The organism is Streptomyces sp. NPDC055239, from assembly GCF_053606205.1.
In genome coordinates, this window is sequence record NZ_JBSGRD010000005.1 from 1 (window position 1) to 114,469 (window position 114,469).

The 114,469-nt window shown below is 69.3% G+C and carries 104 protein-coding genes and 1 tRNA gene; 43 read left to right on the forward strand and 62 right to left on the reverse strand.

Features of this window, described 5'->3' with window-relative positions; translation table 11 throughout:
* From ACWFRJ_RS18180 to glgB, 3 genes are all read left to right on the forward strand, one after another.
* A partial coding sequence (locus tag ACWFRJ_RS18180; protein ID WP_453532350.1) for an alpha-glucosidase C-terminal domain-containing protein occupies positions 1-135 on the forward strand: 135 nt, incomplete at its 5' end.
* Between the two features lie 118 nt (positions 136-253).
* Positions 254-1,681: a maltokinase N-terminal cap-like domain-containing protein gene (locus ACWFRJ_RS18185; RefSeq protein ID WP_453531218.1), complete on the forward strand. Its 1,428-nt coding sequence runs from the start codon at positions 254-256 to the stop codon at positions 1,679-1,681.
* A gap of 27 nt (positions 1,682-1,708) precedes the next feature.
* On the forward strand, positions 1,709-4,039 hold the full coding sequence (gene glgB / locus ACWFRJ_RS18190; protein ID WP_453531221.1) for a 1,4-alpha-glucan branching enzyme: 2,331 nt from the start codon (positions 1,709-1,711) through the stop codon (positions 4,037-4,039).
* Here the strand turns inward: glgB and ACWFRJ_RS18195 are convergent.
* The 8 genes from ACWFRJ_RS18195 to ACWFRJ_RS18230 form a co-directional block, all read right to left on the reverse strand.
* Positions 3,996-6,263, reverse strand: a complete 2,268-nt coding sequence (locus ACWFRJ_RS18195; RefSeq protein WP_453531224.1) for a HelD family protein — start codon at positions 6,261-6,263, stop codon at positions 3,996-3,998. The genes glgB and ACWFRJ_RS18195 overlap by 44 nt on opposite strands.
* A 162-nt stretch (positions 6,264-6,425) precedes the next feature.
* Positions 6,426-6,764 carry a thioredoxin gene (gene trxA / locus ACWFRJ_RS18200; protein WP_453532353.1) on the reverse strand — a complete coding sequence of 113 codons (339 nt, stop codon included), beginning with the start codon at positions 6,762-6,764 and terminating at the stop codon, positions 6,426-6,428.
* A gap of 8 nt (positions 6,765-6,772) precedes the next feature.
* Positions 6,773-7,189 (reverse strand): MerR family transcriptional regulator, encoded by a 417-nt coding sequence (locus ACWFRJ_RS18205; protein ID WP_453531227.1) that lies wholly within the window; start codon positions 7,187-7,189, stop codon positions 6,773-6,775.
* A 35-nt stretch (positions 7,190-7,224) separates the two neighbouring features.
* Positions 7,225-8,127, reverse strand: a complete 903-nt coding sequence (locus tag ACWFRJ_RS18210; protein WP_453531230.1) for an NAD(P)-dependent oxidoreductase — start codon at positions 8,125-8,127, stop codon at positions 7,225-7,227.
* A 163-nt stretch (positions 8,128-8,290) separates the two neighbouring features.
* Positions 8,291-9,172 carry an SGNH/GDSL hydrolase family protein gene (locus tag ACWFRJ_RS18215; protein WP_453531233.1) on the reverse strand — a complete coding sequence of 294 codons (882 nt, stop codon included), beginning with the start codon at positions 9,170-9,172 and terminating at the stop codon, positions 8,291-8,293.
* A 204-nt stretch (positions 9,173-9,376) separates the two neighbouring features.
* A complete protein-coding gene (locus ACWFRJ_RS18220; protein ID WP_453531236.1) occupies positions 9,377-9,736 on the reverse strand; it encodes a hypothetical protein in 360 nt (119 codons plus the stop codon).
* A 31-nt stretch (positions 9,737-9,767) separates the two neighbouring features.
* Complete coding sequence (locus ACWFRJ_RS18225) at positions 9,768-10,328, reverse strand: DUF1707 SHOCT-like domain-containing protein (RefSeq protein ID WP_453531239.1); 561 nt, start codon at positions 10,326-10,328, stop codon at positions 9,768-9,770.
* Between the two features lie 140 nt (positions 10,329-10,468).
* A complete protein-coding gene (locus ACWFRJ_RS18230; RefSeq protein WP_453531242.1) occupies positions 10,469-11,908 on the reverse strand; it encodes a cation:dicarboxylate symporter family transporter in 1,440 nt (479 codons plus the stop codon).
* 158 nt (positions 11,909-12,066) lie between these two features.
* Between ACWFRJ_RS18230 and ACWFRJ_RS18235 the strand changes: the two genes are divergently transcribed.
* From ACWFRJ_RS18235 to ACWFRJ_RS18255, 5 genes are all read left to right on the forward strand, one after another.
* Positions 12,067-13,899, forward strand: a complete 1,833-nt coding sequence (locus ACWFRJ_RS18235) for an ATP-binding protein (RefSeq protein WP_453531245.1) — start codon at positions 12,067-12,069, stop codon at positions 13,897-13,899.
* The gene (locus tag ACWFRJ_RS18240; RefSeq protein ID WP_453531248.1) at positions 13,896-14,582 is read left to right on the forward strand and encodes a response regulator; all 687 of its coding nucleotides are present in this window, start codon (positions 13,896-13,898) and stop codon (positions 14,580-14,582) included. Before ACWFRJ_RS18235 ends, ACWFRJ_RS18240 begins: the two co-directional genes overlap by 4 nt.
* Before the next feature lie 242 nt (positions 14,583-14,824).
* Positions 14,825-16,186, forward strand: coding sequence for an extracellular solute-binding protein (locus ACWFRJ_RS18245; protein ID WP_453531251.1), 1,362 nt, complete (start codon positions 14,825-14,827; stop codon positions 16,184-16,186).
* Positions 16,187-16,309: 123 nt separating this feature from the next.
* Positions 16,310-17,233 (forward strand): carbohydrate ABC transporter permease, encoded by a 924-nt coding sequence (locus ACWFRJ_RS18250; protein ID WP_453532356.1) that lies wholly within the window; start codon positions 16,310-16,312, stop codon positions 17,231-17,233.
* Positions 17,234-18,115 (forward strand): carbohydrate ABC transporter permease, encoded by an 882-nt coding sequence (locus tag ACWFRJ_RS18255; protein WP_453531254.1) that lies wholly within the window; start codon positions 17,234-17,236, stop codon positions 18,113-18,115.
* A 435-nt stretch (positions 18,116-18,550) separates the two neighbouring features.
* On the opposite strand, the gene ACWFRJ_RS18260 is transcribed toward ACWFRJ_RS18255, so the two are convergent.
* The gene (locus tag ACWFRJ_RS18260) at positions 18,551-19,057 is read right to left on the reverse strand and encodes an HIT family protein (RefSeq protein WP_453531257.1); all 507 of its coding nucleotides are present in this window, start codon (positions 19,055-19,057) and stop codon (positions 18,551-18,553) included.
* A 36-nt stretch (positions 19,058-19,093) separates the two neighbouring features.
* Here ACWFRJ_RS18260 and ACWFRJ_RS18265 point away from each other — a divergent pair, with 36 nt between their 5' ends.
* From ACWFRJ_RS18265 to ACWFRJ_RS18280, 4 genes are all read left to right on the forward strand, one after another.
* Positions 19,094-19,600 carry a hypothetical protein gene (locus tag ACWFRJ_RS18265; RefSeq protein WP_453531260.1) on the forward strand — a complete coding sequence of 169 codons (507 nt, stop codon included), beginning with the start codon at positions 19,094-19,096 and terminating at the stop codon, positions 19,598-19,600.
* Between the two features lie 131 nt (positions 19,601-19,731).
* The gene (locus ACWFRJ_RS18270) at positions 19,732-20,385 is read left to right on the forward strand and encodes a hypothetical protein (RefSeq protein ID WP_453531263.1); all 654 of its coding nucleotides are present in this window, start codon (positions 19,732-19,734) and stop codon (positions 20,383-20,385) included.
* The gene (locus ACWFRJ_RS18275; protein WP_453531265.1) at positions 20,373-21,413 is read left to right on the forward strand and encodes a hypothetical protein; all 1,041 of its coding nucleotides are present in this window, start codon (positions 20,373-20,375) and stop codon (positions 21,411-21,413) included. The genes ACWFRJ_RS18270 and ACWFRJ_RS18275 overlap by 13 nt, the downstream gene beginning before the upstream one ends.
* A 139-nt stretch (positions 21,414-21,552) precedes the next feature.
* Positions 21,553-22,272 carry a helix-turn-helix domain-containing protein gene (locus tag ACWFRJ_RS18280; RefSeq protein ID WP_453531267.1) on the forward strand — a complete coding sequence of 240 codons (720 nt, stop codon included), beginning with the start codon at positions 21,553-21,555 and terminating at the stop codon, positions 22,270-22,272.
* 30 nt (positions 22,273-22,302) lie between these two features.
* Here the strand turns inward: ACWFRJ_RS18280 and ACWFRJ_RS18285 are convergent, their stop codons facing one another.
* A complete protein-coding gene (locus tag ACWFRJ_RS18285) occupies positions 22,303-23,328 on the reverse strand; it encodes a 6-phosphofructokinase (protein WP_453531270.1) in 1,026 nt (341 codons plus the stop codon).
* A gap of 347 nt (positions 23,329-23,675) precedes the next feature.
* On the opposite strand from ACWFRJ_RS18285, the gene pta reads away from it, so the two are divergent.
* From pta to pyk, 3 genes are all read left to right on the forward strand, one after another.
* Positions 23,676-25,778, forward strand: coding sequence for a phosphate acetyltransferase (gene pta / locus ACWFRJ_RS18290; protein WP_453531273.1), 2,103 nt, complete (start codon positions 23,676-23,678; stop codon positions 25,776-25,778).
* A gap of 23 nt (positions 25,779-25,801) precedes the next feature.
* Positions 25,802-27,025 (forward strand): acetate kinase, encoded by a 1,224-nt coding sequence (locus ACWFRJ_RS18295; protein ID WP_453531276.1) that lies wholly within the window; start codon positions 25,802-25,804, stop codon positions 27,023-27,025.
* A 110-nt stretch (positions 27,026-27,135) separates the two neighbouring features.
* Positions 27,136-28,554, forward strand: coding sequence for a pyruvate kinase (gene pyk / locus ACWFRJ_RS18300; protein WP_453531279.1), 1,419 nt, complete (start codon positions 27,136-27,138; stop codon positions 28,552-28,554).
* Positions 28,555-28,648: 94 nt separating this feature from the next.
* On the opposite strand, the gene ACWFRJ_RS18305 is transcribed toward pyk, so the two are convergent.
* The 4 genes from ACWFRJ_RS18305 to ACWFRJ_RS18320 all read right to left on the reverse strand — a co-directional run bounded on the left by ACWFRJ_RS18305 (position 28,649) and on the right by ACWFRJ_RS18320 (position 32,991).
* Positions 28,649-30,025, reverse strand: a complete 1,377-nt coding sequence (locus ACWFRJ_RS18305; RefSeq protein WP_453531282.1) for a hypothetical protein — start codon at positions 30,023-30,025, stop codon at positions 28,649-28,651.
* On the reverse strand, positions 30,015-30,581 hold the full coding sequence (locus ACWFRJ_RS18310; RefSeq protein WP_453531285.1) for a DUF6114 domain-containing protein: 567 nt from the start codon (positions 30,579-30,581) through the stop codon (positions 30,015-30,017). Before ACWFRJ_RS18310 ends, ACWFRJ_RS18305 begins: the two co-directional genes overlap by 11 nt.
* A 142-nt stretch (positions 30,582-30,723) precedes the next feature.
* Complete coding sequence (locus ACWFRJ_RS18315) at positions 30,724-31,341, reverse strand: DUF6230 family protein (protein WP_453531288.1); 618 nt, start codon at positions 31,339-31,341, stop codon at positions 30,724-30,726.
* A gap of 654 nt (positions 31,342-31,995) precedes the next feature.
* The gene (locus tag ACWFRJ_RS18320; protein ID WP_453531291.1) at positions 31,996-32,991 is read right to left on the reverse strand and encodes a tetratricopeptide repeat protein; all 996 of its coding nucleotides are present in this window, start codon (positions 32,989-32,991) and stop codon (positions 31,996-31,998) included.
* A 392-nt stretch (positions 32,992-33,383) separates the two neighbouring features.
* Between ACWFRJ_RS18320 and ACWFRJ_RS18325 the strand changes: the two genes are divergently transcribed.
* Complete coding sequence (locus ACWFRJ_RS18325) at positions 33,384-34,016, forward strand: TetR/AcrR family transcriptional regulator (protein ID WP_453531294.1); 633 nt, start codon at positions 33,384-33,386, stop codon at positions 34,014-34,016.
* 166 nt (positions 34,017-34,182) lie between these two features.
* Here the strand turns inward: ACWFRJ_RS18325 and ACWFRJ_RS18330 are convergent, their stop codons facing one another.
* Both ACWFRJ_RS18330 and murG read right to left on the reverse strand, forming a co-directional pair.
* Positions 34,183-35,190: an SDR family NAD(P)-dependent oxidoreductase gene (locus ACWFRJ_RS18330; RefSeq protein ID WP_453531297.1), complete on the reverse strand. Its 1,008-nt coding sequence runs from the start codon at positions 35,188-35,190 to the stop codon at positions 34,183-34,185.
* Positions 35,187-36,377 carry an undecaprenyldiphospho-muramoylpentapeptide beta-N-acetylglucosaminyltransferase gene (gene murG, locus ACWFRJ_RS18335; protein WP_453531300.1) on the reverse strand — a complete coding sequence of 397 codons (1,191 nt, stop codon included), beginning with the start codon at positions 36,375-36,377 and terminating at the stop codon, positions 35,187-35,189. The genes ACWFRJ_RS18330 and murG overlap by 4 nt, the downstream gene beginning before the upstream one ends.
* A gap of 64 nt (positions 36,378-36,441) precedes the next feature.
* Here murG and ACWFRJ_RS18340 point away from each other — a divergent pair, with 64 nt between their 5' ends.
* Together ACWFRJ_RS18340 and ACWFRJ_RS18345 are read left to right on the forward strand one after the other, a co-directional pair.
* Positions 36,442-37,182, forward strand: a complete 741-nt coding sequence (locus ACWFRJ_RS18340; protein WP_453531303.1) for a response regulator transcription factor — start codon at positions 36,442-36,444, stop codon at positions 37,180-37,182.
* Entirely contained in the window at positions 37,179-38,567 is a 1,389-nt protein-coding gene (locus tag ACWFRJ_RS18345; protein ID WP_453531306.1) for a sensor histidine kinase, read from the forward strand. The genes ACWFRJ_RS18340 and ACWFRJ_RS18345 overlap by 4 nt, the downstream gene beginning before the upstream one ends.
* 32 nt (positions 38,568-38,599) lie before the next feature.
* On the opposite strand, the gene ACWFRJ_RS18350 is transcribed toward ACWFRJ_RS18345, so the two are convergent.
* From ACWFRJ_RS18350 to ACWFRJ_RS18370, 5 genes are all read right to left on the reverse strand, one after another.
* On the reverse strand, positions 38,600-39,697 hold the full coding sequence (locus ACWFRJ_RS18350) for an alpha/beta fold hydrolase (protein WP_453531309.1): 1,098 nt from the start codon (positions 39,695-39,697) through the stop codon (positions 38,600-38,602).
* Between the two features lie 179 nt (positions 39,698-39,876).
* Positions 39,877-41,577, reverse strand: a complete 1,701-nt coding sequence (locus ACWFRJ_RS18355; protein WP_453531312.1) for an acyl-CoA mutase large subunit family protein — start codon at positions 41,575-41,577, stop codon at positions 39,877-39,879.
* 95 nt (positions 41,578-41,672) lie between these two features.
* Positions 41,673-42,005, reverse strand: a complete 333-nt coding sequence (locus ACWFRJ_RS18360) for a DUF3817 domain-containing protein (RefSeq protein ID WP_453531315.1) — start codon at positions 42,003-42,005, stop codon at positions 41,673-41,675.
* Between the two features lie 90 nt (positions 42,006-42,095).
* The gene (locus tag ACWFRJ_RS18365) at positions 42,096-42,605 is read right to left on the reverse strand and encodes a MarR family winged helix-turn-helix transcriptional regulator (protein ID WP_453531318.1); all 510 of its coding nucleotides are present in this window, start codon (positions 42,603-42,605) and stop codon (positions 42,096-42,098) included.
* 10 nt (positions 42,606-42,615) lie between these two features.
* Positions 42,616-43,956, reverse strand: a complete 1,341-nt coding sequence (locus ACWFRJ_RS18370; RefSeq protein ID WP_453531321.1) for an MFS transporter — start codon at positions 43,954-43,956, stop codon at positions 42,616-42,618.
* Positions 43,957-44,050: 94 nt separating this feature from the next.
* On the opposite strand from ACWFRJ_RS18370, the gene ACWFRJ_RS18375 reads away from it, so the two are divergent.
* Entirely contained in the window at positions 44,051-45,085 is a 1,035-nt protein-coding gene (locus ACWFRJ_RS18375) for a DUF5937 family protein (RefSeq protein ID WP_453531324.1), read from the forward strand.
* Positions 45,086-45,167: 82 nt separating this feature from the next.
* Positions 45,168-46,199, forward strand: coding sequence for a glycoside hydrolase family 6 protein (locus tag ACWFRJ_RS18380; protein WP_453531327.1), 1,032 nt, complete (start codon positions 45,168-45,170; stop codon positions 46,197-46,199).
* Between the two features lie 30 nt (positions 46,200-46,229).
* Here ACWFRJ_RS18380 and ACWFRJ_RS18385 read toward each other — a convergent pair whose 3' ends face one another.
* The 4 genes from ACWFRJ_RS18385 to ACWFRJ_RS18400 form a co-directional block, all read right to left on the reverse strand.
* Positions 46,230-48,188, reverse strand: a complete 1,959-nt coding sequence (locus ACWFRJ_RS18385) for a galactose oxidase-like domain-containing protein (protein ID WP_453531330.1) — start codon at positions 48,186-48,188, stop codon at positions 46,230-46,232.
* Between the two features lie 3 nt (positions 48,189-48,191).
* Entirely contained in the window at positions 48,192-50,027 is a 1,836-nt protein-coding gene (locus ACWFRJ_RS18390; protein WP_453531332.1) for a glycosyltransferase family 2 protein, read from the reverse strand.
* A 235-nt stretch (positions 50,028-50,262) separates the two neighbouring features.
* On the reverse strand, positions 50,263-50,556 hold the full coding sequence (locus tag ACWFRJ_RS18395) for an MTH1187 family thiamine-binding protein (protein WP_453531335.1): 294 nt from the start codon (positions 50,554-50,556) through the stop codon (positions 50,263-50,265).
* Positions 50,553-50,897: a DUF3817 domain-containing protein gene (locus ACWFRJ_RS18400; RefSeq protein ID WP_453531338.1), complete on the reverse strand. Its 345-nt coding sequence runs from the start codon at positions 50,895-50,897 to the stop codon at positions 50,553-50,555. The genes ACWFRJ_RS18395 and ACWFRJ_RS18400 overlap by 4 nt, the downstream gene beginning before the upstream one ends.
* 183 nt (positions 50,898-51,080) lie before the next feature.
* Between ACWFRJ_RS18400 and ACWFRJ_RS18405 the strand changes: the two genes are divergently transcribed.
* The 4 genes from ACWFRJ_RS18405 to ACWFRJ_RS18420 all read left to right on the forward strand — a co-directional run bounded on the left by ACWFRJ_RS18405 (position 51,081) and on the right by ACWFRJ_RS18420 (position 53,783).
* Positions 51,081-51,719, forward strand: coding sequence for an AIM24 family protein (locus ACWFRJ_RS18405; RefSeq protein WP_453531341.1), 639 nt, complete (start codon positions 51,081-51,083; stop codon positions 51,717-51,719).
* A 1-nt stretch (position 51,720) separates the two neighbouring features.
* On the forward strand, positions 51,721-52,371 hold the full coding sequence (locus ACWFRJ_RS18410) for an AIM24 family protein (protein ID WP_453531344.1): 651 nt from the start codon (positions 51,721-51,723) through the stop codon (positions 52,369-52,371).
* Between the two features lie 8 nt (positions 52,372-52,379).
* Positions 52,380-53,186 (forward strand): AIM24 family protein, encoded by an 807-nt coding sequence (locus ACWFRJ_RS18415; RefSeq protein WP_453532359.1) that lies wholly within the window; start codon positions 52,380-52,382, stop codon positions 53,184-53,186.
* A 120-nt stretch (positions 53,187-53,306) separates the two neighbouring features.
* Positions 53,307-53,783, forward strand: a complete 477-nt coding sequence (locus ACWFRJ_RS18420) for a MarR family winged helix-turn-helix transcriptional regulator (RefSeq protein ID WP_453531347.1) — start codon at positions 53,307-53,309, stop codon at positions 53,781-53,783.
* A gap of 9 nt (positions 53,784-53,792) precedes the next feature.
* On the opposite strand, the gene ACWFRJ_RS18425 is transcribed toward ACWFRJ_RS18420, so the two are convergent.
* Together ACWFRJ_RS18425 and ACWFRJ_RS18430 are read right to left on the reverse strand one after the other, a co-directional pair.
* Positions 53,793-55,226 (reverse strand): sensor histidine kinase, encoded by a 1,434-nt coding sequence (locus ACWFRJ_RS18425; protein ID WP_453531350.1) that lies wholly within the window; start codon positions 55,224-55,226, stop codon positions 53,793-53,795.
* Entirely contained in the window at positions 55,223-55,909 is a 687-nt protein-coding gene (locus ACWFRJ_RS18430; RefSeq protein WP_453531353.1) for a response regulator transcription factor, read from the reverse strand. The genes ACWFRJ_RS18425 and ACWFRJ_RS18430 overlap by 4 nt, the downstream gene beginning before the upstream one ends.
* 157 nt (positions 55,910-56,066) lie before the next feature.
* On the opposite strand from ACWFRJ_RS18430, the gene ACWFRJ_RS18435 reads away from it, so the two are divergent.
* Entirely contained in the window at positions 56,067-56,744 is a 678-nt protein-coding gene (locus ACWFRJ_RS18435) for a PepSY domain-containing protein (protein WP_453531356.1), read from the forward strand.
* 271 nt (positions 56,745-57,015) lie between these two features.
* On the opposite strand, the gene meaB is transcribed toward ACWFRJ_RS18435, so the two are convergent.
* Positions 57,016-57,972: a methylmalonyl Co-A mutase-associated GTPase MeaB gene (gene meaB / locus ACWFRJ_RS18440; protein WP_453531359.1), complete on the reverse strand. Its 957-nt coding sequence runs from the start codon at positions 57,970-57,972 to the stop codon at positions 57,016-57,018.
* A gap of 83 nt (positions 57,973-58,055) precedes the next feature.
* Positions 58,056-59,258 (reverse strand): acetyl-CoA C-acetyltransferase, encoded by a 1,203-nt coding sequence (locus ACWFRJ_RS18445; RefSeq protein WP_453531362.1) that lies wholly within the window; start codon positions 59,256-59,258, stop codon positions 58,056-58,058.
* 136 nt (positions 59,259-59,394) lie between these two features.
* On the opposite strand from ACWFRJ_RS18445, the gene mce reads away from it, so the two are divergent.
* The 7 genes from mce to ACWFRJ_RS18480 all read left to right on the forward strand — a co-directional run bounded on the left by mce (position 59,395) and on the right by ACWFRJ_RS18480 (position 69,316).
* Complete coding sequence (gene mce / locus ACWFRJ_RS18450; protein WP_453531365.1) at positions 59,395-59,835, forward strand: methylmalonyl-CoA epimerase; 441 nt, start codon at positions 59,395-59,397, stop codon at positions 59,833-59,835.
* Between the two features lie 249 nt (positions 59,836-60,084).
* Positions 60,085-63,969, forward strand: coding sequence for a polarized growth protein Scy (gene scy, locus ACWFRJ_RS18455; RefSeq protein WP_453531368.1), 3,885 nt, complete (start codon positions 60,085-60,087; stop codon positions 63,967-63,969).
* Positions 63,970-64,151: 182 nt separating this feature from the next.
* Positions 64,152-65,087: a coiled-coil domain-containing protein gene (locus tag ACWFRJ_RS18460; RefSeq protein WP_383282699.1), complete on the forward strand. Its 936-nt coding sequence runs from the start codon at positions 64,152-64,154 to the stop codon at positions 65,085-65,087.
* Between the two features lie 123 nt (positions 65,088-65,210).
* Complete coding sequence (locus tag ACWFRJ_RS18465; RefSeq protein WP_453531372.1) at positions 65,211-66,221, forward strand: ATP-binding cassette domain-containing protein; 1,011 nt, start codon at positions 65,211-65,213, stop codon at positions 66,219-66,221.
* A 3-nt stretch (positions 66,222-66,224) separates the two neighbouring features.
* Positions 66,225-66,995 carry an ABC transporter permease subunit gene (locus ACWFRJ_RS18470; RefSeq protein ID WP_453531375.1) on the forward strand — a complete coding sequence of 257 codons (771 nt, stop codon included), beginning with the start codon at positions 66,225-66,227 and terminating at the stop codon, positions 66,993-66,995.
* A 153-nt stretch (positions 66,996-67,148) separates the two neighbouring features.
* Positions 67,149-68,375 carry an ATP-binding cassette domain-containing protein gene (locus ACWFRJ_RS18475; protein ID WP_453531378.1) on the forward strand — a complete coding sequence of 409 codons (1,227 nt, stop codon included), beginning with the start codon at positions 67,149-67,151 and terminating at the stop codon, positions 68,373-68,375.
* A gap of 101 nt (positions 68,376-68,476) precedes the next feature.
* Positions 68,477-69,316 (forward strand): ABC transporter permease, encoded by an 840-nt coding sequence (locus tag ACWFRJ_RS18480; protein ID WP_453532362.1) that lies wholly within the window; start codon positions 68,477-68,479, stop codon positions 69,314-69,316.
* Positions 69,317-69,332: 16 nt separating this feature from the next.
* Here ACWFRJ_RS18480 and ACWFRJ_RS18485 read toward each other — a convergent pair whose 3' ends face one another.
* Entirely contained in the window at positions 69,333-69,665 is a 333-nt protein-coding gene (locus ACWFRJ_RS18485; RefSeq protein ID WP_453531381.1) for an ATP/GTP-binding protein, read from the reverse strand.
* 211 nt (positions 69,666-69,876) lie between these two features.
* Here ACWFRJ_RS18485 and ACWFRJ_RS18490 point away from each other — a divergent pair, with 211 nt between their 5' ends.
* Positions 69,877-70,929, forward strand: a complete 1,053-nt coding sequence (locus ACWFRJ_RS18490; protein WP_453531383.1) for an LLM class flavin-dependent oxidoreductase — start codon at positions 69,877-69,879, stop codon at positions 70,927-70,929.
* A 70-nt stretch (positions 70,930-70,999) separates the two neighbouring features.
* On the opposite strand, the gene ACWFRJ_RS18495 is transcribed toward ACWFRJ_RS18490, so the two are convergent.
* On the reverse strand, positions 71,000-71,392 hold the full coding sequence (locus ACWFRJ_RS18495; protein ID WP_361181384.1) for an SCO5389 family protein: 393 nt from the start codon (positions 71,390-71,392) through the stop codon (positions 71,000-71,002).
* Between the two features lie 212 nt (positions 71,393-71,604).
* On the opposite strand from ACWFRJ_RS18495, the gene nucS reads away from it, so the two are divergent.
* Complete coding sequence (nucS, locus tag ACWFRJ_RS18500) at positions 71,605-72,276, forward strand: endonuclease NucS (protein WP_453531387.1); 672 nt, start codon at positions 71,605-71,607, stop codon at positions 72,274-72,276.
* Positions 72,277-72,370: 94 nt separating this feature from the next.
* Here nucS and ACWFRJ_RS18505 read toward each other — a convergent pair whose 3' ends face one another.
* The 4 genes from ACWFRJ_RS18505 to ACWFRJ_RS18520 all read right to left on the reverse strand — a co-directional run bounded on the left by ACWFRJ_RS18505 (position 72,371) and on the right by ACWFRJ_RS18520 (position 77,274).
* Positions 72,371-74,857: an ATP-binding protein gene (locus tag ACWFRJ_RS18505; RefSeq protein WP_453531390.1), complete on the reverse strand. Its 2,487-nt coding sequence runs from the start codon at positions 74,855-74,857 to the stop codon at positions 72,371-72,373.
* Positions 74,858-75,150: 293 nt separating this feature from the next.
* Complete coding sequence (locus tag ACWFRJ_RS18510; protein WP_160507247.1) at positions 75,151-75,474, reverse strand: STAS domain-containing protein; 324 nt, start codon at positions 75,472-75,474, stop codon at positions 75,151-75,153.
* Positions 75,475-75,636: 162 nt separating this feature from the next.
* Positions 75,637-76,485 carry a 3-hydroxyacyl-CoA dehydrogenase family protein gene (locus ACWFRJ_RS18515; protein ID WP_453531393.1) on the reverse strand — a complete coding sequence of 283 codons (849 nt, stop codon included), beginning with the start codon at positions 76,483-76,485 and terminating at the stop codon, positions 75,637-75,639.
* A gap of 147 nt (positions 76,486-76,632) precedes the next feature.
* On the reverse strand, positions 76,633-77,274 hold the full coding sequence (locus tag ACWFRJ_RS18520; RefSeq protein ID WP_453531396.1) for a TetR/AcrR family transcriptional regulator: 642 nt from the start codon (positions 77,272-77,274) through the stop codon (positions 76,633-76,635).
* A gap of 102 nt (positions 77,275-77,376) precedes the next feature.
* On the opposite strand from ACWFRJ_RS18520, the gene ACWFRJ_RS18525 reads away from it, so the two are divergent.
* From ACWFRJ_RS18525 to ACWFRJ_RS18535, 3 genes are read left to right on the forward strand one after another with little or no spacing between them, the layout of a single operon-like run.
* On the forward strand, positions 77,377-78,159 hold the full coding sequence (locus ACWFRJ_RS18525; protein ID WP_453531399.1) for an ABC transporter ATP-binding protein: 783 nt from the start codon (positions 77,377-77,379) through the stop codon (positions 78,157-78,159).
* Positions 78,160-78,185: 26 nt separating this feature from the next.
* Positions 78,186-78,941, forward strand: coding sequence for an ABC transporter permease (locus tag ACWFRJ_RS18530; RefSeq protein ID WP_453531402.1), 756 nt, complete (start codon positions 78,186-78,188; stop codon positions 78,939-78,941).
* Between the two features lie 13 nt (positions 78,942-78,954).
* On the forward strand, positions 78,955-79,542 hold the full coding sequence (locus tag ACWFRJ_RS18535; RefSeq protein WP_453531405.1) for a cob(I)yrinic acid a,c-diamide adenosyltransferase: 588 nt from the start codon (positions 78,955-78,957) through the stop codon (positions 79,540-79,542).
* Here ACWFRJ_RS18535 and ACWFRJ_RS18540 read toward each other — a convergent pair.
* A complete protein-coding gene (locus ACWFRJ_RS18540) occupies positions 79,539-80,093 on the reverse strand; it encodes a hypothetical protein (RefSeq protein WP_453531408.1) in 555 nt (184 codons plus the stop codon). The genes ACWFRJ_RS18535 and ACWFRJ_RS18540 overlap by 4 nt on opposite strands.
* A 153-nt stretch (positions 80,094-80,246) precedes the next feature.
* On the opposite strand from ACWFRJ_RS18540, the gene ACWFRJ_RS18545 reads away from it, so the two are divergent.
* The 3 genes from ACWFRJ_RS18545 to ACWFRJ_RS18555 all read left to right on the forward strand — a co-directional run bounded on the left by ACWFRJ_RS18545 (position 80,247) and on the right by ACWFRJ_RS18555 (position 84,141).
* Positions 80,247-81,461: a sensor histidine kinase gene (locus ACWFRJ_RS18545; protein WP_453531410.1), complete on the forward strand. Its 1,215-nt coding sequence runs from the start codon at positions 80,247-80,249 to the stop codon at positions 81,459-81,461.
* Entirely contained in the window at positions 81,458-82,114 is a 657-nt protein-coding gene (locus ACWFRJ_RS18550; RefSeq protein WP_453531413.1) for a response regulator, read from the forward strand. Before ACWFRJ_RS18545 ends, ACWFRJ_RS18550 begins: the two co-directional genes overlap by 4 nt.
* A gap of 191 nt (positions 82,115-82,305) precedes the next feature.
* Positions 82,306-84,141, forward strand: a complete 1,836-nt coding sequence (locus tag ACWFRJ_RS18555; protein ID WP_453532365.1) for a glycosyl hydrolase family 18 protein — start codon at positions 82,306-82,308, stop codon at positions 84,139-84,141.
* Between the two features lie 77 nt (positions 84,142-84,218).
* Here the strand turns inward: ACWFRJ_RS18555 and ACWFRJ_RS18560 are convergent, their stop codons facing one another.
* From ACWFRJ_RS18560 to ACWFRJ_RS18680, 25 genes are all read right to left on the reverse strand, one after another.
* On the reverse strand, positions 84,219-84,668 hold the full coding sequence (locus ACWFRJ_RS18560) for a DUF2550 domain-containing protein (RefSeq protein WP_453531416.1): 450 nt from the start codon (positions 84,666-84,668) through the stop codon (positions 84,219-84,221).
* A 129-nt stretch (positions 84,669-84,797) separates the two neighbouring features.
* Complete coding sequence (locus ACWFRJ_RS18565) at positions 84,798-85,172, reverse strand: F0F1 ATP synthase subunit epsilon (protein ID WP_389903119.1); 375 nt, start codon at positions 85,170-85,172, stop codon at positions 84,798-84,800.
* A 109-nt stretch (positions 85,173-85,281) separates the two neighbouring features.
* Positions 85,282-86,724, reverse strand: coding sequence for a F0F1 ATP synthase subunit beta (atpD, locus tag ACWFRJ_RS18570; RefSeq protein ID WP_453531420.1), 1,443 nt, complete (start codon positions 86,722-86,724; stop codon positions 85,282-85,284).
* Positions 86,724-87,641 (reverse strand): F0F1 ATP synthase subunit gamma, encoded by a 918-nt coding sequence (locus ACWFRJ_RS18575; protein WP_453531423.1) that lies wholly within the window; start codon positions 87,639-87,641, stop codon positions 86,724-86,726. Before ACWFRJ_RS18575 ends, atpD begins: the two co-directional genes overlap by 1 nt.
* Positions 87,642-87,661: 20 nt before the next feature.
* Entirely contained in the window at positions 87,662-89,260 is a 1,599-nt protein-coding gene (gene atpA, locus ACWFRJ_RS18580; protein ID WP_453531426.1) for a F0F1 ATP synthase subunit alpha, read from the reverse strand.
* Between the two features lie 126 nt (positions 89,261-89,386).
* A complete protein-coding gene (locus ACWFRJ_RS18585; protein WP_453531428.1) occupies positions 89,387-90,208 on the reverse strand; it encodes a F0F1 ATP synthase subunit delta in 822 nt (273 codons plus the stop codon).
* On the reverse strand, positions 90,205-90,753 hold the full coding sequence (locus tag ACWFRJ_RS18590) for a F0F1 ATP synthase subunit B (RefSeq protein WP_453531431.1): 549 nt from the start codon (positions 90,751-90,753) through the stop codon (positions 90,205-90,207). The genes ACWFRJ_RS18585 and ACWFRJ_RS18590 overlap by 4 nt, the downstream gene beginning before the upstream one ends.
* A 38-nt stretch (positions 90,754-90,791) precedes the next feature.
* Entirely contained in the window at positions 90,792-91,031 is a 240-nt protein-coding gene (gene atpE, locus ACWFRJ_RS18595) for an ATP synthase F0 subunit C (protein WP_055564408.1), read from the reverse strand.
* Between the two features lie 78 nt (positions 91,032-91,109).
* Positions 91,110-91,880 (reverse strand): F0F1 ATP synthase subunit A, encoded by a 771-nt coding sequence (gene atpB, locus ACWFRJ_RS18600; protein ID WP_453532368.1) that lies wholly within the window; start codon positions 91,878-91,880, stop codon positions 91,110-91,112.
* A 276-nt stretch (positions 91,881-92,156) separates the two neighbouring features.
* Positions 92,157-92,594 (reverse strand): hypothetical protein, encoded by a 438-nt coding sequence (locus ACWFRJ_RS18605; RefSeq protein ID WP_453531436.1) that lies wholly within the window; start codon positions 92,592-92,594, stop codon positions 92,157-92,159.
* A 260-nt stretch (positions 92,595-92,854) separates the two neighbouring features.
* Positions 92,855-94,189 carry an MraY family glycosyltransferase gene (locus ACWFRJ_RS18610; RefSeq protein WP_453531438.1) on the reverse strand — a complete coding sequence of 445 codons (1,335 nt, stop codon included), beginning with the start codon at positions 94,187-94,189 and terminating at the stop codon, positions 92,855-92,857.
* A 130-nt stretch (positions 94,190-94,319) separates the two neighbouring features.
* Positions 94,320-95,591, reverse strand: a complete 1,272-nt coding sequence (locus ACWFRJ_RS18615; protein WP_453531440.1) for a serine hydroxymethyltransferase — start codon at positions 95,589-95,591, stop codon at positions 94,320-94,322.
* Positions 95,592-95,739: 148 nt separating this feature from the next.
* The gene (locus ACWFRJ_RS18620) at positions 95,740-96,381 is read right to left on the reverse strand and encodes an arsenate reductase/protein-tyrosine-phosphatase family protein (RefSeq protein WP_453531443.1); all 642 of its coding nucleotides are present in this window, start codon (positions 96,379-96,381) and stop codon (positions 95,740-95,742) included.
* On the reverse strand, positions 96,378-97,025 hold the full coding sequence (locus ACWFRJ_RS18625) for an L-threonylcarbamoyladenylate synthase (RefSeq protein WP_453531446.1): 648 nt from the start codon (positions 97,023-97,025) through the stop codon (positions 96,378-96,380). Before ACWFRJ_RS18625 ends, ACWFRJ_RS18620 begins: the two co-directional genes overlap by 4 nt.
* Positions 97,026-97,072: 47 nt before the next feature.
* Complete coding sequence (gene prmC / locus ACWFRJ_RS18630) at positions 97,073-97,918, reverse strand: peptide chain release factor N(5)-glutamine methyltransferase (RefSeq protein WP_453531449.1); 846 nt, start codon at positions 97,916-97,918, stop codon at positions 97,073-97,075.
* A gap of 48 nt (positions 97,919-97,966) precedes the next feature.
* Positions 97,967-99,043: a peptide chain release factor 1 gene (gene prfA / locus ACWFRJ_RS18635; protein WP_453531452.1), complete on the reverse strand. Its 1,077-nt coding sequence runs from the start codon at positions 99,041-99,043 to the stop codon at positions 97,967-97,969.
* Positions 99,044-99,172: 129 nt separating this feature from the next.
* A complete protein-coding gene (gene rpmE, locus ACWFRJ_RS18640) occupies positions 99,173-99,394 on the reverse strand; it encodes a 50S ribosomal protein L31 (RefSeq protein WP_453531455.1) in 222 nt (73 codons plus the stop codon).
* Between the two features lie 168 nt (positions 99,395-99,562).
* Positions 99,563-100,678 carry an LCP family protein gene (locus ACWFRJ_RS18645; RefSeq protein ID WP_453531458.1) on the reverse strand — a complete coding sequence of 372 codons (1,116 nt, stop codon included), beginning with the start codon at positions 100,676-100,678 and terminating at the stop codon, positions 99,563-99,565.
* Positions 100,679-101,043: 365 nt separating this feature from the next.
* The gene (gene rho / locus ACWFRJ_RS18650; protein ID WP_453531461.1) at positions 101,044-103,146 is read right to left on the reverse strand and encodes a transcription termination factor Rho; all 2,103 of its coding nucleotides are present in this window, start codon (positions 103,144-103,146) and stop codon (positions 101,044-101,046) included.
* A gap of 373 nt (positions 103,147-103,519) precedes the next feature.
* On the reverse strand, positions 103,520-104,437 hold the full coding sequence (gene thrB / locus ACWFRJ_RS18655) for a homoserine kinase (RefSeq protein ID WP_453531464.1): 918 nt from the start codon (positions 104,435-104,437) through the stop codon (positions 103,520-103,522).
* Between the two features lie 259 nt (positions 104,438-104,696).
* The gene (gene thrC, locus ACWFRJ_RS18660) at positions 104,697-105,755 is read right to left on the reverse strand and encodes a threonine synthase (protein WP_383269386.1); all 1,059 of its coding nucleotides are present in this window, start codon (positions 105,753-105,755) and stop codon (positions 104,697-104,699) included.
* Positions 105,756-105,761: 6 nt separating this feature from the next.
* Positions 105,762-107,054 carry a homoserine dehydrogenase gene (locus ACWFRJ_RS18665; protein ID WP_453531468.1) on the reverse strand — a complete coding sequence of 431 codons (1,293 nt, stop codon included), beginning with the start codon at positions 107,052-107,054 and terminating at the stop codon, positions 105,762-105,764.
* 138 nt (positions 107,055-107,192) lie between these two features.
* On the reverse strand, positions 107,193-108,584 hold the full coding sequence (gene lysA, locus ACWFRJ_RS18670) for a diaminopimelate decarboxylase (RefSeq protein ID WP_453531471.1): 1,392 nt from the start codon (positions 108,582-108,584) through the stop codon (positions 107,193-107,195).
* Between the two features lie 44 nt (positions 108,585-108,628).
* Positions 108,629-109,762, reverse strand: a complete 1,134-nt coding sequence (gene nrtL, locus ACWFRJ_RS18675; protein ID WP_453531474.1) for an ArgS-related anticodon-binding protein NrtL — start codon at positions 109,760-109,762, stop codon at positions 108,629-108,631.
* 174 nt (positions 109,763-109,936) lie between these two features.
* Entirely contained in the window at positions 109,937-110,401 is a 465-nt protein-coding gene (locus tag ACWFRJ_RS18680) for a response regulator (RefSeq protein ID WP_453531477.1), read from the reverse strand.
* A 198-nt stretch (positions 110,402-110,599) separates the two neighbouring features.
* Between ACWFRJ_RS18680 and ACWFRJ_RS18685 the strand changes: the two genes are divergently transcribed.
* A tRNA-Arg gene (locus ACWFRJ_RS18685) sits at positions 110,600-110,671 on the forward strand.
* Between the two features lie 118 nt (positions 110,672-110,789).
* Here ACWFRJ_RS18685 and ACWFRJ_RS18690 read toward each other — a convergent pair.
* Entirely contained in the window at positions 110,790-111,368 is a 579-nt protein-coding gene (locus ACWFRJ_RS18690; RefSeq protein ID WP_453531480.1) for a TetR/AcrR family transcriptional regulator, read from the reverse strand.
* Between the two features lie 119 nt (positions 111,369-111,487).
* On the opposite strand from ACWFRJ_RS18690, the gene ACWFRJ_RS18695 reads away from it, so the two are divergent.
* Both ACWFRJ_RS18695 and ACWFRJ_RS18700 read left to right on the forward strand, forming a co-directional pair.
* Positions 111,488-113,116: an FAD-dependent monooxygenase gene (locus tag ACWFRJ_RS18695; protein ID WP_453531483.1), complete on the forward strand. Its 1,629-nt coding sequence runs from the start codon at positions 111,488-111,490 to the stop codon at positions 113,114-113,116.
* A gap of 70 nt (positions 113,117-113,186) precedes the next feature.
* A complete protein-coding gene (locus tag ACWFRJ_RS18700) occupies positions 113,187-114,464 on the forward strand; it encodes an erythromycin esterase family protein (RefSeq protein ID WP_453531486.1) in 1,278 nt (425 codons plus the stop codon).
* Positions 114,465-114,469: the final 5 nt, after the last annotated feature.

Genomic DNA, 114,469 nt, shown 5'->3' on the forward strand with positions numbered 1-114,469 from the left:
CAGACCTTCAACGGCCGCCACCCGGTCGAGCTGATCGGCGGAGTGCGCTTCCCGGCCATCGGCGAACTGCCCTACCTGCTCACCCTGGCCGGACATGGCTTCTACTGGTTCCGGCTGCGCAAGGAACCGGCGTAGGCTCCACCCCTGCTACTCCTGCGCGGGGCGGTTTCCACCGTCCCGCCCTGGGAACTCTCCCGCACGACCGGCACTCCCGCACTCACCCCTGTCCGCACCGCGGAAAGGACGCGACGCCATGTCGGAAGCCGTCACCCGCCCGGGTATCACCGCGGACGCGCTGCTCGCCTCGCTCGATCCGCTGCTGCGCGCGTGGCTGCCACGACAGCGATGGTTCGCGGGCAAAGGCCGCCCCATCAACGACTTCACGCTGATCACAGCGACCGAACTACTGCCGCCCACATCCGAGTTGGGTCTCCTGCACCTGCTCATACAGGTCCGGCAGCCACACGTACCGGGGCAGGTCGGCGGCGCGCCCCCGATGCTCGCCGAGTGCTACCAACTCCTCCTCGGCGTACGGCGCGAACTGCCGCCGCGGCTCGCCCCCGCGCTCATCGGGCATATGACGCAGGGACCGCTCGCCGGGTTCACGGTTTATGAGGCGCTGCACGACGCCCGTATGTCCGGGTTCCTGTTGGAGGCGCTGCGGATGCAGGCGCGCGTCGGCAAGCTGCGCTTCGAGCGCGACCCGCGCAAGAACATAGGCGAGGACCTCGCGCCGCGGGTTCTCGCCACCGAGCAGTCCAACTCCTCGCTCGTGTACGGGGACACGTTCATCCTGAAGCTGTTCCGCCGCATCGTGCCCGGAGTCAATCCGGACCTGGAGCTGCCCCTGATGCTGGCCCGCGAGCGGTGTGCGCAGGTACCGGCTCCCGCCGCCTGGTTCCTGGCCGACGTCGGGGACGAGGTGAACGTACTCGGCGTGCTCCAGCCCTACTTGAAGGGCACGACGGACGGCTGGGAGCTCGCCCTGCGGGAGCTCGCGGCCGACCGGGACTTCAGCGGCGAGGCGAGAGCGCTGGGCCGCGCGACGGCCGAGGTGCATCTGGCCCTCGCCCGCGCGCTGCCCACCGTCACCCTTGGCCGCGCCCAGGTGGAGCTGATCGCCGAGGGCATGGCCGACCGCCTCGGCGCGGCGGCCAAGGCGGTGCCCGCCCTGCAGCCGTACGCCCCCGCCCTGCACACGGCCTTCGAGGCGCTCGCCGACCTGGGGCGCGGAGAGGCCACCTGGACGGCCCAGCGCATCCACGGGGATCTGCACCTGGGCCAGTGCCTGCGCTCGCCCGCAGGGGAGTGGTCGCTCATCGACTTCGAGGGCGAGCCCTCACGTCTGCTGTCCGAGCGCAGGATGCCGCAGCCGCCGGTGCGGGACGTGGCGGGCATGCTCCGTTCCTTCGACTACGCGGCACGCTCGCACGAACCGTGGGCGCCCAAGTGGGCGGGCGACTGCCGGGCGGCGTACTGCACGGGGTACGCGGAGGTCTCCGGCCGTGATCCGCGTACGGACCCGGTCCTGCTGCGTGCCTACGAGACGGACAAGGCGGTCTACGAAGTCCTCTACGAGGCCCGCCACCGCCCCGACTGGCTCCCTGTACCCCTCTCCGCGATCAAGCGGCTCGCCACGAACGGCCCCGCCACCAACGGCCAAGCGCCCGATACCCACTGACCCACCATCGCCGAGGAGACGCCTCCTGTGACCCCCCGCCCGCAGCCGCGCAAACCGTCCGACGAGGCCAGCAAGAAGGGCAGGCGAAAGCCGGAGCCCGCCGGACGGACGCCGGAGGCGCCCCGCCAGACCCGGCCGAAGCAGCGGAAGACCGGCAGCCCCGCGTCTCCCGTCCCCCAGGCCGACCGTGCCCGCCTCCTCGCGGGCACGCACCACGACCCGCACGGAGTGCTCGGCGCCCACGTCGTCCGCGACGGCATCGCCTTCCGCGCGCTGCGTCCGTACGCGCGCTCCGTCACCGTCGTCGCCAAGGATCTGCGGGCCGAGTTGAAGCACGACGGGGACGGGTTCTTCTCCGGGGTCCTTCCGCTGCGGGAGATCCCCGAGGGCTACCGGCTGCGCATCGCGTACGAGGAAGCCGAACTGGAGGTCCACGACGCGTACCGCTTCCTTCCCGCGCTCGGCGAGTTCGACCTGCATCTGATCGGCGAGGGACGGCACGAGCAGCTGTGGAAGGCGCTCGGGTCGCGCCCGATGGTGCACGAGGGGGCGACGGGGACGCGCTTCACGGTGTGGGCGCCCAATGCCCAGGGCGTGCGCGTGGTGGGGAACTTCAACTTCTGGGACGGCACCGGGTTCCCGATGCGCTCGCTCGGCGGCAGCGGCGTATGGGAGCTGTTCCTGCCGTCGGTCGGCGAGGGCGAGCTCTACAAGTACGAGATCACCCGGCCCGACGGCTCGAAGACACTGCGCGCCGACCCGCTCGCCCGCCGCACGGAGACCCCGCCCGCGAACTCCTCGATCGTGCACGAGTCGCACCACGAGTGGCATGACGCGGACTGGCTGGAGCGCAGAGCTGAGGTGCCCGTCCACCAGGCGCCGTTCTCCGTGTACGAGGTACATCTGGCTTCCTGGCGACCGGGCCTGACGTACCGCCAGCTGGCCGAGCAACTGCCCGCCTACGTCGCCGACCTGGGGTTCACGCACGTCGAGCTGATGCCCGTCGCCGAGCACCCCTTCGGCGGCTCCTGGGGCTATCAGGTCACCGGCTTCTACGCGCCGACGGCCCGTCTCGGCACGCCCGACGACTTCAAGTTCCTGGTCGACGCGCTGCACAGAGCGGGCATCGGCGTCCTGATGGACTGGGTGCCCGCGCACTTCCCGCGCGACGACTGGGCGCTCGCGGAGTTCGACGGGCGCACCCTGTACGAGCACGAGGATCCGGGCCGTGCCGCGCACCCCGACTGGGGCACCCTGGAGTTCGACTACGGCCGCAAGGAAGTGCGCAACTTCCTTGTCGCGAACGCTACTTACTGGTGCGAGGAGTACCACATCGACGGGCTGCGCGTCGACGCCGTCGCCTCGATGCTCTACCTCGACTACTCGCGCGAGAACGGCGAATGGTCCCCGAACGTGCACGGTGGCCGCGAGAACCTCGACGCCGTCGCCTTCCTCCAGGAGATGAACGCCACCGTCTACCGCCGCGCCCCCGGCGTCGTCACGATCGCCGAGGAGTCCACGGCCTGGGACGGCGTGACCCGCGCGACGCACCACGAGGGCCCCGGCGGCTTCGGAGGGCTCGGCTTCGGCCTGAAGTGGAACATGGGGTGGATGCACGACTCGCTCGACTACGTGTCGAAGGAGCCCGTGCACCGCAAGTTCCACCACAACGAGATGACGTTCTCGATGGTGTACGCGTACAGCGAGAACTACGTCCTGCCGATCTCTCACGACGAGGTCGTGCACGGCAAGCAGTCCCTGGTGTCGAAGATGCCCGGCGACTGGTGGCAGCAGCGCGCCAACCACCGTGCCTACCTGGGCTTCATGTGGGCCCACCCCGGCAAGCAACTCCTCTTCATGGGGCAGGAGTTCGCCCAGGGCGCCGAGTGGTCGGAAGGGCACGGCCCGGACTGGTGGCTGCTCGACCCCGCGTACGGGGCCGAGGCCGACCACAGAGGCGTACGCGATCTCGTGCGCGACCTCAACACCGTCTACCGCCGTGAACCGTCGCTGTGGCAGCGCGACACGGACCCCGGCGGCTTCGCCTGGGTCGACGGCGACGCCGCCGAGGACAACGTCTTCGCGTTCCTGCGGTACGCCGCCGAGGACACGACCGACGGACCGCTCCTCGCCATCTCGCACTTCTCACCGGTGGTGCGGCACGAGTACCGCCTCGGCGTCCCCGGCGAGTACACCGCCTGGCGCGAAGTCCTGAACACGGACGCGGCCCGCTACGGCGGCGGCGACGTCACCAACCCGGACCCGATCAAGACCGAACCAGTGGCGTCGCACGGCCGCCCCGCGTCCCTGCGTCTCACCCTGCCGCCGCTGGCCACGGTGTGGCTTCGACCTGCTTGAGGGCAATGGGGAGCTCCTGCGTGTGCAGGATGCCGAGCCGTTGCGTGGCCCGGGTCAGGGCCACGTACAGGTCACTCGTCCCGTAGCGGCCGGGCTCCACGACCAGGACCGTGTCGAACTCCAGGCCCTTCGCCTGACGCGGGTCGATCAGTACGACCGCCCGCGTCAGGTCCGGGGCCTCCCCGGCCGTCACACCGGGGAGCTTGGGGGCGAGCTCCGCATGCAGCTCGCGAGGGGCGATCACCGCGAGGCGGCCGTCGTCCCGTGTCTCGGCCGCCACCGTGTCGGCCACGGCCGCGGCGAGGTCGTCGGATCGGTGCGCCCAGGGGAGCACGCCCGTGGACCGCACCGAGCTCGGCGGCCGGAAGTCGGGGTGCTCGACGCGGGGCACCTCGGCGGCCACGTCCATGATCTCCACCGGCGTGCGGTAGTTGACGCCGAGCCGGGTGTACTCCCAGCGGTCCTCGACGTACGGGGAGAGGATCGCCTCCCAGGTGCCGCAGCCGCCGGCCTCCGCCGTCTGCGCGGGGTCGCCGACCAGCGTCATCGAACGGGTCGGACAGCGCCGCATGAGCAGGCGCCAGGCCATGGCGGAGAGCTCCTGCGCCTCGTCCACGATGATGTGCCCGAACGCCCAGGTCCGGTCCGCCGCCGCGCGCTCGGCGGCACTGCGGTGATCGTCTTCCTCCTGGCGCTCGGCCATGCGCTCGGCGTCGATGATGTCGTGCGCGAGCAGGACCTCGGACTCCTCGTCGTCCTTGTCCTCGAACTCGTACGTCCGTGAGGCGTACGAGACGTCGAGAACGCCCTGCGCGTAGGCGATCTGCTTGGCCCGCTCGGCCTCCGCCATCGCCTTCGCCGCGCTGTCGTCGTTGCCGAGCAGCTCGGCGGCTTCGTCGAGCAGCGGGACGTCGGACGCGGTCCAGTCGCCGCCGTGCGGACGCCGGATGAGCTCGACATCCTCCTCCGGCAGATGCGGCGTCGGCTCTTCCAGGAAGTCCGCGAGGAAGCGCTCCGGGGTGAGCTGCGGCCACAGCTCCTCGATGGCCGCGTGCACGTCGGGGCTCGCGGCGATCGCCTTGCCGAGCTGGGCGATGTCGTCGGGGCCCAGGAAGTTGGGGCCGCCGTACGGGTCGGCGCCGAGCCGCTCGGCCAGCTGCTCGGTGAGCATGTCGATGACGCGGAAGGCGAAGTGCGGTCGGCCGAGGTTGTGCGGGACGTCCGCCTCACGGGCGGCCTCGCGCGCTTCGTGCGCGATCGTCCAGTCCAGGACGAGGTCGCCGTCGTCGTGCTCGATGATCAGCGGGGCGCCGGGCTCGGGGGTCTGCTGCCGGTCGCGCAGGGCGGCGGCGAGCACGTCCGCCATCTCGGCGCGGCCCTTCACCTCTGCGGCCTCGGGGGTGTCGGTGCCGGTGGCGCTGACGCCGGGGAACAGCTCGCCGACCGTCGAGAGGAGTACGCCCGTCTCGCCGAGCGCGGGCAGGACCTCGCTGATGTAGCCGAGGAAGGCGGGGTTCGGGCCGACGATCAGGACCGCGCGCTTGGCGAGGAGCTGGCGGTGGGCGTAGAGGAGGAACGCGGCGCGGTGCAGCGCCACGACCGTCTTGCCGGTGCCGGGGCCGCCCTCGACGACGAGGACGCCCTGGTGCGGGGCGCGGATGATGCGGTCCTGCTCGGCCTGGATGGTCTGCACGATGTCGTGCATGCGGCCGGTGCGGGCCGAGTCGAGCGCGGCGAGGAGCACCTCGTCGGCGTCGGCGCCCTCGTACCCGGTGCGGGTGGTGTCGCCGAGATCGAGGATCTCGTCGTGCAGGGCCGTGACGTCGCGGTCCTTCATGGTGATGTGCCTGCGCCTGCGGAGGCCCATCGGCGTATGGCCGGTCGCGAGATAGAAGGGGCGTGCGACATCGGCACGCCAATCGATCACGAGTGGGGTGCGTTCGATGTCGGATGCACGGATTCCGATGCGCCCGATGTGGTGATCACGGCCGTCGCGGAATTCGAGCCTGCCGAAGCAGAGCCCGTTCTCGCCCGCGTCGAAGGCGGCCAGCAGTCCGGACCGCTCGGCCACCAGGACGTCACGCTCAAGCCTGGCCTGCAGACCGTTGCCTACCTGCGACAACGACGCCTGCACGGCGGCCTGCGCCTCCTCGCGCAGCGCGTCGAGGCGCGCGTACAGCCCGGAGACGAATTGCTGCTCTTCCCGCAATTCCTCGGTTGACAATTCAGCCCCTCGCCAGTTACAGTGCTCGTATACAGATTCTCGCGATTCCGCCCTGCCCTAATGGGTCGGGAGTCGCGAAAGGATCTAATATACGCGAAGAAATGCCCCGGACGTCAATTCGTCCGGGGCATTTCTCTTTCCACCTGTGTGTGACTGCTCAGGTCACAGCACACCGGCCTCAGCGAGCTCGGCGAGCAGCTTGCGCTTGGGCCGTGCGCCCACCATGGACTTCACCGGCTCACCGCCCCGGAACACCAGCAGGGACGGCACGGACAAGATGTTGTACGCGATCGCGGTCCGCGGACTGTGGTCCACGTCCACCTGCACGATCCTCAGCCGGTCCGCCTCCTCGCGCGAGATCTCGCTGAGCACCGGCGCGAGCTGTCGGCACGGGCCGCACCACTCCGCACCGAACTCCACGAGCACCGGCTGTTCCGCCTTGAGCACCTCCCTCTCGAAGTCCACGTCCGTCACCTCGGCCACACCGTCCGCCTTGACCATCGCCATGCTTACGTCCCCTCTCCCTCGGCCCGTCGGCCCGTCAGCCCGCACTGCGGGTCCGGACCCCCCGGAACCGCCGCCTCGGCGCGCACGAGCTGCGCACCCACCTGTTCGCGCACCGCGCTCAACTCCCCTATCAGCGAGTCGAGTTCACTGAGCTTGCGGCGGTAGACGTCGAGTGACGCGGGGCAGGAGTCGCCCGCCGGATGCCCCGAACGCAGACACTCCACGAACGGCCGCGTCTCCTCCAGATCGAACCCGAAGTCCTGCAAGGTCCTGATCTGATCGAGGAGGCGTACGTCGTCCTCGTCGTAGGTGCGATATCCATTGCCACTGCGACGGGCGGGCAGCAGCCCCCGTGACTCGTAGTACCGAAGGGTCCGCGTGGTGGTGCCGGCCCGCTCCGCAAGTTCGCCGATGCGCATGCGTACGACGGTAATCCTTGACGTGGGCGTCAAGGCTAGTGCGCCGGTTGGGGTGTGCGGACGGCCTCGATGATGGCCGTCCAGCCGTCCGCGCCGTGGCCCTTGGCGATGGCCCGGTCCAGGACCGCCTTGATGCCGTTCAGGGCCTCCACGTCCAGACCCCGGTGTGCGGAGGCATGGATGACGTGATCGACGTTGGCGGCCTCCGTGACGAGCGGGGCCTGGTCGCCCGGGTATTCGCCGGAGTCGACCTCGACCGCCGTCGACTCGACGGCCACCGGGAAGATGGAGAGCAGGGCGCTCAGGTACGGGGCAAGGTCCGCGCCCTTCACGCCGTCCGCCCCGGCCAGCGCGAACGCGTGCACGAGACCGGACATGCTGGTCCAGAAGAAGTCGAGCAGGGCGTTGTCGTAGACGGCCGCGAGTCCGTGATCCTCACCGAGGTACACGGTGTTGCCGCCGAGCACCTCGAGCGTGCTCGCATGCCGGTCGAAGACGGACTTCGGGCCACTGTGGAAGAGCAGCGCGTCGGCGGTGCCGATCACCGTCACCGGCACCAGGATGGCGCCGTCCAGGTAGGCGATCCCGTGCCCGGCGGCCCAGGCGGCGGCCTCGCGCGAGCGCTCCGGGGTGTCCGAGGTGAGGTTGACGAGGACGCGCCCCGCCAGGTCCGGGGCGATCGGGCCGAGCACCGTCCGCGAGACGTCGTAGTCGTAGAGGCAGACGATCACCACGTCCGAGGCGCGGACCGCCTCGGCGGCGGTGGCGGTGCGGGTCGCGCCCGCGGCCACCAGATCGTCGCCCTTGCCGGGCGTGCGGTTCCAGACGGTGGTGGGGTGACCGGCCTTGAGGAAGGCACCGGCGAGGGCCTGCCCCATGGCGCCGAGGCCGAGGACGGTGACAGGGGTATCGGAAGGATTGTGGCTCTGGTTCGTCATGACGACCATGCTTGACGGGCGCCCAACTCCCCACAAGTACCGACTAATTAGTCAGCTACTTACGAAAAGGTAAGCATGGGGAGGGAGTTGGGACCCGCGGAAAGCTCTATCAGCTCTGTCAGTCCTGTCAGTCCTGTCAGTCCTGTCGGTCCTGTCGGTCCTGTCAGCCCAGCTTCAGCACGCCGATGGCCTGGTCGGCCATCCCGGACTCGCCGAGGGCGTTCGGGTGGACCGGGACGAAGTTCGTGCCGAACAGCACGGGCTCGATCCAGCGGGTGCCCTGCGGCTTGCAGGCGTCGTGACCCTCCGATGCGGCGGCCATGTCGACGAACGTCGCACCCGTCTCGGACGCGGCGCGCTGCACGGCCTTGTTCAAGTGCGTCTGGAGGTCCCGCAGATAGGGGATGTCACCCGTGGCGATCGGCATCTTGGCGAAGCACGTGGGGTCGGCCTGGGCCGGGACGATCCACGGGTAGCCGAGCACGCCGACGCGCGCGTGCGGGGCCTTGGCCTTGATTGCTCGCAGGGCGGTCTTCAGCGCCGGATACGTATTGGCGTCGATCTGCTTGGTGAACTTGTCCCCGTTGGCGTCCTTGCAGGGGCTGCCCTTGCCGCCGGAGAGCACGCCGGCGCTGCCGCAGGCGAGGATCGCGCTGATGAAGGTGCTGTTGTCGTTGCCGCCGATGGTCAGCGTCACGAGATCGGTGTCGGCGGTGACGGCGTCGAGCTGCGGGGCGACACCGGGGTACTGCGACCCGGCGAAGTCCTTGGTCTGGGCCCCGCCGCAGGTCACGTCCTTGAGCTTGGCGCCGATGCGCTTGGCCACGACGTGCGGGTAGTTGGCCGTCGAGCGTGCACAGAGGAGCGGCGCGGTCAGGTCGAGGGGCAGGACGCCGGATCCGGCGCTGTAGCTGTCGCCGAGGGCGACGTAGTCGAGCGGGTCGCCGCCGGTGGCCTGGGCGGGTGCGGAGGCCAGGCCGACGGTGGCGGTGGTGACGGCGGCGAGGGCTGCCGCCAGACGCAGGGCACGGGTGCGGATCGCCATCTGGAGTCTCCTTTGAATCCGATGAATCCGAGGAATCCGGTGGGGGGTCATTCCCGGAGAGGTGCGAGCAGGCCGCAGGTACCAACAGCCTTGCTGTGGGGGCATTTTGGGCAGGCTTCAGCGGCTTTCGGCGGTTCTCAGTGGTACAACGCTGAAGTTACTGGCAGGTTTGAATAACAGTCAACAGTTTGCACACGGGCCCACCTAGATGGCGGAATCACCATCCGGCGCATGCTCGTTCAACGCACGCCGCACCCGTACGCAGAAGTCCTCCACCGCACCGGGGTCCGGCTCGGCGTCCTCGGCGAACATCGCCGCCTGGAGGGCGGGCCCGTACACACCGCCGTGGCGGTCGATGTCGGACGTACGGGCGGGCTGCACCACGAAGTGGATATGACCGGGCACCCGCCCGGCGTGTGACCAGAGGCAGACGTACACCTGCTCGCACTCGTCGCCCGCCTCCGCGCGCACGGCGGCGGTGACCCGGGTCATCAGGGGGCCGAGCTCGGCACTCTCCCCGGTGTCCAACTCGTGTACGCCGGTGACGTGTCGCAGCGGCTTCACGACGAGGGTGCCGACGCCGAGCGCCCCGACGTCACCTCTCCGTGCCCGCGTCCCGGCGTGCGTGGCGGATCTTCAGTTTGCCGAAGCCCATGGCCCCGGAGATCCGGATCGTCGGCCCGCCGGGCCTGGAGTGCCGTCCGGGCTTGTAGTCGAGGTCCTTCCATCCGGTGTTCAGACCCTCGACGTCGACGGTCGCGTCGCGAGGCACCGTGATCCTGGCCCTGCCGGTGCCGAGCTGCAACTCGATGTCCACCACCGGGTGTTCGAGGACCGCCCGGGACAGGTCCAGGTTCACCCTGCCGAACGCGGACTCGACCTTGAGGTGCCGGGACACCCGCCAGGCGCCGCGCCGCTGGATCCGTCCGCCCGCGGCGGCGATCGTGGACGTGGTGCCCGCGTCCTGTGCCGGGAGCGAGGCCAGCGCCGACTCCAGATCGCTGTGCGCCTTGGCGGTCAGCGCCTGGTGGAGGCGTTCGTCCATCTCCTCATGGGTGATGTGCCCTTCCGCATACGCCTCCTGTAGGCGCTGCACCGCTGCGTCGCGGACGCCTTCGCTGATCCGTGGAGACGGTTTTTCCGGCATGGAGGTCACCGTTTCACTCTAATGCGTGCGGTGTTGTACGAACGGAAAAGGCGGGCAGGTCCGCCGCGATCACGTTGCTGATCGCGGCGGACCTGCCCGCCTCACGGGCCACCGATTCGGTGACCGGCGGCGCTGAGCCGCCAGGAAAATCAGGAAGCCGTCAGGGACTTCTTCTCGCTGCCCTCAGGCTGCGCCGGGACCGCGTCCGCCCCGTCCGCGTCCGCATTGCCGGACCCGGAGTCGGAGTCGGACCCGGACTCGGACGCGTCGTCGTCGAGCAGCGTCTTCTCGTCGAACGGCAGCCGTCCCGCGAGGACCTCGTCCACCCGCTGGCGGTCGACCTCCTTGGTCCACGTACCGATAAGGAGCGTCGCCACCGCGTTGCCCGCGAAGTTGGTCAGGGCGCGGGCCTCGCTCATGAAGCGGTCGACGCCGATGATCAGGCCGACGCCGTCCACCAGGCCCGGCTTGTGCGACTGCAGACCACTCGCGAGGACCGCGATGCCGGAACCGGAGACACCCGCCGCGCCCTTGGACGCGATCATCATGAACAGGAGCAGGGAGACCTGCTCACCGATGCCGAGCGGCTGGTCCATCGCCTCGGCGATGAAGAGCGACGACATGGTCAGGTAGATCATCGTGCCGTCGAGGTTGAAGGAGTAGCCCGTCGGGACGGTGATGCCGACGACCGGGCGGCTGACACCCAGGTGCTCCATCTTCGCGATGAGCCGCGGGAGCGCGGACTCGGACGAGGAGGTGGACAGGATGAGCAGGAACTCTCGGCCCAGGTATTTCAGGAGCTTGAAGAGGTTGACGCCGGTCACCAGGCGCAGCAGCGTGCCGAGCACGATCAGGATGAACAGCGCACAGGTGACGTAGAACCCGATCATGATCGTGGCAAGGGCCTTCAGGGCGTCGACGCCGGTCTCGCCGACCACCGCCGCCATCGCGCCGAACGCGCCGACCGGGGCGGCCCACATGATCATGCCGAGCACGCGGAAGACGAGGCGCTGGATGTGCCCGATGCCCCGCAGGATCGGCTCTCCGGAGCCGCGCATGGCCTGCAGCGCGAAGCCCACGAGCAGCGCGACGAGCAGCGTCTGCAGTACCTCGCCCTCGGTGAAGGCGGAGACGATCGTCTTCGGGATGATGCCGAGCGCGAAGTCGACGAGACCCTTGTTCGCCTCTTCGGCCGCGTCGTGACCCGCGCCCTTCTCGGAGTCGGAGATGTCCATGCCGGAGCCCGGGTGCAGGATGTTGCCGACGAGCAGACCGATGGCGAGCGCGACGACCGACATCGCGACGAAGTAGCCGAGCGCGAGACCGCCGACCTTGCCGACCTTGGCGGCCTTGCGGACCGAGCCGACGCCCAGGACGATCGTGCAGAAGATGATGGGCGAGATCATCATCTTGATCAGGTTCACGAAGCCGGTGCCGAGCGGCTTGAGCTCCTTGGCGAAGTCGGGGAAGAGCAGTCCGACACCGATACCGAAGACGACGGCGATGATGACTGCGATGTACAGGTAGTGGGTGCGGTCCCGCTTGGCTGCGGGCGCAGGTGCCACCTGGCTGTCGGTGGTGTCGGCCACGAGGGCCCTCCTTGAACGACTACGTCGGCGTTTTCGGCCAGTGCGTGCGGCTCACGTCCTGGGCAGGCGAATCTCGGGTGACTATCTCTCGCCCTGTGAGGGCGGTCACCCTTACGTTCATTTAGTTCGCACTTATAGAGCGAGGCAGACTGGGCACCATGTCCCTCGCCCGCCCGCCCCGGCCCCGCAGCCTCGCCGGTCAGCTCTTCGCGATGCAGATCGTGCTCGTCACCTTCGTGGTGGCCGGGTGCGCCCTCTTCACGTTCCTGAGCGACCGGCACCAGGCCGAGGAAGGCGCACGCCGCCAGGCCACGGCGGCGGCGCGGGCGGTCGCGGACTCCCCTTCGGTACGTGAGGCCGTACGTGGCCGAAATCCGACGGAGACCCTCCAGCCGTACGCGACCGACGTGCTGCGGCACACCGGGGTCGACTTCGTCACGATCATGGACCCGGACGGCATCCGCTGGACGCACCCCGACAAGGACCAGATCGGCGAGCGCTTCCTCGGCCACCGGGCACAGGCCCTGCGGGGCAAGACCTTCACCGAGACGTACACGGGAACCCTTGGCCCCTCCGTGCGCGTGGTCACCCCGATCCTGGCCCCCGACGGCAGCGGCCGCATCACCGGCCTGGTCAGCGCGGGCATCACCATCGAGGTGATCAGCCAGACGGCACGGGAACAGCTGCTCACCCTGCTCGGCGTCGCGGCGGGCGCGCTCGCGCTCGGCGGCCTCGGCACGTACGTCATCAACGCCCGCCTGCGCCGCCACACCCACGGCATGAACGCCGGCGAGCTGAGCCGCATGCACGACTACCACGAGGCGGCTCTGCACGCGGTGCGCGAGGGGCTGCTGATGCTGGACGGGCAGCGGCGCATCGCCCTCATCAACGACGGAGGGCGCGAGCTGCTCGGCGTCTCGGGCGATCTCGTCGGCCGTAACGTCGCCGAGCTGGGCCTGCCCGCCCCGCTGACGGGCGCGCTCCTCGCGGCCGAGCCCCGGGTGGACGAGCTGCACCTGACGGCGGACCGAGTGGTCGTGGTCAACACGTCCCCCGTGTCGAGCGGTGAGCGCCGCGGAACCGTGGTCACCCTGCGTGATCACACCGAGCTCCAGGCCCTCACCGGTGAGCTGGACTCGGAGCGCGGCTTCACCCGGGCCCTGCGCTCGCAGGCCCACGAGGCGGCGAACCGCCTCCACACGGTGGTCTCCCTCATCGAGCTTGGCCGCGCCGACGAGGCGGTCGACTTCGCCACGGCCGAGCTGGAGCTCGCCCAGACGCTGACGGACCAGGTGGTCGCGGCGGTGAGCGAGCCGGTACTCGCGGCCCTGCTCCTGGGCAAGGCGGCCCAGGCGAACGAGCACGGCGTGGAGCTCGTCGTCTCCCCTGAAAGCAGCATCGACGACGGCATGCTGCCCGCCGACCTGCCCGCGCGCGACCTGGTGACGGTCCTCGGCAACCTGATCGACAACGCGGTGGACGCGGCCCAGGGCTCGCCCGCGGCCCGTGTGACAGTGACGGCACACGCGGACGAGGCGGGTCTTACGCTGCGGGTGTCGGACACGGGCTCCGGAGTGGACCCCGCCCATACGGAGGCGGTCTTCCAGCGCGGCTGGTCGACGAAGGCCACGGCGGGGCGCGGCCTCGGCCTGGCCCTGGTCCACCAGACGGTGACGAAGCATGAGGGGACACTGACCGTGCGGGATTCGCCGGAGGGGGGCGCCGAGTTCGAGGTCCGCCTGAACTCGGCCGCTCCTGTTGCGGGCAGGCGTTCCGAAGAGCGGAACAGACGGGCGGAAACGTCGACGCCGGGTACACAACCCTCGGCCTCGACACCGGGCGCAGAGCCCACGACCTCGACACCGGGTGCACAGCCCACGACCTCGACGCCGGGCGCACACCCCTCGACGTCAGGTGCACAACCCTCGACGCCGGGTGCCGATGACGAGGCGTCCAGTACACCGGACGCAGCAGACGGAGGCACCAAGTGACCGAGCCGATCCGGGTTCTGGTCGTCGAGGACGACCCTGTCGCGGCCGACGCCCACGTCCTCTACGTGAACCGCATCCCCGGCTTCCACGCCGTGGGCAAGGCACACAGCGCCGCCGAGGCGAAACGCGCCCTGGACCGCACAGAGGTGGACCTGCTCCTCCTGGACCTCCACCTCCCCGACGGCCACGGCCTCCAGCTGGCCCGCACCCTGCGGGCCGCGGGCCACCACGCGGACGTCATCGCCGTCACGTCGGCCCGCGATCTCACGGTCGTACGCGAGGGAGTCTCCCTCGGCGTCGTCCAGTACGTACTGAAGCCCTTCACCTTCGCCACCCTCCGCGACCGCCTCACCCGCTATGCCGAGTTCCGCACCGCGGCGGGCGAGGCCACTGGGCAGGACGAGGTGGACCGCGCCCTTGCCACCCTGCGCGCGCCGAGCCCCGCCGCCCTGCCCAAAGGGCTCAGCGGCCCCACCCTGGAGAGGGTGACCCGCACCCTGCGCGACGCGCCCCCCGAGGGCGTCACCGCCGCGGTCGCCGCCGAGACCGTGGGCATCTCCCGCATCACCGCGCGCCGGTACCTGGAGCACCTGGTCACCACGGGCCGCGCATCACGCACTCCGCAGTACGGTCACGTGGGCCGCCCCGAGTACGTGTACCGCTGGCTCACGTCGGCCACCTGACGCTTCAACCTCCCGGCGCTTCAACCTGCCGCCGCTTCAACTTCCCGCCCGCATAAGCCGATTAGCAGCTCGCGGACCCACCGGTAACGCTCGGACGCCGCCTCCAATAACAACGTTGTCACGTTGATGACAAGGGACGACGCACGGGCATTGACCTTGCTCCGAGCCCGCCCTTACGTTCACCGGGCAGCCCCGCGTTGCGCCCTGCGTGGTAACCCAGCCGCGTCGGCCAGTAGGAGGTCGTGCCCGTGCGTCCCACCACCCCGCTGCTCCTCGCCACCGCCCTGGTCGCCGCCGGCACCCTCACCGCGTGCGGCGGGGGCTCCGGCGACGATCCGGACACCGTGAAGATCTCCTTCAAGCAGTCCACGGACAACCAGATCAAGGTCATGGACACCTATCTGGCGGACATCAAGAAGCAGTTCGAGAAGGCGAACCCCGGCAAGAACGTGAAGCTGGTGCCGATCAAGGCGCCGGACTCCGAGTACTACACCAAGCTGCAGCAGATGATGCGCTCCCCGAAGACCGCGCCCGACCTGGTCTACGAGGACACCTTCCTCATCAACTCGGACATCACCAGCGGCTACCTGAAGCCGCTCGATCCCTATCTGAACAAGTGGAAGGACTGGGACCAGTTCATCGCCACGTCCAAGACGGCGGCGAAGGCGGCGGACGGCAAGACGTACGGCGTCCCGGACGGCACCGACACGCGCGGCCTCTGGTTCAGCAAGGGCATCTTCAAGAAGGCCGGTCTTCCCGCGAACTGGCAGCCGAAGTCGTGGGACGACATCCTCGAGACGGCCCGGACCATCAAGAAGAAGGTCCCCGGCGTCACGCCCCTGAACGTCTACACGGGCAAGCCCGCGGGCGAGGCGGCCACCATGCAGGGCATGGAGATGCTCCTGTACGGCACGGGGCAGAACCCGATGTACGACCCCAAGTCCAAGAAGTGGGTCACCGGCAGCCAGGGTTTCAAGGACTCCCTGAAGTTCGTCGAGACGGTCTACAAGGAGAAGCTCGGCCCTGACGTCACCGACGCCCTCGACCCGAACTTCGCCACCCGGGTCCGCGGCGAGCTCCTCCCCGAGGACAAGCTCGGCATCAACCTCGACGGCTCCTGGCTGCCGCAGGACTGGGGCAAGGGCGCGGGTCACGAGTGGCCCGAGTGGTCGAAGAAGCTGGGCCTGGCCCACATGCCGACCCAGAACGGCGAGGCTCCCGGCAAGGTGAGCATGTCCGGCGGCTGGACCTGGGCGATCCCCTCCAAGGCGTCCAACCCCGACCTGGCCTTCAGGTTCATCGAGACGATGCAGACCAAGGCCAACGCCCAGAAGTGGTACGTGGCGAACTCGGGCATCGCGGTCCGCAAGGACGTCGCGGCCGACCCCACGTACCTCAAGGCGCAGCCCGGTCTGAAGTTCTTCACCGACCTGGTGCCCTCGACCAACTACCGCCCGGCGTACCCGGCGTACCCGAAGGTCTCCACCGCCGTGCAGGAGGCCATGGAGAAGGTCACGACGGGCGACGGTTCCGTGGCCGAAGCGGCGAGCGGATACGACGACGAGGTCAAGGCGGCGGCGGACGGCAAGGTCGTCAAGAAGTAGCCGACGCCTGTCCGTACGCATCCGTACGCGCCTGTACGCATCCGTACGCAAGGGATGTGATCCGTACGCAAGGGAAGTGAGTGTCCCGAGGTGACCACCGCACCCCCCGCCGGGCCCGGCGACATCGCGAAGACCGCGCCGGGCCCGGGCGCCCCACGCGCGTCACAGCCCCCGTCACGCGGCAAGCTGACGGGCCGGGCACTGTCCCGCGCGCTGCCCGTGTCTCCCGCCGTCATCCTCCTGCTCCTGTTTCTGGCGGGACCGATCGGCTACTGCGCCTACATCGCCTTCACCGACCTCCAGCTCACAGGACAGGCGGAGTCGAGCTTCGTCGGGTTCGACAACTTCCGTAAGGCGTTCGGCGACGAGGCGTTCCTCAACGCGGTCTGGCTGACCCTGGTCTTCACGGTCGTCTCGTCGCTCATCGGGCAGAACACCATCGGCCTCGCGCTCGCGTCCCTGATGCAGCGGGCGTCGAAGCCGGTCCGCACGCTCACCGGGGCGATCGTGATCACGGCGTGGGTGCTGCCCGAAGTGGTGGCGGCCTTCCTCCTGTACGCGTTCTTCCGCCGCGAGGGCACCTTGAACGCGGTCCTGGACTTCCTCCACCTCCCCTCCCAGAACTGGATGTACACGCTGCCGATCCTGGCGGTGTCGTTCGCCAACGTGTGGCGGGGGACGGCGTTCTCGATGCTGGTCTACTCGGCGGCCCTGAACGAGATCCCCAAGGAGATCACCGAGGCGGCCGAGGTGGACGGCGCGGGCGGCTGGCGCCGCATGTGGCACATCACGCTCCCGATGATCCGCCGCTCCATCGGCACGAACCTGATGCTGAACACCCTCCAGACCCTCTCCGTCTTCGGCCTGATCTGGGTGATGACGCGAGGCGGCCCGGGAAACCGCAGCCAGACCCTCCCCCTGTTCATGTACGAACAGGCCTTCCAGAAGAGCATGATCGGGTACGGCACTGCGGTGGCGCTTCTGCTCCTGGTCGTCGGCTCACTCTTCTCCCTCGTCTATATGCGCCTGCTCCGCACGGAGGTCTGAGTGTCCGCCAACACCGTCAAGTCACCTGCTCGGGGCCTCAGTTCTGCTCGAAGCCTCACGTCGCGCCGCACCGGCCGCCGTCTCGCGGCGGACGCGGGGCTGCTCGTGGTCGCGGCCGCGTTCGTGCTCCCCCTTGCCTGGGTGATCCTGTCGTCGCTCGACACCAAGGCCGACCTCAAGGTGAAGGTCCCCGACGGCATCACCCTGGACAACTACGACGCGGTCCTCACCCCGGAGATCACCTTCACGCCCCTCCTCAACAGCCTGCTTCTGTGCGGCGGCGGCACCCTCCTGACGGTGGTCTGCGCGGCACTCGCCGCGTACCCGCTCTCCCGCTTCAAGTCCCGCCTGAACCGCCCCTTCATGCTGACGATCCTCTTCGCGACGAGCCTGCCGATCACCGCGATCATGGTCCCGGTGTACGCGCTGTTCGTCCAGGTCGACCTGATCGACACGATGCAGGGCACCATCTTCTTCTTCGCCGCGTCCCAGCTCCCCTTCGCCATCTGGCTGATGAAGAACTTCATGGACGGGGTCCCCAAGGAGTTGGAGGAGGCGGCGTGGACGGACGGCGCGTCGTCGTTCCAGTCCCTGCTGCGGATCGTGCTCCCCCTGATGGGCCCGGGGGTCGCGGTGGTGACGGTCTTCTCCTTCGTGATGATGTGGGGCAACTTCTTCGTCCCGTTCATGCTCCTGCTCTCGCCGGAGCAGATGCCCGCGTCGGTGAGCATCAATGACTTCTTCGGCAACAAGGGCACGGTCGTCTACGGGCAGTTGGCGGCGTTCTCGATCATCTACTCGACGCCGGTGATCCTCCTGTACGTCCTGATCTCGCGCCGCCTGGGTGGCGGCTTCGCGTTGGGAGGCGCGGTGAAGGGGTGACCTTCGCCCCTCCGGCCGCCGGACCCGCCGGCGAATCGCGCCTCACGCAGACGGGGCAGCTGCCGTTCGGCAGCGTGCCGTATCCAGCGCCGGAGAGGTTCCGCCAGGAGGCGGGCGACGCCGCACCGACCTGTACGCGCTCGGCTGCGTGCTCTACGAACTCCTCGTCGGCCACCCGCCGTTCACCGGCACTGCGGCCGTCGCGGGCACGGCCCGAGGCCACGGCGCCGCTGGAGCGCCTGGTCCCGGACCTGCTCGCGAAGGACCCCGCTGACCGACCTGCGGATGCGGCGACGACCCTTGAGCGGATTGTGGGGGCGGCGGGGTCGCTGCCGTCGCGGAGAAAATACAGGACGCCATACCCGACGCCTCAGCTGTGATTCGACCGCCGCAAAGGCCACCAGTGGTCCGAAATCGGCAAGGTGGAAGGGAAGTTCACGCCCACGGAGCAGTAAGTACTGCGTCCCGGATCCGCGCGGCGACGTCGGCTGCTTCGTCCGACGGCACGTCCAGAACACCGTTCTCGCTCATCAGGACGTGGAACTGCTGCTCGGAGTACGGAACCCCGGGCGGCAGAGCGGCGATGTGCCAATGCAGATGACTGTTCCCTTCCTGGCTCCCCAGGGAGTAGAGGTAGGTCCGCTCGGAGTCGAAGACGTGCTCGACGGCAAGGGTGACTTGCCGCAGGAAGAGCATGAGCCGCACATAGGCGGCTTCGTCCAACTCCCTTACGGCGTGCTCGACATGAGCCTTCGGGGCGACGAGGACCTTCCCCGGGAGGGTGGGCCACCGATCGAGAAATGCGATGTGATCCTCGTCCTCGTGGATGGTGTGATGCGGGTAGCCGGGGTCCCCGGCAAGGAACGCGCAGACAAAACAGGGCCCATTGCGTGCCAGCTCCATATAGGCCTCAAGGTCCATGGCTTTCCGTACAGTCCCCATGCGCACTCCTCACTTCGCTTCCAGAAGGGCCACCACTTGTACTTCCCTTCCCCCGAGGTGTTCTGGGACGCACCACTGAGCGAGGCGGTGTGGTCGGAGCTTTCGGAACCGCTGCGGGTTGCCATGGCCCGGTCGGACGCGGAACGCCTGGAGCTCGAACGATCGCGTGTGGCCCCGCACCTGCGTCCGACGATCACGGCCCCGGTGTACTCGGTGGCCCACCGCGTCGCCTCCTGGGAACGGCTCGTACGGCGCCTGGAACCCGACCGGGACCCAAGCGGGGTCCTCTACTTCATCATCGAGTACGGCAACGACCTCGAATCCCGGGATTCCCTGGACCAGGTGATGACCGCACTCCCGCCGGAGGCACGTGAAGGCCCCCTGGGGCGGCTCCTGGCGACCCTCGACGCCCGCTTCGACGCGGCGACGGCCCCGGACTCGGAGGGGTCGCTGTGCCCCTGGGTGCACCCGCCGGAGCGGCTGCCCGAGGCGGACCTCGGCACGTGGTGGAAGCGCAAACCGCTGCGCGAACCCTGGGAGTGAATCGTTGCCCGGATTCACCGGGATAGGCACCTGACGCCCCAATGATCGCCAGATATCTCTCTGGTGCCACCGATCAGCGCCCACTAGCGTACTTAACTCGCGCTAACTCTCACCCTCACCAGGAGCCGACAGTGAACCGCCCTCTCCGCCTAGCGACGTCCGCGCTCGCCGTATCCGCGGCTCTGCTGCTCTCCTCCTGCGGCAGCAGTGACGACGGGTCCAAGGACAGCGACAAGATCGCCGGGGCCGACAAGGGGGGCGCGGAGAAGTCGCCTTCGCCAAGTGCGTCGGCCCAAGAGGGCGCCGAGCGCCCTAAGATCGACCTGCCTTCCGACTTGAAGTACACCTTCGACTGGCCGAAGACGGGCAAGAAGGCCGATGACGCGATCCTGGCCGACGGTGAGCAGTCCATCCAGGCGGTCGACATGGCCATTGCCGAGCAGGACCCGATGAACAAGGCGTACCGCTTCTATTACGAAGGGGAAGCTGCCGCTCAGACGCAGAAGTTCATCAAGGCTTACGTCGATGCGAAGGCGCGCACCACCGGCGCCTACCGCTACTACAACCCGGAGATCTCGGGTGACGGCAGCACCGCGTCCCTCGTGTACTGCGAGGACCAGAGCAAGGCCTACGACAAGTACCTCAAGAAGGACAAGGTCGACAAGACTCCCGCTACGAAGAACAGCTATGTCCTCTATGCCACCAAGCTGCAGAGGAACGAAGCGGGCGTCTGGGTCACCACGGAATTGAATTCGACTCGGGGGAGCGCCAAATGCCAGCCGTAAGACTCCGTTTGAAAGCCCTGACCGTCGCCGCCCTCGGCTGCGTGGTTCTTACGGCCGCCCCGGCGGCGGCTGACAACGGGATCGGTGGCGGAGCCCAGGATCCGGGATCCGACAGCCATGCCTCCGGCGACGCCAAGGACGACGGTACGGTCTCATCCACCGCATCCGGCATCGTCTACGACCGCTCCAAGAACGGCACCGGAGCCAAGGCCGGCCCCGTGGCCCCCGCCACGAACTGGACCCCGCCCGCCTGCTGGTACGCCCCGAAGTACTCCCCCGCCCAGTTCAAGAAGTACGTCGAGCCGATCTGGCAGGCCGAGTCGACCGGCCCTGAGTGGGATCTGGAGCAGCGCAAGCGGTACGTGGACGGTGAGCCCTACAAGGACTTCAATCTGGACAAGGCGGGCAAGGGCTACTGGTGGACGTCCTTCTCCAACGACACCTACCCGCCCGGCTGGGACGCCTGCAACAAGCGCACCTTCTGGGTCGACAAAGGTGACCCGCCCCCGGCCGACATCCCCGAAGCGATAACTCCCGAGATGCTCGCGAAGCTCGCGTACGCCGAAGTCCGCGTACCCGGCACCAAGGTGGCCCTCGCCCCTGAGGGCGAGACGAAGGTCAACCTGCCGACCTGGGCGTGGCTGGACAAGGCGGAGTTCAAGCCGGTGTCGGTGACGGCCTCCGTCCCCGACATCGGCATCGAGGCGACGACTACCGCCGAGCCGGTCTCCCTCAAGATCGACCCGGGAACGAAGGACGCCGAGACCTACCCCGCCTCCGGGGTCTGCCCGATCGAGAACGGCAAGATCGGCGAACCGTACGCCAAGGGCAAGTCCGAGCAGGACCCGCCCTGCGGCGTGAAGTACCTCCGCTCCTCCGGCGACGGCTCGTACCCGCTCAAGGCGACGGTCACGTGGAAGATCCACTGGACCGGCACCGGAGTGAACGAACCACAGGAGCTCCCCGAAGGAGAGTTCGGCGCGGATCAGGACGTGGTGGTCCAGGAGATTCAGTCCATCAACCGGTAGGCGGTCGACACAACAGGCAGGCGGTCGGCACAGGCATGCACTGGACACACGGTCGGACGCACCCGGCCCCGTAGCTTCGCACCAATCCGCAACCTCGTAGGAACGCACCGTAGTCGCAAGGCCCCCGCGCCCATACCGTGTGCCCGTGCAACCGAGCCAACCGCCTCACCAGCCCACACCCCCGTTCAACTTCCCCGCCGCCCGTCGCCTCCGTGAGGCCCTCGGGATGGCGCACGGGCATGTCGCCTACGGGATGCGGGCGAGCTACGGGCTCGCCTACATCACCCCCGAGACCATCTCCGCCTGGGAACGTGGGCTCGCCTCACCCACCTCCACCGAGCTCACCGCCCTCGCGGGGACCTTGTGGTGCTCCCCCGGTGAACTCATGGGCGCCGCCACGACACTGCGCGAGCACCGGCTCGCGCGCGGGCTCGCGCCCGAAGACGTGGCTCGGGGCTCCGGGGTCGAGATCCAGGTCTATCTGCACATGGAGGAGACCAACACCTGGCGCGGCAACGAGCGGCAGTCCGCCGCCCTCGCCGAGGTGCTGCAGCTGCCTCTCTCCGACTTCATCGCTGTCACCGGGCGCGCCGACGAGCTCGCCGAGCTGTTGCGCAGCGCCGTGACATCGCGCTGGCAGGGGTATGTGCGGCCCGTCAGCAAGATGGTGCCCGTACGGAAGCGGCATCTGGAGGACGTGTTGCAGCAACTGCACGCCGACTACCAGTCGCGGATGGTGCGGACGCTCAGTTGGGGCGGCGGGGCCGGGGCCGATGCGTCGGGGAGTGCCGGGCGGGATTTCCTCGACAAGATCCTCGAGCATTTTTGGGCTCTGGTCCGGGGCGCGGCCAAGGGCTGAGACCGCCCCGGCCGCCCGATTAAGGAGCCCCTAGAAGACCGACTCCGCCTCGTCCATCCGGTCCTTCGGGACCGTCTTCAGCTCGGTGACCGCCTCCGCGAGCGGCACCATCGTGATGTCCGTGCCCCGCAGCGCCGTCATCCGGCCGTAGTCGTCGCGGTGCACCGCCTCCACCGCGTGCCAGCCGAAGCGCGTGGCGAGGACGCGGTCGTACGCGGTCGGGGTGCCGCCGCGCTGGACGTGGCCCAGGATGACCGGCTTGGCCTCCTTGCCGAGGCGGGTCTCCAGTTCGTACGCGAGTGCCGTACCGATGCCCTGGAAGCGCTCGTGGCCGAACTGGTCGATCGCGCCCACGCCGTAGTTCATGGTGCCTTCCTGCGGGTGCGCTCCCTCGGCCACGCAGATCACCGCGAACTTCTTGCCGCGCGAGAACCGCTCCTCGACCAGTTTGACCAGGTCAGCGGGGTCGAAGGGGCGCTCGGGGAGGCAGATTCCGTGGGCGCCGCCCGCCATGCCCGACTCGAGGGCGATCCAGCCCGCGTGGCGGCCCATGACCTCGACGACCATGACGCGCTGGTGGGACTCGGCCGTCGTCTTGAGGCGGTCCATCGCCTCCGTGGCCACGCCCACCGCCGTGTCGAAGCCGAACGTGCGGTCCGTGGAGGAGATGTCGTTGTCGATCGTCTTCGGGACGCCCACCACCGGCAGGCCCGCGTCCGACAGCATCTTCGCGGCGGTGAGCGTGCCCTCGCCGCCGATGGGGATCAGGGCGTCGAAGCCGATCTCCTTGGCGAGCGCGGGCGCGTCCTCGCAGGCCGCGCGGAAGCGGTCGCGCTCCAGGCGAGAGGAGCCCAGAATCGTTCCGCCACGGGCCAGGATGCCGCTGACCTCGTTGAGACCCAGGGAGCGGTAGCGGCCGTCGAGCAGGCCCGCGTAACCGTCCTCGAAGCCGATGACCTCGTCGCCGTAATGCGTGACGGCTCGGTGCACGACCGACCGGATCACAGCGTTGAGGCCGGGGCAGTCGCCGCCTGCGGTGAGAATTCCGATGCGCATCGTGCTGTGTCTCCTGCTCGCTGTTGATGCGTGTGAGCCGGTCTGATTGTTCCATGGCCGGGAACCGGCCGCCGCTCACCCGTCGAACGCCGCCTTCTGCCTCTTCCGTCTCTGCCGTCTTCCCCTCCTCCGTCACAGAACCCTTCCCCTCTCACGGCTGCTCCGCCCGATCCTGGGGAGGAGGCCTTTGGGCCCGCTAAACAGGGGCCTTTGTCCGGCGGGCGACCTAGCCAGCCGCAGAGGTATTGTCAAGAGGGCACGACAACCATATCGGGTCATTTGTCCGGGCTTGAGGCCCTGCAGCCCTGAGCCAGCGATGAAGGCCAGCGAAGAAGGGGAGAGCACGCGTGACGCGCAGCGTGTACGTGACCGGGATCGACCGGGGCGACGGCCGCCAGGTCATCGAGCTGGGAGTCATGGAGCTCCTGACGCGTCAGGTCGACCGGGTGGGGGTGTTCCGGCCGCTCGTCCACGACGGGCCCGACCGCCTCTTCGACCTCCTGCGCGCCCGCTACCGGCTCGCGCAGGACGCCGCGTCGGGGTACGGGATGGACTATCACGAGGCCTCCGCGATCCAGGCCGAGCAGGGCACCGACGAGCTCGTCTCCCAGCTCGTCGACCGTTTTCACCGGGTGGCCAGGGATTATGAAGTCGTCCTCGTGCTCGGGACCGACTTCGCCGACACCCAGCTCCCCGACGAACTGTCCCTCAACGCCCGCCTCGCCAACGAGTTCGGCGCCTCGGTGATAGCCGTCGTCGGCGGCAAGAACCAGACCGCCGAATCGGTACGCGCCGAGACGCGCAACGCGTACCGCGCCTACGAGAGCCTGGGCTGCGACGTCCTGGCGATGGTCACCAACCGGGTGGCGCCCGCCGACCGCGACGAGATCCACGACAGCCTCACCGGCCTCCCCGTGCCCAGCTACGTCCTGCCGGACGAGCCCGCCCTCGCCGCCCCCACGGTCGCCCAGATCACCCACGCGCTCGGCGGCCGCGTCGTGCTCGGCGACGACGCGGGCCTGGCGCGTGACGCGCTCGACTTCGTCTTCGGCGGCGCGATGCTGCCGAACTTCCTGAACGCCCTGACCCCGGGCTGCCTCGTGGTCACCCCCGGCGACCGCGCCGACCTCGTCGTGGGCTCGCTCGCCGCGCACAGCGCCGGTACGCCGCCCATCGCGGGCGTCCTGCTCACCCTCAACGAACAGCCCGGCGAGGCGATCCTGAAGCTCGCCGACCGGCTCGCGCCCGGCACCCCCGTCATCGCCGTGAGCGGCGGCTCCTTCCCCACCGCCGGCGAACTCTTCGCCCTGGAGGGGAAGTTGAACGCCGCCACGCCTCGTAAGGCGGAGACGGCCCTCGGGCTCTTCGAGCGGTACGTCGACACCGCGGGCCTGCGCAGCCGCGTACAGGCCCCCAGCAGTGACCGCGTCACGCCGATGATGTTCGAGCACAAGCTCCTGGAGCAGGCCCGCTCCTACAAGCGCCGCGTCGTCCTGCCCGAAGGCACCGAGGAGCGCGTCCTGCGCGCCGCCGACGTGCTCCTTCGCCGCGGTGTCTGCGATCTGACGCTCCTCGGTCCCGTCGAGCAGATCCGTAAGAAGGCGGCCGACCTCGGCGTCGACCTCGCCGACTCGCAGCTCATCGACCCGCAGACCTCCGAGCTGCGGGACGCGTTCGCCACCGAGTACGCCGAGCTGCGCGCCCACAAGGGCGTCACCGTGGAGCTGGCGTACGACGTCGTCGCCGACGTGAACTACTTCGGCACGCTGATGGTCCAGGGAGGCTTCGCCGACGGCATGGTGTCGGGGTCCGTCCACTCCACGGCCGCCACCATCCGGCCCGCCTTCGAAATCATCAAGACGAAGCCCGACGCGTCGATCGTCAGCTCCGTCTTCTTCATGTGCCTCGCCGACAAGGTGCTCGTCTACGGCGACTGCGCGGTGAACCCGGACCCGAACGCCGAGCAGCTCGCCGACATCGCCGTGCAGGCGGCGGCCACCGCCGAGCAGTTCGGCGTGGAGCCGCGGATCGCGATGCTCTCGTACTCGACGGGCACGTCGGGGTCGGGCGCCGACGTCGACAAGGTGCGCGAGGCGACCGAGCTGGTGCGGCAGAGCCGCGGTGACCTGAAGATCGAGGGGCCGATCCAGTACGACGCCGCCGTGGAGCCCTCGGTCGCGGCGACGAAGCTGCCGGAATCGGAGGTCGCGGGGCAGGCCAGCGTGCTGATCTTCCCGGACCTGAACACCGGCAACAACACGTACAAGGCCGTGCAGCGCTCGGCCGGCGCGATCGCCGTCGGCCCGGTGCTCCAAGGCCTGCGCAAGCCGGTCAACGACCTGTCGCGCGGTGCCCTAGTCCAGGACATCGTCAACACCGTCGTCATCACCGCGATCCAGGCCCAGGGGCAGGGCCAGGTCCCGGGCCACGCCGCCGCCCCCTCCGTATGACGTCTACAGAAAGCATTCCTCCCGTGAGCGCCACCCGCGTCCTCGTCCTCAACTCCGGCTCCTCGTCGGTGAAGTACCAGCTGCTCGACATGCGGGACGGCACTCGTCTCGCGGTCGGCCTGGTCGAGCGCATCGGCGAGGCGACCTCGCGGCTCAAGCACACCCCGCTGACCGGTGGCGGCGGCGAGGAGCGTGAGCGCGAGGAGCCCATCGCCGACCACGAGGCGGCCCTGCGGGCGGTCGCCGACGAGCTGAGCGCCGACGGGCTCGGCCTCGACTCCCCCGACCTCGCCGCGATCGGCCACCGCGTCGTGCACGGCGGCCTGAAGTTCACCGAGCCGACGGTCATCACGGACGAGGTGCTCGCGGAGATCCAGCGGCTCGTGCCTGTGGCGCCGCTGCACAACCCGGCCAACATCACCGGCATCCGCACCGCCCAGGCCCTGCGCCCCGACCTCCCCCAGGTCGCGGTCTTCGACACGGCGTTCCACACGACGATGCCGGAGTCGGCGGCCCGCTACGCGATCGACGTGGCCACCGCCGACGAGCACCGCGTGCGGCGCTACGGCTTCCACGGGACGTCCCACGCGTACGTCTCCCGGAAGACCGCCTGGCTCCTGGGCAAGGCTCCCGAGGACGTCAACGTCATCGTGCTGCACCTGGGCAACGGCGCTTCCGCCAGTGCCGTGCGGGGCGGGCGCTGCGTGGAGACATCGATGGGGCTCACGCCGCTTGAGGGGCTCGTGATGGGTACCCGTTCCGGTGACGTGGATCCGGCGGTCGTCTTCCACCTGGCCCGCGTCGGCGGGATGTCGATCGACGAGGTCGACACCCTGCTCAACAAGAAGAGCGGCCTGGTCGGCCTCTGCGGCGACAACGACATGCGGGAGATCAGGCGCCGGGTCGACGGGGGCGACGAGGCCGCCGCGCTCGCCTTCGACATCTACATCCACCGTCTGAAGAAGTACATCGGCGCCTACTACGCGGTGCTCGGCCGGGTGGACGCCATCGCGTTCACGGCGGGGGTCGGCGAGAACGCGGCGCCGGTGCGGGAGGCTGCGGTCGAGGGCCTCGAGGAGCTGGGGCTCGCGGTCGACGGAGCGCTCAACGCTGTACGTTCCGACGAGGCGCGGCTGATCTCGCCGGAGTACGCGCGGGTGGCGGTCGCCGTCGTCCCCACCGACGAGGAGCTGGAGATCGCGCAGCAGACCTACGCGCTGGTGGCGACGCTCGGCGACCCGTCATAACCGGGCCCGGCGACCCGCCGTAACCGCAACGCCTGAGCGCACTTCCGCCCATTTGTAGATTCCACCAGACGGAATATTCCGAAGCGAAACAAACCGATAGGATCGCCCCCATGCGCCGTTCCAAAATCGTCTGCACGCTGGGCCCCGCCGTCGACTCCGAAGAGCAGCTCGTCTCGCTGATCGAAGCCGGTATGAATGTGGCCCGCTTCAACTTCAGCCACGGCACGCACGCCGAGCACCAGGGGCGGTACGACCGCGTCCGTGCCGCTGCCGACAAGACCGGCCGTGCCGTCGGCGTCCTCGCCGACCTGCAGGGTCCGAAGATCCGTCTGGAGACCTTCGCCGAGGGACCCGTCGAGCTGGTGCGCGGTGACGAGTTCACCATCACCACCGAGGACGTCCCCGGTGACAAGTCCATCTGCGGCACCACCTACAAGGGTCTGCCCGGTGACGTCTCCAAGGGCGACCAGGTCCTGATCAACGACGGCAACGTCGAGCTGCGCGTCGTCGAGGTGGACGGGCCGCGCGTCAAGACGATCGTCGTCGAGGGCGGTGTCATCTCCGACCACAAGGGCATCAACCTGCCCGGCGCGGCCGTGAACGTGCCCGCGCTCTCCGAGAAGGACATCGAGGACCTGCGCTTCGCCCTGAAGATGGGCTGCGACATGGTCGCCCTGTCCTTCGTGCGCGACGCAGGCGACGTCAAGGACGTCCACAAGGTGATGGACGAGGAGGGCCGCCGGGTCCCCGTCATCGCCAAGGTGGAGAAGCCGCAGGCCGTCGCCAACATGGAGGGCGTCGTCGCGGCCTTCGACGCCGTCATGGTCGCCCGTGGCGACCTGGCCGTCGAGTACCCGCTCGAGAAGGTCCCGATGGTGCAGAAGCGCCTCGTGGAGATGTGCCGCCGCAACGCCAAGCCGGTGATCGTCGCGACCCAGATGATGGAGTCGATGATCACCAACTCGCGCCCCACGCGCGCCGAGGCGTCCGACGTCGCCAACGCGATCCTGGACGGCGCGGACGCGGTCATGCTGTCCGCCGAGTCCTCCGTGGGCGCCTACCCGATCGAGACCGTCAAGACGATGTCGAAGATCGTCAAGGCGGCCGAGGAGGAGCTGCTCGCCAAGGGTCTGCAGCCGCTCGTGCCCGGCAAGAAGCCGCGTACGCAGGGTGGTTCGGTGGCCCGTGCCGCGTGCGAGATCGCGGACTTCCTGGGCGCCGAGGCCCTGATCGCCTTCACGCAGTCCGGTGACACGGCCCGCCGTCTGTCCCGCTACCGCGCGGCCCAGCCGATCCTGGCCTTCACCACCGACCAGGCGACCCGCAACCAGCTCACCCTGAGCTGGGGCGTGGACTCGTACGTCGTCCCGCACGTCGACAACACCGACGCGATGGTCGAGCTCGTCGACGCCGAGCTGGTCAAGCTGAACCGCTTCAACGACGGCGACACCGTGGTCATGACGGCCGGTTCGCCTCCCGGTGTCCCCGGCACCACCAACATGGTCCGTGTGCACCACCTGGGCGGCTGACACGCCCTGACACCCCGGATACGACACTGAGGGCGCCCCCTGGTTCAGGGGGCGCCCTCAGCGCTTCTTGCGGCTCCCGGTGAGGCCTTGAGAATCAGTCGGTGATCGACTGGTGCAGACCGGGGATGTGCAGGTTGCCGCCGAACTGACCGGCCTGCTTCACCTTCACGTCAGTGAAGTAGATCAGCGGGATGTTCAGAGGCGGCGGGTGCTCCGGGTCGAACGTGATCGGGATGAGTCCGAAGAGCTTGCCCGAGATGCTCTCGGTGTACATCGTCGTCTTCCCGCCCGTGATCGTGGACGTGGAACCCTTGGCGGCCTCGACGTGGTACTTCTTGCCGCTCGGGCCGTCGACGATCTGGTGCAGATCACCGATGTCCGTGCTGTCGATGACGTACTTCAAGGACTGCTTGGTCTGACCGTTGGGCATCGTCAGGTTCACGACGCCCTGGTAGTCGGCGCCCTTGAGCGTCAGGGAGCTGGCCTCCAGGTTCCACGGCTGGTTCGGGATAGGCGACGGCGTCTTCTCGGAGTCTCCGTCGACCTTCTTCTCGACCACGCACGGGAACGGCTTCTTGCCGTTCTCGTCCGGTGCCATCGGATCCGCGGACTCCTCGGCCTTGGCCTTGTCGGCAGCCTCTTCAGCAGCCTTCTCAGCCTTCTCCTTGGCCTCTTCCTTGGCCTTGTCGACCGAGTCCTCGGCCTTGTCGGCACCGTCCTTGACGCCGTCCTTGACCCCGTCGAGGGTGTCGTCGACGGGCTTGGTGACGTCGTCGACCGTGTCCTTGACCGTGTCGTCGGAGGACTTGGAGGACCCCGAAGACTTGCTCTCCTCCGAGGCGGAGGGGGTCGGCGTGGGGCTCTCGGACTTCTTCTCGTCGGGCGTGAAGATGTCCTTGAGCGCGTCACCGACACCCAGCGGGTCCAACGGGTTCTTGGTCTCGGAGGGCTCCGGTGCGGGCTCGTCGGCCTTGTCGCCTGCCTTGTCGTCCGAAGCGGACGACGACGGAGTCGGCTCGGCCTTGTCGCCGTCCGAACCCGCCTTGTCACCGGCGGAGGGCTTGGGCGTCGGCTCGGCGGTGGCCTTGCCGGAGTCGTCCTTGCCCTTCTTGTCGGCCTTCTCGGCGGCGTCCTTCTCCGCCTGCTCGGCCTTCTCCTTCTTCGCCTTCTCCTCGGCAGCCTTGTCGGCTTCCTTCTCTGCGTCCTTGGTGGCCTCGGATGCGTCGTCCGGCGCCGTGACACACGGGCCGTCCTGGAAGGGGTTCTTCGGCAGCGGCTTGGCCTGCGCGAGCTGGGGGGTTAGACCCATGCCCATGAGGACGGCGGTCGGCATGGCCGCGATGGCTATCGCTTTGCCCGCGGGAACGTGCAGGCGAGTGAGGAGCGGCTTTCTGGGTGCCGCGTGGCGCGGCCCGGATCTCGCGCGGGACTCCCCCGCGGAGTCCGCATGGTGCACCTCGTCAGCCGGCACGGTGCCTCCCGTTCGTCCCGTTGTCCGGGCTCGTTCCTGACAGATCGTCCGTAGTGCCGCTCACCCCGTTCGCGGCCCCCGCGGCCGCGGGCTCCGGCGCCCCGTCGTCGGAGCGGTCGGCTTCCCCGTCGGCACTGCCCTTCGCGGACGCCTTCACCGGCTTGGCCGCGGCCCAGGAGATGCCGAGGGCACCGCCGAGCAGAGCGAGCAGGAAGCCGATGACGAAGCCACCGAAGTTGGAGACCACCAGAGAGACCAGGGCGAGCAGAATCGCCGCGACACCCGCGAAGATCCGGGAATGCGGCTGGAACCACATGGTCAGGCCGAGCACGACAAGCAGGACGCCGATGATCAACGAGCCGGCACCGGCGGTCGTCGCCATCCGGATCGTCATCGTGCCGAGCGTGAGGTTCGCGTACGGGAAGTACATGATCGGGATGCCGCCGAGCAACGTCAGCAGGCCACCCCAGAACGGGCGCTGACCGCGCCACCCTCGGAACGATTGGCGCATCCGACCGAGCTTGTCGCCCAGTCCCACTTGCGCTTCGGCGCTCATGTCGTACAGCTCCTCGGGGAACGGCGTTGGTTCTGTGTGTGCTGCGGATTCGGGCACGGGGACGGTTTGAGGTCAAGATTCGTCGCGCCCCCGCGCCCAGCCGTGCTGCGCAACAAGTACCGCTGCTAAGGCATCAGTTGCCTCAGTAGCACTCGTGCTTGCCCTTCTTGACCGACATAGCCAGACCAGAGAGCTTGAAGGTGCCTGCGGTGGTCGCCCACGCACGCTGCTTGACGTCGGTGAACTTCACCTTGTCAGCCTGCTGCGCGAACGAGTCGGGGGCGTACTTGTCGCCCTTCGACGGGCCAGGGCCCTTGGTGGTCTGGTCGACCGATACGCCGATGTCCACGTTGGTGAACGTCGCGTCGGCCTTCAGGTCATCGGCGTCGATGTAAAGCTTCTTCGCCAGAACCTTCGGGCCGCCGTTGCCACCGGCCTTGAGAGTCATCGACACATCGCCGAAGACGGGGACCGGAACGACGACGGACTGGCACAGGTTGGTGATCTTGGCCGATTCGAGGCCGACGACGGCGACCGGGTGGTTACCCGACTTACCGCTGTCAAGCGCCCCGTACTGGACGAATCCCGTACCGTTGAGCTCCTTGGCAGTCACCTTGAACTGCTGACCGGACACACTGAACGATGCCGCGAGTGCACCCTGCGAGAGGGCCACGCCTATCGCGGCAGTCGCCGCGACGCTCGGCACCATGACTACGGCGAACCGCTTCCATCTGGTTCCGCCACGAGCCACGGACTCCATGACTTTCCTCCTTCTCGGACGTACATCTCCGGCCCTGACTGATCCCGTTCGGGCGGCTCAGCCGGGCAGGGATGGGAGAAGCGCTACGTCCTCGGGAAGGAGAGCGCCCGCATGGGAGGCGCAACTGCGCCACTCAGCACCGGCGATCACCCCCGAGCGACAACCACTGGTCGCACGCGACACGCACAACCTGCCGGACAGGCCCTGCCGGATGGCAGAGACCCCCCTGTCCAAGACCGGCGACGGGGTGCCTCCGGCCTGCTCGGTGGGGACCCAGAAACCCCGCTCCCGGTTGGCTTTCGGGCTGCGGGTCAAAGGACCGAGCGTCGCCGATCGTGGTGCATTCTCGGCCCCCGCACAAGGGGGTTCGTTACTCGCTAGTAACGGCCCGATAACCGAAGCACGACCGCGCGGTATCGGTCGGCCACAGACGGTGCATCCATGGGCAGGAACAGATCGGGATGTTGAAGGGCACAACCGGACAGATGGCTGGCCTGGTCTTACTCCAAGTAACAGTGGCCGCGTTTACCAAGTTTTGGTAAAGCGCGGCCACTGTGACGCCTTGACGGCAGATTTTCACTCGGGCATCACAAGCCCCAGCGTTTAGGGACTGGTCAGCGAACGGGTCCGACGGACCGGATCACAGGGACCGGATCAGAAGAGCACCCGTGCGAGCTGTGTGCGCGCCGCGCTCACCCGCGGGTCGTCCGAGCCGACCACTTCGAGGAGTTCGAGCAGTCGCACGCGCGCCGCGTCCCGGTCGTCGCCCGCCGTACGCCGGACCGCCTCGATGAGCCGACCGAACGCGTCCTCCACATGACCGCCCACCAGATCCAGGTCGGCGGCGGCGATCTGCGCGGCCACGTCCGCGGGACGGTCGGCGGCGTCCTTGCGGACCTGCTGGGCGTCCAGACCCTCGACGCGCTGCAGCAGTTCGGCCTGGGCGAGACCGAGCTTGGCCTCCGTGTTGCCCGGGTCGTCGTTCAGCACATTGCGGTACGCCTGTACGGCACCGCCCAAGTCACCCGCGTCGAGCGCCTGGACGGCGGCTTCGAGCAGGGCGTCATAAGGACCGGCCGGGACCTCCGCGACGGGAGCTTCCCGCTGCTCCCCGCCCTCTGCGCCCTCCGCGTCGGGGTCGACGACGAGGCCGGTCAGACCGAAGCGCTCCTCGCCGACCTGGATCAGCTGGTCAAGGGTCTGGCGGATCTGCTCCACCGGGGCCGCGCCCTGGAAGAGCGGCAGGGCCTGTCCGGCCACCACCGCGAAGACGGCCGGGATCCCCTGGACCCCGAACTGCTGCATCAGCATCTGGTTGGCGTCTACGTCGATCTTGGCGAGGACGAAGCGGCCGTTGTACTCCCGCGCGAGGCCTTCGAGCAGCGGGCTCAGCTGCTTGCACGGCTCGCACCACTCGGCCCAGAAGTCGATGACGACGGGCACTTCGCTGGAACGCTGGAGGACGTCGCGCTCGAAGCCCGCCTCGTCGACGTCGATGACGAGGCTCGACGGGGAGACGCCGGACACGGCGCCCCCGCCCTGCCTGGCCGCTTCGGCGCGCGCCTGCTCCGCCTTCGCCTTGGCCTCTTGGGCCGCCTTCACGGCGGCGAGGTCGACGACTCCGCTCATGGACATGTTCCGTGGCTGCATGAGTACATCCTCCCCCAAGCCGTACGGGAACCGCGCCCGTCCGAAGCCCCTCGCCGGATTGCGGGGCCGCGGGCGGTCGTGGCGCCAAGGTCCCGAGGAGGACCGATGGTTGTCGGCGCGGGGTCCCCACCCTGTGCCGCTCTGCTTGTCGCTGTGGTTGTCGCTGTGGTTGCCACTCTTCGCTCTTCGCTCGCCGCGAAAGAGGGTGGGCGGCGAGGAATTGCCGTTCGTCCCGCCCACATCTCTTTCGCTACGAGTCGTAGCGTAACTGTCGGGGGCTGTCACGTGGACGGCGGGCCCGCGCGAGATTCGGTGATCTGCCTCACTCGCCGCCGATCGCCGCAGATCGTCACTGCTCCGGCCTGTTCCGTACTGGCCGGTATGGTCACGGGATGCAGAGCCGCATCCCCCCTCCCGTCCGCACCGGCGGCCGCCCCCGCAACGCCGCGGCGGACACCGCGATCCTGGAGTCGACCCGCCAGGCCCTGGTCGAACTGGGCTGGTCCAAGCTGACCCTCGGCGACGTCGCCACGCGCGCGGGTGTCGCCAAGACGACGCTCTACCGGCGCTGGGCGGGCAAGAGCGAGCTGGTCGTGGACGCGGTGGCGGAGCTGTTCGACGAGCTGGAGCTGCCGGACAGCGGCAGCCTGGCGGCGGACATCGAGGGAGTGGTGCTCCAATTCGCCGCGCTGCTCGGCCGCCCCGAGACGAAGACCGCGCTGATGGCGGTGGTGGCCGAGTCGACGTCGGACGAACCGCTGCGGGAGCGGATCCGTACGTCGATCGTCGACCGCCAGAAGCGGCTTGTCCTCGCGGGGCGCAAGCGGGCCCAGGAACGGGGCGAGCTGCCCGCCGAGCCCGACCCCGACGCGGCCGGGCGAACCGCCGACCTCATCTTCGACGTGATCGCGGGCGCGGTGGTGCACCGTGCGCTGGTCAGCGCGGAACCGGTCGACGAGGACTGGGCCCGCCGCTTTACGTTGCTCTTGCTGGGCGGATTGGCCGCGGCGGCGGCCCAGCCTTAACGCCACGCCTGCGGCTGCGTTTCCACCACCCCTACCCCACCGCTCCGCGGCGGAGGTTCCCCGCCCACCCGCCCGATTACCCGGGGCAATCGGGCGGGTGGGCGGGAGACATCCGGCGCGGAGCGGCGGGACAGGGCCCGCTCCACCGGACCGCAGGTGGTGGAGGTCAGACCTGGTAGCGGTCCGCCGCGAAGAGGCGGAGGTTTTCGGCGACCCATACCGACGTTCGCTTCAAGCCCTCCGGCAAGGAGACCGACGGAGTCCACCCCGACAGCTCCCGGGCTCGGGAGTTGTCCGAGAGCAGCCGCTGGACCTCGCTGCCCGAAGGGCGGAGCCGGGACGGGTCGACGACCACCCTCGCCTCGCGGCCGGACGCCGCGATCAGCGCCTCCGCAAGATCCCCGATCGAAATCTCCTCCCCCACCCCGAGATTCACCGCATGGCCGACGGCCGCGTCACACGCCGCAAGGGCCATGAAGCCCCGCGCGGTGTCCGTCACGTACGTGAAGTCCCGCGTCGGGGTGAGCGAGCCCAGCTTGATCTCACGGGCGCCGGAGTGCAGTTGGGCCAGGATCGTGGGGATCACCGCGCGGGCCGACTGCCGGGGCCCGTACGTGTTGAAGGGACGTACGACCGTCACCGGCAGCTCGAACGCGTGCCAGTGCGAGAGCGCCATCATGTCGGCGCCGATCTTCGAGGCGGAGTACGGGGACTGCGGCTGAAGCGGGTGGTCCTCCGAGATCGGGGCGGTCAGCGCCGTCCCGTACACCTCGCTCGTGGACGTGTGGACGAGCCGCCGCACCGAGTGCCGCCGACACGCCTCCGCGACGTTCTCCGTGCCGACGACATTCGTCTGGACGTACGCCCCCGGGGAGTCGTACGAGTACGGGATCCCGATCAGCGCCGCCAGATGGAAGACCGTGTCGCAGCCCTCCACCGCGTCCATCACGCGCCCCGCGTCCCGGACATCGCCCGCGAGCATCTCGACCCGCGGGTCCCCCATCAGATGGGCGAGATGGCCCTTCTCCGCGTACGGCTTGTAGTGCGCGAAGGCGCGGACCTTCGCCCCCTGCTCCAGGAGCAGATCGACGAGCGTCGAGCCGATGAAGCCCTCGGCCCCGGTGACGAGGACGGTGCGCCCCGCCCAGCCGAAGGAAGTGCCGTTGCTGCTCATGCGTACTCCAAGTGCGAGAAGCGGGTTGTGTGGTCCGTCAGTTGGATGACTCGTTCGGCGAGCAGGTCCGCCGCCCGCGCATGCGGGCCCGGCTCCGCCGCCCCGCTCATCGCGGCGAGCCGCGCCGGATCGGCGAGCAGTGGCCCGACGAGCTCCGCGAGCCGCGAAGCCGTCGTCTCGCCGTCGGGAAGCAGCAGTCCCGCGCCCGCGTCGGACAGGACGCGCGCGTTGTGGGTCTGGTGGTCGCCCGGCGCGTGCGGGTAGGGGACGAGGACGGCGGGGACCCCGGTGGCGGCGAGTTCGGCCACGGTCGCCGAGCCCGCACGGCAGACCACCAGGTCGGCGGCGGCGTACGCGAGGTCCATCCGGTCCAGGTAGGGGACGGCGCGGGCGGTCGCCTCCACGCCCGCCTCCGCAAGGCGCCGCCGCGTCTCGTCGAGCGCCGCGGGCCCCGTCTTGATGAGCAGCTGTACGTCCCCGCGGTGCCGCCAGCGCGCCGCGAGCCCCACGGCCGCCTCGGTAAGGCGGGCCGCGCCGAGGCTGCCGCCGTTGAAGAGCAGCATCCGGGCCCCCTCAGGCACCCCGAACTCCCGGCGGGCCTCGGCCCGCAGCGCGCCCCGGTCGAGCGCGGCGAGCGGCGCCGCGATGGGCATCCCGGTGGTGTGAGCCCGCTCCCCGCCCGGCAGGTGTTCTCGGCTGCGGTCGAAGGCCACCGCGATGTTCGGGGTGAGGCGGGCCGCGAAACGGTTGGCCCGGCCGGGGACGGCGTTGGACTCGTGGATGAGGCTCGGAAGACCGGCCATCCTCGCGCCGACGATGACGGGGGCGCTGGGGTAGCCGCCCATCCCGACGGCGACCTGCGCGCCCTGCTCCCGCAGGATCGCCCGGCACTGGGCACCCGACTTCACCAGGGCGGCGGGCAGGAGGAACCGCTTGGCGCCGAGCGACGGGTCGAACGGGATCATGTCGACGGTGTGGAGCCGGTACCCGGCGTCCGGTATCAGCCGGGTCTCGAGCCCCCGCCGCGTACCGACGAAGGAGACGACCGCGTCCGGCACGGCACGCCGCAGGGCGTCGGCGAGGGCGAGCCCGGGATAGATGTGTCCACCGGTGCCGCCCGCGCCGATGACGACGGAGAGAGGGGCAGCGGCCCCTGTCTCGGGAGATCGCATATCGGGTGTTCGCATGGCAATGGAGCATTACGAGCAGGTCTAAGAGGGTTTTAAGAGCAGCGTTTGGCACCTTTGGCCCATGAGCTTCACGAGCAGGCCGGGCCCACCCCTGACCGGCACCGGCCCCTCGCCGGCCAAGGTCCTGGTCGTCGACGACGATCCCGAGGTACGCGCGGCGGTCGAGGACGCCCTCACGATCGAGGGACACGTGGTCCGCGGCGCCCCGGACGGGCAGCGCGCGCTCTCGGCAGTGGCTCGCTGGGAACCCGACCTCCTCGTCCTGGACGTGCTGATGCCCGTCATGGACGGCCTCGCCGTCTGCCGCCAGATGCGCGCACTCGGCGACCGCACACCGGTCCTCGTACTCACCGCCCTAGGCTCCGTCAGCGAACGCGTCGACGGCCTCGACGCGGGCGCCGACGACTATCTGGTGAAGCCCTTCGCCCTCGACGAACTCGTCGCCCGCGTCCGCGCCCTCCTGCGCCGCGCCGCCCCGGAGCCGCACTCCCCCGCCGACGGCGACGACCTCACGTACGCCGATCTCGTCCTCGACCCCGCGACCCGCACCGGCCGCCGCGGCCACCGCGCCGTCGAGTTCAGCCGCACCGAGTTCGCCCTGCTCGAACTGCTCCTGCGCAACGCGGGCCGGGTGCTTCCGCGCGAGCTCATCCAGGAGTCGGTCTGGGGGCGCGACTTCGGGCCCGACTCCAACTCCCTGGCCGTGTACGTCGGTTACCTGCGCCGCAAACTGGAGTCGGGCGGCGAACCACGCCTGGTGCACACCGTGCACGGCGTCGGCTACCGGCTCGGCAGCCCGTGAGCGCCCGGCGCAGGCTCGGCGCCCAGTGGCGGCGCAGGCGTCCGCTGCGCACCCGGCTCGCGCTCGCCGCGGCGGCGGCCGTCGCACTCGTCGCGGTCGGGGTGTGCGTGGCCGCGTTCCTCGTCATCCGCTACAAGCTCTACCAGCAGCTCGACCAGAACCTCGCCCAGTCGGCGGGCCTCATCGCCCAGCAGCGCAACTTCGACAACGAGCCGGGCGTCGTCACGGGCGAGTGCCGCTTCCTCGGCGCCCCCGCCTGCTCGCAGATCGTCCCCGCCGACCCCGCGAACGACCCGTCGAAGCCGTATCTGCTCCCGGTCGCCGAGTCCACCCGGAAGGTCGCGAGCGGCGACACGGCGCCGTACTACACGAGCCTGACGCTGCACGGGAAGCCGACCCGGATGTACACCACCACCTACGGCAAGGGGGACGCCGTGCAGGTCGCCCTGCGCGCCGACATCGCGGAGCGCGGGGTACGGCAGGCCGCGGGGCTGCTCGCCGCGGTGGGCGGCGCCGGAGTGCTCCTGTCGGGGCTCGGCGGCTACTGGGTCTCACGCACCGGCCTCGCCCCGGTCGCCCGCCTCACCGCCACGGCGGAACGCATCACGGCGACCCGGGACGCCCGCCACCGCATCGAGCTGCCGCCGGGCCCCGCGGGCCGCGAGGACGAGGTGACGCGCCTGGCCGCCTCGTTCAACGCGATGCTGGCCGAGTTGGAGAAGTCGGTCACCGCACAGCGGCGCCTGGTCGCCGACGCCTCGCACGAACTGCGTACGCCGCTGACCGCACTGCGTACGAACGCCGAACTCCTCGCCCGCGCGGACCGGCTGACGGACGCTCAGCGCGAGCGCGCGTCCGGCGCGCTCGCCCGTCAGCTCCGCGAAGTGACCGGCATGGTCAACGACTTGATCGAGCTGGCCCGCGACGAGGAGCCGCAGCCGCTCCTGGAGGAAGTGCGGCTCGCTCCCCTGGTCGCCCATGTCGTGGACGCGGCGCGCGGCCACTGGCCGCAGGTGCCCTTCACGCTTTACATGACGCCGGACACCGAAGGCACGAGCATCCCCGGCGTCCCCGCGCGCCTCTCCCGCCTCGTCACCAACCTCTTGGACAACGCGGCCAAGTTCAGCCCGCCGGGCACCCCCGTGGAGGTCTCCCTCACGCCCACCGCCCTGACGGTCCGCGACCACGGCCCCGGTATCGCGGAGGAGGACCTGCCGTATGTCTTCGACCGCTTCTACCGCGCGGAGAAGGCCCGAGCCCTGCCGGGCTCGGGCCTCGGCCTCGCGATGGCCCGCCAGATCGCCCACGCGCACGGGGCGGAACTCTCGGCGCGGAGGGCGCCGGGCGGGGGCGCGCTGTTCGAGCTGACGCTCGGCGAGAATTAAGCCCGTCCGGCGATTGAGGACATCAGTGACCGCTAGTTCTTCCAGGCGCAACTGCCGAGATCAGCGCGCCCCTTCGCAACAAGGCTGTCCGCTTCCCTCGCGGGCAGGACGCGCGTGTGCTTGCCGCGGCAGATGACCGTACGGTCGCCGTGTCCTGCCAGGTCGACCAGGATCTGGTCCCAGTGGCGGTACTGCACGTCGTGCCCGGAGTCCGCGTACGAACGCACCTTCGCCTTGCCCGGCAGCGCGTCCTGCCAGGTCTTGAGGGTGGCCGGCGGCACCGTGGTGTCCTTCTCGCCGCCGTAGAGGTACACGGGGGCGTCGAGCTTCTTCAGGTCCGGGCCCGGCCGACCGCAGTACAGCTTCTGCTCGTGCACCTGCGGCGCGGGGTCGGCCTGCTGGCCGCGCTGGTTGTAGGTGCGCGCGCCTTCCTCGTACGCCGTGTCGGCGAAGCCCGGTATCGACTTGACGGGACTGTCGTCCGGGAAGGCCCACCACTTGCGCGGGTCCTTGATGGAGTCCTTCACGGTGTCGGCGAGCTCGTCGTCGGACATCGAGCAGTACTCGGGCTTCGTGCCGTAGGGCGGCAGGGCGGCGGCGAGGTGCAGGGCCGATACGCGGTCGGGGGCGCGCCCCGCGAGCTCCGCCGCGTAGGGACCGCCGCCCGAGATCGCGATGACGCTCACGTCGTCCACGCCGAGCTTGTCGAGCACTTCGAGGGTGTCGGAGGCGAAGTCCGCCTTGCCGAGCTTCTCGTCGTACTCCGTGTCACCGAAGCCGTTGCGCTCGACGGAGATGAGGCGCAGGCCCAGGTCCTCGCGGGTCGTACGGAAGAAGTCCGTCATGTGCGCGGCACGCGCGCTCGTGCCGGTGCCGCCTATGTAGAGGACGGGCTTGCCCTTCTTGTTCCCCGTGTCGGAGTAGTGGGCCGTCCGGCCGTTCTTGAGCTTCGCCGCGTGCACGGCGGGGCCGAGCGAGTCGAAGGTGTCCTGGACCTTCGGCTCGGGCGGCGGGCTCGCGCTCACCTCTCCGGAGCCTGCAAGCATCAGCGCGCCGAGAAGCGTGGCCGATGCGGCCCCGATGGCGATGGCGGCGGTGCGGGAGGGTCCGGACAGGCTCACGGGCGGCACAGGTGACTCCAGGGGGCAGGACGCTTGGACGGGCGGCGCCTACCCAGCCCCGTGCATCTGACACCCACAATTTTCAGCCGGGCTTCAAGGGGCGCCCAGGGGAGCCCCCGAAGGGGCGCGGGGAACTGCGCGACCAGCCAAAACGGCCCCGCAGATCCCACGCACCCAAAGAACCCGAACTAGAACCCCGGCGGCTCGGTGTAGATCCCCCACTCGTCCCGCAGGGCGTTGCAGATCTCCCCCAGCGTCGCCTCCGCGCGAACGGCCTCCAGCATGGGGGCGATCATGTTCGACCCGTCGCGGGCAGCGGCAAGCATCGCTGCGAGCGAGGCCCGCACCCGAGCGTCGTCCCGTGCCGCCTTGCGCGAGCCAAGGACCTTGACCTGCTCCCGCTCCACCTCGTGAGAGACCCGCAGGATCTCCAGGTCCCCGGTGACGGAACCGTGGTGGACGTTGACGCCCACGACACGCTTGTCGCCCTTCTCCAGGGACTGCTGGTACTGGAACGCCGACTCGGCGATCTCGCCGGTGAACCAGCCGTCCTCGATGCCGCGCAGGATGCCGGAGGTGATGGGCCCGATGGGGTGCTCCCCGTTCGGGTGCGCCCTGCGCCCCCGCTCCTTGATCTGCTCGAAGATCTTCTCGGCGTCGGCCTCGATGCGGTCGGTGAGCTGCTCGACGTACCAGGAACCGCCGAGCGGGTCCGCCACGTTGGCGACGCCCGTCTCCTCCATGAGCACCTGCTGCGTGCGCAGCGCGATCTCGGCGGCCTGCTCGCTCGGAAGGGCGAGGGTCTCGTCGAGGGCGTTCGTGTGCAGGGAGTTCGTACCGCCGAGGACCGCGGAGAGGGCCTCCACAGCGGTGCGTACGACGTTGTTGTAGGGCTGCTGGGCCGTCAGCGAGACCCCCGCGGTCTGCGTGTGGAAGCGCAGCCACTGGGCCTTGTCGGTCTTCGCGCCGTACACGTCCCGCATCCAGCGGGCCCAGATCCGGCGCGCGGCACGGAACTTGGCGATCTCCTCGAAGAAGTCCAGGTGCGCGTCGAAGAAGAAGCTGAGACCGGGGGCGAAGACGTCCACGTCCATGCCGCGGCTCAGCCCGAGCTCGACGTACCCGAAGCCGTCCGCGAGGGTGTACGCGAGCTCCTGCGCGGCCGTCGCCCCGGCCTCGCGGATGTGGTAGCCGGAGACCGAAAGGGGCTTGTACGCGGGGATGTCGCGCGCGCAGTGCTCCATCAGGTCGCCGATCAGGCGCAGATGCGGCTCGGGCTGGAAGAGCCACTCCTTCTGCGCGATGTACTCCTTGAAGATGTCCGTCTGGAGCGTGCCGTTCAGGACGCCCGGGTCGACGCCCTGGCGCTCGGCGGCGACCAGATACATGCAGAAGACGGGGACGGCGGGTCCGGAGATCGTCATCGACGTCGTGACGTCACCGAGCGGGATGTCCTGGAACAGGACCTCCATGTCGGCGGCCGAGTCGATGGCGACCCCGCAGTGCCCGACCTCGCCGAGGGACTGCGGCTCGTCGGAGTCGCGGCCCATCAGGGTCGGCATGTCGAAGGCGACGGAGAGTCCGCCGCCGCCGGCGGCCAGGATCATCTTGTAGCGCTCGTTCGTCTGCTCGGCGTTGCCGAAGCCCGCGAACTGGCGGATGGTCCAGGTCCGGCCGCGATAGCCGGTGGGGTGCAGGCCACGGGTGAAGGGGTATTCGCCGGGCCATCCGATCCGTTCGAATCCCTCATAGGCGTCCCCGGGCCGTGGCCCGTAGACCGGCTCGACCGGGTCGCCGGAGAGCGTGGTGAAATCCGCGTCGCGCTTCTTCGCGGTGTCGTACCGGGCCTGCCAGCGACGGCGGCCCTCCTCGATGGCGTCAGCGTCCATACCTTTGAATTTACTAGGACGTCCTAGTAAATGTCGAGGCGCTGCGACATTAGCTGCTCCGCAGCGGGGCCACGGACCTGTCCGTGGCGGTGCGGTTACGCCTTGGCGGTGGCCGGGGAGCCGTCGACGATCAGCGGCTCGACCTCGCGCACGACCTTGCGCTCGACGAAGAACGCGGCGGTCGGGATGGTGCCGGAGATGAGCACCCAGAGCAGCTTCCCGAAGGGCCACTTCGCCTTGGAGCCCAGGTCGAAGGCGAAGATCAGGTAGATGATGTAGAGGAGACCGTGGACCTGGGAGACGACCAGCGTCAGGCCCTCACCCTTGTCGAAGCCGTACTTGAAAATCATGCAGGTGCACAGCACGAGCAGCATGACGGCGGTGACGTAGGCCATCACCCGGTAACGGGTCAGCACGGATCGCTTCATGCCCACGAGCGTATCGGCCCGTTTTGCGCGATCTTCGGGCGACCCCCACACGACCGGAACGGCAGCTTCTACTGCCCCTCCGCTGCCCCTCTACTGCTCCTCGAAGTCCTCCGCCGACACCCGCAGCGGCCGCAGCATCGCGAAGATCTCCGCACACTCCTCGGCGTCGTACACCCCGAGCCCGAAGTCCATGGCCATCAGCTCGCGCGTGGCCTCCTCGACGACCTCGCGGCCCTTCTCCGTGATGGAGGCGAGGGTGCCGCGCCCGTCGTTCGGGTTGGGGCGCTTGTCGACGAGGCCGGACTTGACCAGGCGGTCGACGGTGTTGGTGACGGACGTGGGGTGGACCATCAGACGCTCGCCGATCTTGGACATCGGCAACTCGCCGGCCTGCGAGAACGTGAGCAGGACCAGCGCCTCGTACCGCGCGAAGGTCAGTCCGTACGGCTTGACGACCGCGTCGACCTCGGCGAGCAGGATCTGCTGCGCACGCATGATCGAGGTGATCGCGCCCATCGCCGGTACGGAACCCCAGCGCTGCTTCCAGAGTTCGTCGGCGCGGGCGATGGGATCGAAGGGAAGACTGAGCGGCTTCGGCACGCCAAAGACCTTACCCGCCGGTCACATGCTGGTCAGCCCCGTCTCGAAATTCGGTCGCCTGTTCCTGTGGGTCGCGGGATTCAGTGACGGTCGTACGCGTACGGCGCGCGGCACGGGCCTCGGCGGCCAGGGCGAGGCAGCAGACCGTGCCGAGTACGCCCGACGCCGTGACGACGGTGCTCACCGCGAAGAACTCCGCCGCGAGCCCGGCGAGCGCCATCCCGACGCCCTGGATCGTCATGAGCCCCGCCGTATGTACGGTCATGGCCCGCCCGCGCAGTTCCTGGGGCACGGCGTCGACGAACCACCGGTCGACGCCAAGGGTGTACGCGGATCCGGCCCCGGCGAGCGCGAGGGCCAGCATCGCCCACAGGAGCCCCGGCGTGACGGCGTACACGGTGAGCGGGAGCAGGGTGACCGAGGCGAGCGGCAGGGCGATGCGGGCCCGGGTGGTCGCCGAGAGCGCGGAGCCCGCGTACAGCTCCGCCGCGATCGTGCCGACCGGCAGCGCGCACATCAGGAGTCCGACGCCCGCGACTCCGACGCCGATCTGGTCCGCGTAGGGGGCGGCGAGCGCCTCCGGGGCGACCATGAACATGGGCGGCGCCCACAGGAGCAGGAGCAGCGCCCGGATCCGCCGGTCGCCGAGCACCTGCCCGGTGCCGCTGAGCGAGTACCGCACAAGGGCGGTGCCGCCGCCCCCGCGCGCGGGCCTGCGCTTGGTCCCGCACCGCAGGAGCAGCGCGGACACGGCGAACGTACAGACGGTGATGAGGAGCGCGCCGCGCGGCGCGACGACGGTGAGCAGGACGCCGCCGAGCCCGAACCCGACGAGTACGGAGCTCTGCGAGACGATCCGGAGCAGGGAGCGCCCGAGGACGAACAGGTCACCGTCCCCGAGGATGTCGGTGAGGGTCGCCATCCGCGTCCCGTTGAACACGGGCGACACGACGGCGATGACACACCGCAGTGCGAGCAGTCCGAAGACGGGTGTGGCGGGCAGGGCCATGAGGGCGGCGCACCCGCCGCACACCACGTCGCAGAGCACGAGCACCCGGCGCGGCGGATACCGGTCGGCGATCCCCGACAGGAGGGTGCCGCCCACGAGGTAGGGCAGCATCCCGAGCGCGAAGGTGAGCGCGCTGAGCAGCGGCGAACCGGTGAGCCCGTAGACGAGCACGGTGAGCGCGACCTCGCTGACGACGACGCCGAGCAGCGAGAAGGCGTGCGCGAGGAAGACGGCGCGGAACTCGCGGATCGCGAAGAGGCGGAGGTAGCCGGTGGGTTCGGAGGTTCCGGTGGGTTCGGCGGTTCCGGTGGGTTCGGGAGTTGTCGGGTTCTCTTCGGGCATGCCCGCACCCTGCACGCGCGCGTGCCTCTCGCCCTAGAGTTTCGGCGACAGACGAATCATGGGGATCAAGGGGAATCGCAAGGGGGTCGGGACCGTGCCGAACCGGTTGCACTTCGGGCCGGACGATCTCCTGCGGTGCCGGTTCGCCATCTCACCTCTGTGGGAGACGCAGGAAGCCGTGCGCACCCTCAAGCGGCCCGACCGGCACGGCTACCACCCGCAGTGGCTGCGGCGGATCCGCGGGGCGAGTGCCGGGCTCGACCTCAGGCCGCTGTGGCTGCTCATGCCGCAGCGGGGCTACAGCCCGGACTTCATCGGCCCTCCCCCCATCGGCCCCGCCGCCACCTTCGACGAGGAGATCGCGGCCGTGCGCGCGGCCACCCCCGAGGTCGCGCGGGACGAGCTGGCGCGGGGGCTCGCCTGCACGGCGGGGGCGGCCGAGTCGCCGCTGGGGCGCGCGCTGCTCGCCGATCCCGCGCGTGCGGTACGGGTTCTCGCCGATGCCATGGAAGCCGCCTGGCACACCCTCGTCGAACCGGACTGGCCGCGGCTCCGGGCGCTCCTGGAGGCGGACATCGCCTTCCATTCGCGGCGGCTCGCGGAGATCGGCCTCGGCGCCCTTGTCGCCGAGATCGACCCGAGGTTCACCTGGGACGCGGAGACGCTGACCGTCGAGCGGTCGGCCGACCACGTGCGGCATCTGGCGGGGCAGGGCCTCGTCCTGATGCCCAGCGTCTTCGCCTGGCCCGACGTGGTGGGCGGCCACGAGCCGCCGTGGCAGCCGACGCTGGCCTATCCCGCCCGTGGCATCGCCGGGCTCTGGACCGAGCCGAGCGAACGCACCTCCGAGGCGCTCGTACGGCTCCTCGGCCGGGGCAGGGCGTCCGTCCTCGCCGCGCTCACCGACCCGGCCACCACTTCGGCGCTCGCGCACCGCCTGGGGCTCGCCCCGTCGTCCGTCTCGGCGCATCTGAGCGCGCTGCGCGGCGCGGGGCTCCTCGTCTCGCGGCGGTACGGGCATCAGGTGCTCTACGAGCGGACACCGCTGGGCATCGCGCTGGCGAGCGGGGGCGGGGGCGAGAGCGGCGGCGAAGGTGGCGGCGGGAGTGGCGGCGACGGCGGTATCTGACGGAGCCCGGTCCGGTGTCGCAACCGAGGGCGATTAGAGCGTTATGTAACGATTGCCCCTCACCGTCGCGCAAGGGGTCCTGATGCACCGGCTGCTCCGTACGTTCACCGCGCTCACGGCCCTGACGGCCCTCGGGCTCACGGCAGGGTGCTCATCCGACTCCGGCGCGCAGGGCGAGGAGAGGACGGCCGCCGAGGCAGGTCCCTCCACGGACGCCGCCAAGAAGGCCCCGCAGAACGCCTTCTGGGTCGACCCCCAGAGCGCCGCCGCCCGGCAGGTCAGGCAGTGGGAGCAGGAGGGCCGCACCCAGGACGCCGACGCGCTGAAGAGGATCTCCGAGCAGCCCATGGCCGTGTGGCCCGCGGGCGACGACCCGGCCCCGGACATCAAGGCGGCCGTCGACGGCGCCTCGCGGGCCGACCGCACCGCCGTGCTCGTCGCGTACAACATCCCGCACCGCGACTGCGGCCAGCACTCGGCGGGCGGCGCGCACAGCGCGGACTTCTACCGGCAGTGGATCGACAAGTTCGCGGGCACCATCGGCGACAAGTCGGCCGTCGTCGTCCTGGAGCCGGACGCGGTCCCGCACATCGCGGACGGCTGCACCCCCGCCGAGTACCACGCCGAGCGCTACCAACTGCTCTCCGACGCCATCCAGCGGCTCAAGCGCCAGCCCCAGGTGAAGGTCTATCTGGACGCGGGCAACCCGGGCTGGATCACCCAGGCGGGCAAGCTCGCCGAACCGCTTCAGGAGGCCGGGATCGCGCAGGCGGACGGCTTCTCGCTGAACGTGTCGAACTTCCAGGACGACGACACCATCAAGGCGTACGGCCGCGGCCTCTCGGGGGTCGTCGGCGGCAAGCACTTCGTGATGGACACGAGCCGCAACGGCAAGGGCCCGCTCGCCGGTGACCGTCAGGACGCCTGGTGCAATCCGCCGGGGCGCGGTCTTGGCACCCCGCCCACGGACAAGACCGGTGAGGCGCTGCTCGACGCGGTCCTGTGGATCAAGCGGCCCGGCGACTCGGACGGACCGTGCAGGGGCGGCCCTGCGGCGGGCCAGTGGTGGCCCGACTACGCGCTCGGACTCGCGCGCAACGCCAAGGCCACCTGACCGCCCGCCCACCGCTCCCCACCACCGGGGCTACTTCACGTGGATCCACTTCGCCTCTGACGACGCGCCGTCCTGGTCCGTCACGAACAGCATGTACCAGCCCGGCGGCACGAGGGCGGTGTCGCCCCTGGGCACGTCCACCGTCACCGAGCCCTTGCCCTTGGTGAGGCCGAGCGCGATCGACCGCTGCTCGACGTCCGTCGTGTGCGTCACGGCGCTGGGACGCATCAGACGGGCCGACGCGATCTTCCCGGGGCTCTTCGTACGGAAGGTCGCGCGGCCGTCCGCAGCCAGCTGCTCCGGTCCTTCACCGAGGACCGGACGGTTCTCGCCCGCCTTGTGCAGCGTGGGCGGCGTGAAGACCTCCATGCGCTGCTCGAAGTGGCCGAGCTTGGTGTTCTCCTGGTTGTCGAAGAGCGGGTCCGAGCCGAAGGTGACGACGCGTCCGTCGGGCAGGAGCAGCGCCTCGGAGTGGTAGTTGCGGCCCACCTCGGGAGACGCCGCAGCGCGGAAGCTGTTGCTCTTGGGGTCGTAGAACTGCGCCTTGTGGATGTTGCTCCCGCCGCGCCCGCGGTAGTCCCCTGAGCCGTTGGACGTGAACACCGAGTCGTCCGGCAGGATCACGCTGTTCAGGTAGCGGGTGCCCTGCGGGAGTTCGGGCCCTGTCTTGAAGGCGGGGCTGTCCTGCTTGAGGTCCACGACGGCCGTGCGCTTGGTCGCCTTGTCCGACTCGCCGACGCCTCCGCCGCCCATGATCATCACCTTCTGGTCCTGCGCCGGGGGCAGCAGGAGGGAGGCGGACGTCTCGGTCTGGTCGAGGTCGACGAGGCCGGGGATCTTGTCGAACTTGTTGGTCTTCAGGTCCCAGAGGCCGGGTTCACGGCCCTTGTCGGCGGGCCCGTAACCCGCGTTCGACGCCGGGTAGAAGAGCTTGCCGCCCTTGGTGAGGAAGAGCGCCGGGTAGGTCGGGAAGTAGCGCTTGGGGCCGTCGGTCCACTTCTTCGTCTTCGGGTCGTAGATCTCGTTGTCGCCCGGGTCGATCATGCCGACGTCGTCGAGTCCGGAGACCGCGAGCACCTTGCCGTCGTCGAGACCGACGAGCGTCGGATACCAGCGGGCCTTCTTCATCGGGTCCACGGGGATGTACTTCTCCGCCGTCGGGTCGAACTCGTACGCCGCCTTGATCCCCTGGAAGTCCTGCTTGTCCATGGTGATCTTCTCGGCGATCCCGTACGCGTTGTCCGCGTCCTTGCCCTTGAGACCCTCGATCTCGTACTGCGCGGCCTTCTCGGTGATGAACTCCTCGCCCTCCTTGGCGCCTTCCACGAAGACACGTGCCTCGCTCGCCTTGACCTTCGTCTTCCAGGGGTTCATCGCACCGGACTTGGAGTACGTGATCTCGTAGTCCCGCTTGGCTCTGGGGACCTTGACGTCGAACTTGCTCACGTACTCGACGCCCGACGGCGAGCGGAAACGGGTGCCCTTCTTAAGGACGAGGCTCTTGTCGGGGTTCTCGTTCTTGACGCGCATCCCGCCGCCGGCATGGGTGAGCTCGCCGTCGAGGAGTTCGTAGCGCGCCGTGCCGCCCGCGACCAGGAGGCGGCCGTCGGGGAGTTGGGCGTGCCCCGAGCAGAAGAAGTCCTCCGGGGTCGCCACCTTCTTGAAGGTGTCCGTCTTCGGGTCCCAGAGGATCGTGTCGAAGGACCCGGCGTCGAACTTCTTCTGCTCGTTCCCGGAGCCCGCGACGATCAGGACCTTGCCGGTGTGCAGGAGCGCGGCGTGGATGGCGTTGGTGCGGAACTCCTCGGGGATGCCGATCTGTTTCCAGGAGCCGTACTTCGCCTTGTAGCCGGGCTGGGCGATCTCGTAAGCGTGGTACTTCTCCTCGGCGAAGGAGAGCGCGGCCGGGGCGTTGAGTCCTACGAGCAGCGTGCCCGCGCCGACGCCGAGGAGCGTCTTCCTGGTGCGCTGAGAGGGCCGGTAGGCCATGGGTCAGTTCCCTCCAGTCGTGGTACCGGTGGCGAACGCCGGCTCCGGCTCGCCCTCCGCGCCCGGGGCTCCCAGGCCTTCCGCGTCCTGCCTGCCGCGCTGCCGCGCCTGCCTGCGGGCCTCGCCGCGCGCCCTGCGCTCCCTGAGCAGCGAGAAGCTCCAGATCGCTATCGGGGCGAGCGAGATGACCATCGCGAGGACGGCCCAGGTGCGCATCGCCACATGGGTGTGGCCGAGCACGAACGAGGCGACGAGTGAACTGGCGAGCACCGCCGCCCAGAAGAGGTGGATCCGGAAGGTGAGCACCCGGTCGGGGCTCGCGTCGCCGCCCTTGGGGGTGACCACGAAGCGGCTGGGGCGGCGCAGGACGGCGGCGCCGAGCGACTTGGCGTAGATGGGGGCGGAGAGCGCGGACATCGCCATGCCCGCGAGGCCTCCGGAGCCCTCCGGTTCGTGCGGGGACACGTTGTGGCGGCGGTTCCAGAGGTAGAGGCCGATCTGGAGCGCTGCCGCGTCGCTGTAGAGCATCAGCCAGACCGATGCGGCGACCTGCGTGCCGGACGCGCCGAACCAGAGGAACAGGACGCAGCTGAGCACGCCGAGCAGCCAGTTGACGGCCGTCATGGGGTAGTAGACGAGCATCATCGTGTACGAGAAGAGACGCCCTGGAGGCATCGTGAACGGTGCCTTCCAGTACTGCTTGAAGAGCGTCTCGTACGTCCCTCGCGACCAGCGCATCTGCTGGGTGAAGAAGTCCGTCCAGGAGGCGGGGCCCTCACCGACGGCGAGGACGTCCGGGGTGTAGACCGACCGCCAGTGGCGCCTGGTGGCGGGGTTCTTGTGGCGGTGCAGCTCGAAGCCGGTCGCCATGTCCTCGGTGATGGAGTCGTACAGGCCGCCGACCTGGCGGAGCGCCGAGATGCGTACGACGTTGTTGGTGCCGACGAACATGGGCGCGCGGTAGCGGTTGCCGGCGCGCTGGATCAGGGCGTGGAAGAGGAACTGCTGGGACTCGGCGGCCTTGGTGACGGGGCTGTCGTAGTTCCCGTACACCTGCGGCCCGACGACGAACGCCACGTCCTCGTCCCGGAAGTAACCCATCATCCGTTCCAGGAAGTTGGGCAGCGGGACGTGGTCGGTGTCCACGGAGGCGAAGAAGTCGTAGTCGTCGCCGTGCATCGCGAGCCAGGCGTTGTAGTTGCCGTGCTTGGTGCGGGCCTTGTGGACGCCCTTCTCGCGGTTCCACTCGGGGACGCCGTTGCGGGTGAAGTGGCGTACGCCGAGTTCGGCGCAGAGCGCCTTGGCATCGCCGTCGTCGCCCTCGTCCAGGAGCCAGACGTCGAGGGGGCCCGTGTGCTCTATCCGCTTGGCGCCTTCGAGGGTGGCGCGGACCATGCTGAGGGGTTCCTTGCCCGGGACGTACGTCGTGAGGAACGCGACGCGGGTGCCGGGTTCGGGGGTGACCGGGATCGGGTCCCTCGCCACCATCGTCGCGTGGGCGATCGAGATGACGTTGACGAGCATGAAGAGCTCGATCAGACCGATGGCCACGAGCATCGTGATGTCGAGACCGATGAGCCAGCGGTCGGCGCCCTCGCGTTCCGTCCAGTGGGTCGGCCAGACGAGATAGACGAGCAGGAGGCCGGTGAGGACGGGCGCGAGCGTCATCAGGATGACGGCCCGTATTCGGTGGGGCTCGCTGGAGAGCAGTGCGGTGTACTGCACCCGATAGCGGCCGCCTTCGCCGCTGCCGCCGCCTTCGCCACTGTCGCCGTCCGGCTCGGTGAGCGGTCCGGCGAGTGTGCTGTGGGTGTCGTAGTCGTAGCCCTCCGGCCGCACAGCGCCCTCCAGGTCGTGGGTGATCTGGGTCTGGCAGGTTCAGATATGAACAAGCCGATAACCTCACAAAAGGGGAGTTTCTTCGGCGTGTCGAACCAGGTGCGTCCGTGCGAGCGGTTTTAGGGTGAACGGTTTGGCTGCGGTTGCGGGGTGGGGGTGCGGCTGCTGAGGGCGACGGCAAGAAGAAAGCCCCCGCCGGACGAACTCGGCGGGGGCTCTTCGCTGTACGGGGCGGCTACTCGGAGAGGTGCCGTTCCACCGTCTCGACCTTCGAGGTCAGTCCGTCGCTCACCCCGGGACGGATGTCCGCCTTCATGACCACGGATACACGCGGCGCCCGCGCCTCGACCGCGGCGACGGCACGCTTGACGACGTCCATCACCTCGTCCCACTCGCCCTCGACGGAGGTGAACATCGCGTCGGTCCGGTTGGGCAGGCCCGACTCGCGGACGACGCGGACCGCGTCGGCGACGTACTCCCCCACGTCCTCGCCGACGCCGAGCGGAGTCACGGAAAAGGCGACGATCATGCGCCCACGACTCCTTCGCGGCGGGCGCGCGACGCGATCACGGCGGCCTCGGCCTCACCCTTCAGCTTCCGCTCGGCGAAGAAACCGCCGGTCGGCAGGACGGAGAGGACGAAGTAGAGGGCGGCCGTCTTCAGGTCCCACTTCGTACGGTTCCAGGCGTCGAGCCAGAAGAGCACGTACAGGACGAAGAGCACGCCGTGGACCATGCCCATCACCGGTACGGCGTTGAATTCCGTGGTCCGCTTGAGCACCGAGCAGACGATCAGGAGCAGGAAGGAGATGGCCTCGGGGGCCGAGACCAGGCGGAGGCGGCGGAGTGCGGAAGCGGTCTTGATGTCCACGGATCACCTTCGGAGGGAGGCGGGGGCGAGGGGCGGGGCCGCTCGGCGGCATCGATCTAGCGATCTAGCGATCTTGTGAATGCGCGCACAAGCGACCCCCATTGTGACATCGGGGCATTCTCGGGGTTCGCTCAGGGGCCGTTGCCCTGTTCCGACCCCATATCCGACGGCTACCGTCGATACGTGGCAACGTTCCGACTGCAAGGCAGCAGGGTGCTCGCCGTGGACATGTCCGGCGACGCCGTCAAAGCGAAGAACGGCTCGATGGTCGCGTACGACGGCCAGATGGCCTTCAAAAAGATGACCGGCGGCGGCGAGGGCATCCGGGGCATGGTGACCCGGCGCCTCACCGGCGAGCAGATGACGGTGATGGAGGTGAAGGGGCACGGCACGTGCTGGTTCGCCGACCGCGCCACCGAGATCAACCTCGTGGAGCTGCGCGGCGAGAAGCTCTTCGTCGAGGCAGGCAATCTCCTGTGCACGGACGCGGCCCTGCGCACCGGCACCCACTTCACCGGCGTACGAGGCGCCTCACAGGGCAACGGCCTGTTCACCACGACCGTCGAGGGCTCGGGCCAGGCGGCGATCATGTCCGACGGACCGGCGGTCGTGCTTCGGGTCAGTCGCCAGTATCCGCTGACGGTGGACCCCGGGGCGTATGTGGCGCACCAAGGGGACCTCCGCCAGAACCTCCAGTCGGGCGTCACTTTCCGTACGTTGCTCGGCGAGGGCGGCGGCGAAGCCTTCCAGATCCGCTTCGAGGGCGAAGGCCTCGTCTACGTCCAGCCCAGCGAGCGGACCACGATCGCGGGGGACGTCTGACATGCCCTTCCGAGAGATCAACTCGAAGATGGTCGAAGCGACCGTCCTGCCGGGCCAGCGGCTGTACAGCCAGCGCGGCGCCATGCTCGCCTACAAGGGAGAGGTCGCGTTCACCCCCAACATCCAGGGCGGGCAGGGCGGCATCGGTTCGATGCTCGGGCGCAGGCTCGCCAATGAGGCGACGCCCCTGATGACCGTCGAGGGCAGCGGCACCGTCCTCTTCGGGCACGGCGGCCACCACATCCAGGTCATCAGCCTCTCCGGCGACACCCTCTACGTGGAAGCGGACCGGCTGCTCGCCTTCGACGGGACGCTCCAGCAGGGCACGATGTTCATGGGCTCGCAGGGCGGCGTCATGGGCATGGTGCGCGGCCAGGTCACCGGACAGGGCCTCTTCACGACCACCCTCAAGGGACAGGGCTCGGTCGCGGTCATGGCGCACGGCGGAGTCATCGAGGTGCCCATCACCCCGCAGCGCCCGGTCCATGTCGACCCGCAGGCGTATGTGGCGCACCACGGCGACGTGCGCAACAAGCTCTCCACGGCGCTCGGCTGGCGCGACATGGTGGGGCGCGGCTCGGGCGAGGCCTTCCAGCTCGAGCTGTCAGGGAGCGGTGCGGTGTATGTCCAGGCGTCGGAGGAGAAGCTGTGAACCCCTCAATGCCCGCGGGAGCGCCCGCACCCCTCGACCCGATGTCGCTGCCGAGCGACGACAGCGTGAACGCGTACACCTTCTGCGTGGAGCTCAAGGGGAGCCAGTGGTTCCTGCAGAAGGGGAAGATGATCGCCTACTACGGGTCGATCGAGTTCAACGGCATCGGACACGGCCGTCTGGACCGCCTGGTGCGCACGAGTTTCCATTCGCCCCTGCACGCGAGCGACTGGGTCGTGGCCGACGGCCAGGGCAAGATGCTCCTCGCCGACCGGGCCTTCGACGTGAATTCGTACGACCTCGAAGACGGCAACCTGACCATTCGCTCCGGCAACCTCCTCGCTTTTCAGCCAACTCTCGCGCTCAAGCAGTCCATCGTTCCGGGCTTCCTGACCCTGATCGGGACCGGCAAGTTCGTTGCCGCTTCGAACGGCCCGGTGGTGTTCATGGAGCCGCCGATCCGGGTCGATCCACAGGCCCTTGTGGGCTGGGCCGACTGCCCCTCGCCCTGCCATCACTACGACCACGGATACCTGACCGGAGTCATCGGCGGCGTGCGGGCCCTGAGCGGGATCGGCGGGACATCCGGGGAGGAGCACCAGTTCGAGTTCGTGGGTGCGGGCACGGTGCTTCTGCAGTCCTCGGAGGCACTCATGACCGAGCAGGCGACGGGTGCGGTGCCGCAGCAGGCGGGCGTGCCGGGTGGTCAGGGGGCACCGGGGCAACGCAGCCAACCCGGTCAACACGGGCAGCAGCCAGGACAACCGCGCCTTCCCGGACAACTGGGGGACCTCCAGCGTCGCTTCGGCCTGTGAGCGGTAGTCTGCGGAGTGTGACGGCGAACGTCTGTGCCCCTCTGTCATCTGGGGGGCGCGAGGCGCGTGTCACACACCGACATTCGTTCACCTTTCAACTTCTTAGGTAGAATCGATTCCATGGAGACCGAGACGGCCCCGCAGTGGCTGACCAACGAGGAACAGTGCGCCTGGCGCACCCACGTGGAGGTCAACAGGATGCTGACTTATCAGCTCGAGAAGGACCTCCAGCCGTTCAACCTGACCATGAACGACTACGACATCCTCGTGCATCTCTCCGAAACGGACGAGAAGCGGATGCGTATGAGCGATCTCGCGGCCGCCACGCTGCAGTCCAAGAGTCGGCTCTCCCATCAGATCACCCGAATGGAGAACGCGGGTCTGGTCCGCAGGGAGAACTGCGAGTCCGACCGGCGCGGGCTCTACACCGTCCTCACGGACGAGGGCATGGAGACCATGCAGCGGGTCGCCCCGCACCACGTGGCCTCGGTCCGCCAGCACTTCGTCGACCTGATCTCACCCGAGGCGCTCAGCGAACTCCACAAGGCCCTGACCCCGATCGCGGAACACCTCCGCGCCCAGCGGGGCAAGCCCTGACCCTCACCCTCACCGGGAATCGGCGGCGGCCGGGACCCTGAGCTCGAAGAGCGCTCCCCCACCGGGAGCCTCCCTGACCGTGAGGGTCCCGCCGTGGCGCGCGGCGACATCGCGCGCGATGGCGAGGCCCAGACCCGCCCCGCCGTCATCCCGGGTGCGGGCGTCGTCGAGGCGGACGAAGCGCTCGAAGATCCGGTCGCGCTCGCTCTCCGCCACGCCGTCCCCGTCATCGGACACCTCAAGGACCGCCCACGTGCCATCCACGCGGGTGCTCACCGTGACATGCGAGCGGGCGTGGCGCTGCGCGTTGTTCACGAGGTTGCCGAGCACGCGTGACAGCTGGCTGCGGGAGCCGGTGACCGCGACGTTCGCCAGATCCATGCGGATGTCGGCTCGGTCCCGCGTCCGCTGCGAAAGCTCCTCACGAGCAAGCGCCGCCAGGTCCACCTGTCCCCCGCCCGGCTTCTCACCCGCGTCCAGACGGGCGAGGAGAAGCAGGTCGGCGGCCAGCTCCTGAAGTCGTACGGTGTCTTCGACCGCACCGTCCACGTCCAGCAACTCCGGGTGGGCCGCGCCCACTTCGAGCTGGGTGCGCAGCGAGGCGATCGGGCTGCGCAGTTCGTGCGAGGCGTCGGCCACGAAGCGGCGCTGGCGTTCCACCGAGGTCTGCAGGGCGGCCAGCGTCTCGTTCGTGGTCGTGGCCAGACGGGCGATCTCGTCGTGCGTGTCCGGCTCGGGCACGCGGCGCGCGAGGTCCTCGGACGCGGTGATCGCCGCCATCTCGGCGCGGATCGCGTCCACCGGGCGCAGGGCGCGGCGCGTCACGAGCCAGGTCACCCCGGCGATGACGGCGAGCAGCAGCGGGAAGCCGATGAGCATGGACGTCAACGCCGTGGACACCGCGCTCTGCTGGGCGGCGAGCGAGGCGCCCGCGTAGACGGTGAGGTCACCTTTGCTCTCGGTGTTCACCTCGACCTTGGCGAAGCGGTAGTCCGCCGTCTCGCCGTCGACGGTGGCGGAGCCGGTGGTGACGTGCGCCGCGTCGTCGGAGATCTCCCCGGGTTCGAGCGCCTCGCTCTCGCTCTCGTGGTCATCGTCGTCACCCTTGGGGGGCGTGGACGCCGGCTGGGGCTTGACGGCGTCGACACCCGTGCCGCTGATGCGCTCCAGGTCCTCGCTGGCGGCGACGAGCCGTCCGTGGCTGTCGACGACCTGGACCGGCTGGTCCTCGTCGTCGAGTTCCAGTTCGCCGTACGAAGCGTTCCCGGCGAGCTGCGATGCCACCCCGCGGGCGCCGGACTCCGCCTGGCCGCTCGCCTGGTCGGTCAGATTGGCGCGCAGCGAGAGCAGCACGGCGGCTCCGGCGGCGACCAGCGCGATGGCGACGACGAGGGTGGCCGCGGTGGCGGCCCGGGCCCGTACAGAACTGAAGAAGCGCCTCATCGCGGGACCTCCAGGCGGTAACCGGCGCCGCGCACGGTCTTGATGAGCGGCGCTCCGAGCTTGCGGCGCAGGGCGCTGATGTACACCTCGACGATGTTGGGGTCGCCCTCGTAGGCGAAGTCCCAGACGTGTTCGAGGATGTCGCCCTTGGAAACCACCTCGCCCGCCCGCAGGACGAGCTGCTCGAGCACCGCGAACTCCTTGGCGGTCAGGGTCACTTCCCTGTCCTGGCCGTCCTCCCCGCCATCGCCTCGGAAGACGCGGCGCGCGGCGGTGTCGACCTTGAGGTCGCCGAGGGTGTGGACGGGTGAGGGGCCGCCGTTGCCGCGGCGGCGCAGGAGCGCCTTCACGCGGGCCACGAGCACGACGTACGAGAAGGGCTTGGTGAGGTAGTCGTCGGCGCCCGTGTCGAGCCCTTCGGCCTCGTCGTACTCCCCGTCCTTGGCGGTCAGCATCAGGATCGGCACGTCGTGACCCGCGGCGCGGAGGGTGGAGCAGACGCGGTAGCCGTTCATGCCGGGCAGCATGATGTCGAGGATGACCAGGTCGTACGTTCCCTCGCTGGCCCGGTGCAGTCCGTCGAGGCCGTCGTGCACGACGTCCACGGCGTAGCCCTCGGCGGTCAGGCCCTTGGCCAGGGACAACGCGAGACGCTTCTCGTCTTCCACGATCAACAGGCGCATGCGTTCAGGGTCGCAGAACGAACCTGAAGAGTTCTTCAGGCGGCTTCAGGCTGGCTTCAGGGTCGTTCAGCCAGATTGGTTCTTGTCGAAAGCGAACGGCAGCGGCCCCCGGGCCGCACAGCGATCGACACAGCCACCGACTCGGGAGGAACCCCTCATGAAGCGCAACATCGTCATCGCCACCGTCGCAGCACTGGCCCTCGTCGGGGGCGGCACCGCGACAGCGCTCGCCACCACTGGCGACGACGAGTCGTCGGGTGCCGCCGCCAAGAAGTCCAGTGTTCAGCTGAAGGACAACGACCGTGACGACGATCGGTACGACGACGACCGTGACGACGCCAAGGAGAACACCGTCGAGGTGAAGTCCGCCAAGGTGACGGCGGCCGACGCGATCAAGGCGGCGCTCGCGAACCAGTCCGGTACGGCGGTCTCCGCCGAGCTTGACGACGAGGACAACGGCGGCCTGGTCTGGGACGTCGACGTGCTCGGCAAGGGCAGCACCTGGCACAGCGTGCAGGTCGACCCCGGTACGGGCAAGGTGCTCGGCTCGCACACCGAGCAGGACGACGACGGCGACGCTGGCCGCGTGGCCGCCTCCCTGAAGGGTGCGTCCACCTCGGCGGAGGACGCGGCGAAGGCTGCGGCCGCCAAGGGCACGGTGACCTCTGTGGACCTGGACGACGACGGTACGGCTGGTGCCTGGGAGGCGGAGACCTCCGACGCCAAGGGTGCGGAGTCCGACTGGAAGGTCGACCTGCAGTCGGGCAAGGTCACGGCTGACCGCTCCGACAGCCACGACGACTCGGACGACAACGGTTCCGACTCCGACGACTAATAGCCCCGTCCCCCGGTGAGCGGGCCCCGCAGGGATCTCCTTGCGGGGCCTGCTCGCGTTGCTGGTGCACACAGAACCGCCGCTTCGCGACGGATATTTTCCCGCCCGCCCACCCGATTACCCGGGGTGCTCGGGTGGGTGGGCGGGAGAAAATCGCCGCGAAGCGGCGGCTTGTTCGTCGGCGCCCCAGCAGGGCCCATCGGGTCAGGAGGCCTACGAGGCCAGCAGGCGCCCCGCTCGCACCCCGGGTGACCGATTCGGCCCCGCCCCCTCAGCTCGTCGTCAAGCTCTCGATCAGTTCGTCCGACGCCGAGTACGGGTCGAGCTCCCCCGCCACGATCCGTTCCGCGAGGGCGGACAGCCGCGCGTCCCCGTGGAGGTCCGCGATCCGTTCACGCAGGGCGGTCACCGCGATGGTCTCCACCTCGCGGGCCGCACGCGAGGCGCGGCGCTCGGCGAGTACGCCCCGCTCCTCCATCCACGCCCGGTGCTTCTCCAGGGCCTCGACGACCTCGTCGATCCCCTCGCCCCGCGCGGCCACCGTCTTCACGATGGGCGGGCGCCAGTCACCGGCCGCGCGGGACTCCCCGAGTCCCAGCATGTGGTTCAGCTCGCGCGCGGTCGCGTCCGCGCCGTCCCGGTCCGCCTTGTTGACGACGTACACATCGCCGATCTCCAGGATCCCGGCCTTCGCCGCCTGGATCCCGTCGCCCATGCCGGGCGCGAGCAGCACCACCGACGTGTCCGCCTGCGAGGCGATCTCCACCTCGGACTGGCCCACGCCGACCGTCTCCACGAGGACGACGTCGCAGCCCGCCGCGTCCAGGACCCGGATCGCCTGCGGAGCCGACCACGCGAGGCCGCCGAGGTGGCCCCGCGTAGCCATGGAGCGGATGTAGACCCCGGGGTCGGACGCGTGCTCCGACATCCGGACCCGGTCGCCGAGCAGCGCGCCGCCGGAGAAGGGGGACGAGGGGTCGACGGCCAGGACGCCGACCCGCTTGCCCGCCCTGCGGTACGCGGACACGAGCGCCGACGTCGAAGTCGACTTGCCGACACCGGGAGATCCCGTGAGGCCCACCACGTACGCATGGCCCGCCAGCGGAGCAAGCGCCGCCATGACCTCGCGGAGCTGCGGTGACGCCCCCTCGACCAGTGAGATCAGCCGGGCCACGGCCCGTGGCCTGCCCTCGCGGGCCTGTGCCACCAGGGAGGGGACGTCCTGCATGTCAGACAGCTCCGTTCCGAGACGTAGACGTACGTAGAGGTAGACGTACGCAGAGGTGGAGAAGGCTTACCCGCGCGTACGCGTCAGGCCTTCGCCACCTTCACGATCAGCGCGTCACCCTGCCCGCCGCCACCGCACAGCGCCGCCGCGCCCACGCCGCCGCCCCGCCGCTTCAGCTCGAGGGCGAGGTGCAGTACGACGCGTGCGCCGGACATCCCGATCGGATGACCGAGGGCGATGGCGCCGCCGTTGACGTTCACCTTTTCCGAGGAGACCCCGAGGTCCTTCATTGACTGCACCGCGACCGCGGCGAAGGCCTCGTTGATCTCGATCAGGTCGAGGTCCGCGACGCCGAGGCCCTCCTTCTTCAGGGCGTGCTGGATCGCGTTCGACGGCTGCGACTGGAGCGAGTTGTCCGGGCCCGCCACGTTGCCGTGTGCCCCGATCTCCGCGAGCCACGTCAGGCCGAGCTCCTCGGCCTTGGCCTTGGACATCACCACGACCGCCGCGGCGCCGTCGGAGATCTGCGAGGAGGTGCCCGCCGTGATCGTGCCGTCCTTGGTGAAGGCCGGGCGCAGCTTGGCGAGGGACTCCGTGGTCGTCTCGGCGCGGATGCCCTCGTCCTTGGAGAACAGGACCGGGTCGCCCTTGCGCTGCGGGATCTCGACCGGGGTGATCTCGGCCTCGAAGGTGCCGTTCTTCTGTGCGGCGGCGGCCCGCTGGTGGGAGGCGGCGGCGATCTCGTCCTGCTCGGGGCGTGCGATGCCCAGGCGGGTGTTGTGCTTCTCCGTGGACTCGCCCATGGCGATGTTCTCGATGGAGTCGGTCAGGCCGTCGTACGCCATGGAGTCGAGCATCTCGATGGCGCCGTACTTGAAGCCCTCGCGCGACTTCGGGAGGAGGTGCGGCGCGTTCGTCATCGACTCCTGGCCGCCCGCGACGACGATGTCGAACTCGCCCGCGCGGATCAGCTGGTCGGCGAGCGCGATCGCGTCGAGCCCGGAGAGACACACCTTGTTGACGGTGAGCGCGGGGACGTTCATGGGGATGCCCGCCTTGACGGCGGCCTGACGTGCCGGGATCTGCCCTGCCCCGGCCGTGAGGACCTGCCCCATGATCACGTACTGCACCTGGTCGCCGCCGATGCCGGCCCGGTCGAGCGCGGCCTTGATCGCGAACCCGCCCAGGTCCGCGCCGGAGAAGGACTTCAGGGAGCCGAGCAGGCGGCCCATGGGCGTTCGAGCGCCCGCGACGATCACTGAGGTGGTACCGGTCGTTCCAGACATGTGCCACGGCCCCTTGGGAGGAGGAGTTAATGAGGGTTTACTTGAATGTACTGAGCGGTACGCCGCGCGTCACCGGGCGCTCGGTGTGATCGCGCGCACGTTGCGTAATCACCGCCGGAAGGGCTGCACTTAGACCATGCTGACGCGAATCGATCACATCGGGATCGCCTGTTTCGACCTCGACAAGACCGTCGAGTTCTACCGGCAGACGTACGGCTTCACGGTGTTCCACACCGAAGTCAATGAGGAGCAGGGCGTGCGCGAGGCCATGCTCAAGATCAACGACACGGGTGACGGCGGCGCCTCCTACCTGCAGCTCCTCGAACCCACTCGCGACGACTCCGCCGTGGGCAAGTGGCTCAAGAAGAACGGCGAGGGCGTGCACCACATCGCCTTCGGCACCGCGGACGTGGACGCCGACGCCGCCGCCGTAAAGGAAAAGGGCGTACGCGTCCTTTATGAGGAGCCCAGGATCGGGTCCATGGGATCCCGTATCACCTTCCTGCACCCCAAGGACTGTCACGGTGTACTGACCGAACTGGTCACCTCGGCAGCTCAGGAGTCACCGGAGCACTGACCTCCGCATACTTGGGCCGGTAAGGTTGTGGTCGGCCGTCCGAAGTCTGGGCGGCCGGTCGTCCGTACGCTGGGCGACCGTTTGCCGGGGTCCGGGTTTCGGGGGACGAGCGTCAGGGCACCAGCCCATGCTCCGCTGATGATCTGACACCATTCCCCGTGGGCCCCGTTCGGCGGATGGACGGCGACCAGAGTGGGGTCTCCCCTGCTCGATCGAAGTTGAGAGCTTGGGGAAGGATGGGACCGCGCAGTGCGGGGCTACGAACGCCAAGAGAGCTCGCGGGCTGAGACGGACCATCTTTCGCGGTTCGAGGCCGAGATGGACCGGCTGAAGACCGAGCGAGAGAAGGCTGTTCAGCACGCCGAAGACCTCGGCTACCAGGTCGAGGTGTTGCGCGCCAAGCTTCACGAGGCGCGCCGCAACCTCGCGTCCCGCCCTGCCTACGACGGCGCGGACATCGGCTATCAGGCCGAGCAGATGCTCCGTAATGCCCAGGTTCAGGCCGACCAGCTGCGCCAGGACGCCGAGCGGGAGCTGCGCGACGCCCGTGCGCAGACCCAGCGCATCCTCCAGGAGCACGCCGAGCAGCAGTCCAGGCTCCAGTCCGAGCTGCACTCCGAGGCGGTGTCACGCCGTCAGCAGCTCGATCAGGAGCTCTCCGAGCGCCGCCAGACCGTCGAGTCGCACGTCAACGAGAACGTGGCGTGGGCCGAGCAGCTCCGTGCGCGTACGGAACAGCAGGCGCGCCGCCTGCTCGACGAGTCGCGCGCCGAGGCCGACCAGGCCCTCGCCGCCGCCCGCGCCGAGGCCGAGCGCGTGGCCGAAGAGGCCCGCCAGCGCCTGGCGAGCGACGCCGAGTCGGCCCGCGCCGAGGCCGAGGCGACCCTGCGCCGGGCCCGTTCGGACGCCGAGCGCCTTCTGAACGCCGCTTCCACGCAGGCGCAGGAGGCCACCGATCACGCGGAGCAGCTGCGCTCCACCACGGCCACCGAGTCCGAGCAGTCGCGCCGCCAGACGAGCGAGGCGAGCCGGGCCGCCGAGCAGCGCATGGCGGAGGCCGAGACGGCGCTGCGCGAGGCGCGCGCCGAGGCCGACAAGGTCGTCGCCGAGGCGAAGGACACCGCGTCCAAACAGCTGTCGGCCGCCGAGGGCGCCAACGAACAGCGCACGCGTACGGCCAAGGAGCAGGTCGCGCGCCTGGTCGGCGAGGCGACGAAGGAAGCCGAGGTCACCAAGGCCGAGGCCGAGCAGCTCGTCACCGATGCCAAGACCGAGGCCGAGCAGCTGATCAAGGACGCCTCCGAGAAGGCGCGCACGATCACCGCCGAGGAGACGGCCGGCCAGCTCGCCAAGGCCGCCCGCACCGCCGAGGACGTACTCGACAAGGCGTCCAAGGACGCCAAGGAGACGACGAAGAGCGCCACCGAAGAGGCCGAGCGGATCCGCACCGAGGCGGAGACCGAGGCGGACCGGCTGCGCGCCGAGGCGCACGACATCGCCGAGGAGCTCAAGGGCACGGCGAAGGACGACACCAAGGAGTACCGCGCCAAGACGGTCGAGCTGCAGGAGGAGGCGCGCCGCCTGCGCGGCGAGGCCGAGCAGCTGCGGGCCGACGCGGTCACCGAGGGCGAGCGGATCCGCAGCGAGGCCAGGCGCGAGGCCGTCCAGCAGATCGAGGAGGCGGCCAAGTCCGCCGAGGAGCTGCTCGCCAAGGCGAAGGTCGACGGCGAAGAGCTGAAGACGGCGGCGACCGCCGAGAGCGACCGGGTCCGTTCCGAAGCCATCGAGCGCGCCACGACCCTGCGCAAGCAGGCCGAGGAGACCCTGGAGCGCACCCGCGCGGAGGCCGAGCGGCACCGCGAGGAGGCCGCCGAGCAGGCCGAGACCACGAAGTCCGATGCGCAGGACGCCGCGCGGGCCCTGCACGAGGAGACCGAGCGGGCCATAGCGGCACGTCAGGCCGAGGCGGCCGACGAGCTGACCCGTCTGCACACGGAGGCCGAGGAGCGTCTCGCCTCCGCCGAGCAGGCGCTGACCGAGGCCCGCGCCGAGGCCGAGCGCATCCGCAAGGAGGCGTCGGACGAGACGGACCGCCTCCGTACGGAGTCCGCCGAGCGGATCCGCACCCTTCAGTCGCAGGCCGAGACCGAGGCCGAGCGGCTGCGCACGGAGGCCGCGGCCGACGCGTCGCAGGCGCGCGCCGAGGGCGAGAACGTCGCCGTGCGACTGCGTACGGACGCCGCCACCGAGGCCGAGCGCCTCAAGACCGAGGCGCAGGAGTCGGCCGACCGGCTGCGCTCCGAGGCCGCAGCCGCGGCCGAGCGCGTGGGCACGGAGGCCGCCGAGGCCCTTTCCGCCGCCCAGGAGGAGGCCTCGAGGCGCCGCAGGGAGGCCGAGGAGACCCTCAGCTCCGCGCGCGGCGAGGCCGACCAGGAGCGCGAGCGGGCCCGCGAGCAGAGCGAGGAGCTCCTCGCCACCGCCCGCAAGCGCGTCGAAGAGGCCCAGGCAGAGGCCGCCCGCCTCGTCGAGGAGGCCGATCGCAGGGCGACCGAGATGGTCTCGAGCGCCGAGCAGACCGCCACGTCCGTACGGGACTCCGTGGCGGGCATGCAGGAGTCGGCGCAGGAGGAGATCGCGGGCCTGCGCAGCGCCGCCGAGCACGCGGCGGAGCGTACGAAGACCGAGGCGCAGGAGGAGGCGGACCGCGTCCGCGCCGACGCCTACGCCGAGCGGGAGCGCGCCGCCGAGGACGCGGGCCGCACCCGGCGCGAGGCGAACGAAGAGTCCGAGGCCGCCAAGTCGCTCGCCGAGCGCACCGTTTCGGAGGCGATCGCGGAGGCCGAGCGGCTGCGCTCGGACGCTTCCGAGTACGCCCAGCGCTCGCGTACGGAGGCGTCGGACGCGATCGCGTCGTCCGAGCAGGACGCTTCCCGCACGCGTGCCGACGCCCGCGAGGACGCCAACCGCATCCGCAGCGACGCGGCGAGCCAGGCCGACCAGCTGATCGGCGAGGCGCGCAGCGAGGCGGAGCGGCTGCAGAACGAGACGGTCGCCGAGGCCGACCGGCTCAAGACCGAGACGACCACCGAGGCCGAGCGGGTGCGCGCGGAGTCGGTGGCCAAGGCCGAGAAGCTCATCTCGGACGCGACGGGCGACGCCGAGCGGCTTCGCGCGGACGCAGCCGAGACGGTCGGCTCCGCCCAGCAGCACGCCGAGCGCATCCGGTCCGACGCCGAGCGCGTCAAGGCGGCGGCCGCCGCCGAGGCCGAGCGGCTCACCTCGCAGGCGCGGGAGGAGGCCGAGCGGACCCAGGACGAGGCACGCAGAGCCGCCAACAAGAGCCGTTCCGAGGCGGCCGAGCAGGTCGACACGCTCATCACGGAAGCGGTGTCCGAGGCCGAGAACCTCACCAACGACGCCCAGGAGAAGGCGCTCAAGGCCACCACGGAAGCGGAGGCGCAGGCCGACACGATGGTCGGCGCGGCGCGTACGGAGGCCGACCGTCTCGTCTCCGAGTCGACGGTCGAGGGCAACTCCCTGGTGGAGAAGGCCCGTACGGACGCGGACGAACTGCTCGTCGGCGCCCGCAGGGACGCGACGGCCATAAGGGAGCGCTCCGAGGAGCAGCGCGACCGCCTCACCGCCGAGATCGAGGAGCTGCACGAGCGTGCGCGCCGCGAGTCCGCCGAGGCGATGAAGTCCGCGGGTGAGCGATGTGACGCCTTGGTGAAGGCTGCGGAGGAGCAGCGCGCCGAGGCCGAGGCGACGGCCAAGGAGATGGTGTCGGACGCGAGTTCCGAGGCCGGCAAGGTGCGGATCTCCGCCGTGAAGCGGGCCGAGTCGCTGCTCAAGGAGGCCGAGACGAAGGTCGCCGAGCTGGTGCGCGACGCCGAGCGCGTGAAGGCGGAGGCGGAGGCCGAGGCCGAGCGGACGGTTGACGAGGGCAAACGCGAGCTGGAGGTTCTCGTCCGGCGCCGCGAGGACATCAACGCCGAGATTTCCCGTGTCCAGGACGTGTTGGAGGCGTTGGAGTCTTTTGAGGCCCCACCGATCGCCGGGGCGAAGGACGGTGGCGTCAAGGCCGGTGCCGCGGCGGGGTCAACTCGATCGAGTGGCAAGCCGTCTGAGGGGTAGCCAAAGAACATCCGCCGTGCTTGTAAAGGACCTTCGGCACTGTCGCTGGCAAGTCCTCTGGCGGTTAGCCACTCAAAAGGGGTGTCATTCTCCAGATCAAACGGGCATCCGCTCGATGACACGCCGCTTTGACCCCTAGGATTCCCCCTATCACCTCACCGGTCTCATTCGACAGGAACCCCATGAGCGACACTTCCCCCTACGGCTTCGAGCTTGTGCGGCGTGGGTACGACCGCGCTCAGGTGGACGAACGTATCTCCAAGCTCGTCTCCGACCGTGACAGCGCTCTCGCGCGTATCACTGCTCTGGAAAAGCGCATTGAGGAGCTGCACCTCGAGACGCAGAACGCTCAGGCGCAGGTAGCCGACGCCGAACCGTCCTACGCGGGCCTCGGTGCCCGCGTCGAGAAGATCCTCCGCCTCGCCGAGGAGGAGGCGAAGGACCTGCGCGAGGAGGCCCGTCGCGCAGCCGAGCAGCACCGTGAGCTCGCCGAGTCGGCGGCCCAGCAGGTGCGTAACGACGCCGAGTCGTTCGCGGCCGAGCGCAAGGCCAAGGCGGAGGACGAAGGCGTCCGGATCGTCGAGAAGGCCAAGGGCGAGGCCGGCACGCTGCGCAGCGAGGCTCAGAAGGACGCGCAGCAGAAGCGCGAGGAGGCGGACGCCCTCTTCGAGGAGACCCGCGCCAAGGCCGCCCAGGCCGCGGCCGACTTCGAGACGAACCTCGCCAAGCGCCGCGAGCAGTCGGAGCGTGACCTGGCTTCGCGTCAGGCCAAGGCCGAGAAGCGTCTCGCGGAGATCGAGCACCGTGCGGAGCAGCTGCGCCTCGAGGCGGAGAAGCTGCGTACGGACGCCGAGCGTCGCGCCCGTCAGACGGTGGAGACGGCTCAGCGTCAGGCCGAGGACATCGTCGCCGACGCGAACGCCAAGGCGGACCGGATCCGTTCGGAGTCCGAGCGGGAGCTCGCCGCTCTGACGAACCGTCGCGACAGCATCAACGCGCAGCTCACCAATGTGCGGGAGATGCTGGCCACCCTTACGGGTGCGGCCGTCGCCGCCGCGGGTACGCCCGCCGACGAGGAGCCCGTCTCTCGCGGGGTGCCTGCTCAGCAGACTCGCTGAAGCGCCTGGGAGACCTGCTGGCTCGTTGTGGCTGAGCGCGCAGTTCCCCGCGCCCCTAAAGGGGCGCTCGCAGAGCCCCCTGTCCAAGTGGCAGGGGGCTCTGTCCCGTTTTAGCGTGGCCGCATGATCGAGCTCGAGGGGCTGACCAAGCGGTACGGCGAGAAAATGGCCGTCAACGACCTCACCTTCACCGTGCATCCTGGTGTAGTCACCGGCTTCCTCGGGCCGAACGGCGCGGGCAAGTCCACGACCATGCGGATGATGCTCGGGCTCGACAACCCCACGGCGGGTGCCGCGCGGATCGACGGCAAGCGGTACGCCCAGCTGAAGGACCCGCTGAAGTACATCGGCGCCCTGCTCGACGCGAAGGCCATGCACGGCGGGCGCAGCGCCTTCAACCACCTCCTCTGCCTCGCGCAGAGCAACGGCATCCCGCGCACCCGCGTCCACGAGGTCCTCGACACCGTCGGCCTGACGCAGGTCGCCAAGAAGAAGGCCAAGGGCTTCTCGCTCGGCATGGGCCAGCGGCTCGGCATCGCGGGCGCGCTGCTCGGCGACCCCGAGATCCTGATGTTCGACGAGCCGGTCAACGGACTCGACCCCGAGGGCATCCACTGGATCCGGAACCTGATGAAGTCCCTCGCCTCACAGGGCCGTACGGTCTTCGTCTCCTCCCACCTGATGAGCGAGATGGCGCTGACCGCCGAGCACCTCGTCGTCATCGGGCAGGGCCGGCTCCTCGCCGACACCTCCATGGCTGACTTCATCCGGCAGAACTCACGCAGCTACGTCCGGCTGCGCTCCCCGCAGCGCGAGCGCCTCCTGGACGTGCTGCACCAAGAGGGCATCACCGCCGTCGAGGCGGGCAACGGCACCCTCGAAGTCGACGGCACCGCCTCGGAGGACCTCGGCGAGCTCGCCGCACGCCATCAGCTCGTGCTCCATGAGCTCAGCCCCCAGCAGGCCTCGCTCGAAGAGGCCTTCATGCAGCTCACCGCGGAGTCGGTGGAGTATCACGCGCACACCGATCACACCGATTCCGCCGACCGCGCGGCCCCTGGTGCCGCCCCGCCTCCCCCCGAGCAGGTCGAGGGCTGGGGCGGGAGCTGGCAGCAGCAGAAGAAGGGGTCCTGAGCGATGGCCGCGACGCAGGTACTGAAGTCGGAGTGGACCAAGATCCGCTCGGTCTCGTCGACCGTGTGGACGCTGGGTCTTGCCCTGGTCGTCACGGTCGGGCTCGGCCTGTTGATCAGTATTCTGGCGAAGAACGACTACGACAGCCTCAATGCCCAGGACCGGCAGGTCTTCGACCCCACCTACACCAGCTTCGCCGGAATGAGCCTCGGCCAGCTCGCGATGATCGTCTTCGGTGTGCTCGTCGTCTCGAACGAGTACAGCACCGGCATGATCCGCACCTCGCTCTCCGCGGTCCCGCAGCGCGCGACGTTCATGACCGGCAAGGTCGTGGTCGCCACCGTGCTCTGCCTGGTGGTGGGGCTCGTCACGAGCTTCATCACGTTCTTCCTGGGGCAGGCGATGCTCGGCGAGCACAAGGCCATGATCGGCGATCCGGGAGTGCTGCGTGCGGTGATCGGCGGCGGGCTCTACATGACGCTGATCGCGATGTTCTCGATGGGCGTCGCCACGATGCTGCGCAGCCCCATGCTGTCGCTTGGCATCCTGATGCCGTTCTTCTTCCTGATCTCCAGCATCCTGGGCAACGTCTCGGCGACGAAGAAGATCGGCCGGTTCCTGCCCGACCAGGCGGGCAACAGGATCATGCAGGTGAAGACCCCGCTCGACGACGACGTCCCGTACGGGCCCTGGGGCGGCCTTGCCATCATGGTGGTGTGGGTCGCGGTCGCACTGATCGGCGGGTATGTGCTGCTGAAGAAGCGGGACGCGTGACGCTCCGCTGAAGTGCGGTGATGGGTCCGTCCGCGGGCCGCCCTGGCGGAGAGTTTGCTCGCTCTTGGCTGGAACCGTCAGCTCCCCGTTATCCTCCTAACCCTTACGGGGGCGTGTGCCCCGACGTCCTGAACCATTCGATGGGTGCGGAGAATGATCGAGGCAGTCGGCCTGACGAAGCGCTACGGCGCCAAGACAGCCGTGTACAACCTTTCCTTTCAGGTGCGACCCGGCACGGTCACCGGCTTCCTGGGCCCGAACGGCTCCGGCAAGTCGACGACCATGCGCATGATCCTCGGGCTCGACCAACCCACCACGGGCCAGGTGACGATCGGCGGCTACCCCTACCGCAAGCTCCCCAACGCCCCCCGCCAGGTCGGCGCGCTGCTGGACGCCAAGGCGGTGCACGGCGGCAGGCACGCCCGTAACCACCTCCTGTGCCTCGCCCAGCTCTCCGGCATCCCGGCCCGCCGGGTCGACGAGGTGCTCGGCGTCGTGGGCCTCCAGGAGGTGGCGAAGAAGCGCTCCAAGGGCTTCTCGCTCGGCATGGGCCAGCGCTTGGGCATCGCCGCCGCGCTGCTCGGCGACCCGCAGGTGCTGCTCTTCGACGAGCCGGTCAACGGCCTCGACCCCGAGGGCATCCTCTGGGTGCGGAACCTGATGAAGTCGCTCGCGGCCGAGGGGCGCACGGTCTTCGTCTCCTCGCACCTGATGAGCGAGATGGCGCTCACGGCGGAGCACCTGATCGTGATCGGCCGCGGGCAGCTGCTCGCGGACATGAGCGTCAAGGACTTCATCTCGCACAACTCCGCCGACTTCGCCCGGGTGCGTACGCCGGACACCGACCCCAAGCAGCGCGAGAAGCTCTCGGCCGCGCTGACCGAGGCCGGTGGCCAGGTCATGCCCGAGCAGGACGGCGCGCTGCGCGTGACCGGCCTTCCGCTCCCCCGCATCAGCGACCTCGCGCACGGCGCGGACGTCCGCGTGTGGGAGCTCTCCCCGCACCAGGCCTCGCTGGAAGAGGCGTACATGCGGATGACGCAGGGCGCCGTCGACTACCGCTCCACGGTCGACCAGCGCGCGGGGCTGCAGCAGCCCGTGCAGCAGATGCCGCCCGGTGCGATGCCGCAGCAGCCGATGCCGGTGGCCGGACAGGGCCAGCCCGGGTGGTACGCGCCGCCGCCGCCCCAGCAGGGCGGCCAGCCCTTCGCGATGCCGCAGGGAGCGCCCCAGGGTGCTCCTCAGGGCGCTCCCGGGGCCCCTGGCGTCCCTGCCGCACCGCAGGGCACCCCCAACCCGTACGCGGCCGTCGCCCCGCAGGCGCCCGCAGCCGCTCCTGCTCCTGAGATGACCAAGCGCGACAGCGAGGACCCCCGATGACCACGCCTCCGACTCCGCAGCCGCAGGCGCAGCCCCAGCAGGCCTACGCACAGGCCGGCGCCCCCATGCCCCAGGGCGCCCCGATGCCCCACGGCGCCCCGATGGCTCCCCCGCCGGCCGCCCCCGCGCCGCCCTCCGCGTGGCAGCAGGCGATGAACAACGCCTACACCTCGCCGATCCCGGTCAAGAAGACCCACCTCGGCAACGCCCTGGCCTCCGAGTGGACGAAGATCAAGTCGGTCCGTTCGACGATGTGGACCCTCGGCGTCTTCTTCCTCCTTGTCGTCGGCATCGGCTTCCTCGTGGCCGTGAACACGCAGGACCAGGACTTCCAGGACGTGCCGTTCACGATCCCGGCGTTCTTCGGTCTCGTGCTCGGCCAGATCTGCCTGATCACGCTCGGCGTCCTGGTGACGTCGTCCGAGTACGGCACGGGCATGATCCGTACGACGTTCACGGCGTCGCCGCAGCGCTATCGCGTGTTCGCCGCCAAGATCCTGATCTTCTTCGTGATCGCCTTCGTCGTCTCGGCGGGCTCCATCCTCCTGGTGGGCCTGATGACGTCGGGGATGCACAGCGGCCCCGAGGCGGGCGACCTCGACTGGTCGGGCACGGTCCTCAAGGGCGGGCTCTACGTCTCGCTCCTGGGCGTCCTCGCGCTCGCCGCAGGATCGATGCTGCGCCACTCGGCGGGCGCGATCACCGCGATGCTCGGCATGGTCCTGGTGCCCGCGATCCTGCCCGTGTTCCTGATGATCTCGTCGGGCACGCGTCCCCTCGGCGAGAAGATGATGGACTACAACGCCATCAACTCACTGGCCAAGATCTTCGAGATGGACGGGGAGGGCGGCACCGGCACCTCGCAGCTGCTGCTGCTCGTCGGCGTGACGGTGGCCGCGATCGTCGGCGCCTTCGCCCTTCTGGAGAAGCGCGACGTGTAGCCGCCGGGAGCGACCGTCAATACCTGGGCGCGTTACGGGACCGCTGCACCCGCGAGGTGCGGCGGTCCTTCGCGTTCCAGCAGGCCTTGTGCCAGTGCCTGCGCATCTCCACGCCCGAGTGCTCGGGCCAGGCCACCACGTGCGCGACGCCGGACGGGATCTCCTGGTCGCAGCCTGGGCAGCGGTAGGTCTTGCCGACCGAGCTCGCGCCCGCGACATGGCGCAGGCTCCACTGCTCGCCCTGCCAGCTCTCGGTGGACTGGAAGCCGCCGTAGCGGCCCGCCGGTTCCCCGTCCGTGCGCGGGCTGTCTTCTCCGCCGCCCTTGGGGCGGTTACGACGCGGGGACACGGGACACCTCACGGGATGTACGGGGACCAGGAGTGCGTCCAGCCTACGCGGCATGCGCGGGAGCGAACGCCTGTCACCAATCACCACAGATCCCCCCTGCATTTCGCAGAAAATCCGTCAATCTTCATGCCAGGCCGTGCCTTTGGCACGTGTCATGCGTTGTTGCCCGTAGGGGGAGTGCCTGCGTCGGCGCCAAGGAGGCAGGAGTGCAATGCGTGTAGGTAGTTTTGTTCTGGCCGCCCAGTTCCCGGGACAGGGGCAGGGGGAGGCGCTGCACCGTGCGGTGCGGTCCGCCGAGGTGGCCGAGGAGGCGGGCCTGGACTCCGTCTGGCTCGCCGAGCACCACTTCGTGCCGTACGGCACGTGCCCGTCCGCCGTGACTCTCGCCGCGCTGCTTCTCGGGCGTACACGGCACATCCGCGTCGGCACGGCGGTGAGCGTGCTGCCGACCGTTCATCCCGTCGCCCTGGGCGAGCAGGCGGCGCTGCTGCACCTGACGTCCGGCGGGCGCTTCTCGCTCGGCGTGGGGCGCGGCGGGCCATGGGTGGACCTCGAGGTCTTCGGGGCCGGTCTCGACGCGTACGAGAAGGGGTTCCCGGACTCGCTCGACCTGCTCCTTCGGTGGCTGAGCGAGCCCCGGGTGGCGAGCGACGCGGACCGCTTCCCCTTCCGCGAGGTCACCGTGGTGCCACGGCCGCAGGAGGCGCTGGCAGGACCGGTCGGCGACGCCGGGGAGAGCGGGGGCGGCCCGGAGGTGATCGTCGCCTGCACCTCGCCGTCCAGCGTGCGCCTCGCGGCGGAACGCGGTCTGCCGATGCTGCTCGGCATGCATGTCGGCGACGAGGAGAAGGCCGAAATGGTGGCGTTGTGGCGCAGGCACGCGCGCGCCGCGGGGCGTACGCCGGATCAGGTCCACCGCGCTCCGCACGTGTCCGCCGGGGTCGCGCAGATCGCGGACCGGCGCCTGGACGCGGCGGAGACGCTGCAGAAGGCGATGCCGGGGTGGCTCAAGCAGGGTCTTGACGCACATGTCACGGTCGACGGCCGTACGCGGGCGATGCGGGACCCGCTCGCGTACACCGAACTGCTCTGCGGGATGCATCCGGTGGGCACTCCACAGCTGTGCGCGGACCGGATCGCGGCTACGTCGGAGCGCACGGGGATCACCCGTTTCGCGCTCCTCGTCGAGGGCTCCGGCGATCTGGCGACGACGGAAGAGAACGTCCGAAGGCTCGGCGCCGAAGTGCTGCCCCAGCTCGGCTGAGCCGCTGGGGCTGGGAGCTGCCGCTCCGGTACTAGAACACCTCCCGCGTACGGAGCGGCAGCCCTGAGCGTCAGCAGTCCCGCAGTGTGGGCGACTGGTTGAGCAGCTGGCCCCGGATCGAGGTGAACCGGGCGAGCCTGTCGTCCACAGACGCATCCAGCGGGAACACCGCCACACGGTGGCAGTTCTGGAATGCGAGACGCACTCCGAAGTGGCGCTGCAGAGCGCCGCGAATGGCGTCACTCGCGAGCGCCCGCAGGAGCTGGCCGCGTGCCTGCTCGTTGGGTGGCGGCGTCTGGTTGTCGGCGAACTCGCCGCCGTCAACCTTCAGCTGGGCCACCAGGGAGCTGATCATCTCCCATGCGTAAGGCAGGGAGGTCCGGACGCAGTCGACGAATTCCGCTTCATCGACCTCGCCTCGCTCGGCCTGTTCCAACAGCGCCGGTGAGACGTCGAGCGACATGGGTTCTCCTCTCGCGCCCCCGGGGAGCGGGGGCTCACGGACAGGGAAGGAGTTCGTACACGCAGCGTGCACGCGCGGCGACCTCCCGCTTATACGTTAAGCATCCGACCCGCGCTGCACCAGGAGATTGGGAACATAACCGGCCAGGATCGAACAGGCCCATCGATGGAGGAATCGCGCGCACCACCTGGGGTCGAGTAGCGTTGCGCCCCATGCGTCTCGTCATTGCCCGATGCTCCGTGGATTACGCGGGCAGGCTCACCGCCCATCTCCCGTCGGCCCCCCGCCTGATCCTTGTAAAGGCGGACGGCAGTGTCTCGATCCACGCGGACGACCGGGCCTACAAACCTCTCAACTGGATGTCCCCGCCCTGCACCTTGAAGGAGGGAACCGGGGACGACGCGGGCGTCTGGACCGTCGTGAACAAGGGTGGCGAGAAACTCATCATCACGATGGAAGAGATCCTTCACGACTCCTCGCACGAATTGGGCGTCGATCCCGGCCTCATCAAGGACGGCGTGGAAGCACACCTTCAGGAGCTGCTCGCCGACCGGATCGAGACGCTCGGGGAGGGCTATTCACTCATCCGGCGCGAGTACATGACGGCGATCGGCCCGGTGGACATCCTCTGCCGCGACGCCGACGGGCAGACCGTCGCCGTAGAGATCAAGCGCCGCGGCGAGATCGACGGCGTCGAGCAACTCACCCGCTACCTCGACTTGTTGAACCGCGACCCGCACCTGGCCCCCGTCAAGGGCATCTTCGCCGCCCAGGAGATCAAGCCCCAGGCCCGCGTGCTCGCCACGGACCGCGGCATCGGCTGCACCGTCCTGGACTACAACGCGATGCGCGGCATCGAGGACGACAAACTGCGGCTGTTCTAGGCGTTCTCGCACTCATACGTTCTTGTACCGATAGTCCCTGTACGCAGGAGGGGGCCGGGTCCATCAGGACCCGGCCCCCTCCTTCGTACCTGCGTCAGATCGTCGACTCCGTGCTGGACGCGCTGCCGCTCGTGGCAGAACTGCTCGCGGGGCCGCTCGCCGAGTTCGACGTGTCCGCGGAGGACGGCGCCGAGTTCGACGTCGGCGGATCCGGTGCGGGGTCCGAGGTCGGCGGATCCGTCGTCGGCGGCGGGGTCGTCGGCGGCTTCGTCGTGGGCGGCTTGGTCGTGGGCGGCTTCGTCGTCGGGGGCTTCGTGGTCGGCGGCTTGGTCGTGGGCGGCTTCGTCGTCGGCTTGTCGCTCGGCTTGCCCGAGGTGTCGTCGGACGGCTTGCCGCTGTCGCTCGGATTGTCCGACGGCGTGTCGCTGCCGCTCGGCTTCCCGTCGTCCGCTGTGCCGGGGATCTTGTCCGGGCCCGCGTCGTCCGGGCGGCTCGTCGAGTCCTTCGCCGGCTTGTCGGCGGTCAGGCCGCCGTTGTCCTGGTCCTCGCTCGCCGACTGTTCCGTCTTGACCTTGTCCGGCGGGTTGTCGTTGTTCTTGTCGGACGTCGCGCCGAGGGTCACCACGGTGCCGAGCACGGCCGCGAGGAGGGCTCCCGCGCCCGCTGCCACGAGGTTGCGCCGGGTGCCGTTGACGATGGAACGGCGGGTCGGTGCCGGGCCCGCTCCCGCGGCCGGTGAGGCCTGGCGGGTGACCAGGGTCTCCGGCTCCGGAGGCGGTGTGGGCAGCGCGAACGCCGCCGGTACGCCGCCGGGGGGTGATGCCGACTCCTCATAGCGCGCGTCGGGCATCTCTTCGCCCGCCGCCGGGCTCGCGGCGGACAGCACGCCGCCCGAGCGGTCGGCGACCAGGGCGAGTGCCCTGCGGCCCGCGATCATGCCCCGCTTGTCGGCGAGCGCGCCGCGCAGGCCTACGGAGGCCTCGAGCTCGACGCGGGCCCGGTCGAGCTGGCCGCCGCAGAGCGCGAGGATGCCGAGCTCGTGGTGGAAGTACGCCTCTTCGGCGACCTCACCGGCGGTCCGTGCCGCCTCCTGGCCCGAGCGCAGGGCACGCTCCCAGGCGCCCCAGTCGAGCCCTCCCGCGAAGGCAGGAGCGATGGTGCGGGCGAGCAGCACGGCGGCGCTGTCCTGCCCCGCCACAAGGACGCCAAGGGCCGCAAGCACCGCGTCCGCCTCGGCCACGACCCGCTCCGGGCCGACCGAGGGGTGTCCTGCCCACCAGGCGTAGTGCTGGGCGGCGCTCTGGGCGCGCTCGGCGGTGTCGTCCGCGTACCCGGACGCCTCCAGCTGCGTACGCACACCGGCGGCGAGCCGGTAGTGCGAGCCGACCGCCGTGACGAGCGCGGTGGAGACCAGCTCGGCGAGGGCCGCGTCCGCGTGGGTGTCCCCCACCAGGGCGGGCAGATGCGCCTGGTGCGGCAGCTCGCCGCCGAGCGCGACGGCGAACCGCAGGGTGGTGCGCGCGGACGGGCTCAGCCGGGACGCGAGCAGCGCCGCGGGCGCCGCGCCGTCGGCGAGCGAGGGCAGCGGAACCTCGTTGTCCTCGGCGAAGGGCGCGTCGACCGGGGCGTCGTTGAAGTAGCCGTACTCGTCGAAGGCGTTCGGGTCGGCACGCAGCTGGTCGCGCTGGCGCAGCAGGGCGCCCGCCTGGACGAAGCGCAGGGGAAGCCCCTCCGACTCGAACCAGAGGTCGCCCGCCCAGCTCGCCTCGTCGTCCGTCAGGACGCGGCCGACGGCGCGCTCGAGGAGTTCGAGGCTGCCGCTGCGACCGAGGCCGCCGAGGAAGACCTCTTCGAGGTGCGAGTCGGGTGACGGCGCCGCGACGTCGGGGGTCGCGGAGATCAGGAAGGCGCACTCGGGTGTGGCGTCGAGCAGCTCTTCCAGGGCGGCGGCGCCGAACTCCAGGTCGTCGAGGACGACGACAGCGCCGACCTCGTGGACGAGTTCGAGCAGCAGGGCGCGGTCGGGGCGGTGCAGCGGGGCGTTGTAGACCACGCTGAAGAGGTCCTGGAGCACCTCGCCCGGCGTCTTGTGATACCCGGAGAGCCGGATGACGCCGTCCGGTGCGAGGTCGGCGCAGTCATCGGCGACGGCGCTCAGGAGCGCCGTGCGCCCCGAGCCCGCGGGACCGGTGAGGCGCACCGAGCGCCCGCGTGCGAGCAGGCGCACGAGCCGCTCGCGCTCCTCCTGCCGCTCCAGGAGCGGCGTCCGGGGCAGTACGGGTCCTGGCGGCACGGGCGGCGTCGCGGCACGGCGCAGCTCGGCGCGCTCGGCGTCGGTGCGCTTGACGGGTCGCGCGGGCCGTTCGCCCGGCGGGCAGGGCTCGATCTCGCTGCCGTCGACGGGGTTCACGGTGAGCAGGAAGTCGCCCGACACGAGCTGAACGGTGCGGGCGAGTGTGGGCGCGGGCTGCCCGAAGTCTGGTGTCAGAGGATCACGCGGTGATCGCGCGGGACGCGCCGAATCGTTGTCGATGATGTCGTCCTGGCCGTACTCTTCCGGTCCCCGGTTCATCGGGTCCATGGTCAAAGCCCCCCAGATGCGTCGTGTACACAGCCCCCTCCGGCCTTGTGCACACTGCGCTGTCGCTTCTGGTCCGGTGCCCCCGCTCGGGCGTCTGTCTTCGTCATGACGGTGGGCGACCGAACCCTAGACCTTTGCTCAGTATCTCCGAACGGGCGGGGTACCGCTCCGTCCGAGACGTCACAGTCTCGTGAGGATTGTGCGCGAGGTGCGTTTCACACCCAGATCACCCAGATCCACAGAGACGACCTTTTGATCAGCTATTGATCACTCATCGATGACACGCGCATCGATCACACGCGAGGCAGTGATTCGACCCCGATGCCACCTTCGATGGCGAGGATCCGGTGCAGCCTGGTGGCCACGAGCAGACGCTGCATCTGGGGCGGCACGCTGCGCAGCACGAGCCGGCGCCCGCACCGTCCCGCGCGTCGGTGGGCGCCCATGATGACGCCGAGTCCCGTGGCGTCCCACGAGTCGAGTTCGGACAGGTCGAGCACCAGGTCACCGGCTCCGTCGTCGACGGCCGAGTGCAGGACCGTTCGGGCGTCCGCCGCGCTGCGTACGTCGAGGCGTCCCCCGACGACCAGCTGGGCCTGGTCGCCCCTGATGTGCATATGCGCTCCCCGAGAGTGCTGAGTTCCGTGTGACGTCTGTTCCGTAAGTCGTCTGCGTATGTCACTGCAACTGACTGCCGCATGGGCAAGGAAGTTGCCGTCTGTAAGCGAACCGATACCGAATTCACTCCCAGGGGTGACCCCGCGGAGGAGAAGGAGTCGTCAGTGCTTGTAGAAGCCCTGCCCGCTCTTGCGGCCGATGTCACCGGCGTCAACCATCCGGCGCATCAGCTCGGGCGGTGCGAACTTCTCGTCCTGCGACTCCGTGTAGATGTTGCTCGTGGCGTGCAGCAGGATGTCGACGCCCGTCAGGTCGGCGGTCGCGAGCGGTCCCATGGCGTGCCCGAAGCCGAGCTTGCAGGCGATGTCGATGTCCTCGGCGGTGGCGACGCCCGACTCGTAGAGCTTCGCGGCCTCGACGACGAGCGCCGAGATCAGACGGGTCGTCACGAAGCCCGCGACGTCGCGGTTCACGACGATGCAGGTCTTGCCGACGGACTCGGCGAACTCACGCGTGCGCTCGAGGGTCTCGTCGCTCGTCTTGTAGCCGCGCACCAGTTCGCACAGCTGCATCATCGGCACAGGCGAGAAGAAGTGCGCGCCCACGACCCGCTCCGGACGCTCCGTCACGGCCGCGATCTTCGTGATCGGGATGGCGGAGGTGTTCGACGCGAGCACGGCGTCCTCCCGCACGATCCTGTCGAGCGTACGGAAGATCTCGTGCTTGACCTCGAGCTTCTCGAAGACGGCCTCGACGACGATGTCCGCGTCGGCGACGGCGTCCATGTCGGTGCTCGTCGTGATGCGCCCGAGCGCCGCTTCGGCGTCATCGGCGGCGAGCTTGCCCTTGCTCACGAACTTGTCGTACGACGCCTTGATCCCGTCGGTGCCACGGGTCAGAGCCTCATCGGTGACGTCGCGCAGAACGACGTCCCAGCCCGCCTGGGCGGAGACCTGAGCGATGCCGGACCCCATGAGTCCGGCTCCGATGACGGCGAGCTTCCGTGCCACTTTTCCGACTCCCCTACCGCTTATCACGCCTGGCTTACACGCTGTTTAGGTTTTTCCTTCCGGCGGACATTAGTCGCCGTGAGCGCGACTGTGTCGGCGAAGAGATGCGCGTCACGTCTCAAATGACGGACATCACACTGGTACGCGTCATTCGGCGTCGCGCACCGCGTAGTTGAGGACCTTTTCGCCGAGCAGGTCCTCCATCTCGTCGAGCAGGACGAGGGCGTCACGTGACACTTCGGCGGGTTTGCGGCACTTGACCATCTCATCGCCGATCCAGGCCATGAGCGTGCTGTGGATCCAGGAGAGCTGACCCGCGATCAGACCGGGCGCGGGGTCGCCCTCGGCGGCCTTCGTCTCCTCGGCGAGGGTCTTCGTGAGGTGGCCGTGCGCCTGCTGCTGGATCTCCCAGAGCCGGGAGCGCAGGGCGTGGGCCTCGGTGATGACCTTCATGAAGTCGGCCCAGCCAGGAAAGAGCCCGACGTGCGGCGACACGCCCTCCACGTCCGAGCGCAGCTCGCGCAGGACCGCGGCGGCGGCGGACTCCCCCGCGCGACGGCCGCGCACGTATCCGGAGAGCCGGTCGACGACGGCCTCGCCCCGGTCGAGGAAGAGGTCCTCCTTGACCGGGAAGTAGTTGTAGACCGTGTTCACGGAGACGTCGGCGGCTTCCGCGACCTCCGCGACGGTCACCGTGACGAAGCCGTGCTCCAGGAAGAGTCCCGTCGCGATGTCCGAGATCCGCTGCTTGGTCTGCCGCTTCTTGCGCTCCCTGAGTCCTTCAGCCATGGGTCCACCCTACGGCCACTGGCTAGGGAGACTGAAAACTTGGAGTGACTAGAAAACTTGGAGTCATTGCAAAATTTAAGAGACTCTGTTTTTGTGGTCGCCATGGCAATCATCAGCACGGCCGGGCTCACCCGGACCTTCCGGACCAAGCGCGGCGCCGTCGAGGCCGTGCGCGGCATCGACCTGACCGTCACGCCCGGCGAGATCCTCGGCTTCCTCGGCCCCAACGGCGCGGGCAAGACGACGACGCTGCGCATGCTCACCACGCTCCTGGCGCCCACCGGAGGCGCGGCCACCGTCGCGGGCATCGACCTGGCCCGCGACCCGGCCGCCGTACGGCGCAAGATCGGTTACGTGGCCCAGTCCGGCGGCGTCGATCTCAACATCTCCGTGCGCGAGGAACTGGTCACCCAGGGCCGCCTCTACCGCCTGACGAAGCCCCAGGCCACCGCTCGCGCCGAGGAGTTGGCCGCCGACCTGGACCTCACCGACCTCCTCGACCGCACGTGCGCGACCCTCTCCGGCGGCCAGAGGCGGCGGCTCGACATCGCCATGGGCCTGATGCACCGGCCCGATGTGCTCTTCCTCGACGAACCGACCACGGGGCTCGACCCGGGCAGCAGGGCCGACCTGTGGGCACTCGTGCGGCGGCTGCGCGACGACCACGGCACCACCGTCGTCCTGACCACGCACTACCTGGACGAGGCCGACGCACTCTGCGACCGCCTCGTCGTCATCGACAAGGGCGTCGTGGTCGCCGAGGGCACGCCCGGCGCGCTCAAGCTCCGGCACGGCGGCTCCATCGACGCCTCGCTCCAGGACGCGTTCCTGGCCGTCACCGGGCGCGACCTCACCCCCAAGGACACGGCGCCGGTCGCCGTCTAAGCCCTCGAATCCCCAGGACCTCACCCATGTCTGCGTTTCTCTCCGACACCGCGCTGATCTTCGGCCGGTACGCCCGCCAGACCCTGCGCTCCAAGTTCCAGATCCTCTTCGGCGTCCTGATGCCGCTGCTCTATCTGCTCTTCTTCGGCCCGCTCCTGACCGACCTGCCACTGGGCTCGCGCGGCGACTCCTGGCAGGTGCTCGTGCCGGGCCTGCTGCTCCAACTCGGCCTGTTCGGAGCCTCGTACAGCGGATTCGCGATCATCATCGAGAAGCAGTTCGGCGTGGTGGAGCGGATGCGGGTGACGCCGGTCAGCCGGCTCGCGCTGCTTCTGGGGCGGGTGCTCCGCGATGCCGTGCTCTTCGTCTTCCAGTCGGTGCTTCTCGTGCTCGCGGCCGTGGTGATGGGGCTGCGGGCGCCCCTCGCCGGCATCCTCATCGGCTTCACGTTCGTGGGCGTCCTGACGGTCGTCCTCGCGTCCCTCTCGTACGCGCTCGCCCTGCTCGTCTCCAAGGCGCACGAGTTCGGCCCCGTCATCAACGCGGTCAGCATGCCCTCGATGCTGCTCTCCGGCCTGATGCTGCCGATGGCGCTCGCGCCGGGCTGGCTCGACGTGCTCTCGCACTTCATGCCGTTCCGCTACCTCGTGGACGCGGTGCGGGCCGCCTACGTGGGCCAGTACGCGAGTACGGCGATGCTGTACGGCGTCCTGATGGCCGCCGCTCTCACGCTCGGGTCCGTGACGGTGGGCACACGTGTCTTCCGGAAGGCGGGCGCGTAACTAGGCTGGCCTCATGGTCAATCTGACGCGCATCTACACCAGGACCGGCGACCAGGGCACGACGGCCCTCGGCGACATGAGCCGGACCGCCAAGACCGATCTGCGGATCTCGGCGTACGCCGACGCCAACGAGGCCAACGCGGCCATCGGCACGGCGATCGCCCTCGGTCAGCTCGACGAAGAGGTCGTGAAGGTCCTGGTCCGGGTCCAGAACGACCTCTTCGACGTGGGCGCCGACCTGTCGACGCCGGTCGTGGAGGACCCCAAGTACCCGCCGCTGCGTGTCGAGCAGTCCTACATCGACAAGCTGGAGGGGGACTGCGACCGCTTCCTCGACGAGTTGGAGAAGCTGCGCAGCTTCATCCTGCCGGGCGGTACGCCGGGTGCGGCGCTGCTGCACCAGGCGTGCACCGTCGTGCGGCGGGCCGAGCGGTCCACGTGGGCCGCTTTCGAGGTGCATGGGGCCAGTAAAGAAAGTGGCAGTATGAACCCCTTGACGGCCACCTACCTCAACCGGCTCTCCGACCTGCTGTTCATCCTGGCCCGGACGGCGAACAAGTCGGTCGGCGATGTGCTCTGGGTGCCCGGCGGCGAGCGCTAGGCGCTCACCTCGATCCTCTCGGCAGGCGCCTTCTTCGGGAACACCGTGTACCACCCCGCGATGATCACGTTGAGGCCGATCAGCTTCAGCATTCCCTGCTGCCACATCCGCAGCGAGCTGACGTCCCCGTCGCCCCCGACGTACCAGACCGCCCCTTGCAGCAGCCCCATGGCGATCAGGGCGGCCAGGATCCAGCGGGCGGCGATCTTCCACTCGTGGACGGCGCGGGCCGTGCCGTACTTGGGGGTGGACGGCGGCGGGCCGCCCGCGAAGCGGTGGGCGACGCGGACGTCCACCCACTTGATCGTGTAGTGACCGAGCGCGACGGAGTAGCCGATGTAGACGGCGGCCATGCCGTGCTTCCAGTCGGGCTCCGCGCCGTTCTTCAGGTCGATCGCGGTGACGACGAAGAGGACGACCTCCAGGATCGGCTCGCACAGCAGCACCGCGACACCGGCGCGCGGCATCTTCGCCGCGTAGCGCAGGGCGAGGCCGCCCGCCAGCAGCACCCAGAAGCCGACCTCGCAGATGATGATCAGTGTGACGATCACGGTTCACTCCTCTCGGTCACCTTTCCAGGCTCCCGTCGGACCGGCCGCGAATCATCGTCGCCAGTGACGAAGTGACACTGCATCCTTCGATGTAGGGCACGGTTCCTCCCCCAGGACCAGGCATCGCCCCGGCGCGCCGTGTTGGATGGACGCATGGCCCTGTCCCTCCCCCGTCCGCACCGCGTCGACGTACAGATCTCCGTCGGCAGCGTGCTCGCCGGGCTCGCGCTGTGGGGGCTCGGGCTGCACTCCCAGACCGACCGGCTGCTCGGCGGCACCTGGGCGCTCATCCCGCTTTTCGTCCTCGCGGGACTCGAACTGCTGCGCAGGAGCAGGCCGCAGACCGCCCTGATCGTCGGCACGCTCGCCCTGGTCGCCGATCAGTTCACGGACGGCAATCTGGCGTCGATCGTGATGTTCACGGACATCACGTACGCGGCCGTGGTGTACGGAACTCCGGCCGCCGCCCGGCGCATCCCGGTCACCACAGGGCTGCTCACTGTGGCCGTGACGGTCGGGTTCCTTGCCTGGTGGAGGGAGCCTGAGGCGATCCTCATCGGCGTCCTCACCGGCCTGATCTCCTTCGCCCCAGCGACCACCGGCGTTCTCGTGCGCACCCACCGCGAGGCCGCCGTGGCCGCACGCCTGCGGGCCGAACAGACCGCGCTGCTCGCCGAGATGGACCGCGTACAGGCCATCACCGCCGAACGCGCCCGGATGGCCAGGGAACTGCACGACATGGTCGCCAACCACCTCTCGGCGATCGCCATCCACTCCACGGCCGCGCTCTCCCTCAACGATCCGAAGACCACCCAGGACGCTCTCTCCGTCATCCGCGAGAACAGCGTCGAGGGCCTGTCCGAGATGCGGCGCCTCATCGGGATCCTGCGCGACTCCAGCGACGACCGGGAGCCGACGGCCTCACCCACTCTGGACGGCCTCGGCGCCCTGATCGCCAACGCCCGTACCAATGGTCTGGACGTCACGCTCGACGACACCCGCACCCCGGCCGGCTCCAAGCTCCCCGCCCCGGTCGAGCTCGCCGCGTACCGCATCATCCAGGAGTCCCTGACCAACGCACTCAAGCACGCGTCGCCCGGCCTGGTGACGGTGACGCTCAGCCAACGGCGGCACGCCCTCGAAATGCACGTGACCAGCCCTTACGGCTCCCCCTCCGGCCCCCGCGCACCGGGCTCCGGAGCGGGCCTCGTCGGCATGCGGGAGCGCACCGAACTCCTGGGCGGCACGTTCGAGTCCGGGCCCGAGAGCAGCGACGTACACGCCGACGGGAAGGTCTGGAGCGTGCACGCGACCCTGCCCGTCGACCCCTCAGACCTCGACCCCATTGACGAAGGAGTGACCGAATGATCCGCGTGCTCGTCGCCGAGGACCAGTCCGCCGTACGGGCGGGGCTCGTCCTGATCCTGCGCAGCGCACCGGACATCGAGGTGATCGGCGAGGCCTCGGACGGCGAGGAGGCGGTGGCGCTCGCCCGTGAACTGCGGCCCGATCTGGTGCTCATGGACATCCAGATGCCGCGTCTGGACGGGGTGTCCGCGACCCGGCAGGTCGTCGCCGACGGCCTCTCGGACGTGCTCGTCCTGACCACCTTCGACCTCGACGAGTACGTGTTCGGGGCGCTGCGCGCGGGTGCCTCCGGGTTCCTCCTGAAGAACACCGAGGCCAAGGACCTGCTCGAGGCGGTCCGTGCGGTCGGCCGCGGCGAGGGGCTTATCGCCCCCGCCGTCACACGGCGCCTGATCGCAGAGTTCGCGGCCCCGAGGACCATGAAGCCGCCGCGCCGCGAGAACGGACCCGATCCCGCCATCCTCGACACCCTCACCCGCCGCGAGCGCGAGGTGCTCGCCTGCCTCGGTGAGGGACTGTCGAACGCCGAGATCGCGAGCCGTCTGAGCATGGCGGAGGCGACGGTGAAGACCCACGTCAGCCGACTCCTCGGGAAGCTGGAGCTGCGCAGCAGGGTCCAAGCGGCGGTGCTCGCTCAGGAGTTGGGCGTGTGAGACCGGATCCGGTGCGCCCGACCGGCGCGATCCGGCCAATGGTTCAGACCTCTTGACCGCTGGTCCAGACCTTTCTATTCTCACCGCACTGCGGTGAGCACTCCCCCACGTGTTCCACGTGCTCACGGGCGGCGCAGGGATCCACCCCTATGACCCCCCGGATCTCACCCGAGGAGCACACCTTGCGCACCTTGCGCTTCAGACACAGAGCCGTGGCAGGCCTCACCACCCTGCTGCTCCCACTCGCCACCCTCGTCGCACTCGGCGGTCCCGCCGAAGCCGCGCCGGAAGCCGCCCCCGCGGCCACCGCCACGTATGCCAAGACCCAGGACTGGGGCAGCGGCTTCGAAGGCAAGTGGACCGTCAAGAACACCGGTACGACCTCCATCAGCTCCTGGAACGTCGAGTGGGACTTCCCCACCGGCACGAAGGTGACCTCCGCCTGGGACGCCACCGTCACCAACTCCGGCAACCGCTGGACCGCCAAGAACCTCGGCTGGAACGGGACGCTCGCCCCCGGTGCCTCGGTCTCCTTCGGGTTCAACGGCTCGGGCCCCGGATCGCCCTCCAACTGCACGCTCAACGGCGGCAGTTGTGACGGCGGCAGCGTCCCCGGCGACAACCCCCCGTCGGCACCCGGCACCCCCACCGCGTCCGACATCACCAACACCTCGGTGAAGCTCGCCTGGAAGGCGGCCACCGACGACAAGGGCGTCAAGAACTACGACGTCCTGCGCGACGGCTCCAAGGTCGCCACCGTCACCGGCACCTCGTACGCCGACAGCGGCCTCACCGCCGGCACCGACTACTCGTACACGGTCCAGGCCCGCGACACCGCGGACCAGACGGGCCCTGCCTCCGGCGCCGTCAAGGTCCACACGACGGGCGGCGGCGACCCGGGTCCCGGCCCCGGTGACAAGGTAAAGCTCGGCTACTTCGCCCAGTGGGGCGTCTACGGCCGCAACTACCACGTGAAGAACATCGACACGTCGGCCTCCGCCTCGAAGATCACCCACATCAACTACGCCTTCGGCAACGTCCAGGGCGGCAAGTGCACCATCGGTGACTCCTACGCCGACTACGACAAGGCCTACACCGCCGACCAGTCCGTCGACGGCGTCGCCGACACCTGGGACCAGCCCCTGCGCGGCAACTTCAACCAGCTGCGCAAGCTCAAGGCGAAGCACCCGAACCTCAAGGTCCTCTGGTCCTTCGGCGGCTGGACGTGGTCCGGCGGCTTCACCGACGCGATGAAGAACCCGGCCGCATTCGCCAAGTCCTGCCACGACCTGGTGGAGGACCCGCGCTGGGCCGACGTCTTCGACGGCATCGACCTGGACTGGGAGTACCCCAACGCCTGTGGCCTGACCTGCGACACCAGCGGCCCGGCCGCGATGAAGACCATGATGCAGGCCTTCCGCACCGAGTTCGGCAAGGACAACCTGGTCACGGCCGCCATCACCGCTGACGGCTCGAACGGCGGCAAGATCGACGCGGCCGACTACGGCGGCGCGTCACAGTACGCGGACTGGTTCAACGTCATGACGTACGACTTCTTCGGCGCCTGGGCCGCCAAGGGCCCGACGGCCCCGCACTCCCCGCTCAACTCCTACTCCGGCATCCCGCAGGAGGGCTTCAACACCGCCGACGCGATCACGAAGCTGAAGGCGAAGGGCGTCCCGGCCGCGAAGCTCCTGCTCGGCATCGGCTTCTACGGCCGCGGCTGGACGGGCGTGACCCAGAAGGAGCCGGGCGGCACGGCCACTGGCGCGGCGCCCGGCACGTACGAAGCGGGCATCGAGGACTACAAGGTCCTGAAGAACAGCTGCCCGTCCAACGGCACCATCGCGGGTACCGCTTACGCACACTGCGGCACCAACTGGTGGTCTTACGACACCCCGGCGACGGTCAAGAGCAAGATGGCCTGGTCGAAGCAGCAGGGCCTGGGAGGCGCGTTCTTCTGGGAGTTCAGCGGAGACACCGCGAACGGTGAGTTGGTGTCTGCCATCAATGACGGTCTGAAGTAGCGGCCGTCCCCGCATAGACGAAGCCGGGAAGACAAGTTCGCCCCTTGTCTTCCCGGCTTCTCGCTGTCCTTACGGGCTCAGGCCACGTTCACCCGTTGCCCGGGAGGCGCCGCCTCCAGCCATGCCAGGAAACCCGTCAGCGCGTCCTCGCCCATCGCAAGCTCAAGGCGGACGCCCCGGTGCAGACAGCCGAGCACGATCGCGTCCGAGAGCAGCGCGAGCTCCTCCTCGCCGTCCGGAGCGCGCCGGTCGACGACCTCGATGGCCGAGCGCTCGAGGACCCGGCGCGGCCGGGGGGCGTAGGAGAAGACGCGGTACCACTCGATCCGGTCGCCGTTGTAGCGGGCGACGCCGTACCCCCAGCCTTTGCCGGAGGTGTCGCCCTTCTCGGGGGCCTCCCAGCGCAGGCTGCAGTCGAAGGTGCCGCCGGAACGCTGGATGAGCCGGCGCCGCAGTCCGAAGACGAAGAGCCCCACCAACACCAGACCGACCAACACGAGTCCGCACACGAGCAGAGTGAGGATCATCGGCACCGACCTCCTCGCCTCTTCGAAACGGACCAACAGAATTGCACCCGCATTGCCTCAGCCGCGACCCGGTCCGGATTGCTCCGGACCTGGCCGCGGCTGAGTCACGTCAACGCCGTCGCGCAGGTTTCAGCGCGACGAAACCGCCCGCAGTCGGACGTCCGCACGACGCTCGGCGGAGGCGTCTGCCTCCGACTTCGCGCGCTCGAGCGCCCGCTCCGCACGCTGTACATCGATCTCGTCCGACAGCTCGACGATCTCAGCAAGCAGTGACAGCTTGTTGTCCGCGAAGGAGACAAATCCTCCGTGGACGGCAGCGACGACAGTGTCGCCGTCACTCGTACGAATGGTCACCGGGCCCGATTCCAGCACACCGAGCAGCGGCTGGTGACCGGGCATGACGCCGATGTCGCCGGACGTGGTGCGCGCGACGACCAGGGTGGCCTCGCCGGACCAGACGCTACGGTCCGCGGCGACCAGCTCGACATGCAGCTCAGCAGCCAAGGGTGGCTCCTCGGGTCACCACCCGGCGGCTTCGCCGGGTGTTGGGTCAAATTCTAGTGGGCGTATCGGGAGGGGCGGGACGCGCCCACCCCTCCCGGGAGTCACAGACTCAGGAGACGCCGAGTTCCTTGGCGTTCGCCTTCAGGTCCTCGATGCCACCGCACATGAAGAACGCCTGCTCGGGGAAGTGGTCGTAGTCGCCGTCGATGATCGCGTTGAACGCGGTGATCGACTCGTCCAGCGGCACGTCCGAACCGTCAAGACCGGTGAACTGCTTGGCGGCGTGGGTGTTCTGCGACAGGAAGCGCTCGACGCGACGGGCGCGCTGAACGACCAGCTTGTCCTCTTCGCTGAGCTCGTCGATGCCGAGGATCGCGATGATGTCCTGGAGGTCCTTGTACTTCTGCAGGGTGCCCTTGACACGCATGGCGGTGTCGTAGTGGTCCTGCGCGATGTAGCGCGGGTCCAGGATGCGGGACGTCGAGTCCAGCGGGTCGACCGCCGGGTAGATGCCCTTCTCCGAGATCGGACGCGACAGCACGGTCGTCGCGTCGAGGTGCGCGAAGGTCGTGGCCGGGGCCGGGTCGGTGAGGTCGTCCGCGGGGACGTAGATCGCCTGCATCGAGGTGATCGAGTGACCACGCGTCGAGGTGATGCGCTCCTGGAGGAGGCCCATCTCGTCGGCCAGGTTCGGCTGGTAGCCCACCGCGGAGGGCATACGGCCGAGCAGGGTCGAGACCTCGGAACCGGCCTGCGTGAAGCGGAAGATGTTGTCGATGAAGAACAGCACGTCCTGCTTCTGCACATCGCGGAAGTACTCCGCCATGGTCAGACCGGCAAGGGCGACGCGCAGACGCGTGCCCGGCGGCTCGTCCATCTGGCCGAAGACCAGGGCGGTCTTGTCCAGAACGCCCGACTCCTGCATCTCGTCGATGAGGTCGTTGCCCTCACGGGTGCGCTCGCCGACACCGGCGAACACGGAAACGCCCTCGTGCAGCTTGGCCACACGCATGATCATTTCCTGGATGAGGACGGTCTTGCCGACGCCCGCTCCACCGAACAGACCGATCTTTCCACCCTTGACGTACGGGGTGAGAAGGTCGACGACCTTCAGGCCGGTCTCGAACATCTCGGTCTTGGACTCGAGCTGGTCGAAGGCCGGGGCCTTGCGGTGGATCGGCCAGCGCTCGGTGACCTGAGCCTCCGCCTCCGGCTCGTTCAGGATCGCACCGAGGGTGTTGAACACCTTGCCCTTGGTGATGTCACCGACGGGGACGGTGATGCCCTCGCCCGTGTTGGTCACCGCGGCCTGGCGGACCAGGCCGTCGGTGGGCTGCATCGAGATGGCGCGGATGATGCCGTCACCGAGGTGCTGGGCGACCTCGAGCGTCAGCGTCTTCTTCTCGCCGTCCTTGGCCGGGTCGGCCACCTCGACGTGCAGCGCGTTGTAGATGTCCGGCATCGCGTCGACGGGGAACTCCACGTCGACGACCGGGCCGATCACCCGGGCGACGCGGCCCGTGGCAACGGCCGTATCAACAGTGGTCGTCATTACTTGTCACTCCCCGCAGAAGCGTCGGCCAGGGCACTGGAGCCACCGACGATCTCGCTGATTTCCTGGGTGATTTCGGCCTGGCGGGCCGCGTTGGCAGAACGGGTGAGAGCGTTGATCAGGTCACCCGCGTTGTCGGTCGCCGACTTCATCGCGCGGCGCGTGGCGGCGTGCTTGGAAGCAGCCGACTGGAGCAGCGCGTTGTAGATACGGCTCTCGACGTAGCGCGGCAGAAGGGCGTCGAGGACGTCCTCCGCCGACGGCTCGAAGTCGTACAGCGGGCGGGCCTCGTCCGTCGTGCCCGCCTCCTGAGCGACCTGCTCGAGGCTGAGCGGGAGCAGCCGGGAACCGGCCGCTTCCTGCGTCATCATCGAGATGAACTCGGTGTAGACGAGGTGGAGTTCATCCACGCCGCCCTCGGCCGAGTCCTTCTCGATGGCCTCGATCAGGGGCGCGGCGATCGTCTTGGCGTCCGCGTAGGAAGGGGCATCGGTGAAGCCCGTCCACTGCCCGGCGATCTTCCGCTCACGGAAGTTGTAGTGCGCGATGCCACGGCGGCCGACGATGTACGTGTCGACCTCCTTGCCCTCGTCCTGCAACTTCTTGGTGAGCTTCTCCGCGGCCTTGATGGCGTTGGAGTTGAAGGCGCCGGCCAGACCGCGGTCGCTCGAGAGGAGCAGGACAGCGGCCCGGGTCGGAGCCTCGGCCTCGGTGGTCAGCGGGTGCTTGTCATTGGCACCCGTGGCCACCGCGGTGACCGCGCGGGTCAGCTCGGTCGCGTACGGCGTGGAGGCGGTCACCTTGCGCTGTGCCTTGACGACACGCGAGGCGGCGATCATCTCCATCGCCTTGGTGATCTTCTTGGTCGCGGTGACGGATTTGATGCGACGCTTGTAGACCCGGAGCTGGGCTCCCATGAGTCAGGTCCCTTCCGTCGTCACTTGGACGCGTCGACGGCAGCCGGAGCGTCCTCGCCGAGCAGCTTGCCGTCCGAGGTCTCGAACTGCTTCTTGAACTCGGCGACGGCGTCGGTGATGGCCGTGATCGTGTCGTCGGACATCTTGCCGCCCTCCTTGATGGAGGTCATCAGGCCCTGCTCCTTGCGGTGCAGGTAGTCGAGCAGCTCGCGCTCGAAGCGCCGGATGTCGGCGACCGGTACCTCGTCCATGCGGCCCGTGGTGCCGGCCCAGATGGAGATGACCTGGTCCTCGGTGGCCATCGGCTGGTACTGAGCCTGCTTGAGCAGCTCGACCATCCGCGTACCGCGCTCGAGGGAGGCCTTCGACGCGGCGTCCAGGTCGGAACCGAAGGCGGCGAACGCCTCCAGCTCACGGAACTGGGCGAGGTCCACGCGGAGACGGCCGGACACCTGGCGGATCGCCCTGTGCTGGGCGGAGCCACCGACACGGGAGACCGAGATACCGACGTTCAGGGCCGGACGCTGACCGGCGTTGAACAGGTCGGACTCGAGGAAGCACTGGCCGTCGGTGATGGAGATGACGTTGGTCGGAATGAACGCCGACACGTCGTTCGCCTTCGTCTCGACGATCGGGAGACCCGTCATCGAGCCCTTGCCCATCTCGTCCGAGAGCTTCGCGCAGCGCTCGAGCAGACGCGAGTGCAGGTAGAAGACGTCACCCGGGTAGGCCTCGCGCCCCGGCGGGCGGCGGAGCAGCAGGGACACGGCGCGGTAGGCGTCGGCCTGCTTCGAGAGGTCGTCGAAGATGATGAGGACGTGCTTGCCCTCGTACATCCACTGCTGGCCGATGGCCGAACCGGTGTAGGGCGCCAGGTACTTGAAGCCCGCCGGGTCGGACGCCGGGGCGGCGACGATGGTCGTGTACTCGAGCGCGCCGGCCTCTTCGAGGGCACCGCGCACGGAGGCGATGGTGGAGCCCTTCTGACCGACGGCGACGTAGATGCAGCGCACCTGCTTGTTCACGTCGCCCGAGCGCCAGTTGTCGCGCTGGTTGATGATCGTGTCGACGGCCAGGGCGGTCTTGCCCGTCTGGCGGTCGCCGATGATCAGCTGACGCTGGCCACGGCCGATCGGGGTCATCGCGTCGACGGCCTTGTAGCCGGTCTCCATCGGCTCGTGGACCGACTTGCGGTCCATGACCGTGGGGGCCTGCAGCTCGAGGGCGCGGCGTCCTGACGTCTCGATCTCGCCGAGACCGTCGATCGGGGCGCCGAGCGGGTCGACGACGCGGCCGAGGTAGCCCTCGCCCACCGCGACGGACAGGACCTCGCCGGTACGGGTGACCGGCTGGCCCTCCTCGATGCCGCTGAACTCGCCGAGTACGACGGCGCCGATCTCGCGCTCCTCAAGGTTGAGGGCGAGACCGAGGGTGCCGTCCTCGAACTTCAGCAGCTCGTTGGCCATGGCCGAGGGGAGGCCCTCGACCTTCGCGATACCGTCACCGGCGACGGTGACCGAACCGACCTCCTCGCGCGAGGCCGCGTCCGGCTTGTACGCCTGGACAAAGTTCTCCAGTGCGTCCCGGATCTCCTCCGGCCGGATCGTGAGCTCCGCCATCTGGGTTCCCTGCTCTCCTTGTTGGGCCCGAAGTTTCACTTTGGGGGTCTGGGGACTCCCCCCAAGTAAGAGGTGAATCCTCTGCACGGCCCAACTAGGGCCGTAATGACAACGTTTTGAGTACTACTAGCTCGCCATGCGGCGGTGCGCGTCCTCGAGTCGGTCCGCGATGCTGCCGTTGATGATCTCGTCGCCGACCTGCACCGTGATCCCGCCGAGGACCTCGGGGTCCACGTCGAGGTTCAGGTGCATCTGGCGGCCGTAGACCTTCGCGAGGGCTGCACCGAGGCGCTGCTTCTGCTGGTCCGAAAGCGGAACAGCCGAAGTGACGACGGCGACCATGCGGTTCCGGCGGTCCGCGGCAAGCTTGGAAAGGGACTCGAGTCCCGCTTCCAGGCTACGTCCACGGGGCGCGGTCACAAGTCGCTCGACCAGCCGCTCCGTCACCGCGTTGGCACGGCCGCCGAGCAGGCTGCGCAGCAGCTCGCTCTTGGCGGCGCCCGTGGCGGCGCGGTCGGTCAGCGCGGAACGCAGGCCGGTGTTCGAGGAGACGATCCGGCCGAACCGGAACAGCTCGTCCTCGACGTCGTCCAGCGCGCCGGACTTCTGCGCACCGGTCAGCTCGGCGAGGTTGGTGAGCTCCTCGAGGGCGTCCACCAGGTCACGCGACTGCGACCAGCGCGAGCGGACCAGGCCGGCCACCAGGTCGGCGGTCTCGCCGCCCACCTGCCCGCCGAGCAGCCGCCCGGCGAGCTCGGCCTTGGCCTCACCGGCCTGCGACGGGTCGGTGAGGACCCGGCGCAGTGAGACCTCGCGGTTGAACAGCGCGGTGACAGCGGCCAGCTCGTCCGCGAGCTTCTTGGCGTCGACCGACGTGTTGTCGGTCAGCGCGTCAAGACGCTCGCGCGCGGCGGCCACGGCCTCGCGGCTGGCTCCGTGGGCTGTCATCGAGCAGCCTCGGCCTTCTCCTCGAGGTCATCGAGGAAACGGTCGATGGTGCGACTCTGCCGTGCGGAGTCCTCGAGGGACTCACCGACGAGCTTGCCGGCCAGGTCGGTGGCCAGCTGGCCCACGTCCTGACGCAGCGACTGCGCGGCGGCCTTGCGGTCGGCAGCGAGCTGCGTGTGACCTGCGGCGACGATCTCCTCGCGCTGCCGCTGGCCTTCGGCTCGCATCTCAGCGATGAGCTGGGCGCCCTGCTCCTGCGCCTCCTGGCGCAGACGCGCGGCCTCGTGCCGGGCCTCGGCGAGCTGAGCCTTGTACTGCTCGAGCACGCTCTGGGCCTCGGTCTGAGCGGCCTCAGCCTTCTCGATACCGCCTTCGATCGCCTCACGGCGCTCTTCCAGAACCTTGTTGATGTTCGGGAGGAGCTTCTTCCAGAAGACGAAGAAGACGATGGCGAAGGCGATGGCGCCGACGAGCAGCTCAGGACCCGGCGGGACGAGCGGGTTCTGCTCCTCCTCGGCCGCCAGCTGAACCAGGTTGGCGATCACATCAGTGCCTTTCGTCGAAAAGTGTCAGTAAGCAGTGATTACTTACCGAACACGAACGGCATAACGATGCCGATGAGGGCAAGCGCCTCACAGAAGGCGAAGCCAAGGATCTGGTTGGCACGGATCAGACCGGCAGCCTCGGGCTGACGGGCAAGAGCCTGGGTGCCGTTACCGAACACGATGCCGACGCCGATGCCGGGGCCAATCGCGGCGAGACCGTAGCCGATGGAACCGAGGGAGCCGGAGACGCCTGCGGCGAGTTCGAGGGTCGCGGACATGCCGTTACTTCCTTCTCTTTCATGGACCGGTGGGGGTTGGCCACCGGGCGATCTGGGGGGCTTGAAGCCGGGGCTTGCTCAGTGGTGCTCGGCGAGAGCGCCCTGAATGTAAGTGGCGGAGAGGAGCACGAAGACGTACGCCTGGACCGCCTGCACGAAAAGTTCGAAGAGGATCATGACGATGGTCATCACGAACGAGACGCCGGCCGCCGGGATCATGAAGCTGTTCAGCAGGTACCAGGAGGCGACGGTGAACATCACCAGCATCAGGTGACCGGCGAACATGTTGGCGAAGAGTCGCACGGCGTGCGTGAAAGGACGCACGAGCAGGTTCGAGAAGAACTCGATGAACGACACGAGCCACTTGATCGGGCCGAGCGAGTTGTCGTAGCCGGTGATGTTCTTCCAGCCGCCGACGAATCCGTGGCGCTTAAAGGTGAGAGGCACCCAGATGAAGTAGACGACAGCCGCGAGCACGATCGGGTACGCGATGACCGATGAGACCGGGAACTGGGTCAGCGGGATCACGGACCAGATGTTCATGATCCAGATGAAGAAGAACATCGAGACCATCAGGGGGACGTACTTCTCGCCCTCCTTCTTGCCCATCGTCTCGTAGACGATGCCGCGGCGTACGAAGTCGTAGCCGGCCTCACCGATCATCTGCAGCTTGCCCGGGACGACCTTGGCCTTGCCGAACGCCATAAAGAAGAAGCTGACCACGACGAGGGTCGTCAGCAGGGCGAGCAGCATGACCTTGTTGAACTCGAACCCGCCGACGGTGGCAATCGGCTTGAAGAGGAACGAGTGCAGGCCAGGAGCCGGGAAGCCACAGCCGTTGTCGGACATGATCCGACAGCTCCAGTCAAAGGCGAGCTCAGTTTGGTCAGCACTCACCGCGGGCTCCTTCGGCGTGACGCATAGGTACGGCAACCTCGTTGTCGTGTCGGCGCGGCGCGCAGCCGCGGTTCGGCACCAGACTGGTGTTTCGGATGTGGGCGCGGCGTTCAGGCATCGAGCCTCGCGATCGTGCAGGCGTCAGCTCAGATGCCCGCGCCGGCAGTGCCGCAGTTGGCACCGGACGATAGCAGCATCCCGATCTCGCATTTATCCCGGCCCTACCCTTCACGTCGAGGACCCCGACTTCTCCGGCTTGTCCTTCTGCTCGGAGTCAGGTTCGACGTAAAGAATCTTGGCCTTCATGAACGCGCGGGCCTGCGACGCCATCCACACGACGGTCGCGACCACAAGCCCCACGGCGAACGCCTTGGGGTTGAACAACGTGGTGTCCTTGAAGAGGGCCACGAAGACAAGAAGCAGTAGAAGTTGGGCGACATAGAGCATCAGCCCCATCGCCTGGAACAACTGCGGAAGCGATTTCGCCGTGCGTTGAAGTACGAACATTCCGAGCCCCATGAAGGCGATGACCACCAACGTGCCGATGACCGCACCGAGCGCCCCTTTGCCGCCCGCGACCACAGCACTGACGGCAGCAACGATCACGCCGGCGGCAGCGGTGGGTACGACGGACTGCAGGAGAGTTCGGGTGTCTTGAGACGGCATGGCGGCGCTCCGCTTACTGATGGGGGCAGGGTGTCGTCATGGACGAGCGTAGTCCGGGGTCGAGGGTGTACCTCGGGCCAATAGACCGTCGCACTACGGTCCTTCGGCTCTGTCCCCTGGTTTCGTGAACGGTATCACAAACTATTTGATGAGGTCTTTACCTCGTAGGTGTGCTGGCTGTCACACATGAGAGTTAATCCGCGCGTCTGTGCACGCAGCGCGGCAACTTGTCTGGTATTGGGCAAGTTTGGCGCCGGCGGTCAACTCGACGAACCGGCCTTGCGCCTATCTTCGAAGCGCGAGCGGGTGCCAACGGCCGTCGCTCCGTTGACGCCTGACCCGACCGGAGGACGGTCGTCCGCCTCCGCGTCGGCCTCGTCCGTCGCATCCGCCTCGTCGGTCGCGGAGACGTCCGCCGCCGCTCCCTTGCGCCGCCGGTAGCGCGGCGGCACGAAGGCCTCGGCCCAGCGCGGGATGTGCGGGGTGAACCGCGGCAGCATGAGCAGCACGAGTCCCACCGCGCTCAGGGCAACGATCACGAACAGGATCCACATGCTGGCCGAGTGGACCGAGTAGGCCACCGTGCCGAAGCCGATGAGCGCCGACCAGAAGTACATGATCAGCACCGCACGGCTGTGGGAGTGGCCGATCTCCAGGAGGCGGTGGTGGAGGTGGCCGCGGTCGGCCGCGAAGGGCGACTTGCCGTTCCACGTACGCCGGACGATCGCGAGGACCAGGTCGGCGAACGGGATCGCGATGATCGTCAGCGGCATCAGGAGCGGGATGAAGACCGGGAGCATCGCGTGCGTGGCATCGCGGGCGCCTCCGAAGTTCAGGCTCAGGGCGTCGCCGTCGATCTGTCCTGTGGCGGAGATCGCGCCCGCCGCGAGGACCAGGCCGATCAGCATCGAGCCCGAGTCCCCCATGAAGATCCGGGCGGGATGGATGTTGTGCGGCAGGAAGCCCATGCACATGCCCATCAGGATCGCGGCGAAGAGCGTCGCGGGGGCAGCGGCCTCGATGCCGTAGCCGTACCAGATCCGGTAGGCGTACAGGAAGAACGCCGTGGCCGCGATGCACACCATGCCCGCGGCCAGGCCGTCGAGGCCGTCCACGAAGTTCACCGCGTTGATGGTGATGACGACGAGCGCGACCGTCAGGAGCGTGCCCTGCCCCTGGTCCAGGAGGACCATGCCGTAGCCGGGGACCGGGATCCACAGGATCGTCAGGCCCTGGAGGACCATGACGCCCGCGGCGATCATCTGGCCGCCCAGCTTGATCAGGGCGTCGATCTCGAACTTGTCGTCGAGGACACCGATGATCCAGATCAGCGCGGCACCGGAGAGCAGTGCGCGCGGCTCGTTCGACCGCTCGAAGACGTCACTCAGGTTCGGCAGGTGATCGGCGACGAGCAGACCGGCGCACAACCCGAAGAACATCGCGATACCGCCGAGCCGGGGCGTGGGCTCCCGGTGCACGTCGCGGGCGCGGATCTCCGGCATCGCGCCGGCCACGATCGCGAACTTCCGCACCGGGCCGGTCAGCAAGTAAGTCACCGCGGCCGTGATGCAGAGCGTCAGCAGGTATTCACGCACGGGCTTCCCCACAGGTATCGCTGGCCATCTCAGCCCCACACCATAGCTCTGCGTGCTTATGGTGGGGGACTTCCGGGTAGCGACGATGGTTGCACGAGTACGTGCGCTTCCTTGACGCGCCTACCCCGACCTAGGCCGGATACGGCGGAAATCTGCCCACCAGTTCACGCACTTCCTCTCGTACTTTCGAGTCCTTCACGTCCTTGGATTCATCTCGCACCGCGTCGGCGACCAGCCTCGCGATCCGCACCATCTCCGCGTCCTTCATGCCCTGCGTGCTGACGGCGGCCGTCCCGAGCCGCAGTCCGCGCCCGTCGGCGCGGGGCAGGGCGCAGGTGTCGAGGACAAGGCCGCGGGCGGCGAGTCTGCCTCGGGCGGTGTGCGCGTCGACGCCCAGGGGCGCGGGGTCGGCGAGGATCAGGTGGGTGTCGGTGCCGCCCGTAGTGATCGCGCAGCCCGCCGCAGCGAGGGATTCAGCCAGAATGCGGGCGTTGGCGACGACCTGATGGGCGTACGCGGTGAAGGCCGGGGTCTCCGCCTCGCCGAACGCGACGGCCTTCGCGGCGATCGTGTGCATCTGCGCGCCGCCCTGTGTGAAGGGGAACACGGCCCGGTCGATACGTGACGCGAGCCCGTCCCCGCACAGGATCAGGCCGCCGCGTGGGCCGCGAAGGACCTTGTGGGTCGTAGCGCACACGACGTCGGCGTACGGCACGGGGCTGGGGGCCGCTCCCCCGGCGATGAGGCCGAGCGGGTGGGCCGCGTCGGCGATGAGGTAAGCGCCCACGTCGTCGGCGATGTCGCGGAAGGCCGCGTAGTCGATGTGCCGGGGGTAGGCGATGGAGCCGCAGACGATCGCCTTCGGCTGGTGCGAGCGCGCCAGGGCCCGCACCTCGTCGTAGTCGATGAGGCCGCTGTCCGGGTCGACGCCGTAGCCCACGAAGTCGAACCAGCGCCCCGAGAAGTTCGCGGGCGAGCCGTGCGTGAGGTGGCCGCCGTACGGCAGGCCCATGGCCAGGACGGTGTCGCCCGGGCGCAGCAGGGCGGCGTACGCGGCGAGGACCGCGGAGGAGCCGGAGTGCGGCTGCACGTTGGCGTGCTCGGCGCCGAAGAGGGCCTTGGCGCGGTCGACGGCGATGCGCTCGGCGACGTCCACCAGCTCGCAGCCGCCGTGGTGGCGGGCGCCCGGATACCCCTCGGCGTACTTGTTGGCCAGCGGGGAGCCGAGGGCGGCGAGCACCGCGGGCGAGGTGAAGTTCTCGGCGGCGATGAGCTGGAGGCAGGACCCCTGGCGGTCCTGTTCGGCGAGGAGGATCTCCGCCATCTGGGGATCCGCGCGGCGGAGCGCGTCGAAGTCAGCGGGCGCCGTCGATACGGCGGTGGGTGCGGTGCTGACCGGCATCTTGGGCTCCGGGCCTCGCGAGGAGTGAGGGTCCCTCTCATGAGGGTCCCTTCAATGTAGGCCCGCCACACGGTGCCCGCGCGGTGTCGCGGACGGATGATCCCCGCCGTATCCGCCCGCCGTGTCCGCCCGCCGCGCAGAGAAAGGTTTACGCCTTGGCGCGCACGCCCGTCAGCGCCGTCACCACAGGATCGAGCGCCTCGTTGATCTCGTCGCCCACGGAGCGGAAGAAGGGCAGCGGCGCCCCGTAGGGGTCGTACACCTCGTCCGCCTCCGCCGTGGGCGCCAGGAGCCAGCCACGCAGCGCCGCGGCGGCCCGTACCAGCGCCCTGGCCCGCTCCACGACACCTCCGTCGACGTCGGGCAGGGTCGCCGGGTCTATGGCCCGCACAAGGCGCGTGAACTCCTTCAGCGTGAAGGTGCGAAGACCCGCCGAGTGGCCCATCGAGATGACCTGCGCCCGGTGGTCCCGGGTCGCCGTCAGGACGAGGTCCGCGCGGATGACGTGCTCGTCGAGCAGCTCGCGCCCTTTGAAGCCGGACGCGTCCGCGCCGAAGTCCGCGAGCACCGCCTCGGCGTTGGTCTCCATGGGGGCGCCCTCGTGCCCCCACGTGCCCGCGCTCTCCACGATCAGGCCGCCGGTGAAGGGATCACCCAGGCGGTCGGCCAGGGCATGCCTGGTCAGCCGCTCGGTGATCGGCGAGCGGCACACGTTGCCGGTGCTGACGTGGAGGATGCGGAACGAATCGGGATAAGCCGCTATGCCACGCCCCGTCTCAGGGGCTGTCAATTCGCCACCTCGAGGTCGGGTACCACCTTGCGGAGCTCCTCCGCGGTCAGCGCACCCGCGCGCAGCAGTACCGGCACCTTTCCGGTGACGTCCACGATCGACGACGGGACGATGCCCGGCGTCTTGCCGCCGTCCAGGTACACGGAGACGGAGTCGCCGAGCATCTCCTGAGCGGCGTCACAGTCCTCCGGGGAGGGGTGCCCGGTGAGGTTCGCCGATGAGACAGCCATGGGGCCGACCTCGGTGAGCAGTTCGATGGCGACGGGGTGCAGCGGCATCCGGATCGCGACGGTCCCACGGGTGTCCCCGAGGTCCCACTGGAGCGACGGCTGCTGCTTGGCCACCAGGGTCAGCGCGCCGGGCCAGAAGGCGTCGACGAGCTCCCAGGCCGACTCGGAGAAGTCGGTGACCAGGCCGTGCAGGGTGTTCGGGGAGCCGATGAGGACGGGCGTGGGCATGTTGCGGCCACGGCCCTTGGCGTCGAGCAGGTCGGCGCACGCCTCCGGGATGAAGGCGTCGGCACCGATGCCGTAGACGGTGTCGGTGGGCAGGACGACCAGCTCGCCACGGCGGACGGCCGACGCGGCCTCGCGCAGACCGGTCGTACGGTCGGTCGCGTCATTGGTGTCGTATCGCCGTGCCATCTAGCGGGCCTCCTCGTACACGAACTGCTGGCTTGAAGTGGGAGTGCTCACGGCATCGCCTTGCGGGCGGTCGCGAACCTCGGCCGGTTGTTGAGGTCGGGGTGATCGGCCGCGTCGGCCCAGCCCCGCTCCTCGGTGAAGATCCACGGCACCTGGCCGCCCTGGGTGTCGGCGTGCTCGATGACGACGACACCTCCGGGCCGCAGGAGGCGGTGTGCGGTGCGCTCGATGCCGCGGATCAGGTCGAGGCCGTCCTCGCCGGAGAAGAGCGACAGCTGCGGGTCGTAGTCGCGGGCCTCTGGAGCCACGTACTCCCACTCGGTGAGCGGGATGTACGGCGGGTTCGAGACGACGAGGTCGACCTGGCCGTCGAGCTCAGGAAGGGCGTCACGCGCGTCGCCCTGGGAGAGCTTGACCCTGGATCCCTCGACGTTCTTGCGCGTCCACTTCAGGGCGTCCTCGGAGAGCTCCACGGCGTACACCCGCGAGCGCGGCACCTCCTGCGCCATGGCGAGCGCGATGGCCCCGGAACCCGTACAGAGATCGACGATGAGCGGCTCGACGACGTCCATCGCGCGCACGGCGTCTATGGCCCACCCGACGACCGACTCGGTCTCCGGGCGCGGCACGAAGACACCGGGGCCGACCTGCAGTTCGAGGTAGCGGAAGAAGGCGCGCGCGGTGATGTGCTGGAGCGGCTCGCGGGCCTCACGGCGCGCGATCGTCTCCCAGTAGCGGGCGTCGAAGTCCGTGTCCTTGACGGAGTGCAGCTCGCCCCGCTTCACGCCGTGCACGAAGGCGGCGAGCTCCTCCGCGTCGTTGCGCGGCGAGGGCACGCCGGCGTCGGCCAGCCGCTGGGTGGCCTGGGCCACTTCCGCGAGCAGCAGGTTCACGCTGGTCCTCCGGGGCTGAGCTGAGCGATGGGCGGGTGCGGTCGGGGCTCAGGCTGCCGCGAGCTTGGCTGCGGAGTCCGCGTCGACGCAGGCCTGGATGACCGCGTCGAGGTCTCCGTCGAGCACCTGGTCCAAGTTGTACGCCTTGAAGCCGACGCGGTGGTCCGAGATCCGGTTTTCCGGGAAGTTGTACGTGCGGATCTTCTCGGAGCGGTCGACGGTGCGGACCTGGCTGCGACGGGCGTCCGCCGCCTCCTTCTCCGCTTCCTCCTGAGCCGCGGCGAGGAGCCTGGAGCGCAGGATACGCATCGCCTGCTCCTTGTTCTGCAGCTGGCTCTTCTCGTTCTGGCAGGAGGCCACGACTCCGGTGGGCAGGTGCGTGATGCGCACCGCGGAGTCGGTGGTGTTGACCGACTGGCCGCCGGGGCCCGAGGAGCGGTAGACGTCGATGCGCAGGTCGTTGGCGAGGATCTCGACGTCGACCTCCTCGGCCTCGGGCGTCACCAGGACACCGGCCGCCGAGGTGTGGATCCGGCCCTGCGACTCCGTCGAGGGCACGCGCTGCACGCGGTGCACGCCGCCCTCGTACTTCATCCGCGCCCAGACGCCCTGTCCCGGCTCTGTCGCGCCGTTGCCGCCCTTGGTCTTCACGGCGACCTGGACGTCCTTGTAGCCGCCCAGCTCGGACTCGGTGGCGTCGATGATCTCGGTCTTCCAGCCGACGCGCTCCGCGTACCGCAGGTACATGCGCAGGAGGTCGCCCGCGAAGAGCGCCGACTCGTCGCCGCCCGCGCCCGCCTTGACCTCGAGGATGACGTCCTTGTCGTCGCTGGGGTCACGGGGCACCAGGAGGAGCCGCAGCTTCTCGGTGAGCTCCTCGCGCTGCTTCTCCATGTCCTTGACCTCGGCGGCGAACTCAGGGTCCTCCGCGGCCAGTTCACGGGCCGTCGCGATGTCCTCGCCGGTCTGCTTCCAGGCACGGTACGTCGAGACGATCGGGGTCAGCTCGGCGTAGCGCTTGTTGAGCTTGCGCGCGTTGGCCTGGTCCGCGTGGACCGAGGGGTCCGCGAGCTTCGTTTCCAGATCGGCGTGCTCGCCGATCAGTTCCTCGACCGCCTCGAACATCGGGGTCTCCTGGTTTTCTGCGTTCCTACGCGAAAGTTCTACGCGAAAAATGGCTGCTGCGTCAGACGGCAAAGCGCCGGTCCCAACCGCCCCCTCCCGAGGGCGGCCGAAGACCGGCGCAGTGGCTCGCTACTTGTTGGCGGCGGCAGCCTTGCCGAAGCGGGCCTCGAAGCGGGCCACGCGGCCACCGGTGTCGAGGATCTTCTGCTTGCCCGTGTAGAACGGGTGGCACTCGGAGCAGACCTCGGCACGGACGGTGCCGCTGGAGATCGTGCTGTGGGTGGTGAATTCGGCGCCACAGGTGCAGCTGACCTGGGTCTCGAAGTACTCGGGGTGGATCTCGCGCTTCAAGGTGTCTCCTAGTTTCGGGAGGGCTCCGGGTCGTACGCGCGGATTGCTCGTACGTGAACCGGGACCGACGTACCAGTCTGCCAGGACCGGCCGCATCTGCCCAAACCGGGGTGGGTTCCGTTCTATTCCCGGCGGGCCGCCGACGTCACTGTCTGTGCCCGCTTGCCGCTACTTCACGACGTCGCTCGCGTCGCCCTTGTCGCCCGCGGACTGCTCGGTGGCGGACTTGGGGATCGCCTTGTCGGCCTTGAGCGCCGCCCAGACCTGCTGGTCGGCCTTCTCCAGGGGCAGGACGCGGTTGGGGTCGTTCGGGTCGTACTCGATGGGCAGGGTGACCATCTTCATGTCGCCCCCGCCGATGCCCTTGAGCCCGCTCGCGAAGCTCGCGAGGCTCTTGACGTCGTTCAGGTCGGAGTCGGTGGTGATGGCGCTGGTCGCGTCGTTCGCGAGGTCGTACAGCTTCTTCGGGTTGCTGAAGACGCCGACGTCCTCGACCTGCTTGATCAGGGCCTTGATGAAGGCCTGCTGCAGCTGGATGCGGCCGAGGTCGCTGCCGTCGCCGACGCCGTGCCGGGTGCGGACGAGACCGAGGGCCTGCTCGCCGGTGAGCTGGTGCGTGCCCGCGTCGAGGTCAAGATGGCTGTCCTTGTCGTGGATGGCCTTCTTGGTGGTGATCCCGACGCCGCCGAGGGTGTTGATGAGCTTCTTGAAGCCCGTGAAGTCGACCTCTACGTAGTGGTCCATCCGGATGCCGGACATCTTCTCCACGGTCTTGACGGCGCAGGCGGGGCCGCCGACCTCGTACGCCGTGTTGAACATCTGGCGCTCGCCGCCCGGATCCGTCCGGTCGTCGTCCGTCTTGCACTCGGGGCGGGATATGAGCGTGTCGCGGGGTATCGAGACGACGCTCGCCGTCTTGTGGCCCTTGTTCACGTGCACGATCATCGCCGTGTCCGAGCGGGCTGCGCCCTCGTCCTTGCCGTACTTGGCGTTGTCGCCCGAGCGGGAGTCGGAACCGAGGACGAGGATGTCCTGCGAGCCGTTGTCGACGTTCTTGGGGCGGTCCGTGCCGAGCGCCGCGTTGATGTCGACGCCCTTGATGTTGCCGTTGAGCTTGAAGTACACGAAGCCGAGGCCCGCTCCACCGAGGACGACCACCGATGCCGCGGTCCACGCGGTGACGACGAGGACCTTGCGGCGCTTCTCGCGCGGCTTGCGGCGCCGACCGCCACCGCCTCGGTGCCGCTTCGGTGCCGTATCCCCGGATGTGCTCTCGTCGCTCATGCGCTCCTCTGTCCTCGTCGGGTCGGTTACCCCCTGCTTTCAGGGTCAGTCGCGAACAGTCGCGGTCTGTCGTTACTAGTCAGACGTGGAAACCGAATGAAGGGTTGCACAGCCACTTGTGGGTGCCCCGGCGCGCGCCCGTGACGCATCGTGCACTCCCCGTCCCGCTCTTCCAGCTTCTCACCTGCGATTTTCTCCGCAATGGGGCTACTGCCCGTGACCATAAGAATCTCTTAGAGGTGTGGCCAACGTCATTCAGCGCCCCTTTCACACTCCGCCCCGCGCCCCGCGCTCCGGACAACGCGGAAGGCCGCCCCCGTCGTGTGACGGGAGCGGCCTTCCGCGTACGTGCCTGTCCGCGAGGACTAGTCGTTGCCGTTGCCCGGCGTCGGCGTGGTCTTCGCGATCTGCATGAGGAACTCGGCGTTCGACTTCGTCTGCTTCATCTTGTCGAGAAGCAGCTCGATGGCCTGCTGCGAGTCGAGCGCGTGCAGCACCCTGCGCAGCTTCCAGACGATCGCGAGCTCCTCCGCGTTGAGGAGGATCTCTTCCTTACGGGTGGAGGACGCGTCGACGTCCACCGCCGGGAAGATGCGCTTGTCGGAGAGCTTCCGGTCGAGCTTGAGCTCCATGTTGCCGGTGCCCTTGAACTCCTCGAAGATCACCTCGTCCATGCGCGAACCGGTGTCGACGAGCGCGGTGGCGAGGATGGTCAGCGAGCCGCCGTCCTCGATGTTGCGCGCCGCACCGAAGAAGCGCTTCGGCGGGTAGAGCGCGGTCGAGTCGACACCACCGGACAGGATGCGGCCGGAGGCCGGGGCCGCCAGGTTGTACGCACGGCCCAGGCGCGTGATCGAGTCGAGGAGCACGACCACGTCGTGGCCCAGCTCGACGAGACGCTTGGCGCGCTCGATGGCCAGCTCGGCGACCGTGGTGTGGTCCTCGGCCGGACGGTCGAAGGTCGAGGAGATGACCTCGCCCTTCACCGACCGCTGCATGTCGGTGACCTCTTCCGGACGCTCGTCGACCAGGACGACCATCAGGTGGCACTCGGGGCTGTTGACGGTGATCGCGTTGGCGACCGCCTGAAGGATCATGGTCTTGCCGGTCTTCGGCGGGGCCACGATCAGGCCTCGCTGGCCCTTACCGATCGGCGCGACGAGGTCGATGATGCGGGTGGTGAGCACCCCCGGGTCGGTCTCCAGACGGAGCCGGTCCTGCGGGTAAAGGGGCGTCAGCTTGTTGAACTCCGGTCGCCCGCGCCCGGATTCGGCCGCCATGCCGTTCGCCGAGTCGAGGCGCACGAGCGCGTTGAACTTCTCGCGGCGCTCGCCGTCCTTGGGCTGACGGACGGCGCCGGTGACGTGGTCACCCTTGCGCAGACCGTTCTTGCGGACCTGGGCGAGCGACACGTACACGTCGTTCGGGCCCGGGAGGTATCCCGACGTACGGATGAACGCGTAGTTGTCGAGGATGTCCAGGATGCCCGCGACGGGGATCAGTACGTCGTCGTCGGCGACCTGCGGCTCGTTGGCGGCGCCACCGAACTCGTCGCGGCCACGACGGCCACGGCGGTCGCGGTAACGGCCACGGCGGCCGCGGCGGCCACCCTCGTCGTCGAAGTCGTCCTGCGGCCCGTTGTCCCGCTGGTCCCGCTGGTCCCGCTGCTGACGGTCGCCACGGTCCTGGCGGTCACCGCGGTCCTGCCGGTCCTGACGGCCGCCACCCTGCTGGCGGTTGCCGCCCTGCCCCTGCTGCTGCTCGTCCTTGTTGCCACGGCGGTCGCGGTCGCGGCCACGGCCCTGGCGGTCACGGCCCTGGCGGTCGCGGCGGCCGTCGGCGTTGTTGTCGCCGGAGCCATCGCCCTTGGCCTCGGACGACGCGTCCGTCCTGGCGTCGTTCTTGTCGTTCTTGGCGTCGTTCTTCGGCTCGCTCTTCGCCTCGGCGGTGACCGTCTCGGGGCTGCCCGCGTCGGCGGTGGCACGGCGACGGCCGCGACGCTCGCCCTTGTCGGCACCCGCGGGCTGGCCCGGGATGTCGATCTGCTGCTGGGCGGCCTCTTCGGCCTTGGCGCCCGCGGCCGGCTCGGCCTTGTCGGCCTTGCTCGCCTTGGCGGCCTTCTCCGTGCTCGCTGCGGTGTCCTCGCCCGTCCGGGCCTTCGAGGTGGCGCGGCGCTTGGGCTTCGTCTCGGCTTCGGCGGACGAAGCGGACGCGGCGCTCTTCGCGGGGGATCCCCCGCCGGCCTGGGCTTCCTTGATGACCTCGATCAGCTGGCTCTTGCGCATGCGCGCAGTGCCCTTGATACCGAGGCCGGATGCGACCTGCTGCAGTTCCGCCAGCACCATGCCATCGAGGCCGGTGCCGCGGCGCCGCCGGGACCCGGCCGAAGCACCGGTGGCAGGCGCCGCAGAGGCGTCCGTCGCGGGCGTGTCGGCAGTCACGCCCATCAGATCGGTGGTGTCGCTCACGAAGGGTCCTTCCCTGGAGCGGACGTCGGCCTGTCTGGCTCGGCGACCGGTTGTGCTGTCCGGAGGTCCTCTGGTGTGTGGACCGTGCCGGGGCGGTGGTCCGCCAACGCGCGGCGGAAGAATTCACTGGTGATGGCGAGTCCCGGTGAGGTGCCACTCATGTGCGGTGTCACTCGACTCGGTCACGCCGGTTCCGGAGCGTGCTCGGCACCGCTCAGTGCGAGGCACAGAGCAGTTTGGGAGGCTCCCGGAAGGATGGATGTCCCGGACGGGGACACGAAGCACCTCGCCATGGTGGGGTCGGGTGCAGACTTGAGGTTAACACTACCGGGTCCAACAAACATTCCCCCTCTCCTAATCCGGCTAACGGGTGTCAAGGCGCAAGCGGCAGCACGCTCGCACCGGTCGCGTCGAGCGTCAGACGGTTGGCCGCCCAGCCCTCGCCCGCGAGGCGTGCGACCTTGTCCGCCGCACTCTCGTCGACCAGCGCGAGGACCGTGGGCCCCGCGCCGGAAATCGTCGCCGGGACGCCGTCCGCGCGCAGGCGTTCCACCAGAGCGGCGCTCTCCGGCATGGCGGGCGCGCGGTACTCCTGGTGGAGCCGGTCCTCGGTTGCGGGAAGCAGCAGCTCGGGGCGCCTGGTCAGGGCCTCGACGAGCAGTGCGGCGCGGCCCGCGTTGGCGGCCGCGTCGACGTGCGGGACGGTGCGTGGGAGCAGTCCGCGCGCCGTTTCGGTGAGGACGGGCTTTCCGGGTACGAAAACCACCGGAACGATGGAATCGGCGGGTTCCATCCTGATCGCCCGCGCCGCTCCCCCGTCCATCCAGGAGAGCGTGAAACCGCCGAGCAGACAGGCGGCGACGTTGTCGGGGTGGCCCTCGATCTCGGTGGCGAGTTCGAGCAGGGCGTTGTCGTCGAGCCGGACGTCGCCGCCTATCGTCACGGCGCGCGCGGCGACGATGCCCGCGCAGATGGCGGCCGACGAGGAGCCGAGGCCCCGGCCGTGCGGAATGCGGTTGGCGCAGACGATCTCGAGCCCGCGCGGCTGTCCGCCGAGCAGGTCGAAGGCGGTGCGCAGGGAACGTACAAGCAGGTGCGACTCGTCGCGTGGGAGCGTCTCGCTGCCCTCGCCTGCGATGTCGATGTTCAGTCCGGTGTCGGCCACCCGCACGACGACGTCGTCGTACAGACCCAGCGACAGGCCCAGGGCGTCGAAGCCCGGGCCGAGGTTGGCGCTGGTGGCGGGGACGCGCACCCGGACGGCGGCGGCGCGGAACGCGGGACCGGCCATCGCTCGATGACTCTCCTTGAGCTGCGATCTTTTGAGGACTTGCCACGTGATGAGGCACTACCCGAAGGCCGCTCTGCGGCAGCACCGCGGCATATGCGGCGGGGCGGGTTCGGTACAGCCTATCGAAGGAAGGTTCTGTGGCGACATAGGGCGCACAGGAGGCGCACGATGCGTGTCGTAAGCCCCCTGTGCACCCCCTATGCGGGAGTTGCGGGATTTCCAGGCGGATATGCCCGCCGTTCAGCTGAGGTTACTCAGGTTACGCAAGACCTAGGCGCTCGGCCGCGGCAGCCGAGTCGACCGGTACCGTGACCGGCTGCGGAGCGCCCGCGACGGCCCAGTCCGGGTCCTTGAGGCCGTTTCCGGTGACGGTGCAGACGATGCGCTGCCCCTTGTCGACCTTGCCCTGCTCGGCCGCCTTCAGCAGACCGGCGACGGAAGCGGCCGACGCCGGCTCGACGAAGACACCCTCCTGGGACGCCAACAGCTTGTAGGCGCGCAGGATCTCACGGTCCGTCACCTCGTCGATGAAGCCGTCCGACTCGTCCCGCGCGTCGAGGGCGTACTGCCACGAAGCGGGGTTGCCGATGCGAATCGCGGTGGCGATGGTGGAGGGGTCCTTGACGATCTCGCCGCGCACGATGGGCGCGGAACCGGAAGCCTGGAAGCCCCACATACGAGGAGTGCGCGTCGAGATCGAGTCGGCGGCGTACTCCTTGTAGCCCTTCCAGTAGGCCGTGATGTTGCCCGCGTTGCCCACCGGCAGGACGTGGATGTCGGGGGCGTCGCCGAGCGCGTCCACGATCTCGAACGCGCCCGTCTTCTGGCCCTCGATGCGGAACGGGTTGACCGAATTGACCAGCGCGACCGGGTAGTTCTCGGAGAGGGCGCGGGCGAGGTTCAGGCAGTCGTCGAAGTTGCCGTCGACCTGGAGGATCTTCGAGCCGTAGACGAGCGCCTGGCCCATCTTGCCGAGCGCGATCTTGCCCTGCGGCACGAGGACGGCACAGACCATTCCCGCGCGTACGGCGTAGGCGGCGGCGGAGGCCGAGGTGTTGCCGGTGGAGGCGCAGATGACGGCCTTGGCGCCCTCCTCCTTGGCCTTCGTGATCGCCATCGTCATGCCGCGGTCCTTGAAGGACCCGGTCGGGTTGGCGCCCTCGACCTTGAGATGCACCTCGCAGCCCGTGCGCTCGGAGAGCACCTGGGCGGGGACGAGCGGCGTGCCGCCCTCGCGGAGCGTCACGACCGGCGTCGTGTCGGAGACGGGAAGACGGTCCCGGTACTCCTCGATGATTCCGCGCCATTGGTGGGTCATTACTGACTACTCCCCTTCAACCCGCATGATGCTGGCGACACCACGCACGGTGTCGAGATTCCGCAGCGCCTCGACGGTGCCGGTGAGGGCGGCGTCGGGCGCGCGGTGGGTGACGACGACGAGCGATGCCTCGCCGTCCTTGCCCGTCTGACGGACCGTATCGATCGATACGCCGTGCTCGGCGAAGACCGTCGCGACCTGGGCGAGGACACCCGGCTTGTCGGCTACGTCGAGGCTGATGTGGTACCGCGTGACGACCGCGCCCATGGAGTTCACGGGCAGCTGGGTGTACGCGGATTCGCCGGGCCCGGTGGTTGCGCCGAGCTTGTTGCGGCAGACGGCGACGAGGTCACCGAGAACGGCCGACGCGGTGGGAGCGCCGCCCGCGCCGGGCCCGTAGAACATGAGCTGTCCTGCGGCCTCGGCCTCGACGAACACGGCGTTGTACGCCTCGCGCACGGAGGCCAGCGGATGGCTGAGCGGAATCATCGCGGGGTGCACGCGCGCGGTGACGGACCCGCCGTCGGCGGCACGCTCACAGATGGCGAGCAGCTTGATGGTGCAGCCCATGCGCTTCGCGGACGCGAAGTCGGCGCCGGTCACCTCGGTCATGCCCTCGCGGTACACGTCGTCGAGACGCACACGCGTGTGGAAGGCGATACCGGCGAGGATCGCGGCCTTGGCGGCGGCGTCGAAGCCTTCGACGTCGGCGGTCGGGTCGGCCTCGGCATACCCGAGGGCGGTGGCCTCGTCGAGCGCTTCCTGATACCCGGCACCCGTCGTGTCCATGGCGTCGAGGATGTAGTTGGTGGTGCCGTTGACGATCCCCAGAACCCGGTTGACCTTGTCGCCGACGAGGGACTCGCGCAGCGGCCGGATCAGCGGAATGGCACCGGCGACGGCAGCCTCGTAATAGAGGTCGCGGCCGTGCTCCTCGGCGGCGGCGTGCAGCGCGGCGCCGTCCTGGGCGATGAGCGCCTTGTTCGCGGAGACGACGGACGCGCCGTGCTCGAAGGCGGTGGTGATGAGGCTCTTGGCGGGCTCGATCCCCCCGATGACCTCGACGACGACATCAATGTCACCGCGTTTGACCAGCGCGGTCGCGTCGGTGGTGACGAGGGAGGGATCGATTCCCTCGCGCACCTTCGACGGACGGCGGACGGCGACACCGGCGAGCTCCACCGGGGCACCGATCCGGGCCGTGAGGTCGTCGGCGTGCGTCGTCATGATGCGCGCCACCTCTGAGCCGACAACCCCACAGCCCAGCAGCGCCACCTTCAGCGGACGCGTACGCATCATCCGACCTCACTTCTCATACATCTACGGTGGGACCAGTCTCACCCACCGGATCGCGGTTTCCCTCCACGGTCCGGATCGTGAGACATACATTTCACTGGCCGATACTCTGCCATGCGCTGGTTCTCGGCCGATTTTTCCTCAGCCGACATCGAGACGCAGGAGATCCTCCTCCGTCTCGCGCCGGACGATGACCCGCGCCCCACCGTCCCGCACGGCGACGACCGGCGGACGAAGGGCGTGGTTGTAGTTGCTCGCCATGGAACGGCAGTACGCGCCGGTCGCGGGCACGGCGACCAGGTCTCCGGGAGCGAGGTCGGCCGGAAGGAACGCGTCCTTCACCACGATGTCCCCGCTCTCGCAGTGCTTGCCGACGACACGGACGAGCATGGGCTCGGCGTCGGACGTCCGCGAGACGAGCGCGACGCTGTACTCGGCGTCGTAGAGAGCCGTACGGATGTTGTCGGACATGCCGCCGTCGACAGAGACGTACGTACGCAGTCCTTCGAGCGGCTTGACGGTGCCGACCTCGTAGAGGGTGAAGGCGGTGGGCCCGACGATGGCGCGCCCCGGCTCGACGGAGATCCGCGGAGTGCGCAGATTGGCGGCCTCGCACTCGCGCGTCACGATCTCGCCGAGCGCCTTGGCGATCTCGTGCGGCTCGCGGGGGTCGTCGTCGGAGGTGTAGGCGATGCCGAGCCCGCCGCCGAGGTCGATCTCGGGAAGCTCGACGCCGTGCTCGTCACGGATTTCGGCGAGCAGCTGCACCACGCGCCGCGCCGAGACCTCGAATCCGGCCATGTCGAAGATCTGCGACCCGATGTGCGAGTGCACCCCGGTCAGCTCGAGCCCGTCCAGCTTCAGGGCCCGGCGTACGGCCTCGGCGGCCTGTCCCCCGGCGAGGGCGATGCCGAACTTCTGGTCCTCGTGGGCGGTGGCGATGAACTCGTGGGTGTGGGCCTCGACGCCGACGGTCACGCGGATCTGCACACGCTGACGGACACCGAGCCGATCGGCGATGTGCGCCACGCGCACGATCTCCTGGAAGGAGTCGAGCACGATGCGCCCGACGCCGGCTCCGATCGCCCGCTCGATCTCGTCCTCGGTCTTGTTGTTGCCGTGGAAGGCGATGCGGTCGGCGGGCATCCCGGCGTCGAGAGCGGTGGCGAGCTCGCCACCGCTGCACACGTCGAGGTTGAGCCCTTCCTCGTGCAGCCACCGGACGACGGCGCGCGAGAGGAAGGCCTTGCCCGCGTAGAACACGTCGGCGTCGGAGCCGAAGGCGCCGCGCCAGGCGTGGCAGCGGGCGCGGAAGTCGTCCTCGTCGAGGAAGTAGGCGGGGGTGCCGAACTCCTCGGCGAGCCGGGTCACCTCGATCCCGCCGACGGTGACGACACCGTCCGCGGAACGATCGACGGTCTGCGACCAGACCTTGGGATCGAGGGAGTTCAGATCGGCGGCCGGGGCGGTGTAGTGCCCTTCGGGCAGTACGTCGGCGTGGCGGGGCCCGGCGGGGTGTGCGGAGCGGCTCATGTCGCGTTCGTCTCTCTCACTTCATTCACGTCTGTCTTCACGTGTCACAAGTACTCGGGGGCACTGATGCCGAGCAGGGACAGGCCGCCTGCGAGCACCGTCCCGGCGGCTTCGGCGAGCGCGAGCCGGGCGCGGTGGGCGGCCAAGGGTTTCTCGTCACCTTGCGGAAGGACGGTGGGCTGGAAGGCGAGGAAGGCATCGGCGGTGACGACGAGATGCCGGGCCAGGCGGTCGGGGGCGCGGTGGTGGGCGGCGGCGGAGAGCTGTCGCGGGTACGCGGCGATTCCGTCCAGCAGGTCTCGCGTCGCTATCTCTCCTACGTCCCCGGGGGCGCCGGCGAAGCCGAGGGCGGCGGCGTTGCGGGTGAGGGCGCGGGTGCGGGAGTGGGCGTACCGCACGCGGAAGAGGGGGTTGCTCGCGCGCTGGAGCAGGTGCTCTTCGCTGAGCTCGTCGCCGATGCGGGGCCGGTCGTGGGCGGCCGGGTACAGGAGGGCCCAGCGGGCGGCGTCGCGGCCGAGGGGCGTTGGATCGGCCGGGGCGGGGACGGGGCGGAGGGTGTTGACGGAGGCGGGAGGCCGCCCGTGTCCGTCCACCTGGACGCCGAGGGTTTCCCAACCGGGGTCGGGGGCCTCGTCGCACGTGATGCGTACGTTCTGTGCGAGGGCGCCCTGGGAGATGAGGATGCGGCGCAGGGAGTCGGCGAGGACGGCGGCGCGGACTTCGCGGGGGATGTGGAGGTGGGCGACTTCGGTATCGCCGGTGCCTGGGTGGGCGTGACCGTAGCGGTCGCCGCGGGTGAGGACGTCACGGACGAGGGCGGCGGAGGGGCTGTGGCTGCTCCCGTCGCTCCCCTGGTCACTGCCCCGGTCACTGCCCCGGTCGAGAGTGATGTTGAGGAAGCCGGGCCCGGTGATGTCGATGGCGGCGATGCCGGGCTCCTGGGCGAGCCGCGGGGACAGCACTTCGGCGACCTGGAGGGGCGTCCGCCCTGCGGTACGGGCGATCTGCATGGCGATGTTGGTGGCGTAGTCCCCGGACCCACCGGGCCTGGGCCGCTCGACGACAACCCGCCGGGCCATGTCCACGTCACTCACGTCACCGAGGGCACTGAGCTCGCCGTCATCGACGGCACGGCGCATGGCGCGCAGCACGGTGCGGGAGAGCTCGACGGGGGTCACGGGTCAAGCGTATGGGAGGAGGGGGGTGGGCACGCGACCTGGTTTCCCGGATGGTCCGGGATGTGGACGGGGAGGGGGGCACGCGGTCATGGGGCGAGGGAACGGGGGCAACCGGACCGGTGGCTGCCGACTGCTGCGGCAACGGCGGGATCGAGCTCCGGATCGACCGCCGGATCAACCTCCGGGTCGACCGGCGCGCTCAGCTTCTCCGGCGGCCCCGCGCTCATTGCCGAGGGCGCCACGCCCGCCCCCGCCACCACCACCCCCGTTTTCCATCAACTGCCGTACTATCCCGAGCAGTTCGGAAGGTTCGAAGGGTTTGGCGAGAAACGCGTCCACGCCTACTTCGAGCCCGCTCTCGACCTCGTACTGAGTGCAGGCACTGACAATGACGATGGGCAGGTTCCGGGTCCGCGGATCGGAGCGCAGCCGGGCGGCGGTACGCAGCCCGTCGAGGCGGGGCATCACGACGTCGAGGGTGACGACATCGGGTCTGACCTGGTTCACCACGTCCAGGCACTCGGCACCATCAGCCGCGGTCACGACCTCGAAGCCCTCCAGCTCGAGGTTGACCCTGATCAGTTGCCGGATGACCTTGTTGTCGTCCACAACAAGCACGCGGCCGGACACGCCTGACACAACTCGAGAGTAGGTCCGCGCCCGCCGCCGCGTCCGGGTTTTCCCTACTTCCGCACCTTGCGGGGAAGCGGGCGATGGATCAGACGTGGGTCAGGACCGGGTCGGGCGACAGTCACCGAGGTGCGGAAATACCTGTTCCTGGAGAGCCGTTCGGAGCTGGTAGGGTTCAACACGTCGCCGCGAAAGCAGCGCCGACACGCCCCCGTAGCTCAGGGGATAGAGCATCGGCCTCCGGAGCCGGGTGCGCAGGTTCGAATCCTGCCGGGGGCACCTTGTATGAGGTGTCCGAGGACCCCGTCATCAGCGGAAACGCTGAGAACGGGGTCTTCGCGTATGTGCGGACGTGTGCGGCCCTCCGCAGTGAAGGGCCGCTACGAAGCGCCGCCTTTCACGGGCGTGGCCCCATCCCCGCGAAGAGGGCTTCGAGCATCCCGTCGACGTACTCATGGCTCAGTGGTTCCTGTGTGATCAGGAACTGGAAGTACAGCGGGCCGGACAGGATCGCCATCGCCAGGTTCAGGTCGAATGCGGGCGACAGCTGGCCCTGCTCCTGGGCCGACTTCAGGCGTGCGACGGTCTTGGCCGCCTGCGGGGCGATGAAGCGCTCGTTGAGCGCGGCCGCGACCTTGGGGTCGTGCTGGGCCTCGCCGATCAGAGCCTGGAAGAGGGGGCTGAACGGTCCCCGGGCCAGGAGGTCGACAGCCGCGTAGATCTGCTGGCGCAGGTCGGCCATGACGTCGCCCGTGTCGGGATAGTCCAGGGTCGGCCCATTGAGCGACATCAGGGAGTCGAGCAGCAGGGCCCCCTTCGAGGGCCATCGGCGGTAGATGGTGTGCTTCCCCGCGCCGGCACGGGCGGCGACCGCCTCGATGCTGAGCTTGGCGTAGCCGATCTCCTGTCCCAGCTCCATCGTGGTGCGCATGATGGCTTCGGTCAGGTCGGAGCCACGACGGCGGACATTGGTCATGCCTCCACAGTAGCGGTACGGCACGGCACGTGCCGTGCTTGACAGGAGCCCTTGATCCCGGCACGCTCCTGCCGTGGCGACGGCACGGCACGTGCCGTTCCTTATGGAGGGTGGGGCGCATGGATGCTGACGTGATCATTGTGGGGGCGGGTCCTACGGGCCTGATGCTGGCCGCAGAACTGCGCACCTGCGGCGTACACCCCCTGGTCATTGAGCGACAATCGCAGCTTCGCGAGACGCCGCGGGCGAACGGCCTGGGCGGGCAGATCCTGGAACTCCTGCGCTATCGGGGCGTGTTGGCGGACCTCCAGTCGGTCAGCACCGACCCTCACCCGGCTCCCCGGTTCCCGTTCGGTGACGTGCACCTGGACTTCACGCACCTGGCGGATCCGCCGCTGCACTCGGTCCAACTGCCGCAGCCCCGCCTGGAGCGCCTGCTCGAAGAACGCGCCGAAGACCTCGGCGCCGAGGTCCGCCGCGGTCACGAGGTCATCGGGGTGAGCCAGGACCACGAGGGCGTGTCCGCGCACGTACGCGGCGCGGACGGACCGTACCGGGTGACCGCCCGCTACCTGGTCGGCTGCGACGGTGCGCGCAGCCGTGTGCGCGACATGGCGGGCATCCCGTTTCCGGGGACCACCTATCCCGAGGTCAACCGGCTCAGCCAGGTCACCTTGGCCGAGGGGGTGACGCGATGCGACAACGACGATCTCGACGTGTCCGGTCTCGACGTGTCCGGTCTCGACCTCGGCCTCGGCAGGATCCGTGCGGGGTTCACGCGGACCGACCGTGGTGTCTTCGGGTTCGGCTGGCTCACGTCCGAGGTGTTGCTGATCTCGACCGTCGAGAACGAGGAGACCGAGTACGACGATGACGCGCCGATGACCCTGGCCGAGCTCCAGGACAGCATCCGCCGTGTCCTCGGTGCGGACCTGCCTCTGGGGAAACCGCTTCGGCTGTCGCGTTACCAGTTCCAGGCCCGGCAGGCCGAGCGTTACCGCGACGGACGCGTCCTGCTGGCGGGCGATGCGGCCCACCAGTTTCCCGCCACGGGGGTCGCGCTCAACGCGGGCATGCTCGACACGGTCAACCTCGCCTGGAAGCTGGCCGCCCACATCCACGGCTGGGCGCCGCCCGGCCTCCTTGAGACCTACCACGACGAACGTCACGCCGCCGGGACTCGGACGCTGCTGCACACCCGCGCCCAGGTGGCGTTGCGACGCGGACACGACCCGGCCGCGCAAGCGCTCCGCGAGGTCTTCCAAGAGCTGCTCGGCGACGAAGCGCCCCTGCGCCGTATGGGAGCCATGGTCGCAGGCACCGACATCCGCCACCCGATGCCGTACGGCGACGAGCACGCCTTGACCGGTGCCTTCGCACCCGACCTCGCCCTGCGCACCGGCCAGGTCACGACCAGTGTCGCGGAGCTCATGCGTCCCGCACGCCCCGTGTTCCTCGACCTCGCGGACCGCCCGGAGCTCCGCGAGATCGCCGCGGGCTGGTCACACTGTGTCGACGTACACAGCGCCGACACCGACGACAGGCCGGCCGACGCACTCCTGATCCGTCCGGACGCCCACATCGCCTGGGCCGCCCCTGTCGACGAACCCTCCGACGCCCTCGCGCCCACGCTGCGAGAAGCGCTCACCGCCTGGTTCGGAGACCCGCGCGAGAACGAGGGACCGGGCCACCGACCGGCCACGGACGACCCACGGACGACCGCTGATGCCCCACTGATGACCCACTGATGACCCGTACTTGATCTTGTTGAGGAATCCCCCACCCTCCCCAGTTCCCCCTCGCGGAAGAGCCACCAGCATGCCTGCTGCAACCGACCACACGCCGTTCGCCGACTGGCTCCGCGGCCATGCCGTCCCGCTCGGTCACCTCGACCCGGCGGCGCCCCTGGACGACCTGGAGCCGCTGCGCGACATCCTCGACGGTGTCCGTGTGGTCGCCATCGGGGAGCACTCCCACTTCATCGCCGAGTTCGTCCAGATGCGCCAGCGCATCCTGCGGTTCCTGGTCGAACGCTGCGGGTTCACCGTCCTGGCCTTCGAGTACGGCTTCAGTGAAGGCTTCCCGCTCGAGGCCTGGGCGCAGGGCCAGGGAACCGACGACGACCTCTCCGCCCACCTCGCGGGAACTGTCCCCATCGGACTCCAGGAACCACTGCGCTTCCTGCGCGGACACAACCGCACCGCCACACCGCAGGTCGGCTTCGCGGGGATCGACATCCCGGCGGCGGGCGGGTCGTTGCTCCCCGCCCTGGCCCCGGTCGCCGACTACCTCCGCCAGGTCGACCCGGAAACGCTGCCGACGGTCCAGGCCGCGATGACGATCGCCGAATCCTTCGCCGGTGACTCCGCAGCCGTGGCCGCGCCCGCGTGGGCCCGCCTGGCCACCGCCGAACAGGACACCCTCAGCGCACTCCTGGCACGCCTGCTCATCCGGTTCCGCTCCCTGAAACCGCTGTACCTCTCCCGCGGAGACCGGCGCGGCTACGACATCGCCCTGCGACGCGTCGAAGGCGCCTGCCACGGCGACTACACCTTCCGCGCCATGGCAGGCCTCTTCGCCGGGGACGGCCTCACCGCCGACACCTCGGCCCGCGACCTCTACATGGCCGAATCGCTCCTGTGGCACCTGAACCGCCTCGAACCCGGTGCTCGCGTCGTGCTCGCGGCCCACAACGCCCACATCCAGAAGACACCGATCGCCTTCGACGGTCACCTCACGGGGCTCCCGATGGGACAGCACCTGCACAACGCCCTCGGCGACGCGTACTTCGCCCTCGGGCTGACGAGCACCACGGGGCACACGGCCGAGATGCACCGCGACGAGAAGGCTGCTTTCGGATTCACCGTCGCCGACACCCCGCTGGGGCCGCCCGAGCCAGGAAGCATCGAAGCGGCCTTCGCCGACACCGGTCTCGGACTCGGCATGGCCGACCTCCGCCGGGCACGAACGGAGAACGTCAGCACCCCCGACCGCATCCGGCTGCAGAGCGTCTACGTGCACACCCCTGTCCTCGACGCGTTCGACGGCGTCCTCAGCACTCCGGTCTCCACGATCGCTGATATCGCCCCGAGTTGAGGGCG

Excerpts from the sequence above, each read along its gene's own strand:
- meaB (WP_453531359.1), bottom strand. The coding sequence starts at position 57,972 with ATGCAGGACGTCCCCTCCCTGGTGGCACAGGCCCGCGAGGGCAGGCCA.
- ACWFRJ_RS18560 (WP_453531416.1), bottom strand. The coding sequence starts at position 84,668 with ATGATCCTCACTCTGCTCGTGTGCGGACTCGTGTTGGTCGGTCTGGTG.
- ACWFRJ_RS18490 (WP_453531383.1), top strand. The coding sequence starts at position 69,877 with ATGCGTGTAGGTAGTTTTGTTCTGGCCGCCCAGTTCCCGGGACAGGGG.
- ACWFRJ_RS18625 (WP_453531446.1), bottom strand. The coding sequence starts at position 97,025 with ATGGCACGGCGATACGACACCAATGACGCGACCGACCGTACGACCGGT.
- ACWFRJ_RS18210 (WP_453531230.1), bottom strand. The coding sequence starts at position 8,127 with ATGACGAACCAGAGCCACAATCCTTCCGATACCCCTGTCACCGTCCTC.
- ACWFRJ_RS18185 (WP_453531218.1), top strand. The coding sequence starts at position 254 with ATGTCGGAAGCCGTCACCCGCCCGGGTATCACCGCGGACGCGCTGCTC.
- ACWFRJ_RS18310 (WP_453531285.1), bottom strand. The coding sequence starts at position 30,581 with ATGAGCGCCGAAGCGCAAGTGGGACTGGGCGACAAGCTCGGTCGGATG.
- atpD (WP_453531420.1), bottom strand. The coding sequence starts at position 86,724 with ATGACGACCACTGTTGATACGGCCGTTGCCACGGGCCGCGTCGCCCGG.
- ACWFRJ_RS18495 (WP_361181384.1), bottom strand. The coding sequence starts at position 71,392 with ATGTCGCTCGACGTCTCACCGGCGCTGTTGGAACAGGCCGAGCGAGGC.
- ACWFRJ_RS18470 (WP_453531375.1), top strand. The coding sequence starts at position 66,225 with ATGGCCGCGACGCAGGTACTGAAGTCGGAGTGGACCAAGATCCGCTCG.
- ACWFRJ_RS18460 (WP_383282699.1), top strand. The coding sequence starts at position 64,152 with ATGAGCGACACTTCCCCCTACGGCTTCGAGCTTGTGCGGCGTGGGTAC.
- atpE (WP_055564408.1), bottom strand. The coding sequence starts at position 91,031 with ATGTCCGCGACCCTCGAACTCGCCGCAGGCGTCTCCGGCTCCCTCGGT.
- ACWFRJ_RS18530 (WP_453531402.1), top strand. The coding sequence starts at position 78,186 with ATGTCTGCGTTTCTCTCCGACACCGCGCTGATCTTCGGCCGGTACGCC.
- ACWFRJ_RS18550 (WP_453531413.1), top strand. The coding sequence starts at position 81,458 with ATGATCCGCGTGCTCGTCGCCGAGGACCAGTCCGCCGTACGGGCGGGG.
- ACWFRJ_RS18425 (WP_453531350.1), bottom strand. The coding sequence starts at position 55,226 with ATGAGGCGCTTCTTCAGTTCTGTACGGGCCCGGGCCGCCACCGCGGCC.
- lysA (WP_453531471.1), bottom strand. The coding sequence starts at position 108,584 with ATGAGCCGCTCCGCACACCCCGCCGGGCCCCGCCACGCCGACGTACTG.
- ACWFRJ_RS18360 (WP_453531315.1), bottom strand. The coding sequence starts at position 42,005 with ATGAAGCGATCCGTGCTGACCCGTTACCGGGTGATGGCCTACGTCACC.
- ACWFRJ_RS18465 (WP_453531372.1), top strand. The coding sequence starts at position 65,211 with ATGATCGAGCTCGAGGGGCTGACCAAGCGGTACGGCGAGAAAATGGCC.
- ACWFRJ_RS18510 (WP_160507247.1), bottom strand. The coding sequence starts at position 75,474 with ATGCACATCAGGGGCGACCAGGCCCAGCTGGTCGTCGGGGGACGCCTC.
- ACWFRJ_RS18325 (WP_453531294.1), top strand. The coding sequence starts at position 33,384 with ATGCAGAGCCGCATCCCCCCTCCCGTCCGCACCGGCGGCCGCCCCCGC.
- ACWFRJ_RS18700 (WP_453531486.1), top strand. The coding sequence starts at position 113,187 with ATGCCTGCTGCAACCGACCACACGCCGTTCGCCGACTGGCTCCGCGGC.
- ACWFRJ_RS18260 (WP_453531257.1), bottom strand. The coding sequence starts at position 19,057 with ATGGGGACTGTACGGAAAGCCATGGACCTTGAGGCCTATATGGAGCTG.
- ACWFRJ_RS18395 (WP_453531335.1), bottom strand. The coding sequence starts at position 50,556 with ATGATCGTCGCCTTTTCCGTGACTCCGCTCGGCGTCGGCGAGGACGTG.
- nucS (WP_453531387.1), top strand. The coding sequence starts at position 71,605 with ATGCGTCTCGTCATTGCCCGATGCTCCGTGGATTACGCGGGCAGGCTC.
- ACWFRJ_RS18615 (WP_453531440.1), bottom strand. The coding sequence starts at position 95,591 with ATGCCGGTCAGCACCGCACCCACCGCCGTATCGACGGCGCCCGCTGAC.
- ACWFRJ_RS18445 (WP_453531362.1), bottom strand. The coding sequence starts at position 59,258 with ATGTCTGGAACGACCGGTACCACCTCAGTGATCGTCGCGGGCGCTCGA.
- ACWFRJ_RS18320 (WP_453531291.1), bottom strand. The coding sequence starts at position 32,991 with ATGCAGCCACGGAACATGTCCATGAGCGGAGTCGTCGACCTCGCCGCC.
- ACWFRJ_RS18690 (WP_453531480.1), bottom strand. The coding sequence starts at position 111,368 with ATGACCAATGTCCGCCGTCGTGGCTCCGACCTGACCGAAGCCATCATG.
- ACWFRJ_RS18340 (WP_453531303.1), top strand. The coding sequence starts at position 36,442 with ATGAGCTTCACGAGCAGGCCGGGCCCACCCCTGACCGGCACCGGCCCC.
- ACWFRJ_RS18370 (WP_453531321.1), bottom strand. The coding sequence starts at position 43,956 with ATGCCCGAAGAGAACCCGACAACTCCCGAACCCACCGGAACCGCCGAA.
- atpB (WP_453532368.1), bottom strand. The coding sequence starts at position 91,880 with ATGTCCGACAACGGCTGTGGCTTCCCGGCTCCTGGCCTGCACTCGTTC.
- ACWFRJ_RS18330 (WP_453531297.1), bottom strand. The coding sequence starts at position 35,190 with ATGAGCAGCAACGGCACTTCCTTCGGCTGGGCGGGGCGCACCGTCCTC.
- ACWFRJ_RS18545 (WP_453531410.1), top strand. The coding sequence starts at position 80,247 with ATGGCCCTGTCCCTCCCCCGTCCGCACCGCGTCGACGTACAGATCTCC.
- ACWFRJ_RS18575 (WP_453531423.1), bottom strand. The coding sequence starts at position 87,641 with ATGGGAGCCCAGCTCCGGGTCTACAAGCGTCGCATCAAATCCGTCACC.
- ACWFRJ_RS18205 (WP_453531227.1), bottom strand. The coding sequence starts at position 7,189 with ATGCGCATCGGCGAACTTGCGGAGCGGGCCGGCACCACCACGCGGACC.
- ACWFRJ_RS18415 (WP_453532359.1), top strand. The coding sequence starts at position 52,380 with ATGCCCGCGGGAGCGCCCGCACCCCTCGACCCGATGTCGCTGCCGAGC.
- thrB (WP_453531464.1), bottom strand. The coding sequence starts at position 104,437 with ATGGCCGGTCCCGCGTTCCGCGCCGCCGCCGTCCGGGTGCGCGTCCCC.
- atpA (WP_453531426.1), bottom strand. The coding sequence starts at position 89,260 with ATGGCGGAGCTCACGATCCGGCCGGAGGAGATCCGGGACGCACTGGAG.
- ACWFRJ_RS18430 (WP_453531353.1), bottom strand. The coding sequence starts at position 55,909 with ATGCGCCTGTTGATCGTGGAAGACGAGAAGCGTCTCGCGTTGTCCCTG.
- ACWFRJ_RS18695 (WP_453531483.1), top strand. The coding sequence starts at position 111,488 with ATGGATGCTGACGTGATCATTGTGGGGGCGGGTCCTACGGGCCTGATG.
- ACWFRJ_RS18385 (WP_453531330.1), bottom strand. The coding sequence starts at position 48,188 with ATGGCCTACCGGCCCTCTCAGCGCACCAGGAAGACGCTCCTCGGCGTC.
- ACWFRJ_RS18315 (WP_453531288.1), bottom strand. The coding sequence starts at position 31,341 with ATGGAGTCCGTGGCTCGTGGCGGAACCAGATGGAAGCGGTTCGCCGTA.
- ACWFRJ_RS18520 (WP_453531396.1), bottom strand. The coding sequence starts at position 77,274 with ATGGCTGAAGGACTCAGGGAGCGCAAGAAGCGGCAGACCAAGCAGCGG.
- ACWFRJ_RS18355 (WP_453531312.1), bottom strand. The coding sequence starts at position 41,577 with ATGGACGCTGACGCCATCGAGGAGGGCCGCCGTCGCTGGCAGGCCCGG.
- ACWFRJ_RS18525 (WP_453531399.1), top strand. The coding sequence starts at position 77,377 with ATGGCAATCATCAGCACGGCCGGGCTCACCCGGACCTTCCGGACCAAG.
- ACWFRJ_RS18480 (WP_453532362.1), top strand. The coding sequence starts at position 68,477 with ATGGCTCCCCCGCCGGCCGCCCCCGCGCCGCCCTCCGCGTGGCAGCAG.
- mce (WP_453531365.1), top strand. The coding sequence starts at position 59,395 with ATGCTGACGCGAATCGATCACATCGGGATCGCCTGTTTCGACCTCGAC.
- ACWFRJ_RS18215 (WP_453531233.1), bottom strand. The coding sequence starts at position 9,172 with ATGGCGATCCGCACCCGTGCCCTGCGTCTGGCGGCAGCCCTCGCCGCC.
- ACWFRJ_RS18505 (WP_453531390.1), bottom strand. The coding sequence starts at position 74,857 with ATGGACCCGATGAACCGGGGACCGGAAGAGTACGGCCAGGACGACATC.
- thrC (WP_383269386.1), bottom strand. The coding sequence starts at position 105,755 with ATGACCCACCAATGGCGCGGAATCATCGAGGAGTACCGGGACCGTCTT.
- ACWFRJ_RS18410 (WP_453531344.1), top strand. The coding sequence starts at position 51,721 with ATGCCCTTCCGAGAGATCAACTCGAAGATGGTCGAAGCGACCGTCCTG.
- ACWFRJ_RS18535 (WP_453531405.1), top strand. The coding sequence starts at position 78,955 with ATGGTCAATCTGACGCGCATCTACACCAGGACCGGCGACCAGGGCACG.
- ACWFRJ_RS18665 (WP_453531468.1), bottom strand. The coding sequence starts at position 107,054 with ATGATGCGTACGCGTCCGCTGAAGGTGGCGCTGCTGGGCTGTGGGGTT.
- prfA (WP_453531452.1), bottom strand. The coding sequence starts at position 99,043 with ATGTTCGAGGCGGTCGAGGAACTGATCGGCGAGCACGCCGATCTGGAA.
- ACWFRJ_RS18475 (WP_453531378.1), top strand. The coding sequence starts at position 67,149 with ATGATCGAGGCAGTCGGCCTGACGAAGCGCTACGGCGCCAAGACAGCC.
- ACWFRJ_RS18585 (WP_453531428.1), bottom strand. The coding sequence starts at position 90,208 with ATGACAGCCCACGGAGCCAGCCGCGAGGCCGTGGCCGCCGCGCGCGAG.
- murG (WP_453531300.1), bottom strand. The coding sequence starts at position 36,377 with ATGCGAACACCCGATATGCGATCTCCCGAGACAGGGGCCGCTGCCCCT.
- ACWFRJ_RS18645 (WP_453531458.1), bottom strand. The coding sequence starts at position 100,678 with ATGAGCGACGAGAGCACATCCGGGGATACGGCACCGAAGCGGCACCGA.
- ACWFRJ_RS18605 (WP_453531436.1), bottom strand. The coding sequence starts at position 92,594 with ATGCCGTCTCAAGACACCCGAACTCTCCTGCAGTCCGTCGTACCCACC.
- pyk (WP_453531279.1), top strand. The coding sequence starts at position 27,136 with ATGCGCCGTTCCAAAATCGTCTGCACGCTGGGCCCCGCCGTCGACTCC.
- trxA (WP_453532353.1), bottom strand. The coding sequence starts at position 6,764 with ATGGTCAAGGCGGACGGTGTGGCCGAGGTGACGGACGTGGACTTCGAG.
- ACWFRJ_RS18380 (WP_453531327.1), top strand. The coding sequence starts at position 45,168 with ATGCACCGGCTGCTCCGTACGTTCACCGCGCTCACGGCCCTGACGGCC.
- ACWFRJ_RS18285 (WP_453531270.1), bottom strand. The coding sequence starts at position 23,328 with ATGCGCATCGGAATTCTCACCGCAGGCGGCGACTGCCCCGGCCTCAAC.
- ACWFRJ_RS18235 (WP_453531245.1), top strand. The coding sequence starts at position 12,067 with ATGTCCCTCGCCCGCCCGCCCCGGCCCCGCAGCCTCGCCGGTCAGCTC.
- ACWFRJ_RS18435 (WP_453531356.1), top strand. The coding sequence starts at position 56,067 with ATGAAGCGCAACATCGTCATCGCCACCGTCGCAGCACTGGCCCTCGTC.
- ACWFRJ_RS18275 (WP_453531265.1), top strand. The coding sequence starts at position 20,373 with ATGCCAGCCGTAAGACTCCGTTTGAAAGCCCTGACCGTCGCCGCCCTC.
- ACWFRJ_RS18420 (WP_453531347.1), top strand. The coding sequence starts at position 53,307 with ATGGAGACCGAGACGGCCCCGCAGTGGCTGACCAACGAGGAACAGTGC.